The sequence below is a fragment of the Promicromonospora kroppenstedtii genome, from assembly GCF_044389675.1.
Classification (GTDB): domain Bacteria; phylum Actinomycetota; class Actinomycetes; order Actinomycetales; family Cellulomonadaceae; genus Promicromonospora; species Promicromonospora kroppenstedtii.
Window position 1 is genome coordinate 1 of sequence record NZ_JBIRYI010000019.1, and the last position, 101595, is coordinate 101595.

Annotated in this window: 88 protein-coding genes; 46 read left to right on the forward strand and 42 right to left on the reverse strand. The window is 73.5% G+C overall.

Annotation, left to right across the window (positions count from 1 at the left end; genetic code table 11):
• Positions 1–436: 436 nt before the first annotated feature.
• The 5 genes from ACH47X_RS23810 (at position 437) to ACH47X_RS23830 (ending at position 5429) form a co-directional block, all read left to right on the forward strand.
• On the forward strand, positions 437–1057 hold the full coding sequence (locus tag ACH47X_RS23810; RefSeq protein WP_397407519.1) for a hypothetical protein: 621 nt from the start codon (positions 437–439) through the stop codon (positions 1055–1057).
• A gap of 162 nt (positions 1058–1219) precedes the next feature.
• Positions 1220–1591: a YciI family protein gene (locus ACH47X_RS23815; RefSeq protein WP_036958890.1), complete on the forward strand. Its 372-nt coding sequence runs from the start codon at positions 1220–1222 to the stop codon at positions 1589–1591.
• A complete protein-coding gene (locus tag ACH47X_RS23820; RefSeq protein ID WP_397407521.1) occupies positions 1579–2832 on the forward strand; it encodes an RNA polymerase sigma factor in 1254 nt (417 codons plus the stop codon). The genes ACH47X_RS23815 and ACH47X_RS23820 overlap by 13 nt, the downstream gene beginning before the upstream one ends.
• A 120-nt stretch (positions 2833–2952) precedes the next feature.
• Positions 2953–3138 carry a hypothetical protein gene (locus tag ACH47X_RS23825; RefSeq protein ID WP_036961621.1) on the forward strand — a complete coding sequence of 62 codons (186 nt, stop codon included), beginning with the start codon at positions 2953–2955 and terminating at the stop codon, positions 3136–3138.
• Between the two features lie 104 nt (positions 3139–3242).
• Positions 3243–5429: a penicillin-binding transpeptidase domain-containing protein gene (locus ACH47X_RS23830; protein WP_397407523.1), complete on the forward strand. Its 2187-nt coding sequence runs from the start codon at positions 3243–3245 to the stop codon at positions 5427–5429.
• Between the two features lie 121 nt (positions 5430–5550).
• Here the strand turns inward: ACH47X_RS23830 and ACH47X_RS23835 are convergent, their stop codons facing one another.
• The 6 genes from ACH47X_RS23835 to ACH47X_RS23860 form a co-directional block, all read right to left on the reverse strand.
• Positions 5551–6018: a hypothetical protein gene (locus ACH47X_RS23835; RefSeq protein ID WP_397407525.1), complete on the reverse strand. Its 468-nt coding sequence runs from the start codon at positions 6016–6018 to the stop codon at positions 5551–5553.
• 203 nt (positions 6019–6221) lie between these two features.
• On the reverse strand, positions 6222–6614 hold the full coding sequence (locus tag ACH47X_RS23840; RefSeq protein ID WP_397407527.1) for an SHOCT domain-containing protein: 393 nt from the start codon (positions 6612–6614) through the stop codon (positions 6222–6224).
• Positions 6615–6711: 97 nt separating this feature from the next.
• A complete protein-coding gene (locus ACH47X_RS23845; RefSeq protein WP_036959951.1) occupies positions 6712–7386 on the reverse strand; it encodes a response regulator in 675 nt (224 codons plus the stop codon).
• Positions 7383–8906, reverse strand: a complete 1524-nt coding sequence (locus tag ACH47X_RS23850) for a sensor histidine kinase (RefSeq protein ID WP_397407529.1) — start codon at positions 8904–8906, stop codon at positions 7383–7385. Before ACH47X_RS23850 ends, ACH47X_RS23845 begins: the two co-directional genes overlap by 4 nt.
• 206 nt (positions 8907–9112) lie before the next feature.
• The gene (locus tag ACH47X_RS23855) at positions 9113–10348 is read right to left on the reverse strand and encodes an amidohydrolase (RefSeq protein WP_397407530.1); all 1236 of its coding nucleotides are present in this window, start codon (positions 10346–10348) and stop codon (positions 9113–9115) included.
• Positions 10349–10384: 36 nt separating this feature from the next.
• Positions 10385–10681 (reverse strand): DUF4287 domain-containing protein, encoded by a 297-nt coding sequence (locus ACH47X_RS23860; RefSeq protein ID WP_397407532.1) that lies wholly within the window; start codon positions 10679–10681, stop codon positions 10385–10387.
• Between the two features lie 118 nt (positions 10682–10799).
• Between ACH47X_RS23860 and ACH47X_RS23865 the strand changes: the two genes are divergently transcribed.
• Entirely contained in the window at positions 10800–12854 is a 2055-nt protein-coding gene (locus ACH47X_RS23865) for an NAD(+) synthase (protein ID WP_397407534.1), read from the forward strand.
• Between the two features lie 67 nt (positions 12855–12921).
• Complete coding sequence (locus ACH47X_RS23870; protein ID WP_397407536.1) at positions 12922–13653, forward strand: copper resistance protein CopC; 732 nt, start codon at positions 12922–12924, stop codon at positions 13651–13653.
• Between the two features lie 17 nt (positions 13654–13670).
• Here the strand turns inward: ACH47X_RS23870 and ACH47X_RS23875 are convergent, their stop codons facing one another.
• A complete protein-coding gene (locus tag ACH47X_RS23875; RefSeq protein ID WP_397407538.1) occupies positions 13671–15038 on the reverse strand; it encodes an MFS transporter in 1368 nt (455 codons plus the stop codon).
• Positions 15039–15311: 273 nt separating this feature from the next.
• Between ACH47X_RS23875 and ACH47X_RS23880 the strand changes: the two genes are divergently transcribed.
• Positions 15312–15593 carry an HU family DNA-binding protein gene (locus ACH47X_RS23880; RefSeq protein WP_020015632.1) on the forward strand — a complete coding sequence of 94 codons (282 nt, stop codon included), beginning with the start codon at positions 15312–15314 and terminating at the stop codon, positions 15591–15593.
• Between the two features lie 75 nt (positions 15594–15668).
• Here the strand turns inward: ACH47X_RS23880 and ACH47X_RS23885 are convergent, their stop codons facing one another.
• The 4 genes from ACH47X_RS23885 to ACH47X_RS23900 all read right to left on the reverse strand — a co-directional run bounded on the left by ACH47X_RS23885 (position 15669) and on the right by ACH47X_RS23900 (position 20694).
• Positions 15669–18233 (reverse strand): flippase-like domain-containing protein, encoded by a 2565-nt coding sequence (locus ACH47X_RS23885; protein WP_397407540.1) that lies wholly within the window; start codon positions 18231–18233, stop codon positions 15669–15671.
• Between the two features lie 106 nt (positions 18234–18339).
• Positions 18340–19137, reverse strand: a complete 798-nt coding sequence (locus ACH47X_RS23890) for a CPBP family intramembrane glutamic endopeptidase (RefSeq protein WP_397407542.1) — start codon at positions 19135–19137, stop codon at positions 18340–18342.
• 54 nt (positions 19138–19191) lie between these two features.
• Entirely contained in the window at positions 19192–19332 is a 141-nt protein-coding gene (locus ACH47X_RS23895) for a hypothetical protein (RefSeq protein WP_397407544.1), read from the reverse strand.
• 12 nt (positions 19333–19344) lie between these two features.
• On the reverse strand, positions 19345–20694 hold the full coding sequence (locus ACH47X_RS23900; protein WP_397407546.1) for a S10 family peptidase: 1350 nt from the start codon (positions 20692–20694) through the stop codon (positions 19345–19347).
• A gap of 184 nt (positions 20695–20878) precedes the next feature.
• On the opposite strand from ACH47X_RS23900, the gene ACH47X_RS23905 reads away from it, so the two are divergent.
• Genes ACH47X_RS23905 through ACH47X_RS23920 form a run of 4 tightly spaced genes read left to right on the forward strand, consistent with a single transcriptional unit; the run spans position 20879 to position 23526 of the window.
• Entirely contained in the window at positions 20879–21589 is a 711-nt protein-coding gene (locus tag ACH47X_RS23905) for a hypothetical protein (protein ID WP_397407548.1), read from the forward strand.
• Positions 21582–21881 carry a transcriptional regulator gene (locus ACH47X_RS23910; protein ID WP_036961930.1) on the forward strand — a complete coding sequence of 100 codons (300 nt, stop codon included), beginning with the start codon at positions 21582–21584 and terminating at the stop codon, positions 21879–21881. The genes ACH47X_RS23905 and ACH47X_RS23910 overlap by 8 nt, the downstream gene beginning before the upstream one ends.
• Positions 21881–22726, forward strand: coding sequence for an ABC transporter ATP-binding protein (locus tag ACH47X_RS23915; protein ID WP_397407550.1), 846 nt, complete (start codon positions 21881–21883; stop codon positions 22724–22726). The genes ACH47X_RS23910 and ACH47X_RS23915 overlap by 1 nt, the downstream gene beginning before the upstream one ends.
• A complete protein-coding gene (locus ACH47X_RS23920) occupies positions 22723–23526 on the forward strand; it encodes an ABC transporter permease (RefSeq protein ID WP_397407552.1) in 804 nt (267 codons plus the stop codon). The genes ACH47X_RS23915 and ACH47X_RS23920 overlap by 4 nt, the downstream gene beginning before the upstream one ends.
• A gap of 12 nt (positions 23527–23538) precedes the next feature.
• Here ACH47X_RS23920 and ACH47X_RS23925 read toward each other — a convergent pair whose 3' ends face one another.
• From ACH47X_RS23925 to ACH47X_RS23935, 3 genes are all read right to left on the reverse strand, one after another.
• Positions 23539–25908, reverse strand: a complete 2370-nt coding sequence (locus ACH47X_RS23925; RefSeq protein ID WP_397407660.1) for a heavy metal translocating P-type ATPase — start codon at positions 25906–25908, stop codon at positions 23539–23541.
• 86 nt (positions 25909–25994) lie between these two features.
• On the reverse strand, positions 25995–26303 hold the full coding sequence (locus tag ACH47X_RS23930; RefSeq protein WP_397407554.1) for a heavy-metal-associated domain-containing protein: 309 nt from the start codon (positions 26301–26303) through the stop codon (positions 25995–25997).
• 68 nt (positions 26304–26371) lie between these two features.
• Positions 26372–26731 (reverse strand): metal-sensitive transcriptional regulator, encoded by a 360-nt coding sequence (locus ACH47X_RS23935; protein WP_084800312.1) that lies wholly within the window; start codon positions 26729–26731, stop codon positions 26372–26374.
• 149 nt (positions 26732–26880) lie between these two features.
• Between ACH47X_RS23935 and ACH47X_RS23940 the strand changes: the two genes are divergently transcribed.
• Both ACH47X_RS23940 and ACH47X_RS23945 read left to right on the forward strand, forming a co-directional pair.
• Positions 26881–27729 (forward strand): rhamnogalacturonan acetylesterase, encoded by an 849-nt coding sequence (locus ACH47X_RS23940; RefSeq protein WP_397407556.1) that lies wholly within the window; start codon positions 26881–26883, stop codon positions 27727–27729.
• Between the two features lie 49 nt (positions 27730–27778).
• A complete protein-coding gene (locus tag ACH47X_RS23945) occupies positions 27779–28522 on the forward strand; it encodes a response regulator transcription factor (protein ID WP_397407558.1) in 744 nt (247 codons plus the stop codon).
• Here the strand turns inward: ACH47X_RS23945 and ACH47X_RS23950 are convergent.
• Together ACH47X_RS23950 and ACH47X_RS23955 are read right to left on the reverse strand one after the other, a co-directional pair.
• Positions 28488–28955, reverse strand: coding sequence for a hypothetical protein (locus ACH47X_RS23950; RefSeq protein ID WP_397407560.1), 468 nt, complete (start codon positions 28953–28955; stop codon positions 28488–28490). The two genes, ACH47X_RS23945 and ACH47X_RS23950, sit on opposite strands and share 35 nt — an antisense overlap.
• A gap of 154 nt (positions 28956–29109) precedes the next feature.
• The gene (locus ACH47X_RS23955) at positions 29110–29409 is read right to left on the reverse strand and encodes a hypothetical protein (RefSeq protein WP_397407562.1); all 300 of its coding nucleotides are present in this window, start codon (positions 29407–29409) and stop codon (positions 29110–29112) included.
• 225 nt (positions 29410–29634) lie between these two features.
• On the opposite strand from ACH47X_RS23955, the gene fdhA reads away from it, so the two are divergent.
• Positions 29635–30855, forward strand: a complete 1221-nt coding sequence (fdhA, locus tag ACH47X_RS23960) for a formaldehyde dehydrogenase, glutathione-independent (RefSeq protein ID WP_397407564.1) — start codon at positions 29635–29637, stop codon at positions 30853–30855.
• 57 nt (positions 30856–30912) lie between these two features.
• On the opposite strand, the gene hemL is transcribed toward fdhA, so the two are convergent.
• From hemL to hemE, 6 genes are all read right to left on the reverse strand, one after another.
• Positions 30913–32265 (reverse strand): glutamate-1-semialdehyde 2,1-aminomutase, encoded by a 1353-nt coding sequence (gene hemL, locus ACH47X_RS23965; RefSeq protein WP_397407566.1) that lies wholly within the window; start codon positions 32263–32265, stop codon positions 30913–30915.
• Positions 32253–33200, reverse strand: coding sequence for a porphobilinogen synthase (gene hemB / locus ACH47X_RS23970; RefSeq protein ID WP_397407662.1), 948 nt, complete (start codon positions 33198–33200; stop codon positions 32253–32255). The genes hemL and hemB overlap by 13 nt, the downstream gene beginning before the upstream one ends.
• A gap of 79 nt (positions 33201–33279) precedes the next feature.
• Positions 33280–34200 carry a uroporphyrinogen-III synthase gene (locus ACH47X_RS23975; RefSeq protein ID WP_397407568.1) on the reverse strand — a complete coding sequence of 307 codons (921 nt, stop codon included), beginning with the start codon at positions 34198–34200 and terminating at the stop codon, positions 33280–33282.
• The gene (gene hemC / locus ACH47X_RS23980; RefSeq protein ID WP_397407570.1) at positions 34197–35267 is read right to left on the reverse strand and encodes a hydroxymethylbilane synthase; all 1071 of its coding nucleotides are present in this window, start codon (positions 35265–35267) and stop codon (positions 34197–34199) included. The genes ACH47X_RS23975 and hemC overlap by 4 nt, the downstream gene beginning before the upstream one ends.
• Before the next feature lie 122 nt (positions 35268–35389).
• Positions 35390–36964 (reverse strand): protoporphyrinogen/coproporphyrinogen oxidase, encoded by a 1575-nt coding sequence (locus tag ACH47X_RS23985; protein ID WP_397407572.1) that lies wholly within the window; start codon positions 36962–36964, stop codon positions 35390–35392.
• Positions 36961–38046 (reverse strand): uroporphyrinogen decarboxylase, encoded by a 1086-nt coding sequence (hemE, locus tag ACH47X_RS23990; RefSeq protein ID WP_397407574.1) that lies wholly within the window; start codon positions 38044–38046, stop codon positions 36961–36963. The genes ACH47X_RS23985 and hemE overlap by 4 nt, the downstream gene beginning before the upstream one ends.
• A 49-nt stretch (positions 38047–38095) precedes the next feature.
• Here hemE and ACH47X_RS23995 point away from each other — a divergent pair, with 49 nt between their 5' ends.
• The 3 genes from ACH47X_RS23995 (at position 38096) to ACH47X_RS24005 (ending at position 42281) form a co-directional block, all read left to right on the forward strand.
• The gene (locus ACH47X_RS23995) at positions 38096–39577 is read left to right on the forward strand and encodes a glutamyl-tRNA reductase (RefSeq protein ID WP_397407576.1); all 1482 of its coding nucleotides are present in this window, start codon (positions 38096–38098) and stop codon (positions 39575–39577) included.
• 171 nt (positions 39578–39748) lie between these two features.
• Entirely contained in the window at positions 39749–41170 is a 1422-nt protein-coding gene (locus ACH47X_RS24000; RefSeq protein WP_397407578.1) for a hypothetical protein, read from the forward strand.
• Positions 41171–41426: 256 nt separating this feature from the next.
• Positions 41427–42281: a hypothetical protein gene (locus ACH47X_RS24005; protein ID WP_397407580.1), complete on the forward strand. Its 855-nt coding sequence runs from the start codon at positions 41427–41429 to the stop codon at positions 42279–42281.
• 53 nt (positions 42282–42334) lie between these two features.
• Here ACH47X_RS24005 and ACH47X_RS24010 read toward each other — a convergent pair whose 3' ends face one another.
• Positions 42335–43639 (reverse strand): CoA transferase, encoded by a 1305-nt coding sequence (locus ACH47X_RS24010; RefSeq protein WP_397407582.1) that lies wholly within the window; start codon positions 43637–43639, stop codon positions 42335–42337.
• An 85-nt stretch (positions 43640–43724) separates the two neighbouring features.
• On the opposite strand from ACH47X_RS24010, the gene ACH47X_RS24015 reads away from it, so the two are divergent.
• From ACH47X_RS24015 to ACH47X_RS24045, 7 genes are all read left to right on the forward strand, one after another.
• The gene (locus tag ACH47X_RS24015; protein ID WP_036962572.1) at positions 43725–44549 is read left to right on the forward strand and encodes a DUF5926 family protein; all 825 of its coding nucleotides are present in this window, start codon (positions 43725–43727) and stop codon (positions 44547–44549) included.
• Positions 44550–44744: 195 nt separating this feature from the next.
• A complete protein-coding gene (locus tag ACH47X_RS24020; protein ID WP_142032120.1) occupies positions 44745–45542 on the forward strand; it encodes a glycosyltransferase family 2 protein in 798 nt (265 codons plus the stop codon).
• A 33-nt stretch (positions 45543–45575) separates the two neighbouring features.
• Positions 45576–46694 carry a diacylglycerol/lipid kinase family protein gene (locus ACH47X_RS24025; protein WP_397407584.1) on the forward strand — a complete coding sequence of 373 codons (1119 nt, stop codon included), beginning with the start codon at positions 45576–45578 and terminating at the stop codon, positions 46692–46694.
• Positions 46695–46720: 26 nt separating this feature from the next.
• Positions 46721–51097, forward strand: coding sequence for a hypothetical protein (locus tag ACH47X_RS24030; protein WP_397407586.1), 4377 nt, complete (start codon positions 46721–46723; stop codon positions 51095–51097).
• 9 nt (positions 51098–51106) lie between these two features.
• Entirely contained in the window at positions 51107–52378 is a 1272-nt protein-coding gene (serS, locus tag ACH47X_RS24035; protein ID WP_397407587.1) for a serine--tRNA ligase, read from the forward strand.
• A 128-nt stretch (positions 52379–52506) separates the two neighbouring features.
• Positions 52507–53310, forward strand: a complete 804-nt coding sequence (locus ACH47X_RS24040) for an HAD family hydrolase (RefSeq protein WP_397407589.1) — start codon at positions 52507–52509, stop codon at positions 53308–53310.
• A 104-nt stretch (positions 53311–53414) separates the two neighbouring features.
• Complete coding sequence (locus ACH47X_RS24045) at positions 53415–54266, forward strand: HAD family hydrolase (protein WP_084800349.1); 852 nt, start codon at positions 53415–53417, stop codon at positions 54264–54266.
• 78 nt (positions 54267–54344) lie between these two features.
• Here the strand turns inward: ACH47X_RS24045 and map are convergent, their stop codons facing one another.
• Positions 54345–55121: a type I methionyl aminopeptidase gene (map, locus tag ACH47X_RS24050; RefSeq protein WP_397407592.1), complete on the reverse strand. Its 777-nt coding sequence runs from the start codon at positions 55119–55121 to the stop codon at positions 54345–54347.
• Between the two features lie 287 nt (positions 55122–55408).
• Here map and ACH47X_RS24055 point away from each other — a divergent pair, with 287 nt between their 5' ends.
• From ACH47X_RS24055 to ACH47X_RS24065, 3 genes are all read left to right on the forward strand, one after another.
• Positions 55409–56803, forward strand: a complete 1395-nt coding sequence (locus ACH47X_RS24055; protein ID WP_397407594.1) for an ABC transporter substrate-binding protein — start codon at positions 55409–55411, stop codon at positions 56801–56803.
• A 122-nt stretch (positions 56804–56925) separates the two neighbouring features.
• Positions 56926–57912, forward strand: coding sequence for a carbohydrate ABC transporter permease (locus tag ACH47X_RS24060; protein ID WP_036962588.1), 987 nt, complete (start codon positions 56926–56928; stop codon positions 57910–57912).
• Positions 57909–58838, forward strand: a complete 930-nt coding sequence (locus tag ACH47X_RS24065; RefSeq protein WP_036962590.1) for a carbohydrate ABC transporter permease — start codon at positions 57909–57911, stop codon at positions 58836–58838. Before ACH47X_RS24060 ends, ACH47X_RS24065 begins: the two co-directional genes overlap by 4 nt.
• Positions 58839–58916: 78 nt before the next feature.
• Here ACH47X_RS24065 and ACH47X_RS24070 read toward each other — a convergent pair whose 3' ends face one another.
• The 9 genes from ACH47X_RS24070 to ACH47X_RS24110 form a co-directional block, all read right to left on the reverse strand.
• Positions 58917–59462, reverse strand: coding sequence for a methylated-DNA--[protein]-cysteine S-methyltransferase (locus ACH47X_RS24070; protein ID WP_397407597.1), 546 nt, complete (start codon positions 59460–59462; stop codon positions 58917–58919).
• Positions 59463–59529: 67 nt separating this feature from the next.
• Positions 59530–61248: a DNA-3-methyladenine glycosylase 2 family protein gene (locus ACH47X_RS24075; protein WP_397407599.1), complete on the reverse strand. Its 1719-nt coding sequence runs from the start codon at positions 61246–61248 to the stop codon at positions 59530–59532.
• A 34-nt stretch (positions 61249–61282) separates the two neighbouring features.
• Positions 61283–61876 (reverse strand): GNAT family N-acetyltransferase, encoded by a 594-nt coding sequence (locus ACH47X_RS24080; protein ID WP_397407601.1) that lies wholly within the window; start codon positions 61874–61876, stop codon positions 61283–61285.
• A gap of 73 nt (positions 61877–61949) precedes the next feature.
• A complete protein-coding gene (locus ACH47X_RS24085) occupies positions 61950–66368 on the reverse strand; it encodes an SCO7613 C-terminal domain-containing membrane protein (protein ID WP_397407603.1) in 4419 nt (1472 codons plus the stop codon).
• Positions 66369–66473: 105 nt separating this feature from the next.
• On the reverse strand, positions 66474–67421 hold the full coding sequence (locus ACH47X_RS24090; protein WP_397407605.1) for an alpha/beta hydrolase: 948 nt from the start codon (positions 67419–67421) through the stop codon (positions 66474–66476).
• The gene (locus tag ACH47X_RS24095; protein WP_397407607.1) at positions 67418–68824 is read right to left on the reverse strand and encodes an MFS transporter; all 1407 of its coding nucleotides are present in this window, start codon (positions 68822–68824) and stop codon (positions 67418–67420) included. The genes ACH47X_RS24090 and ACH47X_RS24095 overlap by 4 nt, the downstream gene beginning before the upstream one ends.
• Positions 68821–69471: an ArsR/SmtB family transcription factor gene (locus ACH47X_RS24100; RefSeq protein ID WP_397407609.1), complete on the reverse strand. Its 651-nt coding sequence runs from the start codon at positions 69469–69471 to the stop codon at positions 68821–68823. The genes ACH47X_RS24095 and ACH47X_RS24100 overlap by 4 nt, the downstream gene beginning before the upstream one ends.
• Positions 69472–69570: 99 nt before the next feature.
• Positions 69571–70332 carry a sulfite exporter TauE/SafE family protein gene (locus tag ACH47X_RS24105; protein ID WP_397407610.1) on the reverse strand — a complete coding sequence of 254 codons (762 nt, stop codon included), beginning with the start codon at positions 70330–70332 and terminating at the stop codon, positions 69571–69573.
• Positions 70329–71042, reverse strand: a complete 714-nt coding sequence (locus ACH47X_RS24110) for a FadR/GntR family transcriptional regulator (protein WP_397407612.1) — start codon at positions 71040–71042, stop codon at positions 70329–70331. The genes ACH47X_RS24105 and ACH47X_RS24110 overlap by 4 nt, the downstream gene beginning before the upstream one ends.
• A 108-nt stretch (positions 71043–71150) precedes the next feature.
• Between ACH47X_RS24110 and ACH47X_RS24115 the strand changes: the two genes are divergently transcribed.
• Genes ACH47X_RS24115 through ACH47X_RS24125 form a run of 3 tightly spaced genes read left to right on the forward strand, consistent with a single transcriptional unit; the run spans position 71151 to position 75126 of the window.
• The gene (locus ACH47X_RS24115; RefSeq protein WP_397407613.1) at positions 71151–72473 is read left to right on the forward strand and encodes an SLC13 family permease; all 1323 of its coding nucleotides are present in this window, start codon (positions 71151–71153) and stop codon (positions 72471–72473) included.
• Between the two features lie 5 nt (positions 72474–72478).
• Positions 72479–73702, forward strand: a complete 1224-nt coding sequence (locus tag ACH47X_RS24120; RefSeq protein WP_397407614.1) for a CaiB/BaiF CoA transferase family protein — start codon at positions 72479–72481, stop codon at positions 73700–73702.
• Positions 73699–75126 (forward strand): carboxyl transferase domain-containing protein, encoded by a 1428-nt coding sequence (locus tag ACH47X_RS24125; RefSeq protein ID WP_397407616.1) that lies wholly within the window; start codon positions 73699–73701, stop codon positions 75124–75126. Before ACH47X_RS24120 ends, ACH47X_RS24125 begins: the two co-directional genes overlap by 4 nt.
• Before the next feature lie 95 nt (positions 75127–75221).
• On the opposite strand, the gene ACH47X_RS24130 is transcribed toward ACH47X_RS24125, so the two are convergent.
• Complete coding sequence (locus ACH47X_RS24130; protein WP_397407617.1) at positions 75222–76016, reverse strand: sulfite exporter TauE/SafE family protein; 795 nt, start codon at positions 76014–76016, stop codon at positions 75222–75224.
• On the reverse strand, positions 76000–76557 hold the full coding sequence (cpt, locus tag ACH47X_RS24135; protein ID WP_397407619.1) for a chloramphenicol phosphotransferase CPT: 558 nt from the start codon (positions 76555–76557) through the stop codon (positions 76000–76002). The genes ACH47X_RS24130 and cpt overlap by 17 nt, the downstream gene beginning before the upstream one ends.
• A gap of 126 nt (positions 76558–76683) precedes the next feature.
• Between cpt and clpB the strand changes: the two genes are divergently transcribed.
• Together clpB and ACH47X_RS24145 are read left to right on the forward strand one after the other, a co-directional pair.
• The gene (gene clpB / locus ACH47X_RS24140) at positions 76684–79311 is read left to right on the forward strand and encodes an ATP-dependent chaperone ClpB (protein ID WP_397407621.1); all 2628 of its coding nucleotides are present in this window, start codon (positions 76684–76686) and stop codon (positions 79309–79311) included.
• 235 nt (positions 79312–79546) lie between these two features.
• Positions 79547–80593: an ArsR/SmtB family transcription factor gene (locus tag ACH47X_RS24145; RefSeq protein ID WP_397407623.1), complete on the forward strand. Its 1047-nt coding sequence runs from the start codon at positions 79547–79549 to the stop codon at positions 80591–80593.
• On the opposite strand, the gene ACH47X_RS24150 is transcribed toward ACH47X_RS24145, so the two are convergent.
• Together ACH47X_RS24150 and ACH47X_RS24155 are read right to left on the reverse strand one after the other, a co-directional pair.
• A complete protein-coding gene (locus ACH47X_RS24150) occupies positions 80571–82445 on the reverse strand; it encodes a septum formation family protein (protein ID WP_397407625.1) in 1875 nt (624 codons plus the stop codon). The genes ACH47X_RS24145 and ACH47X_RS24150 overlap by 23 nt on opposite strands.
• A 143-nt stretch (positions 82446–82588) precedes the next feature.
• Entirely contained in the window at positions 82589–83413 is an 825-nt protein-coding gene (locus tag ACH47X_RS24155; RefSeq protein ID WP_397407627.1) for an exodeoxyribonuclease III, read from the reverse strand.
• A gap of 167 nt (positions 83414–83580) precedes the next feature.
• Between ACH47X_RS24155 and ACH47X_RS24160 the strand changes: the two genes are divergently transcribed.
• The 6 genes from ACH47X_RS24160 (at position 83581) to ACH47X_RS24185 (ending at position 90176) form a co-directional block, all read left to right on the forward strand.
• Positions 83581–85101 carry an ABC transporter substrate-binding protein gene (locus ACH47X_RS24160; RefSeq protein ID WP_397407629.1) on the forward strand — a complete coding sequence of 507 codons (1521 nt, stop codon included), beginning with the start codon at positions 83581–83583 and terminating at the stop codon, positions 85099–85101.
• A 25-nt stretch (positions 85102–85126) separates the two neighbouring features.
• Complete coding sequence (locus ACH47X_RS24165) at positions 85127–86074, forward strand: ABC transporter permease (protein WP_397407630.1); 948 nt, start codon at positions 85127–85129, stop codon at positions 86072–86074.
• Positions 86071–88584, forward strand: coding sequence for a dipeptide ABC transporter ATP-binding protein (locus ACH47X_RS24170; RefSeq protein WP_397407632.1), 2514 nt, complete (start codon positions 86071–86073; stop codon positions 88582–88584). The genes ACH47X_RS24165 and ACH47X_RS24170 overlap by 4 nt, the downstream gene beginning before the upstream one ends.
• Before the next feature lie 111 nt (positions 88585–88695).
• Positions 88696–89376, forward strand: a complete 681-nt coding sequence (locus ACH47X_RS24175) for a hypothetical protein (protein WP_397407634.1) — start codon at positions 88696–88698, stop codon at positions 89374–89376.
• A gap of 102 nt (positions 89377–89478) precedes the next feature.
• Positions 89479–89661 carry a hypothetical protein gene (locus ACH47X_RS24180; RefSeq protein WP_397407636.1) on the forward strand — a complete coding sequence of 61 codons (183 nt, stop codon included), beginning with the start codon at positions 89479–89481 and terminating at the stop codon, positions 89659–89661.
• 95 nt (positions 89662–89756) lie between these two features.
• Entirely contained in the window at positions 89757–90176 is a 420-nt protein-coding gene (locus ACH47X_RS24185) for a rhodanese-like domain-containing protein (protein WP_397407638.1), read from the forward strand.
• 132 nt (positions 90177–90308) lie between these two features.
• On the opposite strand, the gene ACH47X_RS24190 is transcribed toward ACH47X_RS24185, so the two are convergent.
• Both ACH47X_RS24190 and ACH47X_RS24195 read right to left on the reverse strand, forming a co-directional pair.
• Positions 90309–91019: a response regulator gene (locus ACH47X_RS24190; RefSeq protein WP_397407640.1), complete on the reverse strand. Its 711-nt coding sequence runs from the start codon at positions 91017–91019 to the stop codon at positions 90309–90311.
• Positions 91016–92353, reverse strand: a complete 1338-nt coding sequence (locus ACH47X_RS24195) for an ATP-binding protein (RefSeq protein WP_397407642.1) — start codon at positions 92351–92353, stop codon at positions 91016–91018. The genes ACH47X_RS24190 and ACH47X_RS24195 overlap by 4 nt, the downstream gene beginning before the upstream one ends.
• A gap of 184 nt (positions 92354–92537) precedes the next feature.
• Between ACH47X_RS24195 and ACH47X_RS24200 the strand changes: the two genes are divergently transcribed.
• Genes ACH47X_RS24200 through ACH47X_RS24215 form a run of 4 tightly spaced genes read left to right on the forward strand, consistent with a single transcriptional unit; the run spans position 92538 to position 96424 of the window.
• Positions 92538–93539, forward strand: coding sequence for a Bug family tripartite tricarboxylate transporter substrate binding protein (locus ACH47X_RS24200; RefSeq protein WP_397407644.1), 1002 nt, complete (start codon positions 92538–92540; stop codon positions 93537–93539).
• Positions 93536–94126, forward strand: coding sequence for a tripartite tricarboxylate transporter TctB family protein (locus ACH47X_RS24205; RefSeq protein WP_397407646.1), 591 nt, complete (start codon positions 93536–93538; stop codon positions 94124–94126). Before ACH47X_RS24200 ends, ACH47X_RS24205 begins: the two co-directional genes overlap by 4 nt.
• On the forward strand, positions 94119–95621 hold the full coding sequence (locus tag ACH47X_RS24210; RefSeq protein ID WP_397407648.1) for a tripartite tricarboxylate transporter permease: 1503 nt from the start codon (positions 94119–94121) through the stop codon (positions 95619–95621). The genes ACH47X_RS24205 and ACH47X_RS24210 overlap by 8 nt, the downstream gene beginning before the upstream one ends.
• 23 nt (positions 95622–95644) lie before the next feature.
• Positions 95645–96424 carry an SDR family NAD(P)-dependent oxidoreductase gene (locus ACH47X_RS24215; protein WP_397407650.1) on the forward strand — a complete coding sequence of 260 codons (780 nt, stop codon included), beginning with the start codon at positions 95645–95647 and terminating at the stop codon, positions 96422–96424.
• A gap of 49 nt (positions 96425–96473) precedes the next feature.
• On the opposite strand, the gene ACH47X_RS24220 is transcribed toward ACH47X_RS24215, so the two are convergent.
• Positions 96474–97571, reverse strand: a complete 1098-nt coding sequence (locus ACH47X_RS24220; protein ID WP_397407652.1) for a magnesium and cobalt transport protein CorA — start codon at positions 97569–97571, stop codon at positions 96474–96476.
• A 72-nt stretch (positions 97572–97643) separates the two neighbouring features.
• On the opposite strand from ACH47X_RS24220, the gene pyrE reads away from it, so the two are divergent.
• On the forward strand, positions 97644–98219 hold the full coding sequence (gene pyrE / locus ACH47X_RS24225) for an orotate phosphoribosyltransferase (RefSeq protein ID WP_036962722.1): 576 nt from the start codon (positions 97644–97646) through the stop codon (positions 98217–98219).
• Between the two features lie 81 nt (positions 98220–98300).
• A complete protein-coding gene (locus tag ACH47X_RS24230) occupies positions 98301–99029 on the forward strand; it encodes a hypothetical protein (protein WP_397407654.1) in 729 nt (242 codons plus the stop codon).
• A gap of 64 nt (positions 99030–99093) precedes the next feature.
• Here the strand turns inward: ACH47X_RS24230 and ACH47X_RS24235 are convergent, their stop codons facing one another.
• Together ACH47X_RS24235 and ACH47X_RS24240 are read right to left on the reverse strand one after the other, a co-directional pair.
• Positions 99094–99870 (reverse strand): HAD-IIA family hydrolase, encoded by a 777-nt coding sequence (locus ACH47X_RS24235; RefSeq protein WP_036962622.1) that lies wholly within the window; start codon positions 99868–99870, stop codon positions 99094–99096.
• 74 nt (positions 99871–99944) lie between these two features.
• Positions 99945–100691 (reverse strand): VTT domain-containing protein, encoded by a 747-nt coding sequence (locus ACH47X_RS24240; RefSeq protein WP_397407656.1) that lies wholly within the window; start codon positions 100689–100691, stop codon positions 99945–99947.
• 98 nt (positions 100692–100789) lie between these two features.
• Here ACH47X_RS24240 and ACH47X_RS24245 point away from each other — a divergent pair, with 98 nt between their 5' ends.
• Positions 100790–101419, forward strand: a complete 630-nt coding sequence (locus tag ACH47X_RS24245) for a TrmH family RNA methyltransferase (RefSeq protein WP_397407658.1) — start codon at positions 100790–100792, stop codon at positions 101417–101419.
• Positions 101420–101595 lie beyond the last annotated feature (176 nt).

Below are 101595 nucleotides of genomic sequence, written 5' to 3' on the forward strand. Positions count from 1 at the left end.
GGTGGTGCTGGAGCCCGGTGCGCTCCCGGCGCCGTACCGGGAGACGATCTCGCCGCCGCCTGACGGTACCCCGGCGGGGGGGGGGGGCGGGGGCGGGGGGGGGGGGGGGGGGGGGGGGGGGGGGGGCCCCCCCCCCGGGGGGGGGCCCCCCCCCCCCCGCCGGCCTGAGGTGCCTTAGGTACCTCAGAGCCCAGGTCAGGGGCCCTGTTCTCCGCACGAGATGCCGCCCGGGCCGCCCGGCGAGACACTGGGCGGGCGAGATTCAGGGCGTTCACAGCCCCACTATTGCGATCTACGTCACAGCAGACGCACACTGGAAGTAGCAGCGGACCCAATTCGGGGGTGGATCGTGACCGGAACCGAAGCTGGAACGTACGACATCTTGCCCATGCTGGGCCGTGGGAAGCACCGCAACCCCAAGAAGGGCGCGTGCTTCATGGAGCTCGCATCCTTCCTCGCAGGCGAGAAGTGGAGCGACCATCCAGCCTGCACGCACCCGCTCATCGCCATGCTGGCGCGCGCGGTGAACGACCTCACGGCGGACCACGCGCGGCCCCAGCTCGCGCCGCTCATCCCGTCGGTGATCGGCCTGACCAGCACCGACCCGCGCTGGGACGTGCGCATCGCGCTGCGCGCCGCGCAGACGGCGCTCCCGGTCTCGCCCGCGGACCGGCAGCAGACCCTCGCCGTCGCCGTCCTCGGGTCCGAGCGCATGCTCGACGTCCTGGAGGACCGGCCGGCCGGGACCCTCGCACCGGAGAGCAAGGACGCGCTCGCGGCCGTGCCGAAGACGGCGGCCTGGGCCGAGCGGTTCTGCGCCGGCACCAGCGTGCGGCCCAAGCGGTTCGTGCGGGACGCCGCACCCAGCGTGGTCTCCACCGCGGTGCAGGGCATCTCGGAGGCCTTCGTGCCCGACGTCGACGCGCGGCTCCGTAACCTGCTCGCGGAAACTGTCGCCGATGCGCGCCGCTGGGCCGGGAACGCGGACGACGATGCCCGCACGCTCGACCCGCTGGCGTGGGGCCCGGTGGTCAAGGCGGCTCCGACAACCGCCTGACACCCGGCCGGACAGGGGGAACCGGGTCGGGGCGCACCAGGGGGCGTCCCGACCCGAGTCGTGTCTGGAGAGTCTTCGGAGCCACGTCGACGAGACCTGTCGATCGGACCGCCGCCGGATCGTCACCACCGTGTCAGACAGTTCCGACCGGAGGACAGAACCATGCGATACACGATCCTGCTGCACTACCCGGAGATGACGCCGGAGGAGCTCGGGCCCGAGGGCTGGGAAGAGGGCGAGCGCGAGTTCCAGGCCTACGCCACGGCGCTCGACCAGGCGGGTGTGCTGCTCTCGGCGGAGGTGCTGCAGCCGTCGTCGTCCACCACCACGGTGGCCGTGCGCGACGGCGAGCTGCGCATCCAGGACGGACCGTTCGCCGATACGAAGGAGCAGCTCGGCGGCACGTTCGTCGTCGACGTGCCGGACCTCGACGCCGCGCTCGTCTGGGCGCAGAAGGCGCCGTCGGTCCAGTGGGGCACCGTCGAGGTGCGGCCCAGCGCCACCCACTTCGAGAACGGCGCGTGGACCCGCTGACCGATCAGACGCGGGCGCGGGCGGCCGCCGACGCGGCGGCCCGCGCCTCGTACGGTCGCCTGCTTGCCCTGCTCGCGGCCCGCGACGGCGACATCCAGCGCGCGGAGGACGCCCTCGCCGGGGCCTTCGAGCGCGCGCTCACCCACTGGCCCGCCGACGGCGTGCCGACCAACCCGGACGGCTGGCTGCTCGCCGTGGCCCGCAACCGGCTGCGCGACGTCTACCGCTCCGCCGCCTACCGCACCACCGTGCCGCCCGATACCGGGCCCGAGCCCGCGGTCCCGGCCGAGGAGACCGATCCGGACCGGATCGGGGACCGCCGCCTGGAGCTCATGTTCGTCTGCGCGCACCCTGCGATCGAGGCCGGCATCCGCACCCCGCTCATGCTGCAGACCGTGCTCGGTGTCGATGCCGCCGACATCGCGGCGGCGTTCGCCGTCCCCGCGCCGACCATGGCCCAGCGTCTGGTCCGGGCCAAGCGCCGTATCCGGGACGCGCGCATCCCGTTCCGGCTCCCCGCCCGCCCGGAGGTGCCCGCCCGACTGCCGCCCGTGCTGGAGGCGGTGTACGGCGCGTACGCCATCGACTGGCGCGGCGCCGCTCCGGAGGTGCGCGGATCGCTCACCGGCGACGCCCTCACCCTGGCCCTCCTGCTGGCCGACCTGCTGCCCGAGCCCGAGGCGCTCGGCCTGGCCGCGCTGCTCTGCTTCTCCCTGGCCCGCGCCGATGCCCGCGAGGACGACGGCGTCCTCGTGCCGCTCGACGAGCAGGATGTCGCCCGCTGGGACGGCGCCCTGATCGAGCGCGGCGAGGCGCTGCTCCGCCGCGCGCTGGGCGGACCGCCCAGCCCGCCAGACCCGCCCGGCAGGTTCCGCCTCGAGGCCGCCATCCAGTCCGTGCACTGCGCCCGGGCACGCACCGGCCGCACCGACTGGCCCGCGCTCGTCACCCTGCACCGCGCGTTGGTCCGGGTCGCCCCGACGCTCGGCGGCCGGGTGGCGCTCGCCGCCGTGGTCGCGCGGGTCGACGGCGCCGCGGCCGGGCTCGCCGCGCTGGACGAGATCGCGGCGTCGGACCCGGCGTCGGGCCGGTTCCAGCCGCTGTGGGCGACCCGTGCGCACCTCCTGGCGGCGCTGGGCGCGGACGACGACGCCCGGGCCGCCTACGACAAGGCCCGGTCGCTGACGACGGACCCGGCCGTGCGGGCCTTCCTGGTGGAGCGGAGCGGCGCGACCGGGTGAGGTGAGCGACGGCGGTCCCGAAAACCGGGTCCGCCCCTCCCTACCAACGAAACGAGCTCCCGGTCCGTCCTTGTTCCACGAGGGCGCCCGGACGAGGGGGCCGGAGAACGGGGACCGACCATGACGACCAGTACAGCGATCATCACCGGCAAGGATGTTGCCGCGATCGAGCGTGACCTGCGACGCATGGAGCTCCTGAACCGGCGCGAGCACAGGATCCGAGCGGGCGCACGGCCCGCACCCACGATCTCGTACCTCAAGCTCGCCACGCGCCCTCGCGACCGCTGGCGGTACCAGGACGCGTGACGCCGGACGGCGGGGCCGCAGATCCAGGGGGTTCGGCGGCCCTGCCTCATTTCACCCGGGAATTTACACTGAGCGATCATGACCAGGCCCTTAGGCTCCTTGGCATGAGCGGACACCAATCACCCCATCTGCCCGCGGACGGTCATGCGCCGGTTCCGCCCCCGCCAGGTGGGTACGACACGGTGCCTCCGGCCGGCGGTCCGCCGCCGCCCCCGCCTGGTCCGCCGTCCGGCGACACGATGCCCGGCCAGTACGTGCCCGTCCAGAACGTGCCCGGCCCGCCGCCGCCCGTGGTCCCAGGGGCCGGAGGTCAGCCCGCCGGCGACCCGCCTCGGCGCAACGGACGGCGCGCGCTGATCATCGTCGCCGCGGTGCTCGTGCTGCTCGGCGCCGGCGTCGGCGCCTGGTTCCTGCTGCGCCCGCCGCCGATCCCCGACCCGGAGCCCGCCGCCGAGGAGCTCGCGGCCGCGCTCCAGGCGGGCACGCCCGCGGACTTCCCCCTGACGATGGACACGTCCGCCTCGCCCGACGAGCAGTACGCCGCCGTGTTCGAGCAGCTCGTGGCCGCCGTCGGCGAGGACGCCGGGACCGTGGCGCTCAAGAGCGTCACCCCGCTGGAGGAGGGCGACGGCGGGACCGCGACGGCCACCGCCACCTTCATGTGGACCTGGCCGGTGGCCAGCGAGGAGGCCTGGGAGTACGAGACGGTCGCGCAGCTCACCTACCCCGGCCCGGCCGACGGCGAGGCCGGGGAGTGGGAGGCCGCCTGGGACCTCGGCCTGCTGGCGCCGGGCCTGGAGGCGGGCGAGCGGCTCGCCGTCGAGCGCACCGAGCCGGTGCGCGGCGACATCGTGACGACGGGCGGCGAGACCATCGTGGGGCTCACCCCCGTGCACCGCGTGGGTATCGACAAGACCCGCCCGGGCTGGGAGACGGCCGCCGCGCAGCTCGGCGAGGTCCTCGGCTTCGACCGGTCGACCACCGACGACATCGCCGCGCAGGTGCAGTCCGCGGGCGCGAAGGCGTTCATCGACGTCATCACGATCCGCGACAACGACCCGGAGTACGACTTCGAGGCCGCCATGGCGATCGACGGCGTGGTCGGCATCCCGGACGAGATTCCCCTCGCGCGCGACCGGGACTTCGCGCGGGCCGTGCTCGGTACGGTCGGTGAGGCCACCGAGGAGATCGTCAAGGAGTCGGAGGGCACGATCAAGGCCGGTGACATGGTGGGCCTCTCCGGCGTGCAGGCCGCGTACGACGAGCAGCTCCGCGGCGTGCCCGGCCTGGCCGTGACGATCGAGCCGGCCGAGGGCGCGGAGGGCGGCGAGAGCCGCGAGGCCTTCACGATCGAGAAGCAGGACGGCGAGCCGGTGGCCATCTCGCTCGACCCGGCGACGCAGCTGCGCGCCCAGGCGACGCTGGAGGACTTCGGCGACCTGGCGACCGCGATCGTCGCGATCAAGCCCTCGACCGGCGCGGTGCTCGCAGCGGCGTCGGGCCCGGGGTCCGAGGGGTTCAACACGGCGACGCTGGGTCAGTACCCGCCGGGCTCCACGTTCAAGATCGCGACGTCGCTCGCGATGCTCCGCTCCGGGACGACACCGGACTCGACCCTGCCGTGCACCGCCACGATCAACGTGGAGGGCCGCGAGTTCAAGAACGTGCCGGGCTACCCGCAGTCCGCGATGGGGGACGCAGTGCCGTTCCGCACGGTGTTCGCGAACTCCTGCAACACGGCCTTCATCTCGCAGCACGACGCCATCTCGCAGCAGCAGCTGCACGACGCCGCCGCAGCGCTCGGCCTGGGTGCCGACCACACGGTGCCGTTCGGCGGGTCCGCCGGATTCGGCGACGTGCCGACCGAGGCGTCCGGGACGGAGCACGCCGCGTCGATGATCGGGCAGGGCCAGGTGCTGGCCACCCCGCTCGCGATGGCGACCGTCGCGGCGAGCGTCTCCGCAGGCCACACGGTGTCGCCGTGGCTCGTCGAGCCGACGGGCAAGGACGCCGAGGCGGAGCCGGCGGGCGACCTGACCGAGGACGAGGCGGCCACGCTGCGCGACCTCATGGGCGGCGTCGTCGAGGAGGGTTCGGCCACCGTGCTGCAGGACATCCCCGGGATCGTCGGCGCCAAGACCGGTACCGCCCAGTTCGGCGACGGCTCCAAGGCCCACGTCTGGATGCTCGCCGTCGCCGACGACCTGGCGGCCGTCGTGTTCATCGAGGAGGGTGAGCTGGGCTCGACGACGGCCGGCCCGGTGATGCACGAGTTCCTCAAGGGGAACTGAGCCCGGAACGAGGTAGAGCGCCTGCCCGGCGCCCCGGTGACGGCCGGGGTGGCGGGCAGGCGCTCTTCTGCTGTGCCGAGGTGGTCGCCCCGGGCGGCCGCTCAGCGGGCCCGGTGGGCGGTCAGCCCTTGAAGCCGCCCTCTTCGCAGGTGGCCTTGTAGGCGTCGATCGCGCCGATGACGGCCTTCGGGCGGGCGATGGAGCCGTCGAGCGCCTGGTCGAACGGTGCGCGGACCGCCTCGAGGTGGGCGATGCTCACCTCGTCCGCCTTGCCGATGATCAGGCCGAGGGCCTTGCTGATCTCGGTGACGATGCCGGTCCGCTCCTCGTTCAGCGGCGCGGCGACCATGCCGGACGCCTGCTCGATGTTCGACAGGACCGGTCCGGCGAAGAACGCGTTGCACGACTCGACGAGGTCGTACTCGCCGGTGCTGATCGGGGCCTCGGCCACGGGGGACGGCGCGACCTGCTCCACCTCTCCGCTGGAGGGCGTGAAGTCGTTGGCCATGTCCTCGAGGGCCCCGCATCCGGACAGCAGAAGCGCACTGGCGGCCACGGCCACGGCCGCCCAGGTCTTACTGGTGCTCACGATCTACTTCCCTCACGTCATCGGGTCAGAAAGTGCGGTTCGGCCGCACTCGCCCGCGAGTCTAGCGGCACGCCCGTGACCGGAGGCCAATCGTCGGCGCTCTCACCCGGGCGCCTCCGTCCGGTTCGCGTCGCGCCCGCCGCACGAACCGGGCGCCCGGGCCACCGCAGTGGTCCGGACGCCCGGCGTCGCGGGGCCAGTGGTCAGCGCGGGCCCTCCGCGGGCGGCTGGTCGGTCGGCGGCTGGTCCTGCGGCGCGGCGCCCCCGGGGGTGGCGGGCGGCGCGGACGCGGCGGGCGGCGTCGGACCGACGGAGCGGAGCACGGCGAGCCGCGAGCGGTACTCGGCCTCGTCGATCTCACCCCTGGCGAACCGGGTGCCGAGCAGGGTCACGGGGTCGGTGCCCGACGCCGCGTGCGCGGCCCACGGTCCGCCCCAGCCGCCGCGTGCACCTCGCCGGGCGCGCCGCGCGATGAGGAAGACCACGGTCGCGAACAGCAGGAACCAGAGCAGCGGGAAGATGAAGAAGAACGGGCCGGGTCCGCCCCAGCCGTAGTGCGGCCCGTTGGCGAGGACCTCCGTCGTCGCGGTGAGCATGTCGACCTCCAGCAGTCGGTTCGGCCGGTCGTTCCGGCCACACCACCAGGCTGCCGCCGCCAGGCTCCTGCGGCGTCAGCCCGGCGTACCTGCCGCCTTACCTCCCTGGTGCCGCCCAGCCGGGCCGCACCAGGCCCGCCTCGTACGCCAGCACCACGAGCTGGGCGCGGTCGCGTGAGCCAGTCTTCATGAGCACCCGCGAGACATGCGTCTTCACGGTCGACTCCGACAGGTACAGCCGGCCGGCGATCTCGTCGTTGGCGAACCCGCCCGCGACCTCGACCAGCACCTCCCGCTCACGCGGGGTGAGCTCGGCGAGCGCCGGCGCCGGCCGCACGGTCCGGGTCGCGTCCGCGACCTTGGCCAGCAGTCGCCGGGTCACCGTGGGCGACAGCAGCGCGTTGCCCGACGCCGCGACGCGCACCGCCCGCACCAGCTCCGCCGGCTCGGTGTCCTTGACCAGGAACCCGGACGCCCCGGCGCGGATCGCTTCGGTGACGTACTCGTCGAGCTCGAACGTCGTCACCACCACCACGTGCACGCCCGCGGCGCGAGGCTCCGCGATGATCCGCCGTGTCGCCTCCAGCCCGTCCAGGCCGGGCATGCGGATGTCCATCAGCACCACCTGGGGCAGGTGCTCCAGGGTGAGGGCCACGGCGTCGTCGCCGGTCGCGGCCTGCGCCACGACGCGCATGTCGTCCTCGGAGTCGATCAGGGCGCGGAACCCGCCACGCACCAGGGCCTGGTCGTCGGCCAGCAGGACGTCGATCATGCGGTTTCTCCGGTCTCCGGTGCGTCGGACTGATCGGCCTGGACCCGCGGCGCGTTCTCCGGCGTGGGTGGTGGGTCCTCGGCGGGCGTCGGCATGCTCGCGGGCTGGTCCGTCGTGGACGGCGTCCGGGGCCGCGGAGCGACCGGGAGCCGCGCCCGGACCTCCCACCCGGGAGTGGTGGCGCGGGGGCCGGCGGTCAGCGTGCCGCCCGCGCCCTCGACGCGCTCGCGCATCCCGAGCAGCCCGTAGCCGGCCTCGACCGGTCCCGCGCCCGTGGCGGCGCCGTCGTCGGCCACCACCACCTCGACGGCGTCGCCCCTGGTCACACGTAGCGTGACCGCGCGGGCCGACGGCGCGTGCCGGCGCACGTTCGTCAGCGACTCCTGGACCACGCGGTGCACGACGCCGGCGACGTGGTCGGGCAGGTCGTCCACGTCGGTGAGCTCGACGGTGACGTCGAGGCCGTCGGCGCGCGCCTGGTCGGCGAGCCGGCGCAGACCCGTGAGGTCCCAGGTGGGGGTGAGCGGGGCGGCGTCGTCCCACTGCGGGTCCGCGGTGGTGAGCGGGCCGACGGCGGGTGGGCCGGCAGGGTCGAGGGGCTGTGCTCCCGAAGTGGACGGGGCCGTCCCTTCGCGGACGATGCCCAGCACCGTGCGGACCTCGGCGAGGGCGTCCTTGCTGGTGTCGCGGATGTTGGTGAGCGCTTCACGCGCCTGGCCAGGGTTCCGGTCGATCAGGTGCAGGCCCACGCCCGCCTGGACGTTGATCGCGGACAGCGAGTGGGCCAGCACGTCGTGCAGCTCGCGGGCGATCCGCAGCCGCTCCGAGGCGACGGCGGTGCGCTCCCGCTCGGCGGCGGTCTCCAGGGCGGCGGCACGTGCGGCCGCCCGGCGCGCGATCCGGTCGCGCGCCCCGCTCGCCACCAGCAGGACGACGGCGAGCCAGGCGGCTCCCGCGACGAGCGCACCCGTGGTGAGGAACCACGAGCCGTCGGCATCCGCCCAGCCGGGACCGTGGTAACCCGGGGGACCCCAGGACCGGTCGGGCTCGATCGGGTTCTCTGCCAGGAACCGCTGCAGACGCGGGACGAGCAGCGTCGCCGCGACGCCGACGCCGCCCGCGAGCAGCGCGGCCCCGGACCAGGCGATCACCCGGGCCCGGCGCCCGTCGCCGCTGAGCATGATCCCCGCCAGCACGGCGACGGGTCCCAGGAACACCGGGCCCCACGGGTATCCGGCCAGGAGAAAGATGAACGTGGCGGCGACCGACAGCACCGCGGCGAGCGTGGCCCGGCGCGGCAGCAGGAGCAGCAGCGCCGCGGGCGACACCAGCAGCAGGAGCAGTCCGCCGAGGTCGAGGTCGGTGGCCCACCCCTGGCCGCGGGAGGCGCCGAGCGACCCCACGACGGAGGCCACCGCGACGGCCACGGCGACGAGGACCCGCGGCCGCGGGCGGTCGAACGGCCCGGTCACGGGTGGGTCCGCCGGGGCCGCGCTGTTCGGACGGGTGGTGCCCAGCATGCTCGCACGCTACGCCGGGAGGGGGCCGGTCGCGTCGCACCCTGGTGCCGGTGCGTGTCGTCCTGCGGTACCGGGGCGCCGGCGGCGGGCAGGTGGTCGGCAGAACCTCGGGCAGTCGGCAGGATGTCAGGTGGTCGGCATTCCGAGCTACCGACCACCTGACATCCTGCCGACCACCCTGATCGGCCAGCCTCAGCCCCAGGCCGTCAGGCGAAGCGGGCGGTGCGCTCCGTCACCCGGCCGGCGCCGCGGCCGGCGTCGGCGGCCGGGTCCCAGGCGTAGACCTCGGTACCCGTGATGAAGACGCGCTCGGCGCGCTGGTCGGTGTCGAACGGGTCACCGGACCAGAGCACGACGTCGCCGTCGAGCCCCTCGGCGATCGCGCCCACGCGCTCGCCCAGCCCGAGGAACGACGCCGGGTTGGCGGTGATGGCGGCCAGCGCCGTCTCGCGGGGCAGGCCGTCGCGGGCCGCGAACGACGCCTGGTGCACCAGGAAGTTGATCGGGATGACGGGGTGGTCGGTCGTGATCGCGACCCGCACGCCCGCCGCCGCCATCGCGGCGATGTTGCGGTTCGCGCGCTGTCGCACCTCGACCTTGGACCGCGAGACGAACATCGGGCCGTAGATGACGGGGATGTCCTTCTCGGCGAGGACGTCGGCGATCAGGTGACCCTCGGTGCCGTGGTTGATGACGAGCCGGTAGCCGAACTCCTCCGAGAGGCGGATCGCCGTGGCGATGTCGTCGGCGCGGTGCGTGTGCTGGTCCCAGGCGAGCTCGCCGGCCAGGACGCGGGCCAGGGTCTCCTTGCCGAGGTCGCGCTCGAAGGGCTTGCCCTCCTCCGCAGCCGCGTCCCGCTTCGCGGCGTAGTTCTGGGCGTCGACGAAGGCCTTGCGGATCACGTTCGCGACACCCAGGCGGGTCGACGGGAGCTGCTTCTTGTCCCCGTACACGCGCTTCGGGTTCTCGCCGAGGGCACTCTTGACCGACACGGAGTCGCTGATGACCTGCTCGTCGATCGTGCGGCCGCCCCAGGTCTTGATCGCGACGGTCTGGCCGCCGATGGGGTTGCCCGAGCCCGGCTTGATGACCGCCGTCGTCACGCCGCCGGCGAGGGCGTCGCGGAAGCCCTCCTCGTCGATCTGGACCGCGTCGATCGCCCGCAGCGCCGCCCCGTTCGGGTCCGTCATCTCGTTGGTGTCGTTGCCGGCCCAGCCCTCGCCCTCCTCGTGGATGCCGATGTGGCCGTGCGCCTCGACTAAGCCGGGCAGGAGCCACTTGCCCTGCGCGTCGATCGTCGGGGTGCCCTCGGGCACGGCGACGCCCTGGCCGACGGCGGTGATGACGCCGTCCTCGATCAGGACCGTGCCGTTCTCGACGGGCTCGGCGGCCACGGGGACCACGTAGGCGTTGGTGATGGCGATGCTGGAGCGGGTTGTCATGGGTACATCATTACCCAAGGTAACGAGAGCGCGGAGTCAGCCCGACGCCGCCGGGTTGGTCCCCTTCCCGTCGAGCCACAGCGTGTCCGACGCGTCCGCGTGCGTGCCCGAGGTGCCCACATGCTTCGCGCTGATCTGCGGGCCCTTGGTGATCACGTGGACCATCGCCATCCCGTGGCCCCGGCCCAGGCCGTAGTCCTCCTTGAGCCACTCCAGGATCGGGCCGGCCTTGGTGGACGCGTCGAACCCGCGCTCCTGCGCCAGCGCGATCAGCTCGCGCGGGGTGTGCCCGGTCTTGTCCTCGACGGCGTCGAGGTAGGCCTGAAACGACATGGATGATTCCTCTCACCTGCGGCGGCACCCGTTCGGTGCCTCGTTCCTGCAGGACTGACGGCGCTACCCGGCGGGACTCATCGGTCCCCGCCGCGCGTGCATCCATAGACTCGACGTCGTGGACTTCTACAACGCGTACGCCCACGGGTTCGCCCGGGTCGCCGCCTGCACCATCCCCGTCGCCGTCGCCGACCCCGCGGCCAACGCCGCCGTCGTGCTCGACCAGGCGCGGCAGCTCCACGACGACGGCGTGGCCGTCGCCGTGTTCCCCGAGCTGTGCCTGAGCGGCTACGCGATCGACGACCTGCTCATGCAGGACACCCTCCTGGAGGGCGTCCTCGACGCCCTCGCCGCCATCAAGGAGGCCAGCGTCGAGCTCATGACGGTGCTCGTGGTCGGGGCGCCGCTGCTGGTCGGCAGCCGGCTGCTGAACGCCGCCGTCGTCGTGCACCGCGGGCGGATCCTCGGCGTCGCGCCCAAGTCCTACCTGCCGAACTACCGCGAGTTCTACGAGAAGCGGCAGTTCGCCCCCGGCGACGAGCACCGTGGTCACCTGACCCTGCTCGGCGAGGAGGTCCCGCTCGGCCCCGACCTCATCTTCCGGGCCGACGACGTGCCCGGGCTCGCCGTCCACGTCGAGGTCTGCGAGGACATGTGGGTGCCGGTGCCGCCGAGCGCGCTGGCGGCGCTCGCGGGCGCGAACGTGCTGCTCAACCTGTCCGCGAGCCCGATCACCGTGGCCCGCGCCGAGGACCGTCGCCTCATCGTGCGCAGCGCGAGCTACCGCTGCAACGCCGCCTACGTCTACACGGCGGCGGGGCAGGGCGAGTCCAGCACCGACCTGTCCTGGGACGGCCAGACCATGGTCTACGAGGCGGGCGACCTGCTCGGCGAGACCGAGCGGTTCCCGGACGGCCCGCGCGCCACCGTGGTCGACGTCGACCTGGACCGACTGCGGCAGGAGCGCCTGCGCCAGGGCACGTTCGACGACAACCGACGCGGGCTGGGGCTGGAGCCGCGCGATGAGTTCCGCGAGGTCACCTTCAGCGTGCACCCGCCGCAGGGCGACCTCGGCCTGCGCCGCAAGGTGGACCGCTTCCCCTTCGTGCCGGACGACGCCGAGCGTCTCGCGCTGGACTGCTACGAGGCCTACAACATCCAGGTCACCGGCCTGGAGCAGCGCCTGCGCGCGATCGGGCAGCCCAAGGTCGTGATCGGCGTCAGCGGCGGCCTGGACTCGACGCACGCGCTGATCGTCGCGGCCAAGGCGATGGACCGGTTGGGCCGCCCCCGCACCGACGTCCACGCGTTCACCATGCCGGGCTTCGCGACGACGTCCGAGACCAAGGACCGCGCGATCCGGCTCGCCGAGGCCCTGGGCGTGACGTTCCAGGAGATCGACATCCGGCCCGCCGCGGAGCAGATGCTGCGCGACCTGGACCACCCGTACGCCGAGGGCGCCAAGCAGTACGACGTCACCTTCGAGAACGTGCAGGCCGGTCTGCGCTACGACTACCTGTTCCGGCTCGCGAACCACCGCGGCGGCATCGTGCTCGGTACGGGCGACCTCTCCGAGCTGGCGCTCGGCTGGTGTACCTACGGCGTGGGCGACCAGATGTCGCACTACGGCGTGAACGCGGGCGTGCCCAAGACGCTGATCCAGCACCTGATCCGGTGGACCATCGACAGCGGGCAGTTCTCGGCGGACGCCGGCAGCCCCGTCAACACGGTCCTCTCGGAGATCCTCGACCAGGAGATCACGCCCGAGCTGATCCCCACGGAGGAGGGCGAGACCCCGCAGTCCACCGAGGCGATGGTGGGCCCGTACGCCCTGCAGGACTTCACGCTGTTCCACGTGCTGCGGCGCGGCTACCGCCCGTCCAAGATCGCGTTCCTGGCCTGGCACGCGTGGCACGAGGCGGACGCCGGCGACTGGCCGCCCGGGTTCCCCGACCAGCGGCGCACCGCGTACGACCTGGCGACCGTGCGGCGCTGGCTCGAGGTGTTCGTGCGCCGCTTCTTCGCCTCGCAGTTCAAGCGGTCCGCGCTGCCGAACGGCCCGAAGGTCTCGCCCGGCGGCACCATGTCGCCGCGCGGCGACTGGCGCATGCCCTCGGACGCGTCGTCGGCGGCGTGGCTCGCGGAGCTGGGGAAGAACGTCCCGGAGGCGTGACCGACGTCCCTGGTGAGGCCGGTCACGAGCCCCGTTCCGCGAGTTCTACGAGGAGTAGGGTTCCGACATGCCTGCTGTCCCCGTTGCCCTGGCCCGGCCCGGTAGCCGTCGCCTCGTCCGCCTGATCACCGCGTTCGCGGCGGTCCTGACCTTTGCCGCGCTGCTGCTGGTGGCCGGCCCGGCGAGCGCCCACGACCAGCTCCTGTCGTCCGACCCGAAGGACGGCGCGAAGCTCGACGAGCAGCCCACCAGCATCGGGCTCACGTTCAGCGCCGCACCGCTCGACACCGGCATCGAGGTGGCGCTCGTCGGTCCCGACGGCACCACCGCCAAGGGCTACGACATCCAGGTCGACGACAAGGTCGTGACCGCCCAGCTCCCCGAGGACCTCCCGGCGGGCAAGTACGACGTCGCCTGGCACGTGGTCTCGTCCGACGGTCACCCGATCGACGGCGAGTTCACCTACGTCGTCGAGGGCGAGCCGGAGCCGACCGAGGAGCCCACCACGGGGGCGAGCGACGAGCCGGAGATGTCCACGCAGGAGGCGGCGCCCGTCGAGGAGCCGGCGGACGAGGCGAGCACGCCCACCGAGCTCGCGGGCGCCGGGGACGGCTCGAGCCCCAGCGGGCTCGCCGTGGCCGGCGGGATCCTCGCGGCCGTGCTGGTCGTCCTCGGCGTGGTGGTCATGATGCGGCGCAAGATCCTCGAGAACGACCGGCTGCGCCAGGCGAACGAGCGCGGCTCCGAGGACCCGGACGCCGGCGAGCGGCCCAACGAGAACCCCGACACCAAGGGCTGAGCCAACCTGTCAGACACTCAGGTCACCCGGGTGACCTGTACGTCTGACACGGGGCCGGAGCGGGACGCCCGCACCGCGAGGATCACCGTCACCACGGCGGGCGCCAGCAGGACGGCGCCCGCCGTGTTCACCGCCTCGAACCCGCCCCACGCGAGCAGCGGGCCGGCCAGCGCGGCCGACGCGGCGCCGAAGTAGTTCATCAGCGCGTCCGTGGCGCCCTGCAGCGGCAGCTTCACCTGCGGTTCCGCCACGGACGCCAGCACCGCCGACGACGCGATCACGCACGCCGACCAGCCGAGGCCGAGCAGCACGAGCGCGACGGCCGTGAGCATCTCCGCGTCGAGGGCCGGGCCGGCGGCGCCGCCGTGCCCGGCGTGCTCCCCGCCGGTCGGCATGCCCGCCGTCGACCCCGCGGCCAGAGCCGCAGCCGTGAACCCGAGGGCCACGGCCGCCCCCTGCAGCACCATGCCGCCGACGGCGACGCGCAGCGGGCCGAACCGGTCGGCCAGCCACCCGAACACCGGGCTGAACGCGAACATCCCCAGCACGTGCAGGCTGATCACGATGCCCACGAGCTGCAGCGACATCCCACCGTGCTGCATGTGTACGGGCGTCATCACCATCACCATGATCATCACGCTGTGCGCCACCGCGGTGGTGACGACGGCGAACCGCGCCCGCGGGTGTGCCCAGGCCCACCGCAGCGCGGCGAGCGCGCCGGTACGCCGCGGTTCGGCCCGCTTGTCCCCGTGCCCCTGCCCGACGGCGCCCGCGGGCACCACTCGCCCCGCCACACCGCCCGCGGGATCCCGGTAGAGGCTCACGAGCAGCAGGCCGGCCAGCAGGTAGGCCACGATCGAGAACAGGTAGGGGCCGCCGAGGTCGGGTACGCCGAGACCGGAGCCGACCACCGCGCCGGGCGCCGCGAGGTTGGGCCCCACCACGGAGCCGACGGTCGTGGACCACAGGACCACCGACATGGTGCGGGCGCGCGTGCCGGAGCCCACGTTGTCGGCCGCGGCGTACCGGGACTGCAGGTTGGTCGCGTTCGCGACGCCGTAGAGCATGAGGCCCACCAGCAGCACGACGAGCTGCCCCAGCACCGCCGCCGTCACGATGAGCAGCGCGCCGACCGTGGACAGGGCGTAGCCGAGCGACAGGGCCCACCGGCGTCCGCGGAGCTGGGCGAGCGTGGCCAGCGGGATCGAGGCGACTGCCGCGGCGAGCACCCCGACCGCCTGGGCGAGCCCGGCCATCGAGGTGCCACCCAGGCTCTCCGCGAGGAGGGCGCCGACGGCGGCGCCGGAGGCCACCCCGACCCCGGCCAGGAGGTTGCTGAACACCAGGACGACGAGGTTTCGGCGGGCGTGCGGCGGATTCTCCACGATTTCCTCTCATCGGCTGATCCGTACCGAACGGTAGACCGTTCTGGGTTGCGGAAGTCATCGGATAGTGCGGGGTGACACTGCCTCAGAGGGCCTCATGCCCTCGTCGTCCACAGGTTCGTACACAGGTTCGCGTCCTCTGTGAGCAGAAAGTTACCCACGACTCGCCGCAGAAGTGCCTGTTCTCCGCGAATTCCTGCCGATCTGCTGGCAGTATGGGGCCTCGTCGTCGGGCGGGTACCGCCGCACGACGTGACCGAAGAAGGGAAACGCATGTCGCTCAACAAGTCCGAGCTCGTCTCGGCCATCGCCAGCAAGGCCGAGATCAACAAGACCGAGGCCGAGGCCGCGCTCAACGCCTTCCAGGAGGTGCTGATCGAGTCGCTCGCCAAGGGTGAGGCCGTCAAGGTGACCGGCTTCCTGTCGGCCGAGCGCGTCGAGCGCGCCGCCCGCACGGGCCGCAACCCGCGCACCGGCGAGGAGATCTCGATCCCGGCGAACTTCGGTGTCAAGATCAGCGCCGGCTCGCTGCTGAAGAAGGCCGTCGCCAAGTGACGCTTCGCCGCTGAGCTCCTCAGCGACGCGAAGGCCCGGTCCCTCTCGGGGGACCGGGCTTTCGCATGTCCGGGCTCAGAGGTCGCCCTTGCGCTCCAGGTAGCGCATCGCGACCCAGCCCAGCGGTACCCGGCCCCAGTAGGTGCACAGGCGGTACAGGATCGTCGCGGAGAAGGCGATGGTGGCCGGCACCCCCGCGGCCGTCAGGCCGGCCGTCAGGGCACCCTCCACGCCGCCCAGGCCGCCCGGCGTCGGGATGAGCGCACCGAGGGCGTTGCCGACCAGGTTGACCAGGGCGATGTCGACGAGCGAGATCGTCTCCCCGAACGCGGCGAGGCAGCACCACAGGCCCACGATGTAGCCGAGCGTCATGATCAGGTTGCCGCCCACGCCGAGCGCCAGGCGGCCTGGGTGGCTCAGCATCTGCGCCAGCCGTGGCCACACCTGGCGCAGCCGCGGCCCGATGAAGCCCATGCCCCAGCGCCGCACCGGCGGCACCAGCAGCGTCGCGACGACGGCGGTGGCGATCCCTGCCAGCGTGATCAGCACGGCGGGCGACGGCAGCTCCACGAGCGCGCCCGAGCCCGTGAAGACCGACAGCGCCACCAGCAGCAGCACCGTGACCACGAACTGCGAGACCTGCACGAGCGCGACCGTGGCCACGGCCATCGACATGGACACACCGCGCTGGGTCAGGAGCCGCAGGTTCAGCGCCGCCGGGCCGATGCCCGCGGGCGCCGCCAGCGCCACGAACGACCCGGCGGCGGCCGTCAGCGTGGCCCGCCCGATCGGTACGCGCGCCGGGGAGAACGCCACGAGCGTCAGGCCCGCGCCGAACCACGTGATGAGGGCCAGCGCGAACGCCACCGCCACCCACCAGGGGTTCGCCGAGCGGACGGCCTCCGCGATCTCGTCGAAGTTGATGGTCGTGACGACCACGGCGACGGCGACGATGGCCACCGTGGTGGTCAGGACCGTGCGCGCGCTGAACCGCGAGATGCGCTGCGGCTGCACGCTGGCCTCGGGCAGGCGCTCCACCAGGGCGTTGCGCAGCTCGCCCATGAGGCCCTTCGCGCGGCGCACCTCCTCGCGGGTGGTCCGCGGGAGCGCGATGGTCTGGATCAGGGGCCCGATGGCGGCGATGTCGGCATCGGGCAGGGCGCGCACCGCGGCGGCGACGGCGCGGCGCGGGCCGACCCGCAGCCCGGTCAGCACGAGCATCTGCACCAGATCGAGCCGGCGCGACAGCGGTGAGGACGCGATGTCCCCCTGCTCCCAGCCCGTGATCCACACGTGCGCGCGGCCGTCGTGGTCCCGCTGCGTCAGCAGGACGTCCTGCGTCAGGGCGCGGTGCGTCAGGCCCACGGCGTGCGCGCGGCCGAGCTGGTCCCACGCCTCGGCGAGCACGTCGTCGTGCACGTCCTCGTCGGGAACGTCGCGCAGCGAGACCGACTGCGTGGCGTGCTCCAGGACGAGCGCGATCGAGTCGCCGAACTCGCCGATGCCCAGCAGCCGCGGTGTGCGGACGCCCGCGGCGGTCGCGGCGTACGAGAGCAGCGCGGTGCGCTCCGCGACGGCCTTGAGCGAGATCGCGGCCCGGCCCTCGATGCCGCGCAGCCGCAGGGCCCGCCACAGCCGCGTGATGAGGCCGACCACCTGGCGGTCGCCGTCCAGCACCAGGACGTCGCGGCGCACGCCGTCGTCGCTGTACAGGGCGTACACCCGGTTGTCTCCGGCCCGGCCCAGGGCGAGCGCGGCCGCGTCGTCCGGCACACCGTGCTCGGCGGCCAGCGCGGACGCGAGCACGGGGGCGGCGGCGCCGTCCTGGCCGGCACCCTCGCCGCCGTCGGACAGGGCGCGGACGCGCGCCAGCGAGATCGGCGCGAACCCGGCGCGCCGCACGGCCGTGACCAGGTCGGCCCCGTAGGCGCGTTCGCTGCGGATGCCCGACACGTACTGCACGGTCGAGCCTGCCAGGCGGCCCAGCAGCAGCGCGACGAGGGTGCCGGGCAGCGACACCTGCCCCGTGATCAGCACGATCAGCAGGGCCAGGAACATCAGGTTCCACGAGATGCGGACGGTCCGACGCCGCGTGGCCGGCCCGGCGACCGTGAGCATCGCCGTGAGCGCCACGGCGAACTCCGGGATGGTCAGCACGTAGCCGGTGCCGCGCTCCCACACGGACATGCCGCGCACCAGCTCGTCCGAGCCCAGCTGGCGCACCAGGAACGTGGTGAGCACGCCGATCAGCAGGCCGAGGACCCCGGCGGCGATGGACTCGACGATCTGCCGGCCCAGCCGCCGCACGCCGAGCTCGATCATGACGGCCACCGGGGCGAACAGGATGACCAGACCCTGCAGCACCGCGACCGGCACGAACAGGATCGCGGCCAGCAGGTCGTTGAAGCTCCGGACGTCCTCGGTGACGCCCGCCGTGGTGCCGTGCGCGACGACCGACAGGAACATGACGCCCGCGGTGCCCAGCGCGCACGCGATCATCCAGACCAGCGCGCGAGGGTGGCGTACGCGGTCCTCCGGGGTGTCGACGACCCGGACCAGGCCGCTCTCGAAGGGCACAGCCTCCGGTCCGCCGGACACCTCGGCACCGGGGTCAGCCCGGCCGGTGCGCGAGTTGGACATGCTCGCGATTCTAGAGCCGTTGAGGCTCGCTTGACCGGAGAGCCGCTACCGCGCCCGGAATATCCGGTTCAGGTCGGCGGCGCCCCCAGCATCCGTCCGGTCGTCCTCACCGGATCCCGAGGGCCTCACGCCACTCGGCCGGCACGAGCGCGTAGCCCACGAACGCGACGACGTCGAGCAGCGTGTGTGCGATCACGAGCGGGAGGATCCGGTGCCGGCCGCCGGGCCGGAACCGGGGCGAGGTGTAGAACCACGAGAACACGACGCCCATCACGACGTTGCCGATGAACGGCCCGATGCCCTGGTACAGGTGGTAGGAGCCGCGCAGCAGCGAGCTGGCGACGACGAACTTCACGCGGTTCCAGCCCAGCTCCCGCGTCCGCTCGTACAGGTAGCCCACGGCGATGACCTCCTCCAGGAGGCCGTTCTGGAACGCGCTGAGCAGCAGCACCGGGACGGTCCACCAGTAGGCGTCCAGGGCGCTGGCCTGCACCTCCACGGTGATGCCGACCGCCCGTCCGAGGGCGTAGAACGCGAGGCCCGGGATGCCGATCGCGGCGGCCAGGGCGAAGCCCCACCCGAGGTCGCGCCACGGGCGCGACCCGTCCAGGCCCAGGCTGCGCGTCACGCTGCGCCCGTTCGCGCTGAGCAGGTACAGGACCAGGGCCACCGGCACCAGCGCGAACCCGATGCTCAGGAGCTGGTAGACGAGGTCGAGGTACGGGCGCTCGGACTGGCTCGCGTTGAGCGTGGCGGTCTGCTCGGCGAGCGGCGTCCCCGCCGTCAGCCGGGCCACGATGTTGACCAGCGCGTACACGCCGGACTGGCCCAGGCTCAGCCCGAGCACTATCCACACCTCGGCGATGGTGCGGCGGCGGGAGAGGGGCGGCTCGGTCACGGTCACGCTCCGGAACCTACCCCGCGTGGCCGGCGGTCCGGCAGCCGGCCACGCGGTGGCTCAGCGGTTCGAGGCCCGCCGCACGAAGTCCGCGAGGTCCGCCGACTGGGCGACCCGCGACTCGGGGTGGATGTACATCATGTGGCCCGCCGGGTAGACGCGGGTCTCGATGCGTTCGCGGTAGGACGCCGGGATCGCCATCTGGTCGAGGCTCTACTCGATGGCCTCGACGGGCACGCCGCCGTCGTACCGGCCCATGGCGATGTGTACCTGGAGGTGCGGGTTCAGGATCATCGCCGTGGCCAGCTTGTCGGCGACGTCGACGGCCTTGCCCTCGAACTCCTTGTACGACCACGGGTGCACGTGCCGTGAGAGCACCTCGTAGATCGCGTCGTGCTCGTACCCGAGCTCGCCGCGCAGGTAGTGGTGCAGCGCCGCCGTGTACGGGCCCGACGTCGCGGTCAGGAACGGGTCGTACGGCATCTGCTCGTGGATGTAGTGGTCCGCCGGGCCGGTGAACCGGGTGTCGAGGCGGCCGGTGACCAGGCGGCGCGCCCGCAGGAGCTCGGCGTAGACCCGGGTGTGCTCCAGGCGCAGGTTGGCGCGGTCCACGTAGTCCTCGCTCAGCCCGGTCAGGGCGGCGATCTTGGCGACGGCGGCGGCCCGCTCGTCGTCGGGCACGCGTGCCCCGCGGGCCAGCACGGAGGCGTAGGTCTCGGCCCAGTCGCGCGCCTCGGCCACGACGTCGTCGAGCGACCGGTCGCCGAGCAGGCCGTGGTAGTGCGCCGTCGCCGCGTAGACCGGCAGGAACAGCGGGTGCGGCAGGTTGGAGTGCTCGCCGTCGAAGAGCGCCTCCATGTTGAGCGCCGGGGCCACCAGCATGACGCCGTTGAGGAACATGCCGAACCGCTGCTGCAGGTACTCGGCCAGCGCGGCGCCGCGCGTACCGCCGTAGGACTCGCCGATCAGGAACTTGGGGCTCATCCACCGGTCGTTCCGGCTCGTCCACAGGCGGATGATCTCGCCGACGGACTCGATGTCGCCCGTGAAGCCGTGGAACGGCTTGGCCTGCTCGCCCTCGGTGGCGCGCGAGAACCCCGTGGAGACCGGGTCGATGAACACCAGGTCGGAGACCCGCAGCAGCGTCTCCGGGTTGTCGATCAGCCCGTACGGCGGCGCGGTCAGGTTGCCGACGTCGCCCGAGTCGACCCGGCGCGGGCCCAGCACGCCCAGGTGCAGCCACACCGACGACGAGCCAGGGCCGCCGTTGAACGCGAACGTCACCGGACGCCGCGTCACGTCCGCGTCATCGAGCGTGTAGTAGGTGATCGAGACCTCGGCCTTGGGCTTGCGGCCGTCGTACTTCTCGTCCTTGACGGACTCCTGGCGCAGCACGACGCGGCCGGTCGTGACGGAGTAGGCGAGGTCGCCGTCCGGCGTGTGGAGGGTGTGCCGCGTGGTGACCAGGTCGTCGGCGGGCTCCGGCTTCTTCGGCGGTCCCCCGTCCGACGACGTCTTGGTCGCCTCGGGCTGTTCGGTGCTGGTGCGCTTCTCGTCGGTCACCCGAGGAACCTATCCCGACCCCTCCCTTTCGAGGCCCAGGTTTTCTTCGCTTTGAGCCGGACCAAGGCGAAGAAGACCTGGGCCTCGAAAGGGACTGCAAGAGCGGGGCCAAAACCCCTTGCGCGCCGGTCGGGCTGTCCGGCAAACTGGTTTGCAGCACAAACCAGTTTGAGAGGCGATCACCATGACCACCGACCCGACGCACCGTCCTGAGCCCGCAGAGGGGCCGGGCACCTCCGCGGAACCGGGACGCCCGGCCGACGGCGCGGGCCTCGACCCCGCCGGGACGCTGCGGCTGATCCGGCAGCAGCAGGAGGCGGCCCGCGACGCCACCGGGCCCGACGGGCGCCTGCTGTTCGGCGCGTGGGGCCTGGCCTGGGTGATCGGGTACCTGGCCATGTGGACGACGGCCCGCGAGACGGGTTCGCCCGCGCCGTGGGCCGGGTGGGTGTTCGCCTGCTGCATCGCGGGCGCGACCACGTTCACGATCGTGCACAGCATCACCCGGACCGCGGGCACCAGGGGCACGAGCGCCCGGGTCGGGGCGCTGTACGGCTGGACCTGGTTCCTCGCGTTCACCGCGCTCGGCGTCGTGCTGGGGGCGATGGGCAACGCCGGGGCGTCGCCCGAGATCATGGCGATCGCCGCGAACGGCTTCGCCTGCGTGATCGTGGGCCTGATGTACATCGCCGGCGGGCTGCTCTTCGAGGAGAACCGCATGGCTCTCGTCGGCGGCTGGATGCTCGTCGCCGCGGTGCTCGCGGCCTTCGCCGGGATGCCCACCACCTACCTGGTGATGGCCGTCGCGGGCGGCGGCGGCTTCCTGGTCATGGTGGCGGTGGAGCAGGTGCTCCGGGCGCGACGCCGATCGGAGGGCGGTGTGCGGCGTGCCTGAGGATCTCGACCCGGTCATCCACGCGCCCGCCCGGCTGCGCGTCGTGGCCTCGCTCGCGGCCCTGGGCCGCGGCGACGAGGTCGCCTTCCCCAAGCTGCGCAAGCTGCTCGACATGACCGCCGGAAACCTGTCGACCCACCTGCGCAAGCTGGAGGACGCCGGGTACGTACGGGTCACCAAGACGCACGAGGGCAGGACGCCTGTGACGTACCTGGCCCTCACCGACAACGGCCGCACCGCGTTCGCGGACTACCAGGCGGCACTGATGGATCTTCTGAAGGGAGCACAGTGATGAGTGCGGTAGAGGTCAGCGGGGTGACCAGGCGTTTCGGCGCCGTGGTGGCCCTCGACGACGTCTCGCTGGAGGTCGGCCACGGCGAGCTGGTCGGCCTGCTCGGACCCAACGGGGCCGGCAAGTCCACGCTCCTGTCGCTGGTCAGCGGCCAGCGCCGGCCCGACACCGGGGTGGTGCGCCTGAACGGCCACGACCCCCGCGACGCACGGTCGCGCACCGTGCTCGGCCTGACTCCGCAGGAGACCGGCCTGCCCGCGACGCTGCGCGTCCGCGAGGTGGTCGACTTCGTGGGCGGGCACTACCCCGACCCGGTGCCGACGGCCGAGCTGCTGGACCAGTTCGGGCTCGTCGACCTGGCCAACCGGCAGACCGGTTCGCTGTCCGGGGGGCAGAAGCGGCGGCTGGCCGTGGCGCTGTCGCTGGTCGGCCGGCCCCGCGTCGTCCTGCTCGACGAGCCCACCACCGGCCTCGACGTGTCCGGCCGGACCGCGCTGTGGGACGCCATCCGCGCGTACCACGCGAGCGGCGGCACCGTGCTGCTCACCTCGCACTATCTGGAGGAGGTGCAGGCGCTCGCCGAGCGGGTCGTCGTCATCGACCACGGGACGGTGCTCGCCGACGACTCCCTGGAGAACATCCTCGGCAAGGTCGGCGCGCGTCGCGTGCAGCTGACCGACGCCGCCGGGGTGCGCCAGGAGCACCTCGTCACGGACTCCGACGCGTTCGTGCGCGACCTGGTGCGCTCCGGCGCCGAGTTCAAGGACCTGGAGATCCGCGGCGCCTCCCTCGAGGAGGCGTTCGGCCAGCTCGTCGACGCGACGAACGAAGGAGCAGTGCGATGAGCACGACCACGAGCACCACCCGTCCCGATACTCCGGCCGGGCGGACCCAGTCGTTCTGGACGCTGTCCTGGCTGCACCTCAAGTACCAGTTCCTGGAGACCGTCCGGGTTCCCATCGCGGTGCTCGGGAACGTGCTGTTCCCGTCGCTGGCGATGGTCTTCTTCGTGGTGCCGCAGGAGTCGGTGGCGGGCAACCCCCTGTACGCGACCATCGCCATCGCCGGCCTCGGGCTGTTCGCGATCTGCTCCGCCAGCCTCTTCACCTACGGCCTGGGTGTCGCGGAGGACCGGCAGCTGCCGTTCTACCCGTTCCTGCGCTCGCTGCCCGCCGGCCCCGGGCCCCAGATGGTCGCCCGCGTGCTCAACGGCGGCATCTTCTCGTTGTTCGGCCTGTTGCCGCTGATCCTCATCGGCTGGCTGTTCACCGCGGCCGCCCTGACGTTCGGCCAGCTGCTCGCCGGCATCGGGACCATCCTCGCGGTGTCCGTCCCGTTCGTGCTGCTCGGCATGGCCATCGGGTACAAGCTGTCGGCCAAGGCGGCGCTGCCCGTGGTGCAGGTCATCCTGTTCCCGCTGGCCTTCGCGGGCGGCCTGTTCCTGCCGCCCGAGGCGTTCCCCGCCTGGCTGGACGCCATCTCGAAGGCCACGCCCACCCGCGCCGGCCGGGACCTGCTGGTCCAGGCGACCACGGGCCTGGACGCGTACGCGCTCGCCCTCCCGGTGCTGGCCGGGTGGACCGTGCTGTTCGCGGTGCTGGCGATCCTGGCCTACCGCGGCGACGAGGGGCGCCGCTTCCGCTGAGCGGTGCTGCGGTCATCCGGCGCGGCGCAGGCGCAGCGAGTTCGCCACCACCAGGACCGAGCTCGCCGCCATCGCCCCGCCCGCGATCATCGGGCTGAGCAGCCCGGCCGCCGCCAGCGGGAGCGCCGCGACGTTGTACGCGAACGCCCAGAACAGGTTCTGCTTGATCACCCGCAGGGTCTTCCGGGACAGGCGGACGGCGCTCGCGGCGGCCCGCAGGTCGCCCCGGACCAGCGTGATGTCGCCCGCCTCGATCGCCACGTCGGTGCCGGTGCCCATCGCGAGGCCCAGGTCGGAGGTGGCCAGGGCGGCGGCGTCGTTCACGCCGTCGCCCACCATCGCCACGGTGCGGCCCTCGGCCTGCAGCCGCGCCACCACCGCGGCCTTGTCGGCGGGCAGCACCCGCGAGATCACGTCCTCCTGCGGGATGCCCACGGCCCGGGCGGCGACGCGGGCCGCGCCCGCCGAGTCGCCGGTCAGCAGGTAGGGGCGCAGGCCCAGCCCGGTCAGCTCGGCGACGGCCTCGGCCGACGTCGCCTTGGCGGGGTCGCGCAGCGCGATCACGCCGCCCGCAGCACCGTTCCAGGCGACGGCCACGGCGGTCGCCCCGGCCTCCTCCTGCTGCCCGACGGCGGAGCGCACCTCCGCGGAGACCGTCACCCCCTGCTCGGCGAGCCAGTCCGGGCGGCCCACCAGGACACGCCGGGTGTTGAGCGCGCCGCCGGGGGCCAGTCCGGCATGGGCCCGCCGGACCAGGCCCTCCACGCCCCCGCCCGGGTGCGCCACGAAGCCTGTCACCTCCAGCGGCGTCTCGGGGTCCGGGTCCGCGGCGGCACGGCCCGCGGCCGCGACGGCCCGCGCGATGGGGTGCTCGCTGAGCGCCTCGACGGCGGCCGCGTACCGCAGCACCTCCGGGGCGTTGGTGAGGTGGTTCGCGTCGTCGGCGGCCGAGGGGCCGACGCCGGCCATCGCGGGGCTCCGGTCGGGGCTCCACACGTCCACCACGCGCATGCGGCCCTCGGTGACCGTGCCCGTCTTGTCGAGGACCACGGTGTCGACGCGGCGCGTGCTCTCCAGGATCTCCGGCCCGCGGATCAGCACTCCGAGCTGGGCACCGCGGCCCGTGCCGACCAGGATGGCCGTGGGCGTGGCCAGCCCCAGCGCGCACGGGCAGGCGATGATCAGCACCGCGACGGCGGCGGTGAAGGCGGCCTCGACGTCGCCGGTCCGGGCGAGCCAGCCCGCCAGGGTCAGCAGGGCCAGCACCAGCACCACCGGCACGAACACCGCCGAGATGCGGTCGGCGAGCCGCGCCACGGGGGCCTTGCCCGTCTGGGCCCGTGCCACGAGCCGCCCGATGCGGGCGAGCATCGTGTCCTCGCCCACCCGGGTCGCGCGCACCAACAGGTGCCCCGACATGCTCACCGTGCCGCCCACGACGTCGTCGCCGGCGGTCACGTCCACGGGGACGGGCTCGCCGGTGACCAGCGACGTGTCGAGCGCCGAGGCGCCCTCCACCACCGTGCCGTCCGTGGCGACGGTGCCGCCCGGGCGCACCGCGAACACGTCCCCCACCCGCAGCGCGGCGACCGGCACCGCGGTGGTGCGCCAGCCGCCGTCGGGCAGGCGCAGGGGCGTGCCGTCCGGGCCGAGCGAGATGCGCTCGGCGTCCTTGGCGCCCAGGCTGAGCAGGGCGCGCAGGGCGTCGCCGGCGCGGCGCCGCGACCGGTGCTCGGCGTACCGCCCGGCCAGCAGGAACGTGGTGACCACGGCGCCGACCTCGAAGTACACGGCCGGGCCCATGCTGTGCTCCGTGGGCCGGACGACGCCGGCGACCAGGACCCAGAGGGACCACAGGGTCGCCGCGACCACGCCGATCGAGACCAGCGTGTCCATCGTGGAGCTCGCGTGCCGGGCGGCCCGGAACGCCGCGGCGTGGAACGGCCAGGCGCCCCACACCACGACGGGCAGTGCCAGCGCGGCGACCAGCCACTCGCTGGCCGGGAAGGACAGCGCGGGCACCATCGACAGCAGCAGCACCGGGACGGTGAGCACCGCCGACACGCGCAGGCGGCGGAGCAGGTCCTCGCCGCGGTACCCGTCGCCGGGGGCCGCATCGGGCTCGGCGGCGTGCTCCGCGCCGGACCCGGCGCCGTCCGCGGCCGTCCCCGCCCCGTCGCCGGCCGCGCCGTTCACGGCGTGGCGGCGCGTCACGCGCGCCTCGTACCCGGCGGCCTCGACGGCGTCGACCAGGTCCTGGTCGGCGACGTCGGCCGAGAGCACGACGTGCGCCGACTCCAGCGGCAGGTTCACGGTCGCGGCGACGCCGTCGAGCCGGTTGAGCTTGCGCTCGACCCGGGCGACGCACGAGGCGCACGTCATCCCGGAGACAGCGAGCTCGACCTCGCCGAGGGGGTGCAGGGCCTCAGCGGCAGGCACGGTGCTCCTTACGGGGGTGGGGCGTTCGATCAGGACTGGACGATCGGCAGCATGCGGGTCGCCTGACGGCCCGGGGCCTGGGCAGCGGACTCGGCCGCCACGGCGTTCTCGACCACCTCGACGTCGGCCACCTGGTAGCCGGCCTCGTCCACGGCGTCGCGCAGCGCCGCCTCGGCCAGCGGCAGCTTCGAGATCACGTGGACCTGCGAGGTCTCGCCGGCGTGCAGCTCGACGCTGACGTCCTGGACGTCCGGCACGCCGCGCAGCTCGTTGGTCACGGCGGACACGCAGTGCCCGCAGGTCATCCCGGTCACGGCGAGCTTGGTCACGGTGGTCATGCGTTCTCCTCGGTTCGTGGGCTGCTGGACGTGCGGATGCTGCTGGACGTGCTCGGGGCGCCGGACCGTCACATGCGGACGAGGCGGGCGATCGCCTCCGAGGCCTCCCGGACCTTGGCCGCGCCCTCGGCGTCGGAGGCCTTGGCCGCGTCCACCACGCAATGTCCCAGGTGGTCCTCGACGAGCGCTAGGCTCACCGCTTGCAGCGCCTTCGTCACGGCGCTGACCTGGGTGAGCACGTCGATGCAGTACTCGTCCTCGTCGATCATCCGCGCTATTCCGCGAACCTGCCCCTCGATGCGGCGCATCCGCTTGAGGTAGCCGGTCTTGTCGGACGCGTAACCGTGCGGCCCGTCGTGCGCACCGGCCGCGTGCTCGTGTGGGGTGGCGGCCTCGGTCGCCTCGGTGATCTCCGTCGCCTCGGTCATAGAACCATGAGATACCCCTACGGGGTAGTGAGTCAAGTGTCCAGGCCGCAGCCTGGGAGCGGCGTTCACCACCTCCAGGATCGGATACCTTTCGTCCTAAATACCCCAGATTCTGCATGAGAGGTCCTCCCGCCGGCATGCCCGCCTCGATGACTCGCCGCCTCCTGCTCGCCGCGCTGGCCGCGGCCGGACCGCTCGCCCTCACGGCGAGCGCGGCACCCACCGACACCCCCGTAGCGCCGCCCGCCGTGGTTCCTGCCGCGACGCGGAAGGCCCAGGCCCAGGAGGCACCCCGCATCTACATCGCCGGCGACTCGACGGCGGCCCAGAAGTACGCCGGGGTCTTCCCCGAGACCGGCTGGGGCATGGGACTGTCCTGGTACGTGGCGCCGCGCATCGAGGTCCTGAACCACGCGATGAACGGGCGCAGCTCCAAGAGCTTCATCACCGAGGGGCGCCTCGACGCGATCCTGGACGCCCTCCGCCCTGGTGACGTGCTGCTGGTGCAGTTCGGGCACAACGACGAGAAGGCCCACCCGTACGTCAGCACCGATCCGTGGACCACCTACCCGTCCCACCTGCGCCGCTATCTCGACGGCGCCCGGGAGCGGGGCGCGCGGCCCGTGCTGCTGACCCCGGCGGAGCGCCGGCGGTTCGACGCGGCCGGGAACGTCGTCGCGACCCACGGGTTCTACCCGGACGCGATGCGGGCGCTGGCCGCCGCCGAGGGCGTGCCGCTGGTCGACGTCACCGCGCAGACGATGGCGCTGTGGCAGGAGCTCGGGCCCGACGGTACCCAGGTGTACTTCCTGAACACCTACGAGGGGCGGCAGGACAACACCCACTTCAACACCCCGGGCGCCCGCCTGGTCGCCCGGATGGTGGCGCGCGGCCTGCTCGCCGCGGGCGTCCTCGCGGAGGACCAGGTGCGTCGCCTCGACGAGAGCATCCCGGTCGAGTGGTTCACGTGGCCCGAGGAACCGCCCGCAGTGACCTGATCCGGTGCGGTGACCAGCGGAGCGGCGGTGTGGTTGCTACGTTCGACGGATGGACCAGTCAGGGGGACGGGGCGTAGCGGTCGTGGTCGAGGACGACGACCTCATCCGTGAGGTCATCGAGGTCATCCTCCAGCAGGCCGGCTTCACCGTGCACCCCGCCGCCACCGGCGCGCAGGGCGTCGCGCTCGTGAAGGCGCACCAGCCCATCGTGACCACCGTCGACATCTCGCTGCCCGACATCGACGGGTTCGAGGTCGTGCGCCGGGTCCGGACCTTCTCTGACACGGTCATCGTCATGCTCACGGCCCGGGTCGACGAGGTCGACACGCTCATGGGTCTCGAGTCCGGCGCCGACGAGTACGTCACCAAGCCGTTCCGGCCGCGCGAGCTCCGGGCGCGGATCGACGCGCTCCTGCGCCGGTCCGGACACCTGGCGCCGGCCGCCGGGCCCGCCGAGGAACCCGAGCCCGCCCCGGATGACAGCGGCCGGCTCGAGGTCGACACCGTGCGTCGTACGGTCCGCCTGGGCGGCGAGCTCGTGCACCTGACCCGCACCGAGTTCGTGCTGCTCGCGGCCCTGCACGACGCGCGGGGCCGGCCGGTGCCGAAGGGGGACCTGGCCAGCCTGCTCTGGCCCGACGACCACGGCTACGGGGGCGGCGTCACCGAGGCGGACCGCCGCACGGTCGAGGTGCACGTGGCCAACGTCCGCCGCAAGCTCGGTGACAACCCGACGAGCCCGCGCTTCATCCACACGGTCAGGGGGCTGGGGTACCGGTTCGAGAACGCCTGAGCAGTGCGGCCTCGGTGTGGTGGGCCAGCCGCATGAGGTGGATCAGCGTGTCGACCTCCGGGACCGTGCGCGTGCGCGCCACGTCCTGCGCCACGGCCCACGCCGCCTGGGCCAGCGGGACCGCCCCCACCATCGCGCCGGTCACGGCCAGGTCGGCCGCCGTGTCGTAGACGGCGTACACGCTGCCGTCCAGGGCGGCGACGGTGAGCAGCTCGAGGCGGCGTCTGAGGCCCGCGGCGAACTGGTCGGCGAACCGGCGGGCGGTCTCCTGGCCGAGATCCTGGTCGAGGTCACGGAGCACGGTCTCGTCGAGGATGCCCGACGCGAGCTGGCGTTCCGGCCGCTCGGGTACGGGCGCGCTGCCGTCCGGGCAGCCGGTGCGGGCCGTCCGCGCGGCCCCACCGGTCCCGGTGTGTCGTCGAATCTCGGTCATGGTGCGCCTCCCCGTGAGTGCCTGTGCGGCTACTCCCAGGGTGCGGGCCGGAACTCAACGCCCGGCCGAAGAACCTCAAGGACTGCTCAGGATCTGCCTTGAGGTTCTTGAGGTTTCTTGAGGTGTGCCGCCCACGGGTGTTTCGGCGGTCCGCTCAGCGGGTCAGGTTCCCGATCACGATCGCGACCACGGCCACCGCCGCCCACAGCAGCAGGCCGAACCGCCACCAGACGTTCAGCGTGAGCCGGTTCGGGGCGTCGAGCTGCATGGCTTCCTCGTCCGAGAGGGGCCGCGTCGCCCACCCGGCCTCCGTGGCGGTGGCGAGGCTGTACCGCAGGCCCCACGACACGCGCAGGATCCAGAACAGGTGGAAGTACGAGTAGCGCAGTACCAGGGCACGCCCCGCGTCCAGCGGCGCCGTCTTGCTCCTGCTGCCCCAGCCGAAGAAAACCATGTTCGATCCCTTGTCTCTGACCGCACGCGCCCTGCGCGCGGCGAGCAGAGCGTGGCAGAACCGCGCGCCCAGGTCAGTGGGGAGAACTCCCCACCCGGGACGGGTGGACGACGTCCGCCCGGGAGGGACGAGGCCCGCGGTCGCGGATGAGAGTCGACGGGGCCCGGCGTAGCGTGAAAAGGGACCGAAGCCAGTTCAAGGATGACCTGGAAGGGGTAACCCAACATGCCTGGAAACAAGGCGGTCGCCTACCGCGAACCCGGCGTGGTCGAGGTGGTCGACATCGACTACCCGACGTTCGAGCTCCGGGACGGACCCGGGGTCAACCCGGCCAACGTGGGCCGCAAGGTGCCGCACGGCGTGATCCTGCGAACCGTGTCCACCAACATCTGCGGCTCGGACCAGCACATGGTCCGCGGCCGCACCACCGCGCCCCCTGGACTGATCCTGGGGCACGAGATCACCGGCGAGATCGTCGAGAAGGGTCCGGACGTCGAGTTCCTCGACGTGGGTGACATCGTCTCGGTCCCGTTCAACATCGCCTGCGGGCGGTGTCGCAACTGCAAGGAGCGCAAGACCGGCATCTGCCTGAACGTGAACCCGGACCGCCCCGGGTCGGCGTACGGGTACGTCGACATGGGCGGCTGGGTGGGTGGCCAGTCCGAGTACGTGCTGGTGCCGTACGCGGACTTCAACGCCCTCAAGTTCCCCGACAAGGACCAGGCGCTGGAGAAGATCCTCGACCTGACGATGCTCAGCGACATCTTCCCGACGGGCTTCCACGGGTGTGTGAGCGCGGGTGTGGGTGTGGGCTCCACCGTGTACGTCGCGGGCGCCGGACCGGTCGGGCTGGCCGCCGCGGCGTCGGCCCACCTGCTCGGGGCTGCCGTGGTGATCGTGGGCGACCTCAACAAGGAGCGGCTGGAGCAGGCGCGGTCGTTCGGCTGCGAGACGGTGGACGTCACAGCCGGGCCGATCGGCGACCAGATCGAGCAGCTTCTCGGCGAGCCCGAGGTGGACTGCGGCGTGGACGCCGTCGGCTTCGAGGCGCGCGGGCACGGGTCCGAGTCGTCGACGGAGCACCCGGCCGCCGTGCTGAACGGGCTGATGGAGGTCACGCGGGCGGGCGGCTCGCTGGGCATCCCGGGCCTGTACGTGACGGGCGACCCGGGGGCGTCCACCGAGGCCGCGAAGGTCGGGTCGCTGTCGCTGCGGCTGGGGCTCGGCTGGGCCAAGTCGCACGCGTTCACGACCGGTCAGTGCCCGGTGATGAAGTACAACCGGAGCCTGATGCAGGCGATCCTGCACGACAAGGTGCAGATCGCCAAGGCCGTCAACGCTCGGGCGATCTCCCTGACGGACGCGCCGACGGGCTACCACGAGTTCGACGAGGGCGCGGCGACGAAGTTCGTGCTGAACCCGAACGACTACATCAAGGCAGCGTGATCCCACCTGGCCGAGACAGAACCCCAGCACGCGCCGGGGTTCTGTCTCGCCCTGGTTCTACGTCGGCCGGGCCGCCGCCGCGGCCCTCGCCGCGGCCGGGAGCGCGTCCAGGATCCGGTTCACGGCGGCGTCGTCGTGCGCCGCGGAGACGAACCAGGCCTCGAACACGGACGGCGGCAGGTTGACCCCGGCCTCCAGCATCGCGTGGAACAGGGCCGTGTACCGGAACGTCTCCTGCGTCTGGGCCTGCGCGTAGTCCCGCACGCCCGACGCCGCGGCCAGCGGCCCGAAGAACACCGAGAACAGGGAGCCCGCGCGCTGTACGCGGTGCTCCACGCCCTCGGCGGTCAGCGCCGCGCCCACGGCGTCCGACAGCACGCGCGAGACCTCGTCGACGCGCGCGTACACCGCGTCGTCGGCCAGGCGCAGGGTCGTCAGGCCCGACGCGACCGCCACGGGGTTACCGGACAGCGTCCCCGCCTGGTAGACGGGTCCGAGCGGCGCCAGGTGGTCCATGACCGACGCCGGGCCGCCCAGCGCGGCGACGGGCATGCCGCCGCCGATGACCTTGCCGAACGTGAAGAGGTCGGGCGTGTAACCCTCGCCCCCGGCGGCGCGGATCGCGTCGTTCTCGACACCCCACCAGCCGGCCGGGCCCACGCGGAAACCGGTGAGCACCTCGTCCGTGATGAACAGCGCGCCGTGCGCCGACGTGATGCGGCGCAGGCCCTCGTTGAAGCCCTCGACCGGCGGCACCACGCCCATGTTCGCGGGCGACGCCTCGGTGATGACGGCGGCGATCTCGGAGCCGCGCTGCGCGAACGCCGCCTCGACGGCGGCGAGGTCGTTGTAGGGGAGCACCAGCGTCTCGGCCGCGGTCGCCTCGGTCACGCCCGCCGAGCCCGGCAGGGCGAGCGTCGCGACGCCGGAGCCGGCCTCGGCCAGCAGCGCGTCCATGTGCCCGTGGTAGCAGCCGGCGAACTTGACGACGAGCGGCCGGCCGGTGACGCCGCGGGCCAGGCGGATCGCCGTCATCGTCGCCTCGGTGCCGGTGGAGACCAGGCGCACGCGCTCGGCCGCGGGGACCCGCCGGCGCACCTCCTCCGCGAGGTCGACCTCGGCCACGGTCGGGGCACCGAACGACAGGCCGCGCGCGGCGGCGTCCTGCACCGCGGTGACGACGTCGGGGTGCGCGTGCCCCAGCAGCGCGGGACCCCACGAGCACACCAGGTCCACGTACTCGCGCCCTGCGACGTCGGTGACGTACGGGCCGCTGGCCGAGGCGAGGAAGCGCGGGTCGCCGCCCACGCTGCCGTAGGCGCGGACCGGCGAGTTCACACCACCCGGGATCGCGCCCTGCGCGCGCAGGAACGCCGCGTGGTTCGCCTCGGGCGCGGTCACTTGATCCACCCCGCGATCTCGAGGGCCCAGTAGGTGAGGATGACGTCGGCGCCCGCCCGCTTGATGCTCGTGACGGACTCCAGGACGGCGCGGTCGCGGTCGATCCAGCCGTTCGCACCGGCCGCCTCGATCATCGCGTACTCGCCCGAGACCTGGTACGCGGCCACGGGCACGTCGCTCCGGTCGGCGACGGCGCGCAGCACGTCCAGGTACGACCCGGCCGGCTTCACCATCACGATGTCGGCGCCCTCGGCGAGGTCCAGGTCTGCCTCGCGCAGCCCCTCGCGGGCGTTCGCGAAGTCCATCTGGTACGTCTTGCGGTCGCCCTTCAGCTCCGAGTCCACGGCCTCGCGGAACGGTCCGTAGTACGCGCTCGCATACTTGGCGCTGTAGGCGAGGATGCTCGTGTCGAGGAGGTCCGCGTCGTCCAGCGCGTCGCGGATCATCGCCACCTGGCCGTCCATCATGCCCGACGGCGAGATGACGTCCGCGCCCGCCTTCGCCTGCGCCACCGCCATGGAGGCGTAGCGGGCGAGCGTCGCGTCGTTGTCCACAGCCCCTATGGACGTCAGGACGCCGCAGTGCCCGTGGTCGGTGAACTCGTCCAGGCAGGTGTCGGCCATCAGCACCGGGGTGGCGGCACCGGGGGCGAGCCCCTCGTCCAGCGCCGCGCGGGCGGCACGCAGCGCCCGCTGCAGGATGCCGTCCGCGGCGTCGGCCTGCGAGCCGCTCGCGTCCTTGACCTGGGGGATGCCGAACAGCATGACGCCGCCCAGCCCCGCGTCCCGTGCGGCCCGCACCGCCTCGACCAGCGACTCCTCGGTGTGCTGCACCTGCCCGGGCATGCTCGCCAGCGGCGCGGGCTCGGTCAGCCCCTCCTTGACGAAGAGCGGCAGGACCAGGTCGGCAGGGTGCAGGCGGGTCTCGGCGACCAGGCGGCGCATGCCCGCCGTGGCGCGCAGACGACGCGGCCGGTACACGATCCCGGTGGTGCTCACGGTGTCCTTCTTTCTGTCTGGTGCATCAGGTCCTGACGAGTGCTTCGGTCACGGCCGCGGCCAGGGCCGCGTCCGTGGGTGCTTCGGCCATGCCGAGCACCGTGTGCCCGACGTCGCCCGCCACGCGGGCCGACGACTCCCCGATCGCCACCACGCGCTGGGGTCCCAGCTGGGTGGCGACCTGCCGGGCGGCCGACCCGGAGGCGACCACGACGACGTCGTACCGTCGGCGCAGCTCCGGCGGAATCTCGTGCGCGACCGTGCGGTAGGCCGTCACGACATCGACGACCCAGCCCTTGGCCACCAGGCCCGCGCGGACGGTGTCGGCCGCGAGATCGCCGAGCGGGAGCAGCACCCGCTGCGCGGTGCCGGGTGCCGTGGGAAACGTGTCGGCGAGGCCGGCTCCGGTCGCGGTCTCCGGCACGAGGTCGACGGAGAGCCCGTGCGCGGCCAGGGCATGCCTTGTCGCCGGCCCGACGGCGGCCCAGCGGACCGGCGCCGGCCCGGGCGCGACGGTCCGGCCAGGCGCCGCGTCGGGCGTTTCGGCCCCCGGCGTGTCGCCCGGAGGAGACACATGTGGTCCCGGGTGTGTTGCTCTCGGTAGACGTTGTCTACTCTGCGCAACGGGCCTCGCGGAGATGTGTTCGCCCCCCGGCGTGCCCTCGTCCGGAACCGGACCGAGCAGGGCGTCCACGGCGTTCACGCTGGTGATCGCCACCCACTCGTACGCGCCGGCGGCGAGGCGCTCGCGGGCGGCGTCGAGCGCGGCCGGGTCCTCGACGGGAGCACGCTCGATCACGGGCGCCGCGACCGGGTCGAGCCCACGCTCGCGCAGCAGCGCCAGCAGGCCTGCCGCGCGCTCCGGGGAACGCGCGACCAGGACGGCCGGCGCGGCAGGTCCGGGGGTTCGCGCGGCCGCGACCATCGGGGGGACCTGCTCGGTCACGCCTTCTCCGGGACGGTCGCGCTCAGCGGGGCGAGCCGCTCGGCGCCGTCGGCGAGCAGGTTCTCGGCGACGGCGACGCCCAGCGTGCGGGCGGCGGCGTCGAGGGCCTCGGGCGCGACGTCCTGGGACAGCGGCGTCTCGCCGACGCGCGACATCTGCTCCGAGCCGTCCACGGCGGCGACGACGGACCGCAGGCGCAGCACCGAGCCGGACACGGTGGCGTGCGCGCCGACCGGGGCGGCGCAGCCCGCCTCCAGCCGCGCCAGCACGGAGCGCTCGGCGAGCACCGCGAGGCGGGTCGGCCGGTGGTCGAGCAGGTGGATCGCCTCGGCGAGACGGTGTCCTGAGCCTGTCGCAGGGCCGGGTGCGACGGGCGGGGCGCCGGCCTCGGACACGATGTCCGCGGTGCGCACCTCCACGGCGAGCGCTCCCTGCCCGGGGGCGGGGGAGACGACGTCGACGTCGAGCACCTCGCTGATCACCTCGGTGCGGCCCAGGCGCGAGAGCCCCGCGAACGCGAGGACCACGGCGTCGAGGTCAGCCTCGGGGCCGAGCGCGCGGTTGAGCCGCGTGCCCACGTTGCCGCGGATGTCCACGACGTCGAGGTCCGGCCGGGCGGCGCGGATCTGCGCGGCGCGCCGGGGCGAGCCGGTGCCCACCCGCCCGCCGCGCGGGAGCGTGGCGAGGGTCAGGCCGTCGCGTGCGCACAGGGCGTCGCGCGGGTCCTCGCGCTCGGGCGTCACGTAGGTGAGGCCGTCGGCGGGCGTGGTCGGCAGGTCCTTGAGCGAGTGGACGGCGACGTCGCAGCGCCCGTCCAGCAGCGCCTCGCGCAGCGCGGTCACGAAGACTCCGGTGCCGCCCAGGCTCGCGAGGCTCCCGGTCTTCACGTCGCCCTCGGTCCGGATGTGCACCAGCTCGACCGGCCGGCCGGTCAGCTCCTCGAGGCGCTTGGCCACCAGACCGCTCTGGGTCGTGGCGAGGGCACTCGCGCGGGTACCCAGGCGGATCGGCGTGGCGTCGGCCGGGGTGCTTCCGGATGTGCTGACGGACAGGGGGGTCGGGGTCACCAACCCAGTCTCCACCCGAACCCCCGCCGGGAGGAAACCGGAAGGTGCCCGATGGACGGATTTCACAGGGTTGGTAACGGGTTGTCAGAACGTCGCGCCGGAACGCGCTTTCCGGACCCCCCTCAGGCCTGATCGCCCAGCCGCTCGGCCGTGCGGCCGGCGTGCGCGACGATCGCCGCCAGCCCCGTACCGGCGATCCAGCCGCCCGTGACGTCGAGGCCGGGCTCGCCCAGGACGACGTCCTCGAACTGCCGGACGGCGGCCCGGTAGTCCGGCGTCGGCGGGGGCAGCGCCCCGTCCCAGCGCTGGTGCAGGCTGTCCCGCACGCGTCCGGTCAGGTCCACGCCGAGCAGCGCCGAGGCGTCACGCGCGGCCTCCTGCGTGGTGGGCTCCGGGGTCGGCTCGCCCAGGCGGCCGTAACTGAGGCGCACCACGTGCACTCCCGGCCCGGCGGCGTCGCGCACCCGGCGCGCGAGCCACGGCCACTTCGCGGTCGCATGGGTCAGTGCCTTGGCGCGGACGGCGCCCGGCGCGGTGCCCGGGGCGACGAGCATTCCCGAACCGCGTGGCGCCGTGTCGAGCGCGGGCGCGTCCAGCAGCAGCGTGACGAGCCGGATGTCGGCCCCGCGCTCGGGCCGCGCGGGCGGCTTCAGCGTGGTCCGCTGCCCGGCGGCGGCATCGGTGGTGGCGGCGTCGACTTCGGTCGGTTGCTCTGAGACCGGTCCGTCAACCGACCGGTCTCGATGCGACGGACCGATCTCGGTGTCAGGCCCCAGAACTGGGGCAAAGTCCGGGCGGACCGCCAGGACCACGCGGGGCGTGCGCAGCGCGCGGCCGTCGGCCACGTGCACCAGCCGGTCCGGCCCGGCTCCGCCGTCCGCCCCCTCCACGCCTGTCACCCGCGCTCCGAACCGCACGTCCAGCCGGTTCACCAGGGCGTCGACCAGCGCGTGGACCCCGCCGTCGATCCCGCGCACCGCCGACCCGGGCGGTGCCGCGGCCCGCAGCGACGCCACGGCGCGCGACAGCGACCCGGTCCGCTCGTACGCGTCGAGCAGCCCGGGGGCGACGGCGGTGACGTCGAGCCGGTCGAGCGGCGCCGAGTGCACGCCGGCCGCGACCGGCGTGACCAGCCGGTCCGCGACCCGCGAGCCGAGCCGCGACCGAGTGAGGGCCCCGAGGTCGGTCGGGTCGACGAGCCGCGCCGGCAGCACCCGGTCGAGCGACGCCCGCAGCACGCCCGGCCAGCCGATCGCGCGCCGCACGTCGGCCGCCCAGGGCCGCGAGGGGATCCCGAGGACTCCGGCGGCGGGCAGCGGGAAGGCGCGTCCGGCGGCGTAACCCCAGGCGGAGAGACTGGCGGGCGGTTCGACGGTCAGCCCGAGCCCGGCGACGAGCCGCTCCACGAACCCGCCCCGCACCGCGAACGACTCGGCCCCGAGGTCCAGGGGCACGTCGGGCAGCGAGTCGAACGACCCGCCCCGGATCGGCCCGCCCGCCCGGTCGGCGGCCTCCAGCACGACGACGCGCAGCCCGCGTTCCGCGAGCGTGTGCGCGGCGACCAGCCCGCCGATCCCGGCCCCGACGACGACTGCGTCGGCCACCTCGACGGCGCGTCCCGCCTCCCCGGCGCGTCCGGTCCCAGCGGCGCGGCCCGCCGCGGCACCGCCGTCGTGAGCCGCGGCCGACGAGGTCACAACGAGTGGACCAGCTCGACCACGCGGGTCAGCACCGTCGGGTCCGTGTCCGGCGGCACACCGTGACCCAGGTTCACCACGTGCCCGGGCGCCTTGAGCCCGCGCGAGACGACGTCGCGCACGTGGGCCTCCAGCACCTCCCACGGGGCGGCCAGCAGCGCGGGGTCGATGTTCCCCTGGAGCGGGACACCGGGCAGCAGCGCCGCGGCCTCGTCGAGCGGCGTCCGGTAGTCGATGCCCACCGCGTGGTCGGTCAGGCCGGCGTCGGCCAGGACCTTGTGCATCGCGGGCAGCAGGTGCCCGGTGCCGGTGCCGAAGTGGATGGCGGGCACGCCGGCGTCGGCGACGTACGACAGCGCCCGGGTCGACGACGCGGCGACCCGCGACGTGTAGTCCGCCAGGGACAGCGAGCCGGCCCACGAGTCGAACAGCTGCACGGCGCTGGCGCCGGCCTCGACCTGTGCCCGGAGGAACGACCCGGTGAGGTCGGCGGTCCACGTCACGAGCGCGTCCCACGTCTCGGGGTCGGCGTGCATCAGGGTGCGCGCGGCGAGGTGGTCGCGCGACGGGCGGCCCTCCACGAGGTAGGCCGCCAGCGTGAACGGCGCGCCGCCGAACCCGAGGAGCGGTGTCGACCCCAGCTCGGCGACGGTCAGCGCGACGGCCTCCCGGACGGGCGCGAGCGCATCGTCGTCCAGCGTGCGGGAGGTGAGCCGGGCGACGTCCTCGGCCGTGCGGTAGGGCTGGTCCATGACCGGGCCCACGCCCGCCGTGATGTCCACACCCACCCCGGCCAGCTTGAGCGGCACCACGATGTCCGAGAAGAAGACCGCGGCGTCGACGCCGTGCCGGCGGACGGGCTGGAGTGTGATCTCGGCCGCGAGCTCGGGCCGCAGGCAGGCCTCCAGCATCCCGGTGCCCCGGCGCACCTCGCGGTACTCGGGCAGGGAGCGGCCGGCCTGCCGCATGAACCAGACGGGCGTGCGACCAGGACGTTCACCCCGGAGCGCCTGCACGAGAGGTGCGGCGGTGGTCCGCCCGTCGGCGAGCGGATGAGCAGGGGTGATCGTGGTGGACTTCACGCTTCCCGATTCTGCCCTGCCCGGCCACGGTGCATAAAGTTGGAGCACTGTGGTTCTCCTCTCCCTCACCGCCAGCCACCGCGAGCTCGACCTCGACGCGCTGGAGCGCCTGTCCACGGGTTCGTCGTCAGTGGGCCGTGTCGTCGTGGGCACGTGCGGCCCCGTCGCCGGCGCCGTGGTCATCTCCACGTGCAACCGCTTCGAGCTCTACCTCGACGTCGACGCGCCGCTCAGCGGCGACAGCGTGAAGCACGCGACGCGCCACGTGGCCGAGCTCGTGGCCCACGCGTCGGGCGTGACCGGCGACGTCGCCGCGCGCAGCTTCACCGTCCGCACCGGGCCGGAGGTCACCGAGCACCTCTTCGCCGTGGCGTCGGGCCTGGACGCGATGGTCGTGGGCGAGCGCGAGATCGCCGGCCAGGTGAAGCGCTCGCTGGCCATCGCCCGCGAGCAGGAGACCACCTCCAAGACCCTCGAGCTCCTGTTCCAGACGGCGTCGCGCACCTCCAAGCGCGTCGGCACCGAGACGGAGCTCGGCGCGGCGGGCCGCTCGGTCGTCGCCCTCGCGCTGGACCTCGCCGAGACCGAGCTGCCGCCGTGGGACGGCGCGCGCGCCGTGCTGATCGGCACCGGCTCGTACGCGGGCGCCTCGGTCGCGGCCCTGCGGGCCCGCGGCTGCGAGGACATCGGCGTCTTCTCCCAGTCGGGCCGGGCCGCGGCCTTCGCCGAGTCGCACGGCGTGCGCCCGGTCGACTCGCTCGTCGAGGCCCTCGCCGACGCCGACATCGTGGTGAGCTGCAGCGGCGCCCGCGGGCGGGCGCTCGCGGCGCGCGCGGAGTCCGACGACGAGCAGCTCGGCGCCGTGGTGGCCGGGAACCTCGGCGGCCAGGCGGTGCTGCCGCAGGGGCTGTCGGGCGACGGCGGCCCCGAGGCGAGCCTGGGCCACGTGCTCGACGCCGCCGCGGTGGTGCGCGCCCGGGAGCGGGCCGCGGAGCGTGCCGGCGACGAGCCGGAGCCCCGCCCGCTCGTGATCCTGGACCTCGCCCTGCACCGCGACGTCGACCCGCGCGTCGCCGACGTCGAGGGCGTGCTGCTCTACGACCTCGCCACCCTGAAGGCGCACGCGCCCGCCGTCGCACGGGACGTCGTCGCGCACGCGCAGGACATCGTGGACACCGCCGCCCGGCGCTTCGAGGAGACGCGCCTGGGGCGGGAGGCCGACGCCGCCGTCGTCGCCCTGCTGGACGAGGCGGAGGTGCGGGTGGTGGCCGAGATCGACGCGGCCGTCGCCCGGCTGGCCGACGAGCTCGCGCTGCGTGGCGAGCCCGGCCCCGAGGAGTCCGACGTCGACGTGATCGCCCGGGACGTGCGCAAGCGGGCGCACGCCGAGCTGCACGACCAGATCGTCGCCGTCCGCGCGCGGGCCACCGCCGAGGCGCGTGCCGCGGAGGCCGCACTGGTCGAGGGCGCCGAGGCCCTGACCCTGGAGGCGTCCGCCCGGCGAGGCGCGGACCGTCCCACGCGCCGATAATCAACCGGTGATAATTGTCCGGATATGCCGGGCGGACTGGTATCTCGGGTCCAAAGCAGTCTTCGTTACCGAATCGTGATCTGGGTGATTTTATTCACCCGGTGGTCCGCACTAGGTTCGGTGGCTCAAGGACCGAACGCGCATTTGCGCATCGAGATGCTGGAGCACCTTTTGAAGCACGCAGCACACAAGAAGAAGACCGCATCGGCGGGCGCGCGGACCATCGCGACCGTCGCCATCGCAACCGCGGCCACGAGCATGGCCGCGCCGGCCATGGCCGCCGAGGCCTCGCCGCTGGACTCCCTCGGGGACCTCGGCACCACCGCCGAGGGCCTGAAGTCGACCGTCCCGGCCCTGTCGTCGACCTCGATCGACCTCAGCGAGCTGACCGGCTCGCTGCCCGCGACCGACGTGGTCACGGACGTCGTGAAGAAGGCAGAGCTGCCCGCCTCGATCGCCCCCACCACGGCCCTCGCGCCCAACTACGAGCCGGCCCAGTACGTGTCCGGCGCCCTCCAGGGCGCGGCACCCCAGGTCGTCTCCGGGGTCGTCTCCGGCGTGACCGGCGGCTCGGCCGTCTCCGGTGTGACCGGCACCGCCAAGGCGGCGCTGGCGAACGTGCTCGGCGGCGGCGTGGTCGGCACCGCGACCGGCGTCGTCGGCACCGCGACCGGTGCGGTCGGCAACGCGACCGGCGTCGTGCACGGTGTCGCCGGTGGCGCTCTGCAGGGTGACGTCGTGAACGGTGTCGTGGGCGGCGTGGCCGCGGGCGACGTCGTGTCCGGTGCCACGGGCACCGTGGCGGGCGTCGCGGGCGGCGCCGTCGAGAACGTGCCGGCCACCGTGGCCGACGTGATCCGCAACGTGCCGAACGTGCTGGGCGGCGTGACCGCTCCGGTCGCCGGCCTCACCGCGAACCTGCCGGGCGTGCTCGGTGGCGTGGGCGGCGTCGTGAACAGCGTCGTCTCGAACGTCCCCGGTGTCGTCGCGAGCGTCCCGGGCATCGTCGCCAAGGTCACCACCCCGGCCGCCGGTGCGGTCGAGACGGTCGTCGGTGACGTCGCCGTGGACGGCGTCGTCAAGCCGGCCGTGACCGACGTCGTGCCGGGTGCCGTGGGCACCGTCCAGGGCGGCGTCGTGCCGGGCGTCACCTCGACCGTCGGCAACGTGACGGGCTCCGTGGTCCCGGGTGCCGTGGGCACCGTGACCGGTGACGTGGTGCCGGGTGTCGTCGACGGCGTCGCCAAGCCGGTCGTCGGGGACGTCGTGCTCGGCGGGGTCGTCGGGGACGTCGTCAAGGGCAACGTCGTCGAGGACGTCGTGACGCCGGTCGTCAAGGGCACCGTCGTGGACGGCGTGGCCAAGCCGGTCGTCAAGGACGTCGTCGTGGACGGCGTGGCCAAGCCCGTCGTGAAGGACGTGGTGGTGGACGGCGTGGCCAAGCCCGCCGTGAAGACCGTGACCGACACCGTCGAGGGTGTCACCGGCGGTGCCGTGAAGGACACCGTGGACGGCGTGACCGGCACCGTGGACGGCCTGACCGGGGGTGCCGTGAGCGGCCTCACCGGTGGCCTGCTGGGGGGTCTTTCCTGAGCTGATGCCCCCGAGAGGACCCCAGCCTCTTCGGTCTTGACCTTGACGTACGCGGGGTGGAGCGCCTTTGGCGCTCCACCCCGTTCGCGTTCTTTGGCGCTTTGGGAAGGTTCCATTCTTTCGTCCGTTGTTATCTGATCGTTACCATCGGATCGGGTTTTTCCGGTGTACCCCTTTTTCCTGCTATTACCGATCAGGTAGCGTCAAGGCATCCCGGGTTCCGGGCCGTTGTAGCCGACCAGCTGGAGCAGCTCCCATGAAGCACGCCGCAGTCAAGACCTCGTCCGTCGCCAAGTCCACGGCCACCCGTGTCGTGGCGACGCTCGCGCTCGCCACCGCGGCGACAGCCATCGCCAGCCCGGCGATGGCCCACGAGGGTCGCGGGCACGACGGGCACTCCGCGGACCACGACCGCGGCCACGACCGGGGTCGCGACGGCCACCAGGGCGGCCGCCACTCCGACCGGGCGCCGCGCTCGTACCAGCCGGCCGCCTACACGCAGCCGAACTACGACGTACCGCAGTACACCGGCTCCCAGGACGGCTACGACGAGGGCCGCTCCGACGGCAGCTGCGATCGCGACGAGTCCCAGGGCGACCGCAACCAGGCGCAGGGCCACGAGGCCGGTTGGAGCCAGGAGGACCGCGAGAAGGTGCGCGACGCCGTCCGGGAGTACGTCCAGGAGGTGAACGACTCGGCCGCCGAGGCGCAGCCGCAGGTCGAGACCGAGGTCGAGCAGCCGGCCGAGACCGCTGAGCAGCCCGCACCCGTCGAGGCGGAGCGGCCCGCCGAGACCGCGACCACGACGACGGTGGCCACCGCCTCCGAGCCGCAGAGCGCCGTGCAGGCGCCGGGTCAGCAGTGGGAGGGCACGCCGGAGGCGGTCGACACCTCCGGCGCCGAGCTCACCGCGTACGTCCCCGGCGAGGGTGCCGCAGCCGAGAGCATCGAGCAGAACGCGCCCACGCTCACCGAGGCCACGCTGGACGCGCCCGTCCGGCTCGCGACGACCGGTGCCGAGGCCACCGCACTGACCGCCACGGCCGGTGCCCTGGTCCTCGGTGGCGCGGGCTCGCTCCTGGTCGCCCGCCGCGGCCGCGTCCGCGCCTGACGTCCTCCCCGAGCCGGGCCTGACGAGGCCCCGGGCCTGCTGCCCGGGCGCCGTCACGTCCCCGGGCCCCCGCGGGTGCGCCAGCCCGGCGCGTCCGTGCCCCATGCGTGCGCGGGGTGCGGGTAGTCGTCGTACCCCGGCAGCACCGGGCGCGCCGTGGTCACGCCCGCGTGCGTCACGGTCACCCCGGCGCCGTCGTCCGGCCCGCTGCCCGACGGCGCCGCGGCAGCCGGGTGCAGCGGGTCCCGTCCCGGCAGGTCCAGCAGCCAGGCCGCGGTGCGGGCGAGCGAGACCGAGACGTCGCGGCCGAGCCCGTCGTGGTCCGCCAGGACGAGCGCGTCCACGACGCCCGCCGCGAGCAGGTACCCCGAGGCGTGGTCGAGCGCCTGGGCGGGCAGTGCGCCAGGGGTCCCGTCACGGCCCTCCAGCAGCGCGATGCCGCTGGCCGCCTGCACTATCGAGTCGAACCCGCGCCGCCCGGCCCACGGCCCCTCGTCGCCCCAGGCGGACACCCGGCCGGTCACCACGCCTGGCGGCACCCGCAGGCCCAGCCCCTCGACCGCGCCCGGCCGGTAGCCGGTCACGAGCACGTCCGCGGAGTCGAGCAGGTCCTGGGCGGTGCGGAGGTCGCGGTCGTCCCGGAGGTCCAGCACGGTGCTGCGCTTGCCCTGTCCCGAGTCGAGGTGCTGCCAGCCGATCTCCGCGGGGTCCGGCGGGTCCACCCGCAGCACGTCCGCGCCCAGCAGTGCGAGCGTGCGCGTGGCCACCGGCCCGGCGATCACCCGGGTCAGGTCGAGCACGCGGAAGCCCGCCAGCGGCGCGGCGCTGTCCGCCACCGCGCCCGCACCCGCGCCGTTCCCGCCGTCCCGCACGTGCACGCGCACCAGCGGGCCCGACGCGGCGGCGAGGCCGGGCGCCGACTCGCGCCACTCCTGCTCGGTCCGCACCCGCGCCACGATCGCGCCGACGCGGGCGGCCTGACCCTCCAGGTCGTGCGCCGCGAGGCCGGCGAGGCGCTCGGCGAAGGCGTCCCGTCCGACGTCGTCGGGGAGAGCGACGAGGTCCGTCAGCCGGGAGCGGTGGTGCGGGTAGTTCGCGTGCGTGCGGACCCAGCCGTCGGCCGTGCGGAAGAACCCCGAGAGCGGGGCGAACCCGGACACGGGCTGTCCGTCGAGCGTGAGGACCCGGTCGGACGCGAAGCCCGCCGCGACCCGCGCGGGGTCGAGCGGGGCCAGGTCCGCCGGCCCCGCGGCGCCGTCCGCCGGCCGTGCGGCCCGCGCGGCCGCCCGCTGCACGGACCGGACGGCGTCGAGCGCGAGGTCCAGCACGGGCAGGTGGGCGGCGAGCCAGGGTTCCACGCTTTCATCATGTCCCGCCTGCACTGCCGCGAAAACATCACCGGCCCGACAGATCTGCCTCCATCCGCGCGGATACACTCGCCGCATGGCCAAGAACCCCTCCTCCGACTTCGTGCTCCGGCCCTTCGAAGGTCTCCCCGGGGAGACCGACTGGGTGTCGATGCGCGAGATCGTCCCGTCGGCGACCGCTACCGCTCGCACCACCGCCGAGTACGGCTCCCGCGACGTCACGGTCGTGACGCTCCTGCCGGGTGCCTGGACGGCACTGCACCGTGCCGACGGCACGCTGCTGCTCGCGGTGCAGGGCATCGTCGGGTCGGGCGACGTGAGCCGCGACCTCGCGGCCGCCCTGCTGGACGCGATGGAGCTGGAGCCGGGTACGGCCGTCGAGTCGGTCGAGCTGCCGGGCGAGGGCCCGCGCCTGCAGGACGTGCTCGACCTGAGCGTCCCGTTCGAGGTCACCGTGCACGACACGTTCGACTACTGGCTGGACCCGAGTGCGGACCTCACACCGGACCTCAAGCAGAACCTGGAGGACGCCGCCGACGGCGCGATCCCCACGGTCAAGGTGTCGTCGGTCGAGTCCGCCTACTGGTGCAGCATGTCGCGCGAGTTCCTCCGCTGGGCCCGTCCGGAGCCCGAGGATGACGTGATCGACGCGATCTCCCGGCTGCACGCAAAGCGGGAGTCAGGGCTCGCGGGTGGAAGGTTCGTGGGAGCGTTTCGCGCGTCCGGCCTGGTGGTCCCGGTCTGGGAGCTGCCGAAGGGGACCCAGGCGGAGGACCTGGAGGGCCCGGTCAAGGAGCTGGGGGAGAAGCTCGCGAAAGCACTTTCCATCAAGGAGCCGCTTGATGCGAACGAGCGACGCGCAAGAGCGGGTATCGTCTCCCGGCAGGTCACCCTGCGCTAGACCGGACGCCCCGGCCGGTCCTGCGCGAGCGACCCAGAACGCTAGGGCTGTCACCGCGGATCGCCACGAGCGACCCTGGTTTCGGCAACTAGCGGACCAAGGGAGTAGGATTCCAGGGGTAAACCTTTGCACTCACCAAGCAAAGGGCTATCCGGACACCCACCAAGGCAAATCGACGCTTCAGGCAGGACAGGTGTGAACGCTCTCCCGGTCGCGAAGACCACGCGTCCCGGCAATGCACAGGCAGGCAAGAACGTCCAGCGCGTGGCGGCGATCATCCCCGCCAAGGACGAGGCCGAGCGCATTGCCGCTACCGTGCGCTCTGCGCGTGCGATCCCACACGTCGACCTCGTGCTCGTGGTCGACGACGGCTCCGAGGACGACACGCAGCACGTCGCGCGTGCCGCCGGCGCCGTCGTCGTGCGCCACTCCCACAACCGCGGCAAGGCCGCCGCGATGGAGACCGGCGCCGCGGTGGTGGCCATGCGTGACGCCGACGGGCGTCCCCCGCGGCTGCTCATGTTCATCGACGGCGACCTCGGCGACACCGCCGTGAACACCGCGCCGCTGGTGCGCCCCGTCCGCGAGGGCGTGGCCGACCTCGCGATCGCCCTGCTGCCCAAGCAGGCCGGCGCGGGCGGCCGCGGCGTCGTCGTCGGCGCGTCACGCCGGGCGATCGAGGCCATGACGGGCTGGAGCCCGTCGCAGCCGCTGTCCGGCATGCGCTGCCTCACCCGCGAGGCCTTCGAGGCCGCCACGCCGCTCGCCCGCGGCTGGGGCGTCGAGACGGGCATGACGATCGACCTCCTGCGCAAGGGGTACGTCGCCGTGGAGGTGCCGTGCGACCTCAAGCACCGGGCGTCCGCCAACGACCTCAAGGGCCAGATCCACCGGGCGGCCCAGTACCGCGACGTCCTGCTCGCCGTGAACGCCCGCAAGATGCGCGGCGCGGTGGACGCCGTGCGGCACGCGGGCTCGAACGTCCGTAGCTGATCGACCCTCAGGCAGGCCCCGTACTCTGACCCCATGGAGTGGCAGGCCTGGCTCGGGATCGTCGCGATCGGCATCGGCGTACTGGTCCTCGCGGTAGCCGTGGGCGCCTGGTCGCTGCAGGCCCGGATGCGGCGCCGGGACGGACGGCGGGCGGTGCCGCAGAGCGTGCAGGCGGCCCTCCGGGTCGCCGTCGTGGTGAACCCCTCCAAGCTGCACGCGGGCGCGCTGCCCGGCCTGGTGCGCGCGCACTGCGAGGCGCACGGGCTGCCCGAGCCGCTCTGGTACGAGACGACGATCGAGGACCCGGGCAAGGGCCAGGCCCGCCGGGCGCTGGCCGACGGCGCGGACATCGTGATCGCGGCGGGCGGCGACGGGACCGTGCGAGCCGTCGCCGAGTCGATGGTGGGCACCGGCAAGCCGATGGGCGTCCTGCCGGTCGGCACGGGCAACCTGCTGGCACGCAACCTCGAGCTGCCGCTGACCGGCGTGGGCGAGGCCCTCGACGTGATCCTGAACGGCCGCACCCGGGCCATCGACGTGGGCTGGCTGCGGGTCGTGCAGTTCGCGGAGACCCCGCGCAACGACGAGCACCCCAACCAGCCCGACCACGAGCCCGACACGGAGCGCGAGCACATCTTCCTGGTCATCGCGGGCCTGGGGTTCGACGCCGCGATGGTCGCCACAGCCGACTCGAACCTGAAGAAGAAGGTGGGCTGGGTCGCCTACTTCGTCGCGGGTCTGTCCCACATGCAGGCCCGGCGTATGCGCGCCACCCTCCAGCTCGACGACCACCCGCCCGTGGAAGCACGCGCCCGCTCGATCATGGTCGGCAACTGCGGCATGCTCCCCGGCGGCGTCACCCTGCTGCCCGATGCCGTGCTCGACGACGGTGTGCTGGACGTCGCGGCCGTCGACGTGCGCGGCGGGGTGCTCGGCTGGGCCCAGCTGACCCTCGAGATCGCCATGCAGGGGGTAGGGGTGCGCAACGAGCTGCCCGAGAAGCTCGGCCGCATCGACCACACCAAGGCCCGCCGCGCGCGCATCCGCGTGCCGGCCGGCGAGGAGGCCCAGGTGGACGGCGACCCGCTGGGGCGCGCGGTCGAGATCGACGTGCGCGTCGAGCCGGGCGCGCTGCTGGTCCGGGCCCCGTGACCCCCGCGGCCAACTACCCTGGGCGGGTGAATCCCCGCTCCAACCGGGCCCGGACGGTGCCCGCGGTCCTGGTCATGCTCGTCGCGGCCCTGCTGGGCCTGACCGGCCCCACGGCCGCCGCGGCCGGTCCCGGGACCGGTCATGCCGCCGCCTCGGCGCCGGCCGCCGGGACGGCGGCCGGCGTGGAGTCGGAAGGGACTGCGGACCCCGAGCCCGCCCCCGTCGTGGTGGTGGGGGTCGCGGGCCTGCGGTGGACGGACGTGTCCCGGAGCACCACCCCGAACCTGTGGCACATGATCGGCGGTGGCTCGGTCGCCTCGATCAACGTGCGGACGGCGGCGCCCGCGACGTGCCCGCTGGACGCGTGGCTCACGCTGTCGGCCGGCAGCCGCACGGTCTCGGCGGGCAGCGCCGAGCGTGCCGCCCGGCCCGAGCCACGGGGCCGGGACGACGAGCAGGGCGAGGCACGCGGGGCGACGTCGTGCACCCCGGTGCCGGTGCCCACCACGGACGCCGCTCAGCGCGGCAGCGACGCGGAGCCGGCCGGCGCGACGATCGACGGCTGGGCCCAGCTCCCCGAGTCCGACGAGGACGAGGACGAGGACGCGGTGGCCACCGAGGCCGCGGACCGCGCGAAGGCCCCGGCGCCGGGCCTCCTGGGCGAGATGCTGGCCGAGGCGGACACCTGCTCGACGGCGGTCGGTCCGGGTGCGGCCGTGATGCTCGCCCGCGAGGACGGCACGGTCAGCCGGTACGTCCCCTCGCTGGACGCCCTGAGCAGCACGGGCGCCGCGGGGTCGGCCGGCGCGTCCGGCACGCGCGGCCCGGCCTGGGACGAGGCCCTCACAGCGTGCCCCGTCACCGTGATCGACGCGGGGAGCCTGCCCGAGGGGCCCGAGCGCGCCCAGGCGCTCGAGGAGCTGGACGGCACGCTGAACAGCCTCGCCCGCAGCCTGCCCGCGGGCACCCGCGTGCTCGTGGCGGGCGTGGCCGACACGCCGCTGACCCAGCAGGGCCTCCAGGTCGTCGTGGACTGGACGGTCGACGTGCCGCGCGTGCGCTGGCTGACGTCGGACGCGTCGCGGAGCACCGGGTTCGTGCAGCTCACGGACCTCACGGCCACCGCGGCCGAGGCCGGCGGCGCGCTGCCGGACCCGGAGGCCGAGGAGCCCCTCCCGGACCCGGAGCTGGAGGAGCCCACGATCGACGGCATGCCGATCGAGGTGGGCGAGCCGCGCCGGACCACGGTCGCCCGGACCGTCGAGAACCGGCAGTACATCAACGTCCTGGCCGACACGATCCCCGCCCAGGTCCCCGCGTTCGCGGGCGTCATCGTCCTCTTCCTGCTGAGCGCCGTGCTCGTGCTGGTGCTGCCCCGGCGGGCGGCCCGCCCGCGCCGGGAGCCTGGTCCCTACCGGCAGCGGCTGGCCCTGAGCGCCGTCCTGCTCGCCGTGTCGGCGCCCGCCGCGGCGAGCCTCGCGACCCTCTCGCGCTGGTGGGTCTGGCCCGCCCCCGAGTTCGGCCTGGCCCTGTCGCTGACGGTCGCGGCGGTCGCCGTCGCGCTGACCGTGCGCGGCGTCTCGCGGCTGCTGCCCGCCGCTCCGTGGCGCAACGCCGTCGCGGCCGCGGGGGTCACCTGGCTGGTCTTCACGATCGACGGGGTCACCGGCTTCACGCTGCTGCAGGGTTCCCTGCTGGGCCCGTCGCTCGCCACCGCGGACAGGTTCTACGGGTTCTCGGGCGTGGCCTTCCTGATCTACGCCGTGGCCGGGCTGGTTCTCGCGGGCGGCCTGGCGGCCTATGCGGCGCGCCGCCGCACCGCGGCCACCGCCGACTCCCTGCTGGGCGACGGCGCCGTGGGCCGCGACACCCCCCGCCCCACCCGGCCGGTGTGGTCGGCCGCGGCGGTCGTGGCCGTCGTCGCGCTCGTGTCGGTGGGCGTGGACGCCGCGCCGTTCTTCGGGGACCGGCTGCGAGGGCTGACCCTGTTCGTCCCGTTCGCCCTGCTCGGGATGCTCGCGGTGCGCCCGGACCTGGTGACCCGGTTCCTCGGCGCCCGCGGCTGGTTGCCCTCCGGCCGGCGCACCGAGCCGGTGCGTCGCGTGCCGTCGGCCGTGCTGGGCCTGTCCGGCGCGCTGCTGCTCAGCCTGCTGTTCGCGGCGGCCGTGCTCCCCGTGCCCGGTGCCGAGGCCGCCGGCGAGGAGTCCGGCTCCCTCAGCAGCGGCGAACCGGTGGTGCCACCGGGCGGTGACGTCGTCGTGATCGGTACCCAGGGGCTGCGCTGGACGGACGTCAAGCCGTCCCTCGACACGGGCACAGCGCCCGCCCCCACCCTGTACGGCCTGCTCACCGACGGCGCGGACGCCGCGGGCCTCACCCTGCCCAACGGTCGCGCGGCCCGCTGCCCCGACAGCGGCTGGCTCAGCCTGTCCGCGGGTCGCCTCGCCGAGATCGCCGACGAGCGCGACGCCGACAACCACTGGATCTGCGACGAGATCACCGTGACCCCGGTGGACGACGCGGCCGACGGCAAGGACGCCGCGGTCGGGGACGGCGCGGAGGCCGCGGCGGACGGCGCCGCTGCCGCAGGAGGCGACCGGCCCGCCGTCGTCGACCAGTGGGAGCGCCTGACCGCCCTGCAGCGCGGCTCCGGGTACGCCGCACACCCCGGCACGTTCGGCGACGCGCTCTCCGGCCGGTGCACGACGGCGGTCGGGCCCGGCGCTGCGGTCGCGCTCGCCGACGGCGACGGCGGCGTGGGCCGCTACTACGACCTCGACTCGGCGCTGGCGTCCGGCTCCGGGGCCTGGGACTGCCCGGTCACGTTCGTGGACGCGGGATCCGCCCTGCTGGACACCGCCGAGCGCGCGGAGCTGGAGAAGCGGCCCGACGGCGCCGAGCAGGTCGCCGAGCTCCGCGCCGACCTGGTCGCCGCCGTCGATCTCGCGGTCTGGCGGGTGCTGGACGCCGCCCCCGCGGACGCGACGGTGCTCGTGATCGACGTCGCCACGACGCCGGAGCACGCGCTGGAGCTGGGCCCGGCGCTGGTACGCCCGTCCACGGACTACGAGGGGCTGCCGCGCTACCTGGCCAGTACCGCGACCCGCACGGAGGGCGTGGGGCGCCTCATGGACGTCCCGGCCGTGGTGCTCGACGCCGTCGGCGTGGACCTGCCCGCCGACATCGACCCGACGCCGCTGCTGCGCGCCGGCGAGCGCCCCGCCTCGGCGTGGCTCACCGCGGACGAGCTCGCCGACATGACGGCGCGCGACCACGTGCGCCGCGACGCGTACATCTGGCTCGTCGACGTGCCGTTCTGGCTGGGCCTCGCGCTGGCGGCGGCATGCTGGCTGGTGCCGCGCCGGGTAGCTGTCGTGCCGGGTGGTCTGCGGCGGGCGGCGGTGGTCGCCGCCACGGCGCTCACCGCGCTGCCCGCGGGCGGGTTCCTGGTCTCCCTCACCGGCTGGTGGCGGTTCGACCTGCCCGTGCTCGCGATCCTGGGGGCCACCCTGCTCGTGACGGCGGCCGTGACCGGGTTGAGCCTGCTCGCACCCAGAAGACCCCTGTGGGCCGCCCCGGCGGTGGTCGCGGGCATCACGTTCGTCGCGCTCACGCTGGACGCGCTGTTCGGCACGCCCCTGAACCGGGCGGCCCCGCTGGGGTCGGCGCCGACGTTCGGCGCGCGGTTCTACGGTTTCGGTAACCCGACGTTCTCGGTGTACGCCGTCGCGGCGATCGTGCTCGCGGCCGCCCTGGCGCAGCTGCTGGTCTCGCGCGGGAGGCGGGTGCTGGCCACGGTGGCGGTGGCCGTCGTGGGCGTGATCGCGATGGCGGTCGACGTCTGGCCCACGCTCGGTGCCGACCTGGGCGGAGGGCTGGTGCTGGTCCCGGCGTTCGTGGTGGTCGCCACCGCGGCGTCCGGGCTGCGGCTGACCCTCTGGCGGTTCACCTGGGTCGCGGCGGCGGGCGTCGGTGTGGTCGCGCTGGTGGGCGTGCTGGACTGGCTGCGCCCGCCCGACTCGCGCTCGCACCTCGGCCGGTTCGTGGGCCAGGTGGTCGACGGCGAGGCGGTCTCCACGCTGCTGCGCAAGGCGCTGTACGCGCTGAACTCGATCACGGGCGGCCCGGCGGTCTGGGCCACGGTGGCGGTCCTGGTGCTGGTGGGGCTGGCACTCTTCGGTCCGGAGGCGTGGCGCGCGCGCCTGACGCCGGCGTGGTTCACGCGGGCGGAACGCAGCTGGGAGTTCCTGCGGCCCGCCCTCGTGGCGATGTGGGTCATGGCTGTGCTGGGCTCGCTGGTCAACGACTTCGGCCTGCGGATCGCCATGATCGCGCTCATCCCGGCCGTGCCGCTGCTCACGATGGTCGCGCTGCGGACCACACCTGCGGGGCGGCGCCGATAGGCTCTGTCCGTGATCGATCTCCGACTTCTGCGCGACAACCCCGACGTCGTCCGCGCGAGCCAGGTGGCCCGCGGCGACGACCCCGACCTCGTCGACGTGGCGCTCGACGCCGACGCGCTCCGCCGCTCCTCCCTGGCGGAGTTCGAGAGCCTGCGCGCGGAGCAGAAGTCCCTGGGCAAGCAGGTGGCCCAGGCCCAGGGCGACGAGAAGCAGGCGCTGCTGGCCCGCACCAAGCAGCTCGCGCAGGACGTCAAGCGGCACCAGGCCACGGCCGGCGAGGCCGAGCAGGAGCTCGACCGCGTGCTGTACTCGATCGCCAACGTGATCGAGGGCGCGCCCGCCGGCGGCGAGGAGGACTACGTCGAGCTCAAGCAGGTGGGCACCCGGCGCGACTTCGCGGCCGAGGGCTTCGAGCCCAAGGACCACCTGGAGCTCGGCGAGGGCCTGCGCGCCATCGACACCAAGCGCGGCGCCAAGGTCTCGGGCGCGCGGTTCTACTTTCTGACCGGCATCGGTGCCCGCCTGGAGCTGGCGCTGCTCAACATGGCCATGGACCAGGCCGTGCAGCAGGGCTTCACGCCCATGATCACGCCGACCCTCGTCAAGCCCGAGACCATGCAGGGCACCGGCTTCCTGGGCGCCCACGCCGACGAGGTCTACCGGCTGGAGAAGGACGACCTGTACCTGGTCGGCACCTCCGAGGTGGCGCTCGCCGGCTACCACAGCGACGAGATCGTGGACCTGTCCGACGGGCCGCTGCGGTACGCGGGCTGGAGCGCCTGCTACCGCCGTGAGGCCGGCTCGGCGGGCCGCGACACGCGCGGGATCATCCGCGTGCACCAGTTCCACAAGGTCGAGATGTTCAGCTACTGCGCCCCTGAGGACGCGGCGGCCGAGCACCAGCGACTGCTGGGCTGGGAAGAGGCCATGATGGCCAAGGTCGAGCTGCCCTACCGCGTCATCGACACGGCGGCGGGCGACCTCGGCTCGTCGGCGGCCCGGAAGTTCGACTGCGAGGCGTGGCTCCCCACCCAGGACCGCTGGCTGGAGCTCACCTCGACGTCGAACTGCACCACCTTCCAGGCCCGCCGCCTGGGGGTCCGCGAGCGGACCGAGGACGGCTCGACCCGCAACGTCGCCACCCTGAACGGCACGCTCGGCACCACCCGCTGGATCGTCGCGATCCTGGAGAACCACCAGCAGGCCGACGGCTCGGTCCACGTCCCGGAGGGCCTGCGCCCGTACCTGGGCGGCCTGGAGGTCCTGGAGCCGGTGAAGTAGCCCGGCTCGGAACGGTGATCGGCAGGACGTCAGGTGGTCGGCAGCCCGAGCTGCCGATCACCTGACATTCCGCCGATCACGGTCCGCAGGTTCGCTGCTGTTCACCGGCCGGTGGGTAGGCTGCCAGCGTGCCTCCTGCCACCGAACGCAAGCTTGTCGCCCTCGACATCGACGGCACGCTCGTCACGTACGACGAGGTGCTGTCCGACGCCGCACGCGAGGCGGTGGCCGCGGTGCGGGCCGCCGGGCACCACGTGGTGCTCGCGTCCGGCCGGTCGCTCATCGCGATGACGCCGATCGCGGCCGAGCTCAAGATCGAGGACTCCTGGATCGTCGCGTCGAACGGGGCTGTCACGGCCCGCCTCGACGCGTCCGCCCCCATGGGCTACACCCTGGAGAAGGTCGAGACCTTCGACCCCGAGCCCGTGCTGCGCATGCTCCAGGTGGAGCTGCCGCACGCGCGCTACGCGGTGGAGGACGTCGGCGTGGGATTCCGGATGAACGAGCTCTTCCCGGAGGGCGAGCTCAACGGGGAGCACCGGGTGGTGGACTTCGAGGAGCTCTGGGCCGGCGACGTCACACGCGTCGTCGTCCGCAGCCCGGGGGAGACGAGCGCGGAGTTCCACGAGATCGCGGCGCGGCTCGGGTTCGACGACGTGACGTACGCCGTCGGCTGGTCCGCGTGGATGGACATCGCACCGCAGGGCGTGACGAAGGCGTCGGCTCTCGAGGCGGTGCGCAGGGAGCTCGGCGTGGCGGCCGAGAACACCGTCGCCGTGGGTGACGGCAGCAACGACATCGACATGCTGCGGTGGGCAGGATGGGGCGTGGCGATGGGGCACGCGACCGAACCGGTGCGGGCGGCTGCCGACGCCGTGACCGGCTCCATCGACGAGGACGGCGTGGTGGACGTGCTCCGCTCGCTGCTCTGAGTCGCGCGACACGGGGGGTGATCTGTGCGGGTGAAAGAGCTATCCGTGCAAAGGTATGGATCACCAGCCGAAAGCCTGTACATTTGGGCGCGATCCGTCGAAGGGTGACGGCGCTCACGGTGCCATGGGGGTACGTGATGATCCTGGACGACCAGTCGGTGTCCATGCGGGTGCGCAACGATGCGCCCCACCTGGTTGCCCTCGACATCGACGGGACCCTGTTGGTCACCGGGCAGCCGGTGCCCGGGCCGACGGTTCTGGCCGTACGCCTCGTGCGCGGCCGGAAGCATCACGTGGTCCTCGCGTCGGGACGGTCGTTGACGGGGATCCTGCCCGTGGCCAAGGAGCTCGGGATCACCGACGGCTGGGTGGTCGCCTCCAACGGCGCGGTGACGGCGCGGCTCTGCGCCACCTGCACCAACGGCTACCAGCTCGAGGACGTGCTGACGTTCGACGTCGGCCCCGTGGCCCGGATGGCGCTCAGCCGGTTCCCCGACGTGCAGATCGGCGTCGAGGAGATCGGCGTGGGCTACCGCGTGAACCGGCTGTTCGAGCCGCACGAGGTCAACGGCGCGCAGCGCGTGGTCGACGTCGACGAGCTGGGTGTCATGCCGGCGTCGCGCGCGATCCTGCGCGGCCCGAACGTGCTGGACCTGCTCGAACCGCTGCGCCGGCACGGTGTCACCGCCACCGAGGCCGGGCCGGACTGGATCGACGTGACCCCCAGGCACCTGAGCAAGGCGACGTCCCTGGAGAACATCCGCTCCCTGCTCGGCGTCCCGCGGCACAACACGCTGGCCGTCGGCGACGGCCTGAACGACATCGAGATGCTGAGCTGGGCCGCACGCGCCGTCGCGATGGGCCACGCCCCGGCGGCGGTGAAGGCGATCGCCAACGAGACCGTCGGCGACATCACGCAGCACGGCGTGATCCAGGCGCTCAAGACCCTGATCTGACCGCCGCCGAGACGGAACCAGGGCGAAGTCCTCTCGCTGCAGTCCTGCTTCGCCCTGGTCCTGTCTCGGCGGCGTCGGTCAGCGCGCCGTGAGGATCAGCGGCCCGTCCTCCGTGATCGCGATCGTGTGCTCCGAGTGGGCACCGCGCGAACCGTCCTCGGAACGCAGCGTCCAGCCGTCCGGGTCGGTGAAGATCTTGTCCGTGGTCTCCAGGAACCACGGTTCGACCGCGATGACGAGGCCCGGCTTGAGGGGGAACCCGCGCCCCGCGCGGCCGTTGTTCGGCACGTGCGGGTCACCGTGCATCGTGCGGCCCACGCCGTGCCCGCCGAAGTCGGTGTTGACCGAGTAGCCGGCCGCGTGCGCGACCTCCGCGATCGCCGCGGAGATGTCGCCGATCTTCCCGCCCGGCTGCGCGGCGGCGATGCCGGCTTCCAGCGCCACCTCGGTGGTGCGGATCAGCTTGGCGTCGCGGTCGGCGCGGGCCGGGTCCGGCGTGCCGACCACGATCGACAGGGCGGAGTCGGAGACCCAGCCGTTCACGGAGGCCGCGAAGTCGATCGACAGCAGGTCGCCGTCCTGCAGCGCGTAGTCGAACGGCAGGCCGTGCAGCACGGCGTCGTTCACGGACGTGCAGATGACCTTGCCGAACGGCATGGCCCCGAACGACGGGTGGTAGTCGATGTAGCACGACTCGGCGCCCTGGTCGCGGATCATCTTGTGCGCGATCTCGTCGAGCTCGAGGAGGTTGACCCCCACGCCCGCTGCTTCGCGGACGGCGAGCAGCACGTCGGCGACGAAGCGTCCCGCCGGGCGCATCTCCTCGATCTCGCGCGGCGTCCTCAGCTCGATCATGTCCGTCCTTCCGTAGGGGCACCAGTGATCTGGCGGCACAAGCCTACGTCCCGCCGCCGACACGCCGTCGTGCCTGCGCTGAGACGTTGCGTGCGCGCTACCCGGGGCTTCACCCGTCTTGGGCGGCGGGCGCGATTGCAACGATTTCGTAATGCAAGGTGATGCTGTATGGGCTTGCATCGGATCGGAAACCACGGTTGCGTTGAGGGCGGGCAACCCGGCAGTCTGCCGGTCCGTACCCGCAAGTCAGAGGGTTCTGAGCCCACGAAGCAGTGGAGGAGCACGAGATGACTATCCGGATGGCTTCCAAGCGCCGAGCGGTCGCCGTGGCGGCGACCGGCGCGAGCCTGGCCCTGGTCCTTGCGGCCTGTGCCGACACCAACGACGGCGGGGGCGAGGACGGCGGCGGCGAGGCCACCCAGGCCACGATCGACTGCGCCGCCTACGAGGAGTTCGGCGACCTCGAGGGCACCGAGGTCAACGTCTACACGACGATCGTGGAGCCCGAGGCAGAGACCCAGACGGCGTCGTACAAGCCGTTCGAGGACTGCACCGGCGTGACGATCAACTACGAGGGCTCTCGCGAGATGGAGGCCCAGCTGCCCGTGCGTGTCCAGGCCGGCAACCCGCCGGACATCGCGATCCTGCCGCAGCCCGGCCTGCTCCAGACCCTCGTCAACGACTACGACGCGGTCCTCCCGGCGCCGAAGCAGGTCGAGGCGAACGTCGACGAGGGCTGGTCGGCGGAGTGGAAGGAGTACGGCACCGTCGACGGCACGTTCTACGCCGCGCCGCTGGGCTCCAACGTCAAGTCGTACGTCTGGTACTCGCCGTCGATGTTCGCCGACGCCGGCTACGAGGTGCCGACCACCTGGGACGAGCTGATGGAGCTCACCGCCACCATCGCCGAGGGCAACGAGGGCGCCACCCGCCCCTGGTGCGCGGGCATCGAGTCCGGTGACGCCACCGGCTGGCCGGGCACCGACTGGATCGAGGACGTCGTGCTCCGCACCGCGGGCCCGGACGTCTACGACCAGTGGTACACCCACGAGATCCCGTTCAACGACCCGCAGATCGTCGACGCGTTCGACACGGCCGGCGAGATCCTCAAGAACCCGGACTACGTGAACGGCGGGCTCGGCGGCGTCGACTCGATCGCCACGGCGACCTGGACCGACGCGGGCTACCCGATCCTCGACGGCAACTGCTGGATGCACCGTGCCGCGAACTTCTACCAGACGCAGTGGCCCGAGGGCACCGAGGTCGGCCCGGACGGCGACGTCTACGCGTTCTACCTGCCGGCCCAGACGGCCGACGAGAAGCCGACGCTGGTCGCCGGTGAGTTCATCGGCGCGTTCACCGACCGTCCCGAGGTGCAGGCGTTCCAGACCTACCTCTCCAGCGCGGACTGGGCGAACGCCAAGGCTCTGGCCACCCCCGCCGGTGGCTGGGTGAGCGCCAACAAGGGTCTGGACCCGGACAACCTGGCCACGGACTTCGACCGGCTGTCCGCCGAGATCCTCGCCGACCCGGCCACGGTGGCCCGCTTCGACGCGTCGGACCTCATGCCGGCCGCCGTCGGCACCGACTCCTTCTGGAACGGCATGGTCGAGTGGTTCGCCAGCGACGAGAGCAGCCAGCAGGTGACCGACACCATCGAGGACTCCTGGCCCAAGAACTGACGCCCGGACCTCGACCATGACGCGCGGAGGCGTGGGACTTCGGGTCCCACGCCTCCGCCGTCCTAGGCTGAGGGCCGGACCAGTCAAGGACGACCGGACCAGGACAGCGACAGGAGATAGCCATGGACTGGCTGCTGCACGCCGGGGACGACCCCGCGCACAAGTTATTGCTGATGCTCATCGCGATCGTGCTGTTCGTCGTGCTGATGGGCATCATCCTCTTCGTGGTCGACCGACCACGGAACCCTTCTCGCTGGTTCGTCGGCTTCGGGTTCACGGGCGCGGCGCTGCTGTTGCTCCTGCTCGGCCTCGTGTACCCGGCGATCCGCACCATCATCAACTCGTTCATGAACCGCAACAGCACGGAGTTCGTGGGCCTGGACAACTACATCCAGACCTTCACCGAACAGCGGTTCCTCATCGTGCTCGGCAACACGGCGCTGTGGGTGCTCGTCGCACCGCTCGTGGCCACGTTCCTGGGCCTCGTGTACGCCTACCTGGTCGACAAGAGCCGGTTCGAGGCGGTCGCCAAGGGCCTGGTGTTCCTGCCGATGGCCATCTCCATGGTGGGCGCGTCGATCATCTGGAAGTTCGTCTACGAGTTCAAGCCCGCCGGCGTGAACCAGACGGGCCTGCTCAACCAGTTCATCGTCTGGCTCGGCGGCGAGCCGCAGCAGTTCCTGCTCAGCCGGCCGCTGAACACCTTCCTCATCATGGTGGTGTTCATCTGGATCCAGGCGGGCTTCGCGATGACGCTGCTCTCGGCGTCGATCAAGGCGATCCCTGACGACATCGTCGAGGCCGCACGGCTCGACGGCGTCTCCGGGTTCGGCATGTTCTGGCGCATCACGATCCCGAGCATCCGGCCGGCCCTCGTGGTGGTGCTCACCACCATCGCGATGACCACGCTCAAGACGTTCGACATCGTCAGAACCATGACCGCGGGCCAGTTCAACACCTCGATCGTGGCCCTGGAGTTCTACGACCAGCGGTTCCGGCAGAACGAGGCGGGCCTGAGCGCGGCGCTGGCCGTGCTGCTGTTCGTCATCGTGGTCCCGGTCATCATCTACAACGTGCGCCAGCAGCGCCTCTCGGAGGACGTCCGATGAGCACCGTCGAAGCAGCGACTCCTGCCCCCGAGGTGCCCCGCCGCACGTCGAGCCTCAACAACCGCGCCCGCAAGGCACGCAAGGCCCTGTCCAACCCGTGGGCGAGCACGCTCGCCGTCGTCATCGCCATCCTGTGGACGCTCCCGACGGTCGGTCTGCTCATCACGTCGTTCCGCCCGGAGCTGGACATCCGCCAGAGCGGCTGGTGGACCGTGTTCGGCTCCGCGTTCGCCGGCGAGGGCGTCTTCTCGCTGAAGAACTACGAGACCGCGCTGTTCGACGGGTCCACGAACCTGGCAGTGTTCTTCGTGAACTCGTTCGTGGTCACGCTGCCCGCGGTGTTCATCCCGATCACCCTCGCCCTGCTGGCCGCCTACGGGTTCGCCTGGGTCGACTTCAAGGGTGCGGACTTCCTGTTCATCGCGGTGTTCGCCCTGCAGATCGTCCCGATCCAGATCACGCTCGTGCCGCTGCTGTCGGCCTACGTGGACCTGGGCATCAACGGCTCGTTCTGGACCATCTGGCTGTCGCACTCGATCTTCGCGCTGCCACTGGCGATCTTCCTGCTGCACAACTTCATGAAGGAGATCCCCAGGTCCCTGATCGAGGCGGCGCGGATGGACGGTGCCGGCCACGTGCAGGTGTTCTTCCGGGTCGTGCTCCCGCTGCTCACCCCGGCGCTGGCGGCGTTCGCCATCTTCCAGTTCCTGTGGGTGTGGAACGACCTGCTGGTCGCCCTGGTCATGGGTGACCTGAAGACGTTCCCGCTCACGGTCCGGGTGGCAGAGCTCGCGGGTTCGCGCGGTGGGGACTGGCATGTGCTGTCGGCCGGTGCGTTCATCTCGATGGTCGTACCGCTGATCGTGTTCCTGTCCCTGCAGCGCTACTTCGTGCGCGGCCTGCTGGCGGGTTCCGTCAAGGGCTGACGCTGCCGCAGTCCCCTTCGAGGCCCGGGTTTCTCCTCTTTGACGTCGCTCAAAGAGGAGAAACCCGGGCCTCGTCCGTCATGCCGGCGCGGCCTCGCGGGCCAGCAGGCTCTCCTTGACCGGCAGCCCGTAGCGGAAGCCGCCCAGAGTGCCGTCGGTGCGCAGGATGCGGTGGCACGGCACGAACAGCGCGGCCGCGTTCATGGCGCACGCCCCGGCCGCGGCGCGTACGGCCGCCGGCCGCCCGGTCCGTACCGCGTACTCGCTGTACGTCAGGCGCTCGCCGGGCTTGACCTCCCGCAGCACGTCCCAGGCGTGCGTCCGGTACGGGCCGCTCGCCTGCAGCACGGGGACGCGGCCGGGCGCCCCGTGGTCGCCGTCGTAGTAGGCGCGGACGGCGTCCGCCGCCTCGGCGAGCAGGCCCGCCGGGGCGCCGGCGTCGGCCTGGTCCGCGCCGGACGGGCGCAGGCTCGGGTGGACGAGCGCCAGGAGCGAGCCGACGTCGTCGGTCCAGCCCGCGGCGAGCACCTGCTCCGTGGCCGGAGCGCCGCCGTCGACGGCAGGGACGGCCGCGACGACGACGCTGAAGGGCCCGTCGGGGGTGGTGAGGGTCGTGGTGTGCATGTTCTTCCTTCCAGGGGTCGAGTTGTCGGACGCACAGGTCACCCGGGTGACCGGTAGGTCTGACGGGTCAGGCGGAGCGCCACAGGTGCATCGCGGCGTAGGAGCGCCAGGGCGCCCAGACCGCGCCGCGCAGGGCGAGCTCCTTGAACTGATGGGGGCGGGAGGTCTCCGCGGAGACCAGCCCGAGGTTGCGGGCGCCGGACAGCAGGGCGACGTCGCCGTCCATCAGGACGTCGGGGTCGCCGAGCACGCGCAGCGCCACGTATCCAGCGGTCCAGGGGCCGATCCCGGGCCGGGCCACGAGGCGACGCCGCAGGTCGTCGGGGTCGTCGCCGACGCTCAGCGTGAGGCTGCCGTCCGCGAGGTCCCGGGCCGCGCCGAGCACGGTCGCCAGGGTCCGGGCGGGCAGGCGGAGATAGGCCGAGCCGTCCTCGGTGCCCGGCCCGCCGCCGGGGCCCCGCCCAGGGGGACCGGCGATCTGCCTCGGGGTGGGGAACAGCCTGGTCAGGCCCTCGAACGCCGAGGCGTACGGGGTGCCTACGCCGTGCGCGAGCCGCGTCAGGTGCGTCCGCGCGGCGGCGACGCTGATCTGCTGCCCCACGATCGCGCGGACCAGCAGCTCGGCCGGGTCCAGCGTGCCGGGGACCCGGATTCCCGGGACCGCCGCGACGGACGGCGCGAGCACCGGGTCGGCCGCGAGCGATGAGTCGACGGCGACCGGGTCCGCGTCGAGGTCCAGCAACCGCCGCACCCGCGCGACGGCGACGGGCGCGTCCGCGAGGTCGGCGAGCTCCAGGTCCAGGTCGACGCGACCGCTGCCGGGCCGGGGCACGCGCACCTCGAACGCGCCGGGGCCGTGCGGCAGGACGACGGTCCGGGCGTACCGGAGCACGGGTGCGGCGGTACGTGCCTGGCCCGCCGGGGCGGGCGTGCCAGGGGCGCCCAGGTCCGCGGACTCCACGCCCTCGATCGCGCGCACGGCCAGGAACTCCAGCACGCCGCGCGCGTCGAACGGCTCGCGGACGGGCAGCGTGAGCGAGATCCGTACGGGCTCGCCGGCCGCCATCGCGACTTCGGTCGGATGACCTGAGCTCGGTCCGTCAACCGACCGGGCTCGCGACGTCGGACCGATCTCACGGGCGGCGTGCGAGCCGGCGGCGTGCGAGCCGGAGGCGCGTGCGCCGGCTGGGCCCGATCCCACCGGGCGCCGGGCCCGGGCCCGGAGCTCGGACGGCGTCGCGCCGAACACCTCGGCCACGGTGTCGTTGAACTGGCGGATCGAGCCGAACCCGGCCGCGAAGGCGACGTCGGCCAGGCGGAGCGAGGTGCCGACCAGGAGGGTGCGCGCGGTCTGCGCGCGCTGGGCGCGGGCGAGAGCCAGCGGCCCCGCGCCCAGCTCCCCGACCAGCAGCCGGTGCAGCTGCCGCTCGGAATACCCCAGGCGCTGTGCCAGGCCGGAGACGCCCTCGCGGTCCACCACGCCGTCGGCCACCAGCCGCATCGCGCGGCCGGTGAGGTCGCGGCGCAGGTCCCAGGCCGGCGTGCCCGGCGCGGCCTCGGGCAGGCACCGCTTGCACGCGCGGAACCCGGCCTCGTGCGCGGCGGCGGAAGTCAGGTAGAACCTGACGTTCTCGGCCTTCGGCGTGCGGGCCGGGCACGACGGCCGGCAGTAGATACCGGTGGTGCGGACCGCGGTGTAGAACTGCCCGTCGAAGCGGGAGTCGCGCGCGGCGATGGCGCGGTAGCGCTCGGTGAACGCGGGATCGCGGAGCTCGACGTCGGTCATGCCCACCATCCTGCGCCCCGTGCGGACGCGGCGGCTAGCGGGATTCGGACACGGCAGTGCGGCCCGCCAGCCGCGCCTCGAGCCCTTCGCGGACGCCGGGCCACTCGTCGGACAGGATCGAGAAGTACAGGGTGTCGCCCTCGGAACCGTCCGGGGCGATCCGGTGCGCCCGCAGCCGGCCCTCCTCCTGCGCGCCGAGCTTGAGGATCGCCGCGCGGGACCGCGTGTTCCGCGCGTCGCAGCGCAGCGCGACCCGGCGCAGCTCCAGCACCTCGAAGGCGTGCCGCAGCAGCATCAGCTTGCATGCCGGGTTGGTCGCGCCGGCCCACCAGTCGCGGCCGTAGAACGTGGACCCGATCTCGACCCGCCGCTGCCGGGCGCTGAGCTCGTAGAACCGGGTCGAGCCGCGCACCTCGCCGTCGGGTCCGAGCACCGCGAACGCCAGGTGGTCCGGGGCCGCGAGGGCGGCGTCCACGTACGCCTCCATGGCGGGGACGGTGTCGGGGAGCGCGGTGGTCATGCCGGCCCAGAGCCGGACGTCGACGAGCCCGGCCAGGGCCGGCGCGTGCCTGTGCGCCAGCGGTTCGAGGCGGACGTCGTGGGCGGCGAGGTGGAGATCGTGCTGCATGGCGTCATCCCACCACGACCGCGACGCGCCGGGCCGCCTTGTCCGCGTCCCGGGCCGCCGCGTGCGGAACCGGTCAGCGCAGGTCCCGCAGGTACGCCGCCGCGCCCCCGTAGCCCTCGGTCCGCCGCTCGTCCAGGGTGGCGATGATGAGCAGCACCCCGCCCGCCGCCGCGAGCGTGAGCATCCACGGCACCGCGGAGATCTCGGTGCCGAGCTGGCTGACGAACACGATCAGCACCTCGATCGGGAGCACCCAGACCCCGAGCAGGAACGGCGCCGCGAGCCCGCGCCGGGACCCCACCAGCACCCCGGTCAGCGCCACGGCGACGACGAGCACCGCGCGCCAGGTCTGGGGGTCGGTGAACGTCGCGAGCACCGAGGGCCCGAGCAGCGCCAGGATCCCCGGCCCCAGCAGGGCCCACGAGCCGGTCCAGCCCACCGGCCAGCCGACCAGGGTGCGCTCCGGGACCGGGGCGGAGCCGGGCCCGCTCACCCTGGTCCGGGCCTCCCACTCGCCGAGCGCGAAGCAGCCGGCCACGACGAGCCCCACCCCCAGCGGCACGGAGAACACCTCGACCCGCAGCTCGCGCGGGACCCAGGCCGCGATCCCCACGGCCAGGGCGGCCATCCAGACGGCCCAGGACGGCACGCCCGTGGTGTGCCCGCGCAGCAGCCGCCGCGCGACCACCACCAGGAGCACGAGCAGCGCGACCTCCAGTACCCACAGCGCAGCGATGGCACCCCAGTGCGGTTCCGTGTTCGCGACGGCCCCCACGGTCAGGAACACCAGCGCCGGGACCCGGCCCGCGGCGTCGAGTACCCGTAGCAGCCGGGCCGACGAGGCGCCCCGCCGCACGCCGTTCACCGCCACCAGCGCCAGCGCACCCGCGACGACGGCCCAGCCCAGGCCGGCCGCGAACCGGAGCCCGGGCTCGCCGTCCGGCGCCGCCGCCACCTGCAGCGACTCCACGGTCAGGCCCACGCCCACCAGCAGCACGGCCCCCGCCAGCAAGGCGCGTGCCCTGACGGACCACCCGGCGGACACGAGTGGCCACCTGCGCAGCGCGACGATCGCGATCGTCAGGACCACGCCGGTGACGAGCAGGATCCAGGCGCGCGGGTCGCCCGGGCGTGTGCCGAGGGCCAGCGTCAGGTCGCTCGGCACCAGTGCGAGCACCAGGCCCGCGGCCACGAGCCGCCAGCCGTGGCTCCCGCCACGCCGGGCCAGCAAGGCGCCCACGAGCACCGCCGCCACGGCCGGCGGCAGCGTGTAGGCCTCGACGAACCGGACGCCGCCGTCGGCCAGCGCGGTCCAGACCGCCGCGGTGGCGAGCGCTCCGGCGAGCCACCAGACGCGGGTGCGGTCGGGCTCGCGCGCCACCACCCCGGCGCCGACGGCGAGGAGCAGCAGCACGGCCACGGCGATGTCGGGCCCGGCCGAGGGGCGGCCGTACGCCAGGCCGATGGTGATCGCGCCGGTCACCAGCACGCTCGTCTCCAGCGTGGCGCGCACCAGCGCGCCCACCATGCTGCCGTCGGTCACGCGCGCGGAGAGGAAGGCCGCCACCCGCGGCGCCCCGCCCGCGACGACGGCGGCCACCGCCGCGATCACCGGCAGCAGCACGGGCGAACCGCTGCCGGGGAGCAGCACGGCGCCCGCGCTCACGACGGCCACCGAGACGGTCGGCAGCACCAGGCCCGCCGCGATCACCCGCACGGCAGGTGCGAGGCCCGTCCGACGGGTGAGGAGCAGCACCAGCTCCAGGACGAGCATCGCCGTGGCCGCCCCCGCGGACCACCAGGTGCGGTCGAGCACCACGGTGTAGACCCCGAGCGCGAACGGCACGGCGGTCACGCCGAGCACGGCGAACCACTCGCCGCGGGTGACGCGCGTGCCGACGGTCACGGCGACCGCCGCCATCGACGCCGCGGCCGACACCGTGCACACCGCCGCTACCCAGCCGAATCCGAGCCACCCCAGCCAGACCCCGCCCACGACCAGCGCGTACGCGTACGCGCCGCCCACGAGGGCGGGGTGGACGGCGCGCGGCAGCGCCGCGCGCGCGGCCAGCACCAGCGGCACGGCGACGACTGTCGCCACCAGCACCGAGGGCCGGCTCTGCCAGGAGCCGACCGCCAGCAGGCCGAGGGCCACGCAGGCCCCGGTCAGCGCGGCGGGTCGCCAGGACGCGCCCTCCGCCGGGCTCATCGGCGACCCGCCGAACCGGGTGGTGAACCCCGCGGCCCGGCGCAGGCCGTCCAGCGCGGCCCGCACGCCGGTGACGGCGCCGCGCAGCGGGCGCCAGGACCGGTCCGGGTCGGCGGTCGCGGCGAGCAGCACCGCGGCGAGCAGGGCCAGCAGCGTGAGGGAGGCAGCGGCGGTCAGCCGGGTGTGCAGCGCGGCGACGACGGCCAGGCCGACCGTCACCCAGGAGGCCAGGCCCCTGGCGTTGCGGACGAGCGGCGCGGGGACGGCCGTCGCCGGCCCTGCCGCGATCCCCAGCCGGGCGGCAGCCAGCACGAGCAGTGCCAGGACGACCACGCCGAGCGTGGCGGCCGCCCGGGCGTCCAGCGACAGGTACGGGCCACCCAGCGGGCCGTCGTCCAGCACCACCGCCGGGGCCGCACCGAGCGGCCCGACCAGGACCTCCGGCACGCGCTGCGCGGCCGACCACATCGCCGGGACGGTCGCGACCACGGCGACGAGCCAGGCCGCGAGCAGCAGGTCGGCGCGGGTGCGGGCCGCGGGCACGAGCAGGCGGGCCCGCGCCGCGACCAGGACGGTCAGCACCACGGCGAGCACGGCCCAGGCCACGCCTGCCGCAGCCGGCAGCACCCAGACGAGCTCGGCCCCCTCCCAGGCCCCGAGGCACATGGCCGCGACCGCGCCGAGACCTCCCGCGACGAAGGTCCACCACCGGCGGTGCGTGCCGCGCCGCAGCACGGCGGCGACCACGGCGGTGACGGCCAGCACGGCGGCCTTCTCGGCGTCGCCCGGAACGCCGGCGAGGAACCGCGCCGGCGGCACCAGGAATGTCGCGCCGACCGCCAGCAGCGCCCCGAGCACCTGGACCGCCTCGAGCAGCCCGAGCTCGACCCGTAGCGTGGAGCCGACGCGCGGTCCCGTGACCCGCGCGACGACCGGGCCGGCCAGCGTGGCCAGGGCGACGAGCAGGGCGCCCGCGGCGACGGCCCACGGCAGTTCGACGGTGTCGTCCGCCAGGGCGAGCGCGGCCGGGAAGGCCGCGAACGGCGCCGTGAGCAGGCCCGTCGTGACCCAGGGCCGTACCCGCAACGCGTGCCCGGCGGCGACCGCGCCGACCGAGACGGCCGCCCACCAGAGGGCGAAGGGCAGCGGGGCGAGGTCGGGCAGGGCGAAGATCGCGACGAGCGCCCCGGGCACGGCCACGGCGCGGACCACGCCCAGCACCCGCGACTCCCACCGTGGCACGACGCCGAGGCGCTCGCCGACCCGGCGCAGCGCACCGATCGCGCCGTGCGCCACGAGCGCCGTCGCGACCAGGGCGAGGATCCAGACCCAGGCGAGCAGGCCGACGTCGGACAGGCCCGTGGCGAGCAGCACCGGGGCCAGCGGCGCGGAGAGGGCTCCGGCGGCGACCCACGAGCGCACTCGCAGGCGGCCGCCGAGCACCACGAGCGCCGGGGCGAGCAGCGCGAGCAAGGCAGCCCGGGCGAGGAACGGCTCGACGCCGCCGAGCAGGCCCGCCTCCAGGCCGAGCTCCGCGCAGACCCAGCCCAGCGCGACGGCGAGGGTGCCGACGGCCTCGGCGGACGACCGCAGGCCGGCCCGGCGCATCAGCGCCGCAGCCACCACGGAGGCGACCGTGACCAGCAGCGTCGCGACGGTGCGGAGCACGAGCTGGTCGGCGAGCGTGAAGAAGACGAAGACCACGGCGGACACCGCGAGCAGCGCGGCGCCCACGCCGGCGAGGATCGGCTGGAGGGCCACGGTGCTGGGCGGGGTCGCCGGTCGCGCGGGCTCGACCGGGCGTGCGGAGCCGTCCGCGCTCCCCGCGCTCACCACCGTTCCGCCCCACGCACCGCCTGGCACCGCATCGCCCGGCGCCAGGCCGGTCTCGGGCGCCTTCGCCGTCCCGCGGGGTGTGCGCCGAACCGGGGGAGCTTCGCCGCTCCATGCGACCACGCGCTCCGGTGCTGCACTTCGCCCGGCCGCCCGCTGCTGCCCCGCCTTGGCGCCGGCGGTTCCTGCCGCTCGGCCCGCGGCCTCCGCCTTGCGCGCGTACGCGGCCGCCGCGGGCTGCTCGGCGCGCATCTGGTCGAGGATCCGCTGCCGCTCCCGGATGGCCCGTTCGACGGCGAGCGAGGCCTCGTGGACGTCGATCCCGCGCCGGCCGCCGAGGTCGAGCGCGCAGGTGCCGCAGACCGCGCCGCGCAGGGGCGCTCCGCACGCGGGGCAGGACACGGTATCGGGCAGACGCCGCAGCGCGTGACTCACCCACGTCTCTTCCATGGGCGGAAGCCTGGCGGAGCCGGACGTCACCGGGGTAGCCCGGCACGCAAGGAATCGGTCACAGTTTCATGCCGAATGTGTGCTTCGCCCGTCAACCCGGCGGCGTCAGACGTGCGCGTCCAGCCAGTCCAGCACCGTGCTCAGGTACTTCTCGCGGGCCGGCTTCGGGGACAGCGCCAGGTCGTGGGCCCCGCCCTCGATGACGGCGATCTCCACGGTCTGCCCCAGCCCCGGCGCGCGGGCGTGCATGTGCGCGACGTCGAGCACCACGTCGGTGCCGAGCTGTTCGGCGATCTCCCCGGCGTCGGACCCGGTGCGGCCGCTGGTGCACACGAGCACCGGGCACCGCACGTCCAGGCCGCGCCCGACCGCGCGGTGCCCTCGCCGGATCGCGGCCAGCCAGCCGGCGCGGACCGGGAACCCCGCGTACGGCTTCCATCGCAGGTCGTAGTCCCACTCGCCGCCGGAGCTCGTGTGCAGGGCCCGGCCGTAGCCCTCGCCGAGCCGGGACACGATCAGCCGGGGCGAGACCCGTCCGAGCACGTAGACGGCCTGGGTGACCAGGGTCCGGTCGGACCAGCTCCCCTTGAGGTCGAACCAGGGGCTGTTCAGCACGAGGGCCGTCACCCGGTCAGGGCGCGCGTTCGCGTACATCGAGGTGATGAGCCCGCCCGTCGAGTGGCCCAGGAGCGCCAGCCCGGAGTGGCCGTCCGCGGCGATCACGTCGGCGGCCGCGTCGAGGTCCTGTGCGTAGAGCTCCAGGCGGTTGATCATGTTGGCGTCCCGGCCCGCCGCCGTCCACGCGTCCATGGACCGTCCGTGACCGCGCAGGTCGACGGCGTAGAAGGGGTAGCCCCGCGCCGCGACCGCCTCGGCGAGGTGCCGCTGGAAGAAGTAGTCGGTGAACCCGTGGACGTAGAGCACCGGCGTGCGCCCGGTCACCGGCCCGTCCTCGGGCGTGTAGCGGATCAGGGTGGCCTCGGCGCCGCCCGGGAGCCGGAGCGTGCGGGCCTCGAAGCCCGCACCCAGCACGTCCTCGGTCCAGTCGTTCACCCGGCCAGTGTGCCCGACAGGCGCGGCGTGCGGCCAGACGACCGGCGCTCCTGGCGCAGCGCGGGCAGGAAGCACAGCGCGCCCAGGGTGCTGAACACCCCGCCGATGACCATGGCGGCCGGGATCGAGAGCAGCCCCGCCGCCCAGCCGAGCGCCGGGGCGCCCAGGGAATAGGCCGCGAACCCGACCATGGACGCCATCGACAGCACCGTGGTCCGGTTCCGGGACTCGGCCTCGCGGTGCAGCAGAGCCTGGTAGGCGGGCCCGCACGCGCCGTGCAGCCCGTAGGTGACCAGGTAGGCGGCGATCAGGCCGACCGGGCCGAGCGCGAGCCCCATCCACACGGCTCCGAGCCCGTTGAGCACGCGCGCCAGGATCGCCGTCCGGGCCACGCCCAGGCGCGGCGTGAGGAGACCCGTCAGCGCCGCCCCGCCCGCGAACACGGCCCATCCGGCGGCCGCGACCGGCCCGGAGACCGCGGCCGCGGCCTCGGTCCCGCCCAGGAGCTCGGCCAGCCGGATCGGCTGGAACGTCTCGAAGATCACCATCCCCACGCTCCAGAACACCTCGACCAGGAGCAGCCAGCGCAGCACCCGGTTGTCCCGCGCCAGCCGTAGGCCGTCGCGGATCACCCCGGGCGCCTGGCGTGCGGAGTCGAGCACGCGTGCGGCCACGCCACCGCTACGCCGCTTGCCCGGCGACGGCGACGGCGCCGGCGTCAGGGCCGGTGCCGCCCCGGGCCCGGCCGCCCCGGCGTCGGCCGCGGCGTCGGTGACGCGGGCCGCGTCGTCCGCCCCGGACGGCGCGCCGCGCGGTGTCTCCCGGACCAGGGCGATCACGGCGACCAGATGCACGATCGAGAGCGCGGCGTAGACCGCGTAGGGCAGCACGAGCGAGGACCAGGCCTCCAGGGGGTGCCACCAGACGAGGCCGCCCGAGACCAGGGCGCCCGCGGCGATGGCCACCCCCAGCACGGTGCCCTGCGCGGCGAGCGGGCGGTCGACGTCGGCCCCCGGCTCGGTGGCGTGCACCGTGTCGACGAACCAGGACTCCAGCGGCCCGGAGTCGAGCGCCCGGAAGACGCCGGTGACCGCGGCGGCCAGGGCGAAGGCCCAGAACGTCTGCGCGGAGAGGAACAGCGCGGCCGCCGCCACCTGCAGCACGGCGGCCGCCACCAGCATCGGGCGGCGCCCGAGGGAGTCGGCGAGGCCCGCGGTCGGCAGCTCGAGCGCGAACACGACGAACCCGGTCAGCGACAGCGCGGTCAGCGCCTGCGGCACCGACAGGCCGCGCTCGATCGGCAGCAGTGTGGTGACCGTGACGACCAGCCCGACGGGGAACCAGCGGGTCAGGGTCAGCAGCAGGAAGACCTGCCGGGCGCGGCGCGGGGTCAGGGGGGTCATGACCGGTCCTCCCGGGTCGTGCCGCCGGTCGAGTCGTCCGCGGTGTCGTCGACGGTCCGGTCGGCGCCCGCCTGTCCGGGCACGTCGTCCGCCTCCAGCGGGTACATCGCGTGCCAGAACGTCATACGGCGCGCACCCGGGCCGGGCGCCGCGTCGTGGTAGCGCGCGAAGAGCTCGTCCAGCTCGGCGCGCAGCGCTCGGAGCTGTTCGGGGTTCACGGTCACCCAGGTGTCGCCCATGCCGGTCGCGTCCTGCCACTCGTCCGGCCACGACTCGGCGACGTCGAGCCAGTGCCCGAACTCGGTGCTGAACAGGCGCAGGTAGTCCCGCTCCAGCCAGCCGAGCGCGGTGGCGGCGTCCTCGTCGTGCGCCAGCTCCGTCCGCTCCCAGCTGTGGGAGCTCGTGGCCGCGCGCCAGAGGCGCTGCTTGCCGGCGCCGTCGCCCGTGTCCGTGACCAGGCCGACGGACTCCAGCTTGCGCAGGTGGTAGCTCGTGGCGCCGGTGTTGGTGCCCAGGGCGTTCGCGAGCGTGGTGGCGGTCGCGGGGCCGCCGCGCCGCAGGGCGCCGAGCAGGCGCGAGCGCAGCGGGTGGGCGAGCACCTTGACGGCCTCGGGGGTGAGGCGGAAGTCGTCCGGGGAAGCGGTCATACGTGCACAGTACGCGTGCACAATCTCTGTGCACAAGAGTCGTGCAGAAAAATTGTGCACGGAGATGACGAGTCGACCCCGCGGTCGGCCCGCGGTGCGTCAGGTCAGCATGACGACGGCGGTCACCACGCCCGCGACCACCACCAGCACCCGGAACACGCTCGGCGGCATCCTGCGCCCGATGCGCGCGCCCACGTACCCGCCCACCACGGAGCCGGCGGCCAGCAGCCCGATCGCCAGCCAGTCCAGGTCGGCCACGACCACGAAGATGACGGTCGCGACCAGGTTCGCCGCGAGCAGCGCCACCGTCCGCAGGGCGTTGATGTTCCGCACCGCGAGGTCGGTCCCGAGGCCCAGCACGGCGGCCATCATGACGCCGGCGCCGGCCCCGAAGTATCCGCCGTACACGCCGGTGAGCACCGAGAAGACGACCGTGGCCGGCGACATCCCGTGCCGCAGCCGGGTCGGTTCGTCGCGGGTGCGCCGCAGCCACCGGCTGATCCAGGGCTGCACGCCCACCAGCAGGCAGGAGGTCAGGATCAGCCAGGGCACGATCGCCTCGAACACCCCCGGCGGCAGCGCGAGCAGCAGCACCGCCCCGGCCACGGACCCGACGGCGCAGGTCACGAGCACGATCACGGCGACACGCGGGTGCTCGCGCAGCTCCTGCCGGTAGCCGAACGACCCGCTCAGCCCGGCGGGCACCAGGCCCACGGTGTTCGACGCGTTCGCGACCACGGGCGGCAGGCCCACGGCCAGCAGCACCGGGAAGCTCAGCAGCGACGCGACGCCGACCGTCGTCGACAGCACGCCCGCGCCGAACCCTGCGCCGAGGACCGCGAGGTGCTCCCAGCCGGTCATCGCTCGTCCCCCCGCAGCAGGGCGACGTCGCTGACCATCTCGACGTGCGCGTGCATGGCGGCGGCGGCGGCCTCCGGGTCCCGGGCGCGGATGGCGTCCGCGATGGCGCGGTGCCCGGTCAGGGAGTTGCGCGGCCGGCCCGGCTGCGAGAGCGACTCGATGCGGCTCTCGCGGATCAGGCTGGCGATCTCGCGCATCGTCTGGGCCAGCAGGTCGGAGTGTGCCGCGGCGGTCACGGCGGCGTGGAACTGCTCGTCGGCGTCCACCCCGCGGTCACCGTGCTCGATCGACGCCGCCATGGCGTCCAGGGACGCGTCGATCGCGGCGAGGTCGTCGTCGGTGCGGCGCTGCGCGGCCAGGGCCGCGATCTTGGTCTCGAGCGCATCGCGGATGTCGATGATCTCGGGCATCCGGTCGGCGTGCGCGCGGATCGCCTCGACGATGCGGCTCTCGCTGTGCTTGCCGGTGAGCACGGTGCCGTCGCCGTGCCGCACCACCACGACACCCACCACCTCGAGCGCCACGAGGGCCTGGCTGAGGGTCGCTCGGCTGACGCCGAGCCGGGCGGCGAGCTCACGCTCCGGCGGCAGGCGGTCGCCGGCCTTCAGGCCGTTCTGCCTGATCCACGTGGTGATCTGTTCCGCGACCTGCTCGTAGAGGCGGGTGCGGGCCAGCGGGGCCGGCAGTTCGGCGGAAGCCTTCGGGGTCACTGTCCGAGAGTACTTGACAGAAACCGGACTGGACTATTGGCTAGGCCACTGATCCATCGTGCCTCGTCGGTCAACGGTGACCGCCACGATGAAGACAGAGGAGTTCTCATGGGTCCTGAGTGGATCGCGATCATCGCGCTCGTCGCGTTGTTCGTCGCCGGGACAGTCCTGCCGATCAACATGGGCGCGCTCGCCTATGTCGCGGCGTGGTTTGTCGGCGTCTTCGCCTTGAACATGGACGACAAAGAGGTTCTCGGCGGCATCAGCGCCGACCTCGTGCTCACCCTGATCGGCGTCACGTACCTGTTCTCCATAGCCAAGAACAACGGCACCGTCGACCTCATCGTCAGTCAGGCGATCAAGGCCGTCGGCGGCCGGGTGGCCCTGATCCCCTGGGTCATGTTCGCCGTCACGGCGGTGCTGACCGCCATCGGCGCGGCCAGCCCGGCCGCCTGCGCGATCATCGGCCCCGTCGCCCTCGGCTTCGCCCGCCGGTACAAGATCAACCCGCTCATGATGGGCATGTTCGTGGTGCACGGCGCCCAGGGCGGCGGGTTCTCCCCGATCAGCATCTACGGCACCATCACCAACTCCGTGATGGCGGACGTCGGCTACGAGGGCACCGAGATGGCGGTCTTCGTCTCCTCGCTCGTGATCAACACCGTGATGGCGGTCATCCTGTTCCTCGCGCTCGGCGGACGTCAGCTCATGAGCGAGCGGGTCGACCCGGCGGACGCCTCCGGACACCTCGTCGAGGACCTGCACACGGGCGGCCGGTCCGTCGTCGCCAGCGGTCAGGGCGCGTCCGTCCCGACGATCACGCGCGGCCTCGGCGTGCGCCGCGACCACGTCCTGACCCTCACCGCGTTCGCCGCGGTCGCCGTGACGGCGCTCGCGTTCGACATGAACATCGGCTTCGTGTCGATCACCGCCGCCGTCGCACTGGCCATGCTCTCCCCGAAGCAGCACAAGGACGCGGTCAAGCAGATCGCGTGGCCCACCGTCCTGCTCGTGGCGGGCGTGAGCACCTACGCGACGGTCTTCACCGAGGCCGGCGCCCCCGAGTACATCGGCCTCTGGGCGGCGGGACTCGGCATCGCCGCCGTCGGCGCCCTCGTCCTGTGCTACGTCGGCGGGGTCGTCTCCGCGTTCGCCTCGTCGACGGCGCTGCTGCCCGTGATCATCCCGATCGCCGTGCCGCTCATCGCCACCGGCGGCGTCAGCGCGTGGTCGATGGCGGCCGCCCTCGCCGTCTCCTCGACCATCGTCGACGTGAGCCCCTTCTCCACGAACGGAGCCCTGATGCTCGCCAACCGCCCCGACACGATCTCGGAGCAGACCTACTACAAGCAGATCCTCGGCTACGCGGGGATCGTCACTCTCGTGGGACCGCTGCTCGTGTGGGCCGTCCTCGTCCTGCCGGGCTGGTGAGCACCATGGCCGGACCCCTGGACGACGTCGTCGTCGTCGACCTCTCCCGGGCGCTGGCCGGGCCGCACGCCACCATGATGCTGGGCGACCTGGGCGCGCGCGTCGTCAAGGTGGAGGTGCCCGAGCGGGGCGACGACACACGTGGCTGGGGCCCGCCGTTCGTCGGGCAGGAGGGTGCGCGCGAGTCCACGTACTTCCTGTCCGCGAATCGCAACAAGGAGTCGATCGCGCTCGACCTCAAGGCCGACGCCGACAGGGCGACGCTCCTCGAGCTCGTCGACCGGGCCGACGTGCTCGTGGAGAACTTCCGCCCCGGGGTGCTGGACCGCCTCGGCCTGGGTGTCGACTCCCTGCTGGAGCGCAACCCGCGCCTCGTCGTGCTCTCCATCACCGGGTTCGGGCACGACGGGCCGGAGGGCGGCCGCGCCGGGTACGACCAGATCGCCCAGGGCGAGGCCGGCCTCATGTCCCTGACGGGCTCCGACCCGGACGACCCGCAGCGCGTGGGCGTGCCGATCGGCGACCTGCTGGCCGGGATCTACGGCGCGTACGGCGTGCTCGCGGCGCTGCACGAGCGGCACCGCACCGGCATCGGGCAGGTCGTGCGGACCTCGCTGCTGGCGGCCGTCACCGGGGTGCACGCCTTCCAGGGCACCCGGTGGACGGTCGCCGGGGAGGTGGGGCGGGCGCAGGGCAACCACCACCCTTCCATCGCGCCGTACGGTCTGTTCCGCTGCCGTGACGGCGCCGTCCAGATAGCCGTCGGGTCCGAGGCGCTGTGGCAGAGGTTCTGCCTCGCGTTCGGCCTCGACCCCGACGCGGAGGGCCTGCGGAGCAACCCCGAGCGGGTGGCCCGCCGCGACCAGGTGATCAAGGCGGTCGAGGGCGTCTTCGACGCCTACGACGCCGACGACCTGCTCGCGCGGCTCGCCGACGCCGGGATCCCGGCGGGCCGGGTGCGTACGCTCGACGAGGTGTACGCATGGGAGCAGACGGCGAGCCAGGGCCTGCTCGTGGACGTCGAGCACACGAGCCTCGGCCGGCTGACGCTGCCGGGCCCGCCGCTGCGCTTCTTCGACGCCGACGGCGCCGAGGTCACGCGGCGCGAGCACCGGGCGCCGCCGGTACTGGACGAGCACGCCGCCCGGATCCGGGCGTGGCTCGACGCGTCGGGGGCGGCCGGTGCGCCGGGGGCGGCGGGTGCGCCCGCGCCGGAGGCCGGGCCGTGACGCGGCGCTGGACGGCGCGCGAGCTGCTCGACCTGGTGCTCGACGGCGGCAGCTTCGAGTCCTGGGACGAGCAGGTCGACACCTCCGGGCACCCGGCGGAGTACCGCGCGGTGCTGGCCGCCGCCGCCGAGAAGGCCGGCACCGACGAGTCCGTGCTCACGGGCCGCGGGCGCGTGCGCGGCCGGCCCGTGGTGGTGGTCGTCAACGAGTTCCGGTTCCTCGGCGGCTCCATCGGCCGGGCCGCGGCCCAGCGGATCACCGCCGCCGTCCGGCGGGCGACGGCCGAGGGGCTGCCCGTGCTGGCCACCACGGCGTCGGGCGGCACCCGGATGCAGGAGGGGACGCCCGCGTTCCTGCGGATGGTCGAGATCTCCCGCGCCGTCATGGACCACCGCGACGCCGGCCTGCCGTACCTCGTCTACCTGCGGCACCCCACCACGGGCGGCGTCTACGCGTCCTGGGGCTCGCTCGCGCACCTCACGGTGGCCGAGCCGGGCGCGCTCATCGGCTTCCTCGGCCCGCGCGTGGTCGAGGCTCTCACCGGCAAGGCCCTGCCCGACGGCGTGCAGTCCGCCGAGAACCTCGCCGCCAAGGGCGTGCTCGACGGCGTCGTCACGCCCGAGAGCCTGCCCGCGCTGGTCGAGCGGGCGCTCGCGGTGCTGGTCGACCCGCCGTCGGAGCCGGCGCTGCCGCGGCGGACGGGTGAGCCGTCCGGGACGGCGTCGGCCTGGGACTCCGTGCTGCGCACCCGCGCCGAGGGGCGCGTGGGCGTGCGCGATCTGCTGCGCCACGGGGCGTCGGGGACGGTGCGGCTGTCCGGCACGGACGAGGGCGAGCGGGACGAGTCGATGCTGGTCGCGCTGACGCGGCTGGACGGCCGGCCGTGCCTCGTCGTCGGCCAGGACCGGACCCGGCAGTCCGAGCGCACCCCCATGGGGCCCGCCGCCCTGCGCGTGGCGCGCCGGGCGATGGGACTGGCCGAGGAGCTGCGGCTGCCGCTGGTCGCGGTGATCGACACCCCCGGGGCCGAGCTCTCGCAGGCCGCCGAGGAGGGCGCGCTCGCCGGCGAGATCGCGCGCTGCATGGCCGCGCTGACCCGCATGACCGTGCCCACGCTGTCGGTGATCCTCGGCCAGGGCTGCGGCGGCGGGGCGCTCGCGCTGCTGCCCGCGCAGGCTGTGATCGCGGCCGAGCACGCGTGGCTGTCGCCGCTGCCGCCCGAGGGCGCGAGCGTCATCGTGCACGGGGACACCGCGCACGCGGCGCAGATGGCCGAGGCGCAGCGCGTGCGGGCGGTGGACCTGCTCGCGGAGGGCGCGGTGCAGCGCGTGGTCCCGGAGCACGACGAGGACACGGTGCGCGACGTCGCCGTCGCGGTGGCGGCGGAGTGCGCGGCGGTGCTGGCCGGGCTGGCCGGTCGGTAGTTTCGGGTGGTCGGCAGAATGTCAGGTGGTCGGTATTCCGAGCTGCCGACCACCTGACATTCTGCCGACCGCCCGAAACTACCGACCACACATGGCTAGCGCTTCTCCAGCGCCTTGCGGACCTGCTGGGTCAGGGCGAACACGAGCAGCGCGGCGAAGGCGATCGAGGCCACGTTGTCGGGCAGCACGACCGACAGGCTCGCGCCGCCGAACGAGAACACCGACGCGACCAGGCCGATGATCGCCGCCGTCCTGAGGTGCACCAGGCCGTTGCGCGCGTTGACCCAGGTCCCGGAGACGGCGGTGGGGATCATCGCGACCAGCGACGTCCCCTTGGCGAGCGCGGGGGCGAAGTCGAACAGCGCGGACAGCCCCGGCACGGCGATCTGGCCGCCGCCGATGCCGAGCAGGCCCGACGCGATGCCCATGACCAGCCCGAGCCCCACCATCCCCGCGCCGTCGAGCAGGCTGGGGACGCCCTGCGCCGTGCTGACCGACGGCGGGTCGGCGAACGCGTCGAGCAGGGACCGCACGATGCCCGCGACCAGCACCCCGACGAACAGCCAGCGCAGCAGGGTCTCGGGCACGCGAGCGAGCAGCCGCGCGCCGTAGGCCGCACCGACCACGGAGCCGACGACGAGCAGTCCGGCGGAGATCAGGTCGACCGCCTGGTGCGTGAGGTACGGGATGGACCCAACGATCGCGGCCGGGAGGATCGCCGCCAGCGAGTAGGCGCTCGCGCGGCGCTGCGTCAGCCCGCCGAGCGAGGTCAGGAGCGGCACCATCACGATGCCGCCGCCGAGGCCGAACAGACCGGAGAACGCTCCGCCGACGATCCCGACGAGGACGGCACGGGGTGGGGTCAGGGAGTCGTCAGTCTGCTCGGTCACCCCGTGATGATCTCAGGTGTGCGGCGATGGTCAGCGCACAGTCCGGTGAGGCGGTGCGTGTGGTGTCCACCTCCAGGTCGTAGGCGACGCCCTGGTGGACGACGTCGGCCTGCTTCGCGGCCATGCCCGGCACCCGGTCGCCGCGAGCCGCCTCGCGCCGCCCGGCCACGACGGCGTCGCACCGCACGCCCACCCAGAGCGTCGGCACGTCGCCCAGCGCGTCGAGCCAGCGGCGCTGCGACGCGCCGCCGCCCAGGAACACGTCGTCGACCACGAGGTGCGCGCCCGCGCGCGCCATGGCGACCAGCCCGGTGATCCAGGCGTCCTGCAGCGCCATGAAGTCCCCGCCGACGGCGACGCCGCCGTCGTCCGCGAAGCCGATGCCGTCGCCGCCGGAGGTCAGCCGGGCGGGCATCGCGTCGACGAGGGTGTCGATGCTGAGCGAGAGCCAGGGCTCGGGCAGCACTGCCTGCAGGTGGCGGGCGATCGCCGACTTGCCTGAGCTGGATCCGCCGTTGAGCACGATGACCTGGGTGTCCATGCCGCCACCGTACGAGTGTCGGTGACGCGCGCTACAGTGATTTCAAGTTGAGTGGAATAGACTCAACTTTGAGACGGTTTCATCGAGGTAGTACTCCGCCCATCATCACCAGCCCCGGGAGGCTTCATGGACACCAAGTTCACGACCATGTCGCAGCAGGCGATCGGCGACGCCATCCAGTCGGCGTCGGCCGCCGGCAACCCGCAGCTCGAGCCGGTCCACCTGCTCGCCTCGCTGCTCACGCAGGAGCGCGGCGTGGCCGTCGGTCTGCTCGACGCGGTCGGGGCGAACGCGCAGGCCATCGGCCAGCAGGTGCGCGCGGCCCTCGTCGCGCTGCCCCAGGCCAGCGGCAGCAGCACCGCCCAGCCGAGCGCGAGCCGCGCCCTGGCGACGGTGCTCGACCTGGCGGGCAAGGAGGCCCAGGGCCTGGGCGACGAGTACGTCTCCACCGAGCACCTGCTCATCGCGCTGGCCGCCGGCCAGTCGTCCGCGGCGCAGATCCTGTCCGACGCCGGGGCGACCGCCGACGCCCTGCGCGCCGCGCTGCCCGCCGTCCGCGGTTCGGGCCGGGTCACCAGCCCCAACCCGGAGGGCACCTACAAGGCGCTGGAGCAGTACGGCACCGACCTGACCCAGCAGGCACGGGACGGCAAGCTGGACCCGGTGATCGGCCGCGACTCGGAGATCCGCCGCGTGATCCAGGTGCTGAGCCGCCGCACCAAGAACAACCCGGTGCTCATCGGCGAGCCCGGCGTCGGCAAGACCGCCGTCGTCGAGGGGCTCGCCCAGCGTGTGGTGGCCGGCGACGTCCCCGAGTCCCTCAAGGGCAAGCGCCTGATCGCGCTCGACCTGGCCTCGATGGTGGCCGGTGCCAAGTACCGCGGCGAGTTCGAGGAGCGCCTCAAGGCGGTCCTGGAGGAGATCACCGCGTCCGACGGCGAGGTGGTCACCTTCATCGACGAGCTGCACACCGTGGTCGGCGCGGGGGCGGGCGGCGAGGGAGCCATGGACGCCGGCAACATGCTCAAGCCCATGCTCGCCCGCGGCGAGCTGCGCATGGTCGGCGCCACCACGCTCGACGAGTACCGCGAGCACATCGAGAAGGACCCCGCGCTGGAGCGCCGGTTCCAGCAGGTGTTCGTGGGCGAGCCGTCGGTGGAGGACACCGTGGCGATCCTGCGCGGCCTCAAGGAGCGCTACGAGGCGCACCACAAGGTGACCATCGCCGACTCCGCCCTCGTGGCCGCGGCCTCCCTCTCCGACCGGTACATCTCCGGCCGGCAGCTTCCCGACAAGGCGATCGACCTGGTCGACGAGGCCGCGTCCCGCCTGCGCATGGAGCTCGACTCGTCCCCGATCGAGATCGACGAGCTGCAGCGCGCCGTGACGCGCCTGGAGATGGAGGAGGTCGTGCTCTCCGAGTCGGCCGACGCCGCCTCCAAGGACCGGCTCGAACGGCTCCGCGCCGACCTCGCCGACCGCCGCGAGGCCCTCGCCGCGCTCACCGCGCGCTGGGAGTCCGAGAAGGCCGGGCACAACCGCGTCGGCGACCTGCGTGCGCGCCTCGACGAGCTGCGCACCGACGCCGAGCGCAAGCTCCGCGAGGGCGACCTGGAGGGCGCGGCGCGGATCCAGTACGGCGAGATCCCCGTCGTCGAGAAGGAGCTCGCGGCCGCCGAGGAGGCCGAGGCCGGCGCGGAGGACGTGCCGGACGGCCTCGGCCCGGAGACCGCCGAGCCGCCGATGATCGCCGACAAGGTCGGCGCCGACGAGATCGCCGAGGTGGTCGCCGCCTGGACCGGCATCCCCGCCGGACGCCTGCTGCAGGGCGAGTCCGAGAAGCTCCTGCACATGGAGGACGTCCTCGGGGAGCGCCTCATCGGCCAGCGGGCTGCGGTCGCCGCGGTGTCCGACGCCGTGCGGCGCACCCGCGCCGGCGTCTCCGATCCGGACCGGCCCACCGGCTCGTTCCTGTTCCTCGGCCCCACCGGCGTGGGCAAGACCGAGCTCGCCAAGGCGCTCGCGGACTTCCTGTTTGACGACGAGCGCGCCATGGTGCGCATCGACATGTCCGAGTACGCGGAGAAGCACTCGGTGGCGCGGCTCGTCGGCGCCCCTCCGGGCTACGTCGGGTACGAGGAGGGCGGTCAGCTCACGGAGGCCGTGCGGCGCAGGCCGTACTCGGTGGTGCTGCTGGACGAGGTGGAGAAGGCGCACCCCGAGGTCTTCGACATCCTGCTCCAGGTGCTCGACGACGGCCGCCTCACCGACGGCCAGGGTCGCACCGTCGACTTCCGCAACACCATCCTGGTGCTCACCTCGAACCTCGGCTCGCAGTTCCTCGTGGAACCGATGCTGTCGGACGAGGAGCGCCGCGGCTCCGTGATGACGGCCGTGCGGGCCGCGTTCAAGCCCGAGTTCCTCAACCGGCTCGACGACGTGGTGATCTTCGACGCGCTCACGCTGGACGAGCTCGGGCGCATCGTCGACCTGCAGGTCGGCGCGTTCGCCAAGCGCCTCGGTGACCGGCGCATCACGCTGGAGGTGACCGCGGCGGCTCGCGAGTGGCTCGCCCTGGAGGGCTTCGACCCGGCCTACGGCGCCCGGCCCCTGCGCCGCCTCGTGCAGCGCGAGATCGGCGACCGCCTGGCGCGGCTGCTGCTCGCGGGCGAGGTGACCGACGGCGACACGGTGGTCGTGGACCGTGCTGACGGCGAGGGGCTCGCACTGGAGCGGCGGGTGCTCACCGCGTAGCCGGGACCGTCCTTCGTCGGGTGCCGGGTGACGCCGCCCGGCAGACGCGCCCGGCCGTCCGCACCTGCGATCCTCGACGGGTCAGCGGGTGTCGGGCGGCCGGGCGGCGGCCGATTGTGACGGTGTTGTGAAGGTGGCCGCCTGGGCGCCCAGAACCCGAATTGCGGCGCGTCCCTCTGTGTGTGCGGGGTGAATCCCTGCGCGGTCACGAGGGACAGGCGCTCAGGGAGGCCCGATGCTGCGTTTCCACTTCACCGCGGATGATCTGGCGCGGGTCCGGATCGCGCCAGGCCCGGACCCCATGTGGGAGACCCTGCTCAGCGCCCACCTCGTGAACCAGCGCTCGGGCTCCATGCTGTTCGAGCCCTGGCGGGCGCGGGTGCTGACCGGTCTGCCGCCCGCTGCGCGCATGCTGCTGCGCCTCGCCCCGCCGCGTGGCTACTCCCCGGACTTCCTCACGCCGGTCGACGGCTCCGGCGCACCCCTGACCGGCCCCGACATGTTCGAGGTCGGCCTCGACGCCGTGCTGTCCACACCGAAGGCCCGGCTCCGGCACGACATCTCGCGGCTCGCGCACGGCCGGACGCCGCACCTGTGGATGCGGGACCTCGCCGACGGGTCGGCGTCGGCCCTGCGTGGGCTCGGCGTCGCGATGCGGGCGTACCACCGGCAGGCGATCGGGCCGTACTGGAGCGGGATCCTCGCCGCCGTCGACGTGGACCGGGCAGCGCGCACCCGCGCCTGGGTCGAGGGCGGCACGGAGCACGCGCTGCGGAGCCTGCACCCCGCGATCCGCTGGCAGCATCCCGTGCTGTCGGTCGCGACCGCCGCGGAGCGGGACGTCCACCTGGCGGGCCGTGGCCTGCTCATCGTCCCGTCCTACTTCTGCCACCGTGCCCCGATCTCGCTGGCCGACCCCGAGCTGCCGCCGCTGCTGCTCTACCCGATCACCCACGAGCAGGTCTGGACGGGCAAGCGACCGGAGGACCGGGCCGACGAGGACGGCGGCCGCAGGCTCACCGCACTGCTCGGCCGTACCCGGGCCGCGGTCCTGCGGGAGCTCGGCATCGGGGCGACCACCACCGAGCTCGCGCAGCGGCTGGCGATCTCGCCGGCGTCGGCCTCGGAGCACGCGACCGTGCTGCGCAACGCCGGGCTCGTCACCAGCGAGCGCGAGCGCAACACGGTGCTGCACGCGCTCACCCCGCTGGGCCGAACTCTGTTGGACGGCGACGGGCACCGGGTGCCGACGGCGTCAGCTACTGCAGCAGATCCTGCGTGATCGGCTCCGCGGTCGTCGCCAGGCACAGGCCCACGCGGTCGCCGTCCGCCCACGACTCCTCGCTGGGCCCCCAGACCACGTAGCTCACCGAGCCGGCCACCGGGCTGGTGCGTGCGACCGGGCCGAGCTGCTTGGTGCCGCACACCTGCGCGATGCGCTTGTCGACGGCGTCCCGGCCCGGCCAGACGGCGGCGTCGGCGAAGTCCGTGCGGCCCACCACCTGGGCGGTGTGCGAGGCGTCGCAGGGGACCGCGAGCACCTCGGAGACCTCGCCGTCCGCCGGGACGCTCTCCACGCAGGAGCCGAGCACGAGCTGCAGCGGGTGCACCTCCTGCGGCTCCGCGATCATCGCCTCGATGGGCTCCCACTGCTGGCGGCCCACCATGTTCACGATGAGGGCGATCACCGCGACGACGGCCACCACGGCCAGCGTCGCCCCGCCGATCAGGGCGTAGCGCCGCCGCTTCGCCGACTCGTCCTCCGCCGTGGGCGGCCGCCAGCCCGCGTACGCCGCCTCGGGCGCGTAGTCGTGGACCGCCGGGAACGACGGCGCCGAGCCGCCGGGGGCACCGGGGAACGGCGACGGCGGCTGCGGGACGGGCTGCTGCGTCGACGGCTGGGCTGGGGTCTGCGTGGCCGGCTGGTGCTGCGCCGGCGCGGCGGGCGTCGGGAACGGGCTCGCCGGCGTGGGGGCCAGCGGTGTGCGGGTCGCCGGGGAGGCGAAGAGCTCCGGCTCAGCGGTGGTGCCCTCGGCTTCGTCCGCCCCGTCCGTCGCGGCGTCGTCCGTGGTGGCCCGCCCGGCGGCGGCCGCCGCGGGTGCCTGGGCTGCCGGTGCGTCGGGCGTCGGTGCGTCGCCGGCCGGTGGGTCGGCGGGGGAGCCGGCGGACGCCTCGGCCGGGGAGGTTGCCGACGCCGTCGTGTCGTCGCCGTCCTCGCCCGTCTCGTCCTCGGCCGCGACGGTGCGGGGACCCAGCGCCTTCTTGTGCGCGGCCGAGATAGCCGCGAACGAGAGCGCCTTGAAGTCGAAGTTCTCGTCGATCACCGGGAGGTTGTCAGCCGGCTTCTTGCCGCCCTCGGGGACGGCGGCCTTCTGCTCGGTCTTCTCGGCGGGCTCCTCGTCCGCCTGCTCGACGGCGACGTCGGCGGCGGGCCCGGTGCTCCCAGCGGGCTCGGCGGGCGTGCCGGCGTCGTCGTCCGCCGGGGGCTCGGGCGTCGGGGTCTCGGGCGCCTCGGCCTCCTGCGCCTCGGGTGCGGTCGGCGCGGCGGGGCGCGTGGCCGGGACGATCGCGATCTCCTCGGTGGGCGCCTCGTAGCGCTTCGGGCGGTTCGACGGTGCGGGCGGCTCGGCGGGCCCGACGTCCTCGGGCTCGGGGACCGGCGTGGGAGCAGGCCTCGGAGCTGCGGCCGCCGGGACGGGCGCGGGCTCGACCTCCGGCTCGTCGGCGGAGTCCTCCGGAGCGGAGTCCTCCGGGGCTGAACCTGCCGGAGCAGCGTCCGCGGACGAGACGCTCGCGTCGTCGGCGGACTCCCCGGCAGCGCTGTCCACGGACTCGTCCACAGCGTTGTCCACAGGATCGTCCGCGGAGTCGTCGGCGGCTCCGTCCGCGGCACTGTCCACAGCGTTGTCCACAGGCTCGCGCTCAGCCGCGGCGTCGTCGGCCTCGGTAGCCTTCGGGGCCTCGCCCACCGGTTCGGACGTGTCCGCGTCGTCGTCGCTGTCGCCCTTGCCGGAGGGGCCCTGCGGAGCGGGGCCCGGCTCCGAATCGACCTCGGACGCCTTCGCGACAGAATCCGAAACGGGGATCTCGGCGACTTCAGTGGCGGCCGGTGTCTGGTCGGGCGTCGACGTCATGCAGTTAACTTACCGACATTCTGTAACGACCCTGCCACCGGAACGGCACCCGTTTCGAGAGCACTCGATTTATGGACAATTTCACCCGACGATTTCCCCATCGAGAGTGGAACCTCAGCACATCACAGCGGGCGCGCGACGGATCAGTCGGTGAGGTCGACAATCACCGGCACGTGGTCGGAGGCGCCCTTCCCCTTGCGCTCGTCCCGGTCGATCGCGGCCCCCGTGGCGCGTCCGGCGAGCGCCGGCGAGGCCCAGCAGAAGTCGATCCGCAGACCCTTGTTCCGGGGGAACGCGAGCTGCTGGTAGTCCCAGTACGTGTAGGTGTGCTCCTCGGGCAGGAACTTGCGGGTCAGCTCCGTGTACCCGGCCTCGCCGAAGGCCTCGAACGCGGCGCGCTCCGGAGGGGAGACGTGCGTCTTGCCGGCGAAGTCCGCCGCGTCGTAGACGTCGGTGTCCAGCGGGATCACGTTCCAGTCCCCGGTGAGCGCGACCGCGTCGCCGGCGTCGGCCCAGGTCTTCGCCGCCGTCCGGAGGGACTCGAGCCAGGCGAGCTTGTAGGCGTAGTGCGGGTCCCCGAGCGCGCGGCCGTGCGGCACGTACAGACTCCACACGCGGACGCCGCCGCAGGTCGCGCCGATCGCGCGCGCCTCCAGGGGCGGGGCCACGTCGAGCAGGGTGTCCGGGTCGGCGTCGGCGGCCGCCTTGGCGAAGCCGGGCTGCTCCGGGAAGTGCGTCGCGACGTCGGCCAGGCCGACGCGCGACGCGATGGCCACGCCGTTCCACTGGGAGAGGCCGAAGTGCGCCACCTCGTACCCCGCGGCCTCGAAGGCCGCGGTGGGGAACTGGTCGTCCCGGCACTTGGTCTCCTGGATCGCCAGGACGTCGGTCCCCGACCGGTCGAGGAAGGCGAGCACGCGGTCCACCCGCGTGCGGATCGAGTTGACGTTCCAGGTGACGAGGCGCACACGGACAGCCTACGTGCGGCGCTGTCGGGGGCGCTGTGCGCTCCATGTGGTGTGTGCGCGGTCCAGCACGGACTGCGTGGGAGGTCCGGTAGACGGCGCGCTGTGATCCCCACCGCACTTCTCGGACCCTGATTTTCGAGCCGTTTCACCCCGACTACGCTGGCCGTGTGCAGATCCTCACCGGGCGACGTGCCCTCGGCGCCGTCGTCGTCCTCACGTCAGCGGCCCTGCTCACGGCGTGCTCCGCGGGCAGCTCGTCCGGCGGGGCCTCGGCCGGGCGTACCGACGTCGTCGTCGGACTGACCGGGGAGCCCACCAACCTCGATTTCACCACCACCTCCGGCTCGGCCATCCCGCAGCTGCTGATGAACAACGTCTACGAGGGCCTGGTGACGATCGACCAGGAGGGCGAGGTGCAGCCGCAGCTCGCCGAGAAGTGGGAGATCAACGGTGATCGCACGGTCTACACCTTCACGCTGCACGACGGCGTGACCTTCTCCGACGGCTCGCCCTTCACCGCGGACGACGTCGTCGCGTCGATCGACCGGGTCCAGGACGACTGGACGCTGAGCCTGAAGTCGAAGATGGACGTGGTCGAGAGCGCCGAGGCGGTCAGCGACACCGAGGTCGCCGTGACCCTGACGCACCCCAGCAACGCCTGGCTGTTCGACATGGGCACGTCCGTGGGCGCCATGTTCCCCGACGACCTGTCCGTCGACCTGGCCACCGAGGCCGTGGGCACCGGACCGTACACGGTCGAGGAGGTCGCCACCGGCGAGCACATCACGCTCGCCGCCCGCGAAGACTACTGGGGCGAGACCCCCGCGATCACCGACGTCACCGTCCGGTACTTCGCCGACGCGAACGCCCAGGCCAACGCCGTCCGCGCCGGCGACATCGACATGGCGTACAACATGCAGGCGCCCGACCTGCTGGCCGGGCTGGAGCAGGACCAGGACCTCCAGGTGATCGACGGCACCTCGACGGGCGAGGTGCTGCTCGCGCTGAACAACGCCCGGCCGCCGTTCGACGACCTGAACGTGCGTCGCGCGATCATGTACGCGATCGACCGCGAGGCCGTGCTGGACACGGCCTGGGCCGGGCACGGGGAGCTCATCGGCTCGATGGTGCCGCCCACCGACCCCTACTACCAGGACCTGACCGGCGCCTACCCGTACGACCCCGACCGGGCGCGCGAGCTGCTGGCCGAGGCCGGCGCCGAGGACCTGAGCATCACCTTCGACGTGCCGACCCGCCCGTACGCCGAGGCCGTCGCCCAGGTGGTGGTCTCGCAGCTCGCGGAGGTCGGAGTCGACGCGAAGATCGTCCCCGCGGAGTTCCCCGCCGTCTGGCTCGACAAGGTGTTCACCGAGCACGACTACGAGATGTCCGTGATCCTGCACACCGAGGCCCGGGACATGCTCACCGTCTTCGGCGACCCCGACTACTACATCGGCTACGACAACCCGGAGCTGGGTCAGGTGGCGGAGAAGGCCGACGAGGGCAGCCCCGACCAGTACGTCGCCGGCATGCAGGAGGTCTCGCGCATGATCGTCGACGACGCCGCGAGCGACCCGCTGTTCCTCTTCCCCAACACCGTGGTGGCCGACGCCGCACTGTCGGGCATCGCCGCGAACGCCACCACGGAGTCCATGGACCTGACCGGCCTGCGCTGGTCGGACCGCTGATCCGGCCGACGCCGGACGCCGCCCCGTGGTCAGACACCTCGCCTCGCACGCCGCACAGCTCGTCGTCACGCTGCTCGTGGCGACGGCAGCGATCTTCGTGCTGCTGCGCGTGCTGCCGGGCGACCCCGCCGCCGTCGCGCTCGGGATCGAGGCGTCCCCGGAGGCGCTCGCGGCCTGGCGGACCGAGCACGGCACCGACGGGCCGCTGGTGGTCCAGTACCTCCAGTGGGTGGGCGGGCTGCTCACCGGGGACCTCGGCACCAGCTACGTGACGTCGCAGGAGCTGACGCCGCTGGTCGCGGACCGGGTGCAGGTCACCGGCATCCTGGTGCTGCTCGGCATGCTGATCGCGCTGGTGGTGGCGGTGCCGGTGGGCACGCTGGCCGCCGTCTGGCACCGGAACGCGGGCGGCGTGACCCTCTCGGCGGTGAGCCAGGTGGGCGTGGCCGTGCCGAACTTCCTGGTGGGCGTGCTGCTGGTCGCACTCTTCGCGGTACGGCTCGGCTGGCTGCCGTCGGGCGGCTGGGCGGCTCCGGTCGACGGGCTCGGCGAGTTCTGGCGGCACGTGCTGCTCCCCGCCGTCGCGCTGGGCTCGGTGCAGGCCGCGATCATCACGCGGTACGTGCGCAGCGCGGTGCTGGAGATCATGCGCGAGGACTTCCTGCGGACCGCCCGCGCCAAGGGCCTCACCTTCACCGGCGCCCTGGTCCGGCACGGGCTGCGGAACGCCGGCGTGCCCATCGTGACGGTCGTGGGCGTGCAGATCGCGTCCATGCTGATCGGCGCCGTCGTGATCGAGCGGGTGTTCGCCGTGCCGGGGCTCGGCAGCCTGCTGCTGGACTCCGTGGGCAACCGCGACCTGCTCGCCGTGCAGTCGATCGTGGCGGTGCTCGTCGTCCTGGTGGTGCTGCTGAACTTCCTGGTCGACCTCGTCTACACCCTGCTCGACCCGCGCCTGCGGAGAGCGGCATGAGGGGCGCGAGGCGCCGCCGTCCCGGCGCCCACCCACAGCTCGTGATCGGCGCCGTGCTGGTGGGGCTGGTGCTGGTCACGGCCCTCGTCTCGCTCGTCTGGACCCCGTACGACCCGGTGCACGCGGGCGCCGAGCGGCTGCTGCCGCCGGGAGCCGAGCACTGGTTCGGCACCGACCGGTTCGGCCGTGACGTGCTCTCGCAGGTCATGGCCGGTGCGCAGATCACGCTCCTGGTGGGGCTGGTCGCGGTCGGGATCGCCGCGCTCGTGGGTGTACCGCTCGGCGTGCTCGCCGGGATGCTCCAGGGTTCGGGTCGCGGCCGGCCGGCCGCGGTGCTCATGCGCGGCACCGACATCCTGCTCGCCTTCCCCGGCCTGCTGCTCGCGATCGTGCTGGGCGCCGTCTACGGCGCGGGCACGGTCACCGCGATGGTCGCGCTGGGCATCGGCTCCATCCCCGCCTTCACGCGCGTCGCACGCAGCGGGACGCTGCAGGTGATGCGGTCCGACTACGTCCTCGCCGCCCGCGCCGCGAACCGCGGCGAGGTCGCGATCGCGGCGCGGCACGTGCTGCCCAACATCGCCGGCACGGTGCTGGTGCAGTGCTCCGTGAACTTCGCGATCGCGGTGCTCGCCGAGGCCGGGCTGTCGTTCCTCGGCCTCGGCACTCCCCCGCCCACGCCGTCGTGGGGCCGCATGCTGCAGGAGTCCCAGCAGTTCCTCGGACTGGCCGACCACCTCGCGATCGTGCCCGGGGTGGCGATCGCGGTCGCGGTGCTCGGCTTCAACCTGCTGGGCGACGGGCTCCGCGACGTCCTGGACCCGCGGCTGGCGAGCGCGTCCGCCGCTACACCGCAGGTCGAGCCCGCACGGGCCGTGCCCCCGCGGGCCGAGTCCCTCGGGACCCCCGCCCTCGACCTCCGGCACCTCACCGTCAGCACCACGAGCGGACGCACCCTCCTGGACGACCTCTCGCTACGGGTCGCCGCGGGGGAGCGCGTCGGACTGATCGGCGAGTCCGGCTCCGGCAAGACCATGACGGCGCTCGCGGCCCTCGGCCTGCTGCCCGACGGCGTCGCGGCGACCGGGCACGTCGGCCTTGCCGGGGTGGACGGGAACCTCCTGGACCGGGGCGAGCGGGCCCTGGCCCGCCTGCGTGGCCAGGCGATCTCGATGGTCTTCCAGGAGCCGATGACGGCGCTCGACCCGCTCGTGCGCGTGGGCCACCAGGTCGCCGAGGCCATGACCCTGCACGGCACGGACGGGCGGACGGCGACGCGCCGCGCGGCCGAGCTGCTCGCCGAGGTGGGCCTGCCCGCCGGCGCCGCCCGGCGGTACCCGCACGAGCTGTCCGGCGGGCAGCGGCAGCGCGTGGTGCTGGCGGCGGCGCTGGCCAACGACCCGGCCGTGCTCGTGGCGGACGAGCCGACGACGGCCCTCGACGTCACCGTCCAGCGTCAGGTGCTCGACCTCATGACGCGGCTGGTCAGCGAACGGGGCGCCGGGCTGCTGTTCATCACGCACGACCTGGCCGTGGTGTCCCAGGTGTGCGAGCGCGTGGTGGTGCTGCTCGACGGCGTCGTGGTCGAGGAGGGACCGGTCGACGAGGTGTTCGCGCGCCCCCGGCACGAGTACACGCGGCGGCTGCTGGCGGCGTCCACCCTCGAACCCCGCCGGTCGCCGTCGCTGACCGAGCCCCCATCGCGGGTCGAGCCTGTCGAGACCCCCGCCGCCCTGATCCGCGTCCAGGACGTGACCCGCACCTACGCCCCCCGGGGCCAGCCGGTCCAGGCGCTGCGGGGCGTGTCCCTCGCGGTCCAGGAGGGGCAGCGGTTCGGGATCGTGGGGGAGTCCGGGTCGGGCAAGTCGACGCTGCTGCGGATCGTCGCCGGGCTCGACCGGGCGACGTCGGGCCGGGTCGTGACCGCGGGCGTCGAGCTCAGCCCGGCCGAGCCGCGCGACCTGGGCGGCCTGCGCTCCGCGCTGCAGCTCGTGTTCCAGGACCCGTACGGCTCGCTCGACCCCCGGATGACCATCGGCGACATCGTGGCGGAGCCGCTGCTGAACGCCATGAACGTCCGGGACGGCGGCCCGCGCTCGGCGGCCGGCCGCCGCGACGCGGTGCGCGAGATGCTGGACGCCGTCGGCCTGCCGCTCGACGCGGCCGGGCGGTACCCGCACCAGTTCTCCGGCGGCCAGCGGCAGCGCATCGCGATCGCGCGGGCGCTGGTGTGCCGTCCGCGCATCCTCGTGGCGGACGAGCCGGTCAGCGCGCTCGACGTGTCCGTCCGGCGGCAGGTGCTCGACCTGCTCGCGCGCCTCGCGGACGAGCGCGCGCTGACGCTCCTGCTGGTGTCGCACGACCTGGGCGTCGTACGGCACGTCTGCGACCAGGTCGCGGTGATGCACGAGGGGCTGATCGTGGAGCAGGGGCCCACCGCCCAGGTCTACGACGATCCGCGGGACGAGTACACGCGTCGCCTGCGCGCGGCGACCCCGCAGCTGCGCTGACCGGCCCGTCCACCCCGCACGTGTCGGACGTACAGATCCCTGGGGTGACCTGTACGTCTGACACGTCCGCGAGCGTCTGACACGTGCGCGCCGTGTAATCTCCTGCGCGAGATGAGCGAGCACGTGACCAGCGACGACAGCGACCTTCCCGCGCCCGCCGAGAGCCTCCCGGGAGCCCGGGGCGTACGCACCCGGAAGCCGCCGATCCGGCTGATCTACGTGCCCGGGCTGGGCGACCGCATGCCGCCCCTGGTGCACCTCCAGCGAGAGGCGCTGCGCAGCTGGCGTGCCCTCGGCGTGCGCACCACGATGTTCCGGGTCCGCTGGTCGTCCGACGCCTCGTTCCAGGAGCGGCTGGACCGGCTCGACGCCCTGGTCGAGCAGTTCGAGGAGCGTGGCGAGCGGGTCGCGCTCATGGGCGCGTCCGCGGGCGCCGGCGCGGTGCTCGCCGAGTACGCCCGACGCCGCTCGATCGTCGCCGTCGTGATCATCGCCGGGAAGTTCCTCGAGCCCGACGACATCATCAAGCCCGTCCTGGAGCGCAACGCTCCCTTCGCGCAGTCGCTGTCCACCGTGCCGAAGCTCCTGGAGGAGCTGGGCCCCGCCGACCGGGCCCGGATCCTCAGCCTGCGCTCCGCCCGGGACGGCGTGGTCGACGACGAGGACACGCTCCTGGAGGGCGCCGTCAACGAGACGATGCGCGTGGTGGGCCACGTGATCGCCATCGGCTACGCGCTGATGTTCCGCGCGCGCCGGGTCGTGCGCTTCCTGCGCGAGGTCGCGACGGACTGACGGTGCGTTCCTGCCACGAGACGCGTCGCGATCGTGAGTGTCGCAAGCCCGGCGCGAAGCAGGTACCGCCCGGAGACACCACGACGACGTCGGCGGTGAACCATGACTGAACTGACCCCCGAGGAGTTCGCCGAGATCGAGCGCCGCTTCGAGAACTTCGACAGGGACACCGCTGAGGTCTACGACGTCGGTGTTGTGGTGCTCACCCGTGCCATGGCGGAGCGTGAGTACCCCACCCCCGGACGTGTCAGACCCACAGGTCCCTCGGGTGACCTGTGGGTCTGACGCGCCGCACGGGGTAGCGCGCCTTACGGACGCTTCAGGAACAGTGCGTGTCCGGGCTCTTGTCCCTGGCGCCCTGGCGTCCGCAGAATCTGGCCATGACGACCACCCAGGACACCTCCGCCGCCGTCGCCCACTTCGCCGGCCGCCTCGCGTTCGAGACCGACGTCAGCGACGTCCACGCCGCGCTCGCCGCGGGCAGCCCGTTCACGCTGGTCGACGTGCGCTCCCCGGCCTGCTGGGACCAGGGGCACGTCCCGGGCGCGGTACACCTGCCGGGCGGCAAGGTGCGCCTGCGGGCGGAGCAGACCGTCGACCGCGAGAAGCCGGTCGTCGTCTACTGCTGGGGCCCGGCGTGCAACGGCGCCACGAAGGCGGCCCTGGAGTTCGCGAAGCTCGGCTATCAGGTCAAGGAGATGATCGGCGGCTTCGAGTACTGGGTCCGGGAGGGCTTCGCCTACGAGACGGCGGCAGGCCCGGTCCAGCCGGAGGTGGACCCGCTGACGTCCCCGGTCTGACGCCGGGGTGCGGGTGTCATCGAAGTGCGCTTCTGCCCAGTCATTGGGCCCGAAACCAGCCCGGGTTCCGGGCCCAACGACTGGGTAGAAGCGCACTTCGGACGGCGGACGACGCCGGCGCCGGGCCGCGCGTCAGGCCGGGCGGTAGCGGTTCTCCGGGCGGCCCGTCGTGCCGTACCGCGGCGTCACCTGCGCGTAGCCCTGCGTGACCAGGTGCTCCAGGTAGCGGCGGGCGCTGACCCGCGACATCCCGACCGCCTCCGCGACCTCGGCCGCCGACGCGTCCCGGGTGGCCGCACCGCCCACACCGCCCACCCCGCACAGCCCCACCAGCGCCTCCCGCACCAGGTCCCGGCTCCGGCCCGACAGCCCCTTGGGCAACCGGCCGACGGCGGAGCGCGGTCCCGCCAGGAGCTGGTCCACCTCGTCCTGGTCGAGCGTGTCCTGGGCGCGGCGCACGTCCTCGCGGCGCTGCCACACCTCGTCGAGCCGCTCCCGCAGGGCTGCCGACGTGAAGGGCTTGACGAGGTAGGCCACCACGCCGCCGGCCATGGCCTGCCGCACGGTGCCGAGCTCGCGCGCGGCGGTGGTGGCGACCACGTCGACGGGCGGCCCGGGCAGGTGCCGCAGCTTCCGTAGCACGTCGAGCCCGCCGAAGTCGGGCAGGTGCAGGTCGAGCAGCACCAGGTCGGGACGCAGCGCGACCGCGAGGCGCAGCGCGTCCGCGCCGGTCCGCGCCTCGCCGACGACCACGAACCGGGGGTGGCTCTCCACGAAGCCGCGGTGCACGGTCGCGACGGCCGGATCGTCCTCGACCACCAGCGTCCGCGCCGGCCCGGTCACGACGTCCCCTCCGCCGCGGCGACAACAGCACCGACACCGGCCCTCACCCGCTCGACGGCGACCGGCACCGGCAGCTCGACCCGCACGCGCGCCCCGCCGAGGTCGCCGGTGCCGATCACCACCTCGCCGTCCCGCCGGTCCACGACCCGCCGGACCAGGGCCAGGCCGATCCCGCGGCTGTGCTCCCGGTCGCCCGGGACCTTGGTGGAGAACCCGGCCTTGAACACCTGGTGGTGCAGCTGCGCGGGGATGCCCGGGCCGTCGTCGTCCACCTGGAGCACCAGGTGCGGGCCCTCGACGCGGAGCGTCACCCGGACGCGGCCCTCGGGCCGCGCCGCGTCCACCGCGTTGTCGATCAGGTTGCCGAGCACCACCAGGGCGTCGGTGTGCAGCGACGAGTCGTCGGGGCCGGCCGGCGCCTCCAGCACCGAGTCCTCGGAGACGTCGAGGGTCGCGCCCCGCTCCCGCGCCGTGATCGCCTTCACCAGGAGCAGCGCCGCGATCTCGGGGGACCGCACGCCCGGCGCGACGGCGGACGCGGTGAGCAGCCCGCCGTAGCCCGACCGCTCGATGAAGGCGACCGCCTCCTCCGTACGGCCCAGTTCCAGCAGCCCCGAGATGACGTGCACGGTGTTGGCGAACTCGTGCGACTGGGAACGCAGTGCGTCCGCGAGGCCCCGGGTCTCCAGCAGCGTCGCGATGTCGTCGGGCTCCAGCAGGTAGATCCGCCGGCGCACCAGTCGTGTCACCCAGGCCGCGCAGAGCGCCCCCACCACGGCGGCGGCGCCCAGCGTGCCGAGCAGCCAGCCCCGGTCGTCGTTCAGGTCGGCCCGCAGCTCGGACTCCAGGATCCCCACGCTGGCGGTGCCGATCACGGGGGCGGGCGAGGAGTCGTCGGCGGCGTCGCCGAACACGGGCACCTTGACGCGCCACGACGTGCCGAGCGTGCCGGTCTGCGTGCCCGTCCACACCCGGCCGGACAGCGGCACGGACGGGTCGGTCGACACACGCTGCCCGATCTGGTCGGGGTCGGGGTGGGAGTAGCGCACGCCGTTCTCGTCGGTGACCACGACGTAGGTGACCTGCGACGCCTCGCGGATCACCTCGGCGATCGGCTGGATGGTCGCGGACGGGTCCTTGTCGTCGAACGCGTCGTGGATGGCGGGCAGACGCGCCACGGACTGCGCGACCCCGGCCATCCGGTCCACGTACGCCTCACGAAGCTGTCGTTCCTGCAGGGCGGAGGCCACCAGCCCGGTCGTGCACACGAGCACGAGCACGACGACGACCTGCAGCACCAGCAGCTGCGCCCGGAGCGTCATCGCTCTCTTCACGGACGCAAGTGTGCACCCGGTCACAGCCCGCGCGGTAGCCGCCCGGCGTGACCGAAACGACCACAACCTTTCTTGCGACCAGAACCGGGGCCCCGCGAGCCGCCCTCCCTACGCTCTCGCCGAAGTGGTCCGAGAGCCGCCGAAGCGGTCGGCTCCGGTACCCGCATCCGCTCAAGGAGGAGACATGCGCATCATCCGGTCCGGGGCTGCCCCCGTCGGAATCGTCCTGGCCCTGGCCCTCACGGGCTGTTCGATGCTGGAGTCGGGCGGTGGCGGAGGCGACGCCGCCATCGACGAGCTCAGCATCGTGGTCCCCGCCGGTCCCGGCGGCGGCTGGGACCAGACCGGCCGCGCCATGCAGGCCGACCTGCAGGAGGAGGGGCTGGTCGGCTCCGCCACCGTCACCAACGTCGACGGTGCGGGCGGCACCGTGGGCCTCGCGAAGATCGCGACCGAGACCGACCCGAACACCCTGCTGGTGATGGGCCTGGTCATGGTGGGGGCCGTCGAGACCAACGAGGCCCAGGCGCGGATCGAGCAGACCACCCCGATCGCGCGCCTCACCGAGGAGCAGGAGGTCATCGTGGTGCCGGCGGAGTCGGACTACCAGACGATCGACGACCTCGTCGACGACATCAACGAGAACGGCAAGGAGGTCGCCATCACCGGCGGCTCAGCCGGCGGCACCGACCACATCCTCGCCGGCATGCTGCTCCAGGCCTCGGGCATGCCGTCGGGCAACATCGCGAGCAGCCTCAACTACATCGCGTACTCCGGCGGCGGCGAGTCCCTGGCGGCGCTGCTCGGCAACAACGTCAGCGCCGGCATCTCCGGCGTCAGCGAGTACGCCGAGCAGGTCCAGGCCGGCAAGCTCCGGGCGCTCGCGGTCTCCGGCGCCGAGCGCGTCGACGCGCTCCCGGACACCCCGACCCTCACCGAGGCCGGCTACGACGTCGTCCTGACCAACTGGCGCGGCGTGGTCGCCCCGGGCTCGATCGACGACGCCGAGAAGGAGGCGCTGACCAGCGCCGTCACCGAGCTCGCCGAGTCCGACGCCTGGCAGGCCACGCTCGAGGAGAAGGCCTGGGACGACGCCTTCCTCGCCGGGGACGAGTTCGACACCTACCTCGACGGCAACATCGCCGAGATCCAGACGGTGCTCAAGGACATCGGGCTCGTCAGGTGACCAGCAACGACACGGCGCCCGAGGCGCCCGTTCTGCCCGGTGGCCCGACGGCGGAGGACGCACCTCCGCCGCCGGGCGCCGTCGAACCGCCGCCGCGCCGGTGGGGCGAGCTCGTGCTCGCCCTGGCCACCACCGCGCTCGGCGTGTACGTGCTGGTGGCCGCCGGGAGCATCACCGTCCCGGGCTCGAGCAACACCCTCGGCCCGCGGGCCTTCCCCTACCTGGTGGGCGGCATGCTCGTCGCGGCCGGGGTCGTGCTGGTCGTGCTGATCCTGAGCGGCCGGACCGGTCAGGAGGAGGGCGGCGAGGACGTCGACCCCTCCGTCCGCACCGACTGGCTCACCGTGGTGCTGCTCGTCGTGATCCTGGTGGTGCACGTGTTCGCCATCAACGCCGTGGGCTGGCCGTTCGCCGCCGCCCTGCTGTTCGGCGGAGCCGCCGTCGTGCTGGGCGCCCGGCCCTGGTGGCGCGCCGCCCTGGCCGGGCTCGTGCTGGGCCTGGTCATCCAAGTGATCTTCGGCGGGCTGCTGGGGCTCTCGCTCCCGGCCGGACCGCTGCTGGAAGGGGTGCCGTTCCTCCGTGGATAACTTCTCCGCCCTGATCGAGGGCTTCTCCACCGTGCTGCACCCGATGTACCTGCTGTACGCGCTGTTCGGCGTGTTCATCGGTACCGCGGTCGGCGTGCTGCCGGGCATCGGCCCGGCCATGACCATCGCCCTGCTCCTGCCGCTGACCTACTCGCTGGACCCGACGGCGGCGATCATCGTCTTCGCCGGCATCTACTACGGCGGCATGTACGGCGGGTCGACGACGTCGATCCTGCTCAACACCCCTGGCGAGTCCGCGTCGATCGTGACCGCGATCGAGGGCAACAAGATGGCGCGCGCCGGACGCGGGGCCGCGGCGCTCGCCACCGCCGCCATCGGCTCGTTCGTGGCGGGCTCGATCGCCACCGTGGCGCTGACGTTCCTGGCGCCCGTGGTGGCCGGCTGGGCCGTGCAGCTCGGCGAGCCCGACTACTTCGCTCTCATGGTGGTCGCCTTCGTCACCGTGGGCGCCCTGCTCGGGAGCTCGGTGCCGCGCGGCCTCGCCTCGCTCTCGCTCGGCCTGTTCCTCGGGCTGATCGGCACCGACACGCTGACCGGCCAGCAGCGCTTCACGTTCGGCGTGCCCAACCTGGCCGACGGGATCGACGTCGTCGTGGTCGCCGTCGGCCTGTTCGCCGTCGGTGAGGCGGTGTACGTCGGCTCGCGCATGCGCCACGGACCGGTCCGGATCATCCCGGTCGAGAAGGGCTGGCGTACCTGGATGAAGCGCGACGACTGGCGCCGGTCCTGGAAGCCGTGGCTGCGCGGCGCCGCGATCGGGTTCCCCGTCGGCACCATCCCGGCGGGCGGCGCCGACGTCGCGACCTTCCTGTCCTACGCCGCCGAGCGGCGACTCGCCGGCCCCCGGCGCAAGCAGTTCGGCAAGGGCGCGATCGAGGGCGTGGCCGGCCCGGAGGCCGCGAACAACGCGGCGGCGTCGGGCGTGCTGGTCCCGCTGCTCACCCTGGGCCTGCCCACGACGGCGACGGCGGCGATCATCATCGTCGCGTTCCAGTCCTACGGCATCCAGCCGGGCCCGATGCTGCTGCAGAACGAGTCCTCCCTGGTGTGGGCCCTCATCGCCAGCCTGTATGTCGGCAACCTCATGCTCGTCGTGCTGAACCTGCCGCTGGTGGGCATGTGGGTCAAGGTGCTGCGCATCCCGCGGCACTACCTGTACGCGGGCATCCTCCTGTTCGGCGCGCTGGGCTCGTACGCGCTGAACTTCGCGCCCGTGGACGTGCTGCTCCTGGTGCTCATCGGCCTGATCGGGTTCTTCATGCGCCGCTACGGGTACCCCGTGGCGCCGCTCGTGGTCGGCATGATCCTCGGCCCGATGGCGGAGGACCGGTTGCGCCGCTCCCTCGCGATCAGCCAGGGCGACCTGTCCTACCTCGTGACCAGCCCGTTCGCCGCGACCGCGTACGCGGCGATCATCGTGCTCCTGGCCGTGGGCATCTGGCTCAAGCGCCGCGAGCGGGCGGAGGAGGCCTAGACGCACTGGCTAGGCTCGTCCGCATGAGCACAGCACTGATCACCGGCGGGACCGCCGGCCTCGGCCTGGAGTTCGCGCGGCAGCTCGCCGCCGACCGGCACGACCTGGTGCTGGTCGCCCGGGACGCCGCACGGCTCGAGGAGGTCGCCGCGCAGCTCCGCGCCGCTACCGGCGTGGCGGTCGAGGTGCTGCCGGCGGACCTCTCGGTGCCCGACGACGTCGCGCGCGTCGCGGCGCGCCTCGCCGTCGTCGGCGGCCGGCCCGAGGACGGCGACCTGCGGCCCGTCGGCCTGCTCGTCAACAACGCCGGGTTCGCCACGAGCTCGCCGTTCGCGACCGGCCGCGTCACCACCGAGCGCCGGGGGATCGACGTCATGGTCAAGGCCGTCGTCGAGCTCACGCACGCCGCCGTCGGGCAGATGCTCGAACGGGACCGCGGCGCGATCCTCAACGTCGGCTCGGTCGCCGCCCTCACCGCGGGCGGCACCTACGCCGCCGCCAAGGCGTACGTGCGCACCTTCACCGAGTCCCTGGCCGCCGAGCTCAAGGGCACCGGCGTCACCGCCACGCTGCTGTCCCCCGGGTTCACGCACACCGAGTTCCACGCGCGCGCCGGAATCGCCGAGTCCTCGATCGTCCCCGAGTGGGGCTGGCTCCAGGCCGAGGACGTGGTGCGGACGGCGCTCGCGGACGCGCGCCGCGGCGTCGTCCTGTCCACGCCCTCGGTGCGCTACAAGGTGGCCTCGGCCGCGCTGCGGGTCATGCCCCGCTGGGCGGTGCGCGCGGTCGGCAGCTACCGCTGAGCAGGCGCCCGGGCCGGTGCCCGGTGGGCCGGCGTCGGGCGGGCCGACGTCAGAGCCAGCCGACGCGCTTGAAGATCCAGTAGAAGACGCCGCCCAGGCCGATCATCCCGAGGATCGCGAGCGGGTACCCGAAGGTCCAGCGCAGCTCGGGCATGTGCGTGAAGTTCATGCCGTAGATGGTGCCGATCAGCGTGGGCGCGAAGAGGATGGCCGCCCACGCGGAGATCTTCTTCATCTGCTCGTCCTGCTTGAGGCTGATCTCCGTCATCCGGCGCGACTCCTCGTTCTGCTCCTGCGTCACCAGCGTGGAGTGCACGTTGAGGGCGTTGGTCAGGAGCGAGCGGAACGTCTCCGAGGTCTCCGCGTGCTTGATCGCGTGGTCCAGCACGTTGCGCAGGCTGCGCAGCAGCTCGACCCAACGGTGGTCCTGCACGTCGCCCTCCGGGTGCGGGGCGTCCTCCGGGTGCGCGGCGGCGGACTGCTGGTCGGCGTACTCCCGCTTGGCGTCGTACAGGTCCTGGAGCATCTCGACCAGCGGGCCGGTGGCGCGCTGGAGCCCGATCACCTCGCGGGTCGCCTCGTAGATGCGGAACGACACCCCCGGGTCGCGCGAGAAGAGCTGGTCCTCGATCTGGTCGATGGCCCCGCGCAGGCGCGTGACCACGGGTCGGTAGGTGTCCACGACCTCGTCCAGCAGCGCCGCGAGGATCGCGACCGGCCCGAGGCGCAGCAGGTCCGGGTCCTGCTCCAGCCGGTCGCGCAGGGCGTCGAGGTCGGGCGTCACGGACCGCCGGATCGTGACGACGAAGTCCGGGCCCACCCACGCGTGCACCTCGCCGAACTCCACGCGGTCGACGTGCCCGTCGCCGTCGTCGTCGATGTTGCGTGCGGGGTGCAGCACCACGAACAGCACGTCGTCGTAGTGCTCGACCTTGGGGCGCTGGTGCGCGTTGATGGCGTCCTCGACCGCCAGCGGGTGCAGGGAGAACTCCGCGGCGACTGCCTCGATCTCGGCCGGCGCCGGCCACGACAGGTCGACCCAGGCGATCCCGCCGCGTTCGCGGGTCGTCTCACAGGTCTCCTCGATGCTCGCCGGGTTGGCCGTGCGCCTGCCGTCCACGTACACCGCGTTGTCCATGATGCTCACAGCAGAACCTTCCCAGAGGCGGACGGCAACCCGGGCCACGGTCCGGCGGCACGCGCGACGTACCCTTGCACCGTGAACGCTGACTTCTCCCCGACCCCGCGCGAGCAGCTCGCCGAGCTCATCAAGGAGCTCGCCGTGGTGCACGGCAAGGTGACCCTCTCCTCCGGCAAGGAGGCCGACTACTACGTCGACCTGCGCCGCATCACGCTGCACCACCGGGCCGCCCCGCTCGTGGGGCACGTGCTCCTGGACCACCTGGAGGAGGTCGGGCTCGGCACGGCCGAGATCGACGCCGTCGGCGGCCTCACCCTGGGCGCGGACCCCATCGCGGACGCGCTGCTGCACGCCGCGGCCTCGCGCGGGCAGGACCTGGACGCGTTCGTGGTGCGCAAGGCGGCCAAGGCGCACGGTATGCAGCGACAGATCGAGGGCCCGGACATCGCCGGCCGCAAGGTGGTCGTCGTGGAGGACACGACGACGACGGGCGGGTCGCCGATCGCGGCGATCGAGGCCGCCCGGGCCGCGGGCGCCGAGGTGCTGGGCGTCGCCACGATCGTGGACCGGGCCACCGGCGCGGGCGAGAAGATCGAGGCGCTCGGGGTGCCGTACCACTACCTCTACGGGCTCGGGGACCTCGGCCTCTCCTAGAGGCTGCTACCGCAAAACTGGCCGTCTCCATATCACTCCCCCGCGGAGACTTTTGCCTAGCCCTACTGTATCTTTAAGTTCATGGGGCCATTTGTCGCATTAGTCCTGCTCGTCATCGGCGTGGTGGCGTTCACGGTCGCCGCAGCGCGGATCATGAAGCGCGGGCGCTCGCAGGACGTCGCGCAGTGGGCCGAGGCGAACGGCTGGGAGTACGTCGGCAAGGACTCGGTCCTCGCCCAGCGCTGGACCGGCCGGCCCTTCGGCATCGGCGTGGACCGGGTGGCCCGCGACGTCGTCCGCGGCAACGTCGACGGGTTCGACATGGTCTCGTTCACCTACACGTGGCGGTCCGGCGCGCCCGAGGGCGACTCGCGCCGGATCGGCCTGCGCCGCACGGCACACGTGGTGGCGCTCGACGCGCTGCCGGGCGAGCCGGTGATCGACCTCTCGCCGGAGGGGCTCCGCGAGAAGTGGCAGAAGCTGTTCGGGGCGCAGGACGTGCAGATCGACAACCCGGCGTTCGACGGCCAGTGGCTGGTGCGCACGTCCGACGAGTTCTTCGCGCGGCGGGCTCTCGACGCGCGCCTCGCCAACATCGTGATGCTGCCCGACTTCCACGGCTCCCGGCTGCGGATCGAGGGGCCCTCGGTGCTGCTGTGGCGTCCGGGCCGCACCGACGTCACCACCCTGACGGACCGGGCCAAGCGGGTCGCGGACGTCGCGCGAATCGTGCTGCCCATGGAGAAGGGCGGGCCGCGCTTCGAGTCGGGCGGCACGATCGACGGCTTCGGGATCCCGGGCCTGACCTGACCTGGCTCGTCCTGACGCCGTCCGGCTCCGTGCCGTGCCGGAGCGTTCAGAACGGCTCGACCGCTCAGACCAGCTCGACGATGTCCGCGATCGACTTCATCACGTGGCTGGGCCGGAACGGGTACTTCTCGACCTCGCCCGCCGACGTCGAACCGGTGAGCACCAGGAACGTCTCCAGGCCGGCCTCCATGCCGCCCAGGATGTCGGTGTCCATGCGGTCGCCCACCATGGCGGTCGACTCCGAGTGCGCCCCGATCAGGTTCAGCGCCGACCGGAACAGCACCGGGTTGGGCTTGCCCACGTAGTAGGGCTGACGGCCGGTCGCCGCCGTGATCATGGCCGCCACGGAGCCCGCGGCGGGCAGCAGGCCCTCCTGCGAGGGGCCGGTGACGTCCGGGTTGGTGCAGATGAACCGGGCGCCGTCGACGATCAGGCGGATGGCCTTGGTGATCGCCTCGAACGAGTAGGTGCGGGTCTCGCCGAGCACCACGTAGTCGGGGTCCGCGTCGGTGAGCGTGTAGCCCGCCTGGTGCAGCGCCGTCGTCAGGCCCGCCTCGCCGATGGCGTACGCGCTGCCGTTCGGGATCTGGTCGGCGACGAACTGCGCCGTCGCCAGGGCCGACGTCCAGATGTTCTGCTCCGGCACGTCGATCCCGCTGTACGCGAGCCGGGCGCGCAGGTCGCGCGGCGTGAAGATCGAGTTGTTGGTCAGCACGAGGAACGGCAGGTCCTTGTCGCGCAGCGCCTTGATGAACTCGGGGCCGCCGGGGAGGGCCGTGCCCTCGTGCACCAGCACGCCGTCCATGTCCGTGAGCCAGGCTTCGGTGGTCCGCTCGATCATGGGCGCCAGCCTAGTGGTTCGCGCGTGAAAGCCTGGTGCCGCCCCGGTCCCTGGCGACGGGCCCCGGCCCGCGCCTACTCCTGCGGTTCGCGGGCGGTGCCCGCCAGAGCGTCCTCGGACTGCGCGGCCGCCTTCTCCGCGCGCCGGGCCCGCCAGATCTCGACGACCATCGGGATCACCGAGACCAGCACGATGAGGACGAGCAGCGCCTCGATGTTCTCCTTGACGAAGGTGAAGTTGCCGAGCACGTAGCCCAGCAGGGTCACGCCGACCGCCCACAGGAGCGCGCCGATCGCGTTGTACGTGACGAAGTGCCGGTACGACATCTTGCCGACGCCGGCCGCGACCGGGGCGTAGGTGCGCACGATCGGCACGAAGCGGGCCACGATGATGGTGCGGCCGCCGTACTTGTCGAAGTACGCGTTGGTCTGGTCGATGTAGGACCGCTTGAAGAGCTTCGAGTCGGGCTTGTCGAAGATCTTGGGGCCCGCCTTGCGGCCGATCAGGTAGCCGGTCTGGTCGCCGAGGAACGCGGCGGCGAACAGCATGAGGCACAGCACCCCGATGTTGATCTGCAGCGTGCCCTGCGCCACGAGCGCACCCGCGGTGAACAGCAGCGAGTCGCCGGGCAGGATCGGGAACAGCAGCCCCGTCTCGACGAAGATGACGAGCGCGATGCCGACCAGTGCGGCGTCCCCGAACCGCTCGATGAGGTAGTTCGGGTCCATCCAGTCGATGCCCAGGAGCTGCGGCACGGCCGCTGCGTCGACGGGGGCGGCGGCCAGCCCGGACACGACCTCCGGGAGTACGGTCGTCAGCATGGATCGAGCGTAGCGGGGCACAATGACGGGCATGACCAGCACGTCCTCCGGTCCGGGAACCGTCACAGCACCCGCACACGGCCCCGGCAGGGTCGGCCTTGTCTGAGCGCCCGCTGCCCGTCCCCGCGGAGGGTCTTGAGCCCGAGGTCGGCGTCGGGCCCTGGCCCGGCATCCGGCCCGACGACCCCCGCTACGACCCCGAGCTCCTCGCCGAGGGCGACCGCCGCAACGTGGCCGACCAGTACCGCTACTGGACCGTGGAGGCGATCGTCGCCGACCTGGACACGCGCCGGCACCCGTTCCACGTGGCGATCGAGAACTGGGCGCATGACCTCAACATCGGCTCCGTGGTCCGCACCGCCAACGCGTTCAACGCGGCGGGCGTGCACATCGTGGGCCGACGTCGCTGGAACCGCCGCGGCGCGATGGTCACCGACCGCTACCTGCACGTGACCCACCACGCGGACGCCGCCGCGCTGGCCGAGTGGGCCGGTGACCTCCCGATCGTCGGCATCGACAACGTGCCCGGGTCGGTGCCGATCGAGGGGCACGCGCTGCCCCGTGGCTGCGTGCTGCTGTTCGGCCAGGAGTCGACGGGCCTGACGGCGGAGGCGCAGGCGGCCTGCGACGTCGTCCTGCACATCACGCAGTACGGGTCGACGCGCTCGATCAACGCGGGCGCCGCGGCCGCGATCGCCATGCACACCTGGATCGAGCAGCACGCCTGAGTCCCTGGGCTCGCTCGGCAGTTTGCATCGTCGGCAGTTGGCAGATTCGGCAGTTAGCACGGTCGGCAGTTGGCATCGAGATCGGCTCAGGCCTGAGCCGATCTCGATGCCAACTGCCGAGTCCGCCGTGCAATATTACGCACCTGAGTACCAACTGTAGAGGCTGGGGGGCGACT

Bases quoted from the DNA above. Each gene is read 5' to 3' on its own strand.
- ACH47X_RS23810 (WP_397407519.1), top strand. From the start codon at position 437: ATGGAGCTCGCATCCTTCCTCGCAGGCGAGAAGTGGAGCGACCATCCA.
- ACH47X_RS23815 (WP_036958890.1), top strand. From the start codon at position 1,220: ATGCGATACACGATCCTGCTGCACTACCCGGAGATGACGCCGGAGGAG.
- ACH47X_RS23825 (WP_036961621.1), top strand. From the start codon at position 2,953: ATGACGACCAGTACAGCGATCATCACCGGCAAGGATGTTGCCGCGATC.
- ACH47X_RS23830 (WP_397407523.1), top strand. From the start codon at position 3,243: ATGAGCGGACACCAATCACCCCATCTGCCCGCGGACGGTCATGCGCCG.
- ACH47X_RS23840 (WP_397407527.1), bottom strand. From the start codon at position 6,614: ATGCTCACCGCGACGACGGAGGTCCTCGCCAACGGGCCGCACTACGGC.
- ACH47X_RS23845 (WP_036959951.1), bottom strand. From the start codon at position 7,386: ATGATCGACGTCCTGCTGGCCGACGACCAGGCCCTGGTGCGTGGCGGG.
- ACH47X_RS23850 (WP_397407529.1), bottom strand. From the start codon at position 8,906: ATGCTGGGCACCACCCGTCCGAACAGCGCGGCCCCGGCGGACCCACCC.
- ACH47X_RS23855 (WP_397407530.1), bottom strand. From the start codon at position 10,348: ATGACAACCCGCTCCAGCATCGCCATCACCAACGCCTACGTGGTCCCC.
- ACH47X_RS23860 (WP_397407532.1), bottom strand. From the start codon at position 10,681: ATGTCGTTTCAGGCCTACCTCGACGCCGTCGAGGACAAGACCGGGCAC.
- ACH47X_RS23870 (WP_397407536.1), top strand. From the start codon at position 12,922: ATGCCTGCTGTCCCCGTTGCCCTGGCCCGGCCCGGTAGCCGTCGCCTC.
- ACH47X_RS23880 (WP_020015632.1), top strand. From the start codon at position 15,312: ATGTCGCTCAACAAGTCCGAGCTCGTCTCGGCCATCGCCAGCAAGGCC.
- ACH47X_RS23885 (WP_397407540.1), bottom strand. From the start codon at position 18,233: ATGTCCAACTCGCGCACCGGCCGGGCTGACCCCGGTGCCGAGGTGTCC.
- ACH47X_RS23895 (WP_397407544.1), bottom strand. From the start codon at position 19,332: ATGGCGATCCCGGCGTCCTACCGCGAACGCATCGAGACCCGCGTCTAC.
- ACH47X_RS23905 (WP_397407548.1), top strand. From the start codon at position 20,879: ATGACCACCGACCCGACGCACCGTCCTGAGCCCGCAGAGGGGCCGGGC.
- ACH47X_RS23915 (WP_397407550.1), top strand. From the start codon at position 21,881: ATGAGTGCGGTAGAGGTCAGCGGGGTGACCAGGCGTTTCGGCGCCGTG.
- ACH47X_RS23920 (WP_397407552.1), top strand. From the start codon at position 22,723: ATGAGCACGACCACGAGCACCACCCGTCCCGATACTCCGGCCGGGCGG.
- ACH47X_RS23925 (WP_397407660.1), bottom strand. From the start codon at position 25,908: ATGACGTGCGCCTCGTGCGTCGCCCGGGTCGAGCGCAAGCTCAACCGG.
- ACH47X_RS23930 (WP_397407554.1), bottom strand. From the start codon at position 26,303: ATGACCACCGTGACCAAGCTCGCCGTGACCGGGATGACCTGCGGGCAC.
- ACH47X_RS23935 (WP_084800312.1), bottom strand. From the start codon at position 26,731: ATGACCGAGGCGACGGAGATCACCGAGGCGACCGAGGCCGCCACCCCA.
- ACH47X_RS23940 (WP_397407556.1), top strand. From the start codon at position 26,881: ATGACTCGCCGCCTCCTGCTCGCCGCGCTGGCCGCGGCCGGACCGCTC.
- ACH47X_RS23945 (WP_397407558.1), top strand. From the start codon at position 27,779: ATGGACCAGTCAGGGGGACGGGGCGTAGCGGTCGTGGTCGAGGACGAC.
- ACH47X_RS23950 (WP_397407560.1), bottom strand. From the start codon at position 28,955: ATGACCGAGATTCGACGACACACCGGGACCGGTGGGGCCGCGCGGACG.
- ACH47X_RS23955 (WP_397407562.1), bottom strand. From the start codon at position 29,409: ATGGTTTTCTTCGGCTGGGGCAGCAGGAGCAAGACGGCGCCGCTGGAC.
- fdhA (WP_397407564.1), top strand. From the start codon at position 29,635: ATGCCTGGAAACAAGGCGGTCGCCTACCGCGAACCCGGCGTGGTCGAG.
- hemB (WP_397407662.1), bottom strand. From the start codon at position 33,200: ATGCGCCGCCTGGTCGCCGAGACCCGCCTGCACCCTGCCGACCTGGTC.
- ACH47X_RS24005 (WP_397407580.1), top strand. From the start codon at position 41,427: ATGAAGCACGCCGCAGTCAAGACCTCGTCCGTCGCCAAGTCCACGGCC.
- ACH47X_RS24015 (WP_036962572.1), top strand. From the start codon at position 43,725: ATGGCCAAGAACCCCTCCTCCGACTTCGTGCTCCGGCCCTTCGAAGGT.
- ACH47X_RS24025 (WP_397407584.1), top strand. From the start codon at position 45,576: ATGGAGTGGCAGGCCTGGCTCGGGATCGTCGCGATCGGCATCGGCGTA.
- map (WP_397407592.1), bottom strand. From the start codon at position 55,121: ATGATCGAGCTGAGGACGCCGCGCGAGATCGAGGAGATGCGCCCGGCG.
- ACH47X_RS24055 (WP_397407594.1), top strand. From the start codon at position 55,409: ATGACTATCCGGATGGCTTCCAAGCGCCGAGCGGTCGCCGTGGCGGCG.
- ACH47X_RS24060 (WP_036962588.1), top strand. From the start codon at position 56,926: ATGGACTGGCTGCTGCACGCCGGGGACGACCCCGCGCACAAGTTATTG.
- ACH47X_RS24065 (WP_036962590.1), top strand. From the start codon at position 57,909: ATGAGCACCGTCGAAGCAGCGACTCCTGCCCCCGAGGTGCCCCGCCGC.
- ACH47X_RS24070 (WP_397407597.1), bottom strand. From the start codon at position 59,462: ATGCACACCACGACCCTCACCACCCCCGACGGGCCCTTCAGCGTCGTC.
- ACH47X_RS24075 (WP_397407599.1), bottom strand. From the start codon at position 61,248: ATGACCGACGTCGAGCTCCGCGATCCCGCGTTCACCGAGCGCTACCGC.
- ACH47X_RS24080 (WP_397407601.1), bottom strand. From the start codon at position 61,876: ATGCAGCACGATCTCCACCTCGCCGCCCACGACGTCCGCCTCGAACCG.
- ACH47X_RS24085 (WP_397407603.1), bottom strand. From the start codon at position 66,368: ATGGAAGAGACGTGGGTGAGTCACGCGCTGCGGCGTCTGCCCGATACC.
- ACH47X_RS24095 (WP_397407607.1), bottom strand. From the start codon at position 68,824: ATGACCCCCCTGACCCCGCGCCGCGCCCGGCAGGTCTTCCTGCTGCTG.
- ACH47X_RS24100 (WP_397407609.1), bottom strand. From the start codon at position 69,471: ATGACCGCTTCCCCGGACGACTTCCGCCTCACCCCCGAGGCCGTCAAG.
- ACH47X_RS24105 (WP_397407610.1), bottom strand. From the start codon at position 70,332: ATGACCGGCTGGGAGCACCTCGCGGTCCTCGGCGCAGGGTTCGGCGCG.
- ACH47X_RS24115 (WP_397407613.1), top strand. From the start codon at position 71,151: ATGGGTCCTGAGTGGATCGCGATCATCGCGCTCGTCGCGTTGTTCGTC.
- ACH47X_RS24120 (WP_397407614.1), top strand. From the start codon at position 72,479: ATGGCCGGACCCCTGGACGACGTCGTCGTCGTCGACCTCTCCCGGGCG.
- cpt (WP_397407619.1), bottom strand. From the start codon at position 76,557: ATGGACACCCAGGTCATCGTGCTCAACGGCGGATCCAGCTCAGGCAAG.
- clpB (WP_397407621.1), top strand. From the start codon at position 76,684: ATGGACACCAAGTTCACGACCATGTCGCAGCAGGCGATCGGCGACGCC.
- ACH47X_RS24145 (WP_397407623.1), top strand. From the start codon at position 79,547: ATGCTGCGTTTCCACTTCACCGCGGATGATCTGGCGCGGGTCCGGATC.
- ACH47X_RS24150 (WP_397407625.1), bottom strand. From the start codon at position 82,445: ATGACGTCGACGCCCGACCAGACACCGGCCGCCACTGAAGTCGCCGAG.
- ACH47X_RS24170 (WP_397407632.1), top strand. From the start codon at position 86,071: ATGAGGGGCGCGAGGCGCCGCCGTCCCGGCGCCCACCCACAGCTCGTG.
- ACH47X_RS24175 (WP_397407634.1), top strand. From the start codon at position 88,696: ATGAGCGAGCACGTGACCAGCGACGACAGCGACCTTCCCGCGCCCGCC.
- ACH47X_RS24180 (WP_397407636.1), top strand. From the start codon at position 89,479: ATGACTGAACTGACCCCCGAGGAGTTCGCCGAGATCGAGCGCCGCTTC.
- ACH47X_RS24185 (WP_397407638.1), top strand. From the start codon at position 89,757: ATGACGACCACCCAGGACACCTCCGCCGCCGTCGCCCACTTCGCCGGC.
- ACH47X_RS24200 (WP_397407644.1), top strand. From the start codon at position 92,538: ATGCGCATCATCCGGTCCGGGGCTGCCCCCGTCGGAATCGTCCTGGCC.
- ACH47X_RS24215 (WP_397407650.1), top strand. From the start codon at position 95,645: ATGAGCACAGCACTGATCACCGGCGGGACCGCCGGCCTCGGCCTGGAG.
- ACH47X_RS24230 (WP_397407654.1), top strand. From the start codon at position 98,301: ATGGGGCCATTTGTCGCATTAGTCCTGCTCGTCATCGGCGTGGTGGCG.
- ACH47X_RS24235 (WP_036962622.1), bottom strand. From the start codon at position 99,870: ATGATCGAGCGGACCACCGAAGCCTGGCTCACGGACATGGACGGCGTG.
- ACH47X_RS24240 (WP_397407656.1), bottom strand. From the start codon at position 100,691: ATGCTGACGACCGTACTCCCGGAGGTCGTGTCCGGGCTGGCCGCCGCC.